This window comes from Alkaliphilus metalliredigens QYMF (assembly GCF_000016985.1).
In the GTDB taxonomy this organism is placed as follows: domain Bacteria; phylum Bacillota; class Clostridia; order Peptostreptococcales; family Natronincolaceae; genus Alkaliphilus_A; species Alkaliphilus_A metalliredigens.
Window position 1 is genome coordinate 3,570,798 of record NC_009633.1, and the last position, 115,343, is coordinate 3,686,140.

98 protein-coding genes, 1 other RNA gene and 1 pseudogene are annotated in these 115,343 nt (G+C 36.2%); 11 read left to right on the forward strand and 89 right to left on the reverse strand.

Annotated features, from left to right (window positions below; all coding sequences use genetic code 11):
* Positions 1 to 96 precede the first annotated feature (96 nt).
* Together AMET_RS17155 and AMET_RS17160 are read left to right on the forward strand one after the other, a co-directional pair.
* On the forward strand, positions 97 to 1,269 hold the full coding sequence (locus AMET_RS17155) for a pyridoxal phosphate-dependent aminotransferase (protein ID WP_012064581.1): 1,173 nt from the start codon (positions 97 to 99) through the stop codon (positions 1,267 to 1,269).
* Between the two features lie 69 nt (positions 1,270 to 1,338).
* A complete protein-coding gene (locus tag AMET_RS17160) occupies positions 1,339 to 2,532 on the forward strand; it encodes a class I SAM-dependent rRNA methyltransferase (protein ID WP_012064582.1) in 1,194 nt (397 codons plus the stop codon).
* Positions 2,533 to 2,626: 94 nt separating this feature from the next.
* Here the strand turns inward: AMET_RS17160 and AMET_RS17165 are convergent, their stop codons facing one another.
* The 12 genes from AMET_RS17165 to ybaK all read right to left on the reverse strand — a co-directional run bounded on the left by AMET_RS17165 (position 2,627) and on the right by ybaK (position 14,839).
* Positions 2,627 to 4,474, reverse strand: a complete 1,848-nt coding sequence (locus tag AMET_RS17165) for a GTP-binding protein (RefSeq protein ID WP_012064583.1) — start codon at positions 4,472 to 4,474, stop codon at positions 2,627 to 2,629.
* Between the two features lie 84 nt (positions 4,475 to 4,558).
* Positions 4,559 to 5,440 carry a sulfate adenylyltransferase subunit CysD gene (cysD, locus tag AMET_RS17170; protein ID WP_012064584.1) on the reverse strand — a complete coding sequence of 294 codons (882 nt, stop codon included), beginning with the start codon at positions 5,438 to 5,440 and terminating at the stop codon, positions 4,559 to 4,561.
* 12 nt (positions 5,441 to 5,452) lie between these two features.
* The gene (locus AMET_RS17175; RefSeq protein WP_012064585.1) at positions 5,453 to 5,767 is read right to left on the reverse strand and encodes a 4Fe-4S dicluster domain-containing protein; all 315 of its coding nucleotides are present in this window, start codon (positions 5,765 to 5,767) and stop codon (positions 5,453 to 5,455) included.
* Complete coding sequence (locus AMET_RS17180) at positions 5,751 to 7,418, reverse strand: adenylyl-sulfate reductase subunit alpha (protein WP_242661313.1); 1,668 nt, start codon at positions 7,416 to 7,418, stop codon at positions 5,751 to 5,753. The genes AMET_RS17175 and AMET_RS17180 overlap by 17 nt, the downstream gene beginning before the upstream one ends.
* Before the next feature lie 37 nt (positions 7,419 to 7,455).
* Positions 7,456 to 8,055 (reverse strand): adenylyl-sulfate kinase, encoded by a 600-nt coding sequence (cysC, locus tag AMET_RS17185; RefSeq protein ID WP_330368605.1) that lies wholly within the window; start codon positions 8,053 to 8,055, stop codon positions 7,456 to 7,458.
* Between the two features lie 8 nt (positions 8,056 to 8,063).
* Positions 8,064 to 9,506, reverse strand: a complete 1,443-nt coding sequence (locus AMET_RS17190) for an SLC13 family permease (RefSeq protein WP_012064588.1) — start codon at positions 9,504 to 9,506, stop codon at positions 8,064 to 8,066.
* A 12-nt stretch (positions 9,507 to 9,518) separates the two neighbouring features.
* Positions 9,519 to 10,145, reverse strand: a complete 627-nt coding sequence (locus AMET_RS17195; RefSeq protein WP_012064589.1) for a hypothetical protein — start codon at positions 10,143 to 10,145, stop codon at positions 9,519 to 9,521.
* 8 nt (positions 10,146 to 10,153) lie between these two features.
* Positions 10,154 to 12,454 carry a sulfurtransferase TusA family protein gene (locus AMET_RS17200; RefSeq protein ID WP_012064590.1) on the reverse strand — a complete coding sequence of 767 codons (2,301 nt, stop codon included), beginning with the start codon at positions 12,452 to 12,454 and terminating at the stop codon, positions 10,154 to 10,156.
* 19 nt (positions 12,455 to 12,473) lie between these two features.
* The gene (locus AMET_RS17205) at positions 12,474 to 12,887 is read right to left on the reverse strand and encodes a M67 family metallopeptidase (RefSeq protein ID WP_012064591.1); all 414 of its coding nucleotides are present in this window, start codon (positions 12,885 to 12,887) and stop codon (positions 12,474 to 12,476) included.
* Between the two features lie 27 nt (positions 12,888 to 12,914).
* Positions 12,915 to 13,724, reverse strand: coding sequence for a HesA/MoeB/ThiF family protein (locus AMET_RS17210; RefSeq protein WP_012064592.1), 810 nt, complete (start codon positions 13,722 to 13,724; stop codon positions 12,915 to 12,917).
* Positions 13,714 to 13,929, reverse strand: a complete 216-nt coding sequence (thiS, locus tag AMET_RS17215; RefSeq protein ID WP_012064593.1) for a sulfur carrier protein ThiS — start codon at positions 13,927 to 13,929, stop codon at positions 13,714 to 13,716. The genes AMET_RS17210 and thiS overlap by 11 nt, the downstream gene beginning before the upstream one ends.
* Positions 13,930 to 14,356: 427 nt before the next feature.
* Positions 14,357 to 14,839, reverse strand: coding sequence for a Cys-tRNA(Pro) deacylase (gene ybaK, locus AMET_RS17220; protein ID WP_012064594.1), 483 nt, complete (start codon positions 14,837 to 14,839; stop codon positions 14,357 to 14,359).
* Between the two features lie 418 nt (positions 14,840 to 15,257).
* Here ybaK and AMET_RS17225 point away from each other — a divergent pair, with 418 nt between their 5' ends.
* The gene (locus AMET_RS17225) at positions 15,258 to 15,845 is read left to right on the forward strand and encodes a TetR/AcrR family transcriptional regulator (protein ID WP_012064595.1); all 588 of its coding nucleotides are present in this window, start codon (positions 15,258 to 15,260) and stop codon (positions 15,843 to 15,845) included.
* Between the two features lie 136 nt (positions 15,846 to 15,981).
* On the opposite strand, the gene AMET_RS17230 is transcribed toward AMET_RS17225, so the two are convergent.
* The 22 genes from AMET_RS17230 to AMET_RS17330 form a co-directional block, all read right to left on the reverse strand.
* Complete coding sequence (locus tag AMET_RS17230; RefSeq protein WP_012064596.1) at positions 15,982 to 16,905, reverse strand: prenyltransferase/squalene oxidase repeat-containing protein; 924 nt, start codon at positions 16,903 to 16,905, stop codon at positions 15,982 to 15,984.
* A gap of 111 nt (positions 16,906 to 17,016) precedes the next feature.
* Positions 17,017 to 17,709 (reverse strand): AlkZ-related protein, encoded by a 693-nt coding sequence (locus AMET_RS17235; protein WP_012064597.1) that lies wholly within the window; start codon positions 17,707 to 17,709, stop codon positions 17,017 to 17,019.
* Positions 17,710 to 17,867: 158 nt separating this feature from the next.
* Positions 17,868 to 18,200 carry a WYL domain-containing protein gene (locus tag AMET_RS17240; protein WP_012064598.1) on the reverse strand — a complete coding sequence of 111 codons (333 nt, stop codon included), beginning with the start codon at positions 18,198 to 18,200 and terminating at the stop codon, positions 17,868 to 17,870.
* Positions 18,197 to 18,307, reverse strand: coding sequence for an HTH domain-containing protein (locus AMET_RS25135; RefSeq protein WP_083761034.1), 111 nt, complete (start codon positions 18,305 to 18,307; stop codon positions 18,197 to 18,199). Before AMET_RS25135 ends, AMET_RS17240 begins: the two co-directional genes overlap by 4 nt.
* Before the next feature lie 336 nt (positions 18,308 to 18,643).
* A complete protein-coding gene (locus AMET_RS17245; RefSeq protein ID WP_012064599.1) occupies positions 18,644 to 19,039 on the reverse strand; it encodes an OsmC family protein in 396 nt (131 codons plus the stop codon).
* 91 nt (positions 19,040 to 19,130) lie between these two features.
* Positions 19,131 to 20,183, reverse strand: coding sequence for a threonine aldolase family protein (locus AMET_RS17250; protein WP_012064600.1), 1,053 nt, complete (start codon positions 20,181 to 20,183; stop codon positions 19,131 to 19,133).
* Between the two features lie 137 nt (positions 20,184 to 20,320).
* Positions 20,321 to 21,877 carry a tripartite tricarboxylate transporter permease gene (locus AMET_RS17255; protein WP_012064601.1) on the reverse strand — a complete coding sequence of 519 codons (1,557 nt, stop codon included), beginning with the start codon at positions 21,875 to 21,877 and terminating at the stop codon, positions 20,321 to 20,323.
* A 17-nt stretch (positions 21,878 to 21,894) separates the two neighbouring features.
* Complete coding sequence (locus AMET_RS17260; protein ID WP_012064602.1) at positions 21,895 to 22,380, reverse strand: tripartite tricarboxylate transporter TctB family protein; 486 nt, start codon at positions 22,378 to 22,380, stop codon at positions 21,895 to 21,897.
* A gap of 196 nt (positions 22,381 to 22,576) precedes the next feature.
* The gene (locus AMET_RS17265) at positions 22,577 to 23,611 is read right to left on the reverse strand and encodes a tripartite tricarboxylate transporter substrate binding protein (protein ID WP_012064603.1); all 1,035 of its coding nucleotides are present in this window, start codon (positions 23,609 to 23,611) and stop codon (positions 22,577 to 22,579) included.
* A gap of 308 nt (positions 23,612 to 23,919) precedes the next feature.
* Positions 23,920 to 24,987: a methylated-DNA--[protein]-cysteine S-methyltransferase gene (locus tag AMET_RS27085; RefSeq protein ID WP_012064604.1), complete on the reverse strand. Its 1,068-nt coding sequence runs from the start codon at positions 24,985 to 24,987 to the stop codon at positions 23,920 to 23,922.
* 90 nt (positions 24,988 to 25,077) lie between these two features.
* Complete coding sequence (nifV, locus tag AMET_RS17275) at positions 25,078 to 26,217, reverse strand: homocitrate synthase (protein ID WP_012064605.1); 1,140 nt, start codon at positions 26,215 to 26,217, stop codon at positions 25,078 to 25,080.
* A 270-nt stretch (positions 26,218 to 26,487) separates the two neighbouring features.
* The gene (locus tag AMET_RS17280) at positions 26,488 to 26,796 is read right to left on the reverse strand and encodes a 2Fe-2S ferredoxin (RefSeq protein ID WP_012064606.1); all 309 of its coding nucleotides are present in this window, start codon (positions 26,794 to 26,796) and stop codon (positions 26,488 to 26,490) included.
* A gap of 25 nt (positions 26,797 to 26,821) precedes the next feature.
* Positions 26,822 to 28,069 (reverse strand): nitrogenase cofactor biosynthesis protein NifB, encoded by a 1,248-nt coding sequence (gene nifB, locus AMET_RS26625; RefSeq protein WP_012064607.1) that lies wholly within the window; start codon positions 28,067 to 28,069, stop codon positions 26,822 to 26,824.
* A 117-nt stretch (positions 28,070 to 28,186) separates the two neighbouring features.
* Positions 28,187 to 29,554 (reverse strand): nitrogenase component 1, encoded by a 1,368-nt coding sequence (locus AMET_RS26630; RefSeq protein WP_012064608.1) that lies wholly within the window; start codon positions 29,552 to 29,554, stop codon positions 28,187 to 28,189.
* Positions 29,544 to 30,917, reverse strand: coding sequence for a nitrogenase iron-molybdenum cofactor biosynthesis protein NifE (nifE, locus tag AMET_RS17295; protein WP_012064609.1), 1,374 nt, complete (start codon positions 30,915 to 30,917; stop codon positions 29,544 to 29,546). Before nifE ends, AMET_RS26630 begins: the two co-directional genes overlap by 11 nt.
* Before the next feature lie 69 nt (positions 30,918 to 30,986).
* The gene (gene nifK, locus AMET_RS17300) at positions 30,987 to 32,351 is read right to left on the reverse strand and encodes a nitrogenase molybdenum-iron protein subunit beta (RefSeq protein WP_012064610.1); all 1,365 of its coding nucleotides are present in this window, start codon (positions 32,349 to 32,351) and stop codon (positions 30,987 to 30,989) included.
* Positions 32,345 to 33,949 (reverse strand): nitrogenase molybdenum-iron protein alpha chain, encoded by a 1,605-nt coding sequence (gene nifD, locus AMET_RS17305; protein ID WP_012064611.1) that lies wholly within the window; start codon positions 33,947 to 33,949, stop codon positions 32,345 to 32,347. Before nifD ends, nifK begins: the two co-directional genes overlap by 7 nt.
* A gap of 24 nt (positions 33,950 to 33,973) precedes the next feature.
* The gene (locus AMET_RS17310) at positions 33,974 to 34,357 is read right to left on the reverse strand and encodes a P-II family nitrogen regulator (RefSeq protein WP_012064612.1); all 384 of its coding nucleotides are present in this window, start codon (positions 34,355 to 34,357) and stop codon (positions 33,974 to 33,976) included.
* A gap of 13 nt (positions 34,358 to 34,370) precedes the next feature.
* On the reverse strand, positions 34,371 to 34,697 hold the full coding sequence (locus AMET_RS17315) for a P-II family nitrogen regulator (protein ID WP_012064613.1): 327 nt from the start codon (positions 34,695 to 34,697) through the stop codon (positions 34,371 to 34,373).
* An 86-nt stretch (positions 34,698 to 34,783) separates the two neighbouring features.
* Positions 34,784 to 35,602, reverse strand: a complete 819-nt coding sequence (nifH, locus tag AMET_RS17320; RefSeq protein WP_012064614.1) for a nitrogenase iron protein — start codon at positions 35,600 to 35,602, stop codon at positions 34,784 to 34,786.
* Between the two features lie 847 nt (positions 35,603 to 36,449).
* Positions 36,450 to 36,968 carry a hypothetical protein gene (locus AMET_RS17325; protein WP_012064616.1) on the reverse strand — a complete coding sequence of 173 codons (519 nt, stop codon included), beginning with the start codon at positions 36,966 to 36,968 and terminating at the stop codon, positions 36,450 to 36,452.
* Complete coding sequence (locus AMET_RS17330) at positions 36,953 to 37,801, reverse strand: hypothetical protein (RefSeq protein WP_012064617.1); 849 nt, start codon at positions 37,799 to 37,801, stop codon at positions 36,953 to 36,955. The genes AMET_RS17325 and AMET_RS17330 overlap by 16 nt, the downstream gene beginning before the upstream one ends.
* A 166-nt stretch (positions 37,802 to 37,967) precedes the next feature.
* Here AMET_RS17330 and AMET_RS17335 point away from each other — a divergent pair, with 166 nt between their 5' ends.
* On the forward strand, positions 37,968 to 39,095 hold the full coding sequence (locus AMET_RS17335) for a ParM/StbA family protein (protein WP_157047284.1): 1,128 nt from the start codon (positions 37,968 to 37,970) through the stop codon (positions 39,093 to 39,095).
* 19 nt (positions 39,096 to 39,114) lie between these two features.
* On the forward strand, positions 39,115 to 39,951 hold the full coding sequence (locus AMET_RS17340; protein WP_012064619.1) for a hypothetical protein: 837 nt from the start codon (positions 39,115 to 39,117) through the stop codon (positions 39,949 to 39,951).
* A 291-nt stretch (positions 39,952 to 40,242) separates the two neighbouring features.
* Here the strand turns inward: AMET_RS17340 and AMET_RS17345 are convergent, their stop codons facing one another.
* From AMET_RS17345 to AMET_RS17415, 15 genes are all read right to left on the reverse strand, one after another.
* Positions 40,243 to 41,490, reverse strand: a complete 1,248-nt coding sequence (locus tag AMET_RS17345; protein WP_012064620.1) for a TRAP transporter large permease — start codon at positions 41,488 to 41,490, stop codon at positions 40,243 to 40,245.
* Positions 41,491 to 41,985, reverse strand: a complete 495-nt coding sequence (locus AMET_RS17350; RefSeq protein WP_012064621.1) for a TRAP transporter small permease — start codon at positions 41,983 to 41,985, stop codon at positions 41,491 to 41,493.
* Between the two features lie 66 nt (positions 41,986 to 42,051).
* Positions 42,052 to 43,071, reverse strand: coding sequence for a TRAP transporter substrate-binding protein (locus AMET_RS17355; RefSeq protein WP_012064622.1), 1,020 nt, complete (start codon positions 43,069 to 43,071; stop codon positions 42,052 to 42,054).
* A 49-nt stretch (positions 43,072 to 43,120) separates the two neighbouring features.
* Positions 43,121 to 44,785: a dihydroxy-acid dehydratase gene (gene ilvD / locus AMET_RS17360; protein ID WP_012064623.1), complete on the reverse strand. Its 1,665-nt coding sequence runs from the start codon at positions 44,783 to 44,785 to the stop codon at positions 43,121 to 43,123.
* Positions 44,786 to 44,930: 145 nt separating this feature from the next.
* Positions 44,931 to 45,731, reverse strand: coding sequence for a response regulator transcription factor (locus AMET_RS17365; protein ID WP_083761037.1), 801 nt, complete (start codon positions 45,729 to 45,731; stop codon positions 44,931 to 44,933).
* Positions 45,665 to 47,266, reverse strand: coding sequence for a PocR ligand-binding domain-containing protein (locus AMET_RS17370; RefSeq protein ID WP_012064625.1), 1,602 nt, complete (start codon positions 47,264 to 47,266; stop codon positions 45,665 to 45,667). Before AMET_RS17370 ends, AMET_RS17365 begins: the two co-directional genes overlap by 67 nt.
* A gap of 305 nt (positions 47,267 to 47,571) precedes the next feature.
* Positions 47,572 to 56,103 carry a GH36-type glycosyl hydrolase domain-containing protein gene (locus AMET_RS17375; protein WP_012064626.1) on the reverse strand — a complete coding sequence of 2,844 codons (8,532 nt, stop codon included), beginning with the start codon at positions 56,101 to 56,103 and terminating at the stop codon, positions 47,572 to 47,574.
* A gap of 37 nt (positions 56,104 to 56,140) precedes the next feature.
* Positions 56,141 to 58,594, reverse strand: a complete 2,454-nt coding sequence (locus AMET_RS17380) for a mannose-1-phosphate guanyltransferase (protein ID WP_242661314.1) — start codon at positions 58,592 to 58,594, stop codon at positions 56,141 to 56,143.
* A 185-nt stretch (positions 58,595 to 58,779) separates the two neighbouring features.
* Entirely contained in the window at positions 58,780 to 63,627 is a 4,848-nt protein-coding gene (locus AMET_RS24500; RefSeq protein ID WP_012064628.1) for a M20/M25/M40 family metallo-hydrolase, read from the reverse strand.
* A 177-nt stretch (positions 63,628 to 63,804) separates the two neighbouring features.
* Positions 63,805 to 64,161: a hypothetical protein gene (locus tag AMET_RS17390; protein ID WP_041720984.1), complete on the reverse strand. Its 357-nt coding sequence runs from the start codon at positions 64,159 to 64,161 to the stop codon at positions 63,805 to 63,807.
* Positions 64,162 to 64,530: 369 nt separating this feature from the next.
* A complete protein-coding gene (locus AMET_RS17395) occupies positions 64,531 to 66,312 on the reverse strand; it encodes a cobaltochelatase CobT-related protein (protein WP_012064630.1) in 1,782 nt (593 codons plus the stop codon).
* 12 nt (positions 66,313 to 66,324) lie between these two features.
* Positions 66,325 to 67,248 (reverse strand): AAA family ATPase, encoded by a 924-nt coding sequence (locus tag AMET_RS17400; RefSeq protein ID WP_012064631.1) that lies wholly within the window; start codon positions 67,246 to 67,248, stop codon positions 66,325 to 66,327.
* A 284-nt stretch (positions 67,249 to 67,532) separates the two neighbouring features.
* Entirely contained in the window at positions 67,533 to 67,937 is a 405-nt protein-coding gene (locus tag AMET_RS17405) for a metal ABC transporter solute-binding protein, Zn/Mn family (protein ID WP_041720986.1), read from the reverse strand.
* Positions 67,938 to 67,967: 30 nt separating this feature from the next.
* Positions 67,968 to 68,189, reverse strand: coding sequence for a hypothetical protein (locus tag AMET_RS26375; protein ID WP_012064633.1), 222 nt, complete (start codon positions 68,187 to 68,189; stop codon positions 67,968 to 67,970).
* Positions 68,190 to 68,349: 160 nt separating this feature from the next.
* On the reverse strand, positions 68,350 to 69,180 hold the full coding sequence (locus AMET_RS17415; RefSeq protein WP_012064634.1) for a histidinol-phosphatase HisJ family protein: 831 nt from the start codon (positions 69,178 to 69,180) through the stop codon (positions 68,350 to 68,352).
* Positions 69,181 to 69,577: 397 nt separating this feature from the next.
* Between AMET_RS17415 and yedE the strand changes: the two genes are divergently transcribed.
* The 3 genes from yedE to AMET_RS17430 are packed head-to-tail and all read left to right on the forward strand — an operon-like array spanning position 69,578 to position 71,174.
* On the forward strand, positions 69,578 to 70,684 hold the full coding sequence (gene yedE / locus AMET_RS17420; protein WP_012064635.1) for a YedE family putative selenium transporter: 1,107 nt from the start codon (positions 69,578 to 69,580) through the stop codon (positions 70,682 to 70,684).
* A complete protein-coding gene (locus AMET_RS17425) occupies positions 70,677 to 70,889 on the forward strand; it encodes a sulfurtransferase TusA family protein (protein WP_012064636.1) in 213 nt (70 codons plus the stop codon). Before yedE ends, AMET_RS17425 begins: the two co-directional genes overlap by 8 nt.
* A gap of 9 nt (positions 70,890 to 70,898) precedes the next feature.
* Positions 70,899 to 71,174: a DUF3343 domain-containing protein gene (locus tag AMET_RS17430; protein WP_041720989.1), complete on the forward strand. Its 276-nt coding sequence runs from the start codon at positions 70,899 to 70,901 to the stop codon at positions 71,172 to 71,174.
* 159 nt (positions 71,175 to 71,333) lie between these two features.
* Here AMET_RS17430 and AMET_RS25915 read toward each other — a convergent pair.
* The 14 genes and pseudogenes from AMET_RS25915 to AMET_RS26315 all read right to left on the reverse strand — a co-directional run.
* Positions 71,334 to 71,513: pseudogene (locus AMET_RS25915) on the reverse strand (IS4-like element ISAme1 family transposase); the annotation flags it as partial.
* 280 nt (positions 71,514 to 71,793) lie between these two features.
* On the reverse strand, positions 71,794 to 73,716 hold the full coding sequence (locus AMET_RS17435; RefSeq protein ID WP_012064638.1) for an ABC transporter permease: 1,923 nt from the start codon (positions 73,714 to 73,716) through the stop codon (positions 71,794 to 71,796).
* Positions 73,713 to 74,492 carry an ABC transporter ATP-binding protein gene (locus AMET_RS17440; RefSeq protein WP_012064639.1) on the reverse strand — a complete coding sequence of 260 codons (780 nt, stop codon included), beginning with the start codon at positions 74,490 to 74,492 and terminating at the stop codon, positions 73,713 to 73,715. The genes AMET_RS17435 and AMET_RS17440 overlap by 4 nt, the downstream gene beginning before the upstream one ends.
* Before the next feature lie 32 nt (positions 74,493 to 74,524).
* Positions 74,525 to 76,432, reverse strand: a complete 1,908-nt coding sequence (locus tag AMET_RS17445) for an ABC transporter permease (protein ID WP_012064640.1) — start codon at positions 76,430 to 76,432, stop codon at positions 74,525 to 74,527.
* Entirely contained in the window at positions 76,422 to 77,177 is a 756-nt protein-coding gene (locus AMET_RS17450) for an ABC transporter ATP-binding protein (protein ID WP_012064641.1), read from the reverse strand. The genes AMET_RS17445 and AMET_RS17450 overlap by 11 nt, the downstream gene beginning before the upstream one ends.
* Before the next feature lie 132 nt (positions 77,178 to 77,309).
* Positions 77,310 to 78,278, reverse strand: coding sequence for a sensor histidine kinase (locus AMET_RS17455; protein ID WP_012064642.1), 969 nt, complete (start codon positions 78,276 to 78,278; stop codon positions 77,310 to 77,312).
* A complete protein-coding gene (locus tag AMET_RS17460) occupies positions 78,279 to 78,968 on the reverse strand; it encodes a response regulator transcription factor (RefSeq protein ID WP_012064643.1) in 690 nt (229 codons plus the stop codon).
* Positions 78,961 to 79,146 carry a hypothetical protein gene (locus AMET_RS25920; RefSeq protein ID WP_157047285.1) on the reverse strand — a complete coding sequence of 62 codons (186 nt, stop codon included), beginning with the start codon at positions 79,144 to 79,146 and terminating at the stop codon, positions 78,961 to 78,963. Before AMET_RS25920 ends, AMET_RS17460 begins: the two co-directional genes overlap by 8 nt.
* A gap of 63 nt (positions 79,147 to 79,209) precedes the next feature.
* Positions 79,210 to 79,410 (reverse strand): DDE-type integrase/transposase/recombinase, encoded by a 201-nt coding sequence (locus AMET_RS27400; protein WP_083761039.1) that lies wholly within the window; start codon positions 79,408 to 79,410, stop codon positions 79,210 to 79,212.
* Complete coding sequence (locus AMET_RS17465) at positions 79,368 to 79,958, reverse strand: IS66 family transposase (RefSeq protein WP_242661315.1); 591 nt, start codon at positions 79,956 to 79,958, stop codon at positions 79,368 to 79,370. The genes AMET_RS27400 and AMET_RS17465 overlap by 43 nt, the downstream gene beginning before the upstream one ends.
* A gap of 86 nt (positions 79,959 to 80,044) precedes the next feature.
* Positions 80,045 to 80,233 carry a hypothetical protein gene (locus AMET_RS17470; RefSeq protein WP_041720379.1) on the reverse strand — a complete coding sequence of 63 codons (189 nt, stop codon included), beginning with the start codon at positions 80,231 to 80,233 and terminating at the stop codon, positions 80,045 to 80,047.
* A 24-nt stretch (positions 80,234 to 80,257) separates the two neighbouring features.
* Entirely contained in the window at positions 80,258 to 81,001 is a 744-nt protein-coding gene (gene istB, locus AMET_RS17475) for an IS21-like element helper ATPase IstB (RefSeq protein ID WP_012062302.1), read from the reverse strand.
* Positions 80,989 to 82,557 (reverse strand): IS21 family transposase, encoded by a 1,569-nt coding sequence (istA, locus tag AMET_RS17480; RefSeq protein WP_049765184.1) that lies wholly within the window; start codon positions 82,555 to 82,557, stop codon positions 80,989 to 80,991. Before istA ends, istB begins: the two co-directional genes overlap by 13 nt.
* Before the next feature lie 54 nt (positions 82,558 to 82,611).
* A complete protein-coding gene (locus AMET_RS26315) occupies positions 82,612 to 83,061 on the reverse strand; it encodes a hypothetical protein (protein WP_041720993.1) in 450 nt (149 codons plus the stop codon).
* A gap of 146 nt (positions 83,062 to 83,207) precedes the next feature.
* Between AMET_RS26315 and AMET_RS17490 the strand changes: the two genes are divergently transcribed.
* Positions 83,208 to 83,951, forward strand: coding sequence for a LytR/AlgR family response regulator transcription factor (locus AMET_RS17490; RefSeq protein WP_012064645.1), 744 nt, complete (start codon positions 83,208 to 83,210; stop codon positions 83,949 to 83,951).
* Between the two features lie 52 nt (positions 83,952 to 84,003).
* On the opposite strand, the gene AMET_RS17495 is transcribed toward AMET_RS17490, so the two are convergent.
* The 3 genes from AMET_RS17495 to AMET_RS17505 all read right to left on the reverse strand — a co-directional run bounded on the left by AMET_RS17495 (position 84,004) and on the right by AMET_RS17505 (position 85,632).
* Entirely contained in the window at positions 84,004 to 84,309 is a 306-nt protein-coding gene (locus AMET_RS17495; protein ID WP_041720995.1) for a hypothetical protein, read from the reverse strand.
* A gap of 171 nt (positions 84,310 to 84,480) precedes the next feature.
* Positions 84,481 to 85,263, reverse strand: coding sequence for an NPCBM/NEW2 domain-containing protein (locus AMET_RS24505; RefSeq protein ID WP_012064647.1), 783 nt, complete (start codon positions 85,261 to 85,263; stop codon positions 84,481 to 84,483).
* A gap of 48 nt (positions 85,264 to 85,311) precedes the next feature.
* Positions 85,312 to 85,632, reverse strand: a complete 321-nt coding sequence (locus tag AMET_RS17505; protein ID WP_012064648.1) for a DUF3185 family protein — start codon at positions 85,630 to 85,632, stop codon at positions 85,312 to 85,314.
* Between the two features lie 143 nt (positions 85,633 to 85,775).
* On the opposite strand from AMET_RS17505, the gene AMET_RS17510 reads away from it, so the two are divergent.
* Together AMET_RS17510 and AMET_RS17515 are read left to right on the forward strand one after the other, a co-directional pair.
* Entirely contained in the window at positions 85,776 to 87,047 is a 1,272-nt protein-coding gene (locus AMET_RS17510) for a sensor histidine kinase (protein ID WP_012064649.1), read from the forward strand.
* Positions 87,048 to 87,171: 124 nt separating this feature from the next.
* Complete coding sequence (locus AMET_RS17515) at positions 87,172 to 88,425, forward strand: sensor histidine kinase (protein ID WP_157047286.1); 1,254 nt, start codon at positions 87,172 to 87,174, stop codon at positions 88,423 to 88,425.
* Positions 88,426 to 88,597: 172 nt separating this feature from the next.
* Here the strand turns inward: AMET_RS17515 and AMET_RS25930 are convergent, their stop codons facing one another.
* The 23 genes from AMET_RS25930 to grdC all read right to left on the reverse strand — a co-directional run bounded on the left by AMET_RS25930 (position 88,598) and on the right by grdC (position 115,268).
* Complete coding sequence (locus AMET_RS25930; protein WP_012064651.1) at positions 88,598 to 88,753, reverse strand: hypothetical protein; 156 nt, start codon at positions 88,751 to 88,753, stop codon at positions 88,598 to 88,600.
* Positions 88,754 to 89,089: 336 nt separating this feature from the next.
* Positions 89,090 to 89,445: a transfer-messenger RNA gene (gene ssrA, locus AMET_RS25160) on the reverse strand.
* Positions 89,446 to 89,463: 18 nt separating this feature from the next.
* Positions 89,464 to 89,937, reverse strand: coding sequence for an SsrA-binding protein SmpB (smpB, locus tag AMET_RS17520; RefSeq protein ID WP_012064652.1), 474 nt, complete (start codon positions 89,935 to 89,937; stop codon positions 89,464 to 89,466).
* A 106-nt stretch (positions 89,938 to 90,043) separates the two neighbouring features.
* The gene (locus AMET_RS17525) at positions 90,044 to 90,730 is read right to left on the reverse strand and encodes a TrkA C-terminal domain-containing protein (RefSeq protein WP_012064653.1); all 687 of its coding nucleotides are present in this window, start codon (positions 90,728 to 90,730) and stop codon (positions 90,044 to 90,046) included.
* Between the two features lie 142 nt (positions 90,731 to 90,872).
* A complete protein-coding gene (gene rnr / locus AMET_RS17530; RefSeq protein WP_012064654.1) occupies positions 90,873 to 92,993 on the reverse strand; it encodes a ribonuclease R in 2,121 nt (706 codons plus the stop codon).
* A 300-nt stretch (positions 92,994 to 93,293) separates the two neighbouring features.
* Positions 93,294 to 93,605 (reverse strand): DUF1294 domain-containing protein, encoded by a 312-nt coding sequence (locus AMET_RS17535; protein WP_012064655.1) that lies wholly within the window; start codon positions 93,603 to 93,605, stop codon positions 93,294 to 93,296.
* Between the two features lie 110 nt (positions 93,606 to 93,715).
* The gene (locus tag AMET_RS17540; protein ID WP_012064656.1) at positions 93,716 to 95,731 is read right to left on the reverse strand and encodes a sodium-translocating pyrophosphatase; all 2,016 of its coding nucleotides are present in this window, start codon (positions 95,729 to 95,731) and stop codon (positions 93,716 to 93,718) included.
* Between the two features lie 69 nt (positions 95,732 to 95,800).
* Positions 95,801 to 96,034, reverse strand: a complete 234-nt coding sequence (gene secG / locus AMET_RS17545) for a preprotein translocase subunit SecG (protein WP_012064657.1) — start codon at positions 96,032 to 96,034, stop codon at positions 95,801 to 95,803.
* Between the two features lie 271 nt (positions 96,035 to 96,305).
* Entirely contained in the window at positions 96,306 to 97,598 is a 1,293-nt protein-coding gene (gene eno / locus AMET_RS17550; RefSeq protein ID WP_012064658.1) for a phosphopyruvate hydratase, read from the reverse strand.
* 26 nt (positions 97,599 to 97,624) lie between these two features.
* Positions 97,625 to 99,160, reverse strand: coding sequence for a 2,3-bisphosphoglycerate-independent phosphoglycerate mutase (gene gpmI / locus AMET_RS17555; protein ID WP_012064659.1), 1,536 nt, complete (start codon positions 99,158 to 99,160; stop codon positions 97,625 to 97,627).
* A 14-nt stretch (positions 99,161 to 99,174) separates the two neighbouring features.
* A complete protein-coding gene (gene tpiA, locus AMET_RS26635; RefSeq protein ID WP_012064660.1) occupies positions 99,175 to 99,921 on the reverse strand; it encodes a triose-phosphate isomerase in 747 nt (248 codons plus the stop codon).
* 12 nt (positions 99,922 to 99,933) lie between these two features.
* Positions 99,934 to 101,133, reverse strand: a complete 1,200-nt coding sequence (locus AMET_RS26640; RefSeq protein WP_012064661.1) for a phosphoglycerate kinase — start codon at positions 101,131 to 101,133, stop codon at positions 99,934 to 99,936.
* A 140-nt stretch (positions 101,134 to 101,273) separates the two neighbouring features.
* The gene (gene gap, locus AMET_RS17570) at positions 101,274 to 102,284 is read right to left on the reverse strand and encodes a type I glyceraldehyde-3-phosphate dehydrogenase (protein ID WP_012064662.1); all 1,011 of its coding nucleotides are present in this window, start codon (positions 102,282 to 102,284) and stop codon (positions 101,274 to 101,276) included.
* Positions 102,285 to 102,319: 35 nt separating this feature from the next.
* A complete protein-coding gene (locus tag AMET_RS17575) occupies positions 102,320 to 103,348 on the reverse strand; it encodes a sugar-binding transcriptional regulator (RefSeq protein WP_012064663.1) in 1,029 nt (342 codons plus the stop codon).
* Positions 103,349 to 103,592: 244 nt separating this feature from the next.
* Entirely contained in the window at positions 103,593 to 104,975 is a 1,383-nt protein-coding gene (gene rpoN, locus AMET_RS17580) for an RNA polymerase factor sigma-54 (protein ID WP_242661317.1), read from the reverse strand.
* Between the two features lie 251 nt (positions 104,976 to 105,226).
* The gene (locus AMET_RS17585) at positions 105,227 to 106,171 is read right to left on the reverse strand and encodes an ABC transporter permease (RefSeq protein ID WP_012064665.1); all 945 of its coding nucleotides are present in this window, start codon (positions 106,169 to 106,171) and stop codon (positions 105,227 to 105,229) included.
* On the reverse strand, positions 106,171 to 107,280 hold the full coding sequence (locus tag AMET_RS17590; RefSeq protein ID WP_012064666.1) for an ABC transporter permease: 1,110 nt from the start codon (positions 107,278 to 107,280) through the stop codon (positions 106,171 to 106,173). The genes AMET_RS17585 and AMET_RS17590 overlap by 1 nt, the downstream gene beginning before the upstream one ends.
* Positions 107,273 to 108,808 carry an ABC transporter ATP-binding protein gene (locus AMET_RS17595; RefSeq protein WP_012064667.1) on the reverse strand — a complete coding sequence of 512 codons (1,536 nt, stop codon included), beginning with the start codon at positions 108,806 to 108,808 and terminating at the stop codon, positions 107,273 to 107,275. Before AMET_RS17595 ends, AMET_RS17590 begins: the two co-directional genes overlap by 8 nt.
* 17 nt (positions 108,809 to 108,825) lie before the next feature.
* The gene (locus tag AMET_RS17600) at positions 108,826 to 109,587 is read right to left on the reverse strand and encodes a radical SAM protein (RefSeq protein ID WP_242661319.1); all 762 of its coding nucleotides are present in this window, start codon (positions 109,585 to 109,587) and stop codon (positions 108,826 to 108,828) included.
* The gene (locus AMET_RS17605; protein WP_012064669.1) at positions 109,559 to 111,076 is read right to left on the reverse strand and encodes a YjjI family glycine radical enzyme; all 1,518 of its coding nucleotides are present in this window, start codon (positions 111,074 to 111,076) and stop codon (positions 109,559 to 109,561) included. Before AMET_RS17605 ends, AMET_RS17600 begins: the two co-directional genes overlap by 29 nt.
* Before the next feature lie 95 nt (positions 111,077 to 111,171).
* Complete coding sequence (locus tag AMET_RS17610) at positions 111,172 to 112,260, reverse strand: BMP family lipoprotein (protein WP_012064670.1); 1,089 nt, start codon at positions 112,258 to 112,260, stop codon at positions 111,172 to 111,174.
* Between the two features lie 260 nt (positions 112,261 to 112,520).
* Positions 112,521 to 113,714 carry a glycine/sarcosine/betaine reductase complex component C subunit alpha gene (gene grdD, locus AMET_RS17615; protein WP_012064671.1) on the reverse strand — a complete coding sequence of 398 codons (1,194 nt, stop codon included), beginning with the start codon at positions 113,712 to 113,714 and terminating at the stop codon, positions 112,521 to 112,523.
* A gap of 12 nt (positions 113,715 to 113,726) precedes the next feature.
* Complete coding sequence (grdC, locus tag AMET_RS17620; protein ID WP_012064672.1) at positions 113,727 to 115,268, reverse strand: glycine/sarcosine/betaine reductase complex component C subunit beta; 1,542 nt, start codon at positions 115,266 to 115,268, stop codon at positions 113,727 to 113,729.
* Positions 115,269 to 115,343 lie beyond the last annotated feature (75 nt).

Here is a 115,343-nt window from a genome sequence, read left to right on the forward strand (position 1 = left end):
CATTGTAGAACAATCGTTTCAAAGACAACTACATATGCTTTTATGCTAAAGAAGAATTACTTTTAAATCATGTTGATACAAAAAGGGGGCCATAAAATGGATTTATCTTTATTATCAAAAAGAATGTTCAATTTAGGGAGTGAATCTGCTTTTGAAGTGCTTGAAAAGGCAAAGAAACTAGAGGCAGAGGGTAAAAATATTATTCACTTTGAAATTGGAGAACCAGACTTTGACACACCTCGTAATATTATTGAGGCAGGAAAAACGGCATTGGACGAAGGATATACCCACTATACTGCAGCCCAAGGATATCTTCCATTAAGAGAAGCCGTTACCCAGTATGCTTTGGAATATAAAAATATCAAAACAAATCCCGAGGAAGTTGTCATTGTTCCCGGTGGAAAGCCTATCATGTTCTATACCATGACGGCATTGATTAATCCTGGAGATGAAGTGATTTATCCTTCTCCTGGTTTTCCAATCTATGAATCACTCATTCGTTTCTATGGGGGGATCCCTGTTCCCTTAGCAATAAGAGAAGAAAATGATTTTCGATTAGATGTAGAGGAGTTAAAATCAAAACTAACGACTAAAACAAAGCTTTTACTCATTAACTCTCCTGCCAATCCAACTGGTGGTGTGCTTTCTGAAGAGGATATTGATGAAATTGCTAATGTCCTTATAGGAAAAAATATTTTTGTTCTATCTGATGAGATTTATGATCGAATGATCTATGACGGGTCTACTAAGTCAATTGCATCCATTCCAGAAATGAAAGAGTGGACAATTGTACTTGACGGATTTTCAAAGACCTATGCCATGACAGGCTGGCGGTTAGGCTACGGGATTATGAATAAAACACTGGCTCAGAAAGTGACGGATTTAATGATTAATACTAATTCTTGTACAGCAGCCTTTGCACAGGTTGCAGGGATTGAAGCATTAACAGGTCCTCAACATGCCGTAGATGAAATGAAATCAGAATTTTTTAATCGTAGGGAAATCATTGTTGATGGACTCAACGGCATCAAAGGCTTTAAATGCATAAAATCCCCCGGCGCCTTTTACGCATTTCCAAACATTAAGGATACAGGCATGAGAAGCTCTGAATTATCCGATTATTTGATGAACCATGCAGGTGTGGCTGTACTAAGCGGCTCATCCTTTGGTGCATTTGGAGAAGGCTATTTACGGTTTTCCTATGCCACCTCTACTGAAAATATCAAGATTGCCCTTAAACGTATTGATGAGGCAATGAAAAAGCTGTAAGTATACGGATTTTTCTGTGTGTTATAATATAATGGATTTCCAATACTACTCAAAGATAGGATGAACGAAATGAAAAATGAAATTACGTTAAAAATCAAATCAAACTTTATTGATAAATACAAAAATGGCTATCCCCTTATTTTTCAGGAATCCATACTGAACTTGGCTAGCCTCAGAGAGGAAGGTGCCATTGTTACACTTGTGGATGAAAAGAATCACTTTATTGCCAGGGGATATTACGGACGACAGAATAAGGGATATGGATGGGTTCTGAGCAGAAAGATTAATGAAGAAATTGATGAGGCTTTTTTTCAAAGCAGTATCGCATCGGCCTTAAACCAGCGAAAATCCCTGTACCAGGATACAGAAACCACAGCCTTTAGAGCGTTCAATGGTGAAGGGGATGGTATCGGTGGTTTTACCATTGATTATTTTGATGGCTATTACTTAATCAATTGGTACAGTGAAGGCATTTATCGGTTTAAGGACATGATCCTGGGTGCATTGACCTCCTTGGTTGATCCCAAGGCAATTTATCAAAAAAAACGTTTTGATAGCTCCGGTCAATACATAGAAGCCGATGATTTTGTTTTAGGTGAAAGGCCTGAGTTTCCCCTTATTGTAAAGGAAAATGGTGTCAACTTTGCAATTTACTTAAATGACGGTGCCATGGTGGGTGTGTTTTTAGACCAAAGAGATGTGCGGAAGAAAATTCGGGATCAATATGCAAAGAATAGAAGTGTTTTGAATACATTCTCCTATACAGGAGCCTTCTCAGTATTTGCTGCCCTAGGTGGGGCCACAAATACCACCAGTGTTGATCTGGCCAATCGAAGTCTACCTAAAACCATTGAACAGTTTAATATCAATGGAATCGATGAAAAAGACCAGACCATTATTGTACAGGATGTTTTTCAGTATTTTAAATATGCCAATCGAAAGAATTTACAATTTGATATGGTTATCCTCGATCCACCGAGCTTTGCCAGATCAAAAAAACATACATTTAGTGCATCAAAGGACTATACAGATCTATTGAAGCAGACCATCTCAATTACTGCAGATAAGGGTATTATTGTGGCTTCCACGAACTGTAGCACTTTTAATATGAATACATTTAAGGGTTTCATTGATAAAGCATTCAAAGAGATGAAGGCTAACTACAGATTGGTAGAGGAATTTTCCCTTCCCGAGGATTTCAAAACAATTAAGGCCTTTACCCAGGGTAATTATTTAAAGGTTTTGTTTATTGAAAAAGTATAGTTCATAGTAGAAAACCATCTATTAAATTAATAGATGGTTTTCTACTTCATTATTTTTAATTTTTTATATAGATAAGCAATTTTGAGTTGCTTATCTATATTGCCTCCGGCTGAAAAATGATTTTAGTATCTATCATCAACTTTTTAACTTTTTGATAGATCATTTCTCTCTTTTCATTTCCCTCAACATGAATATGGATTGGTAAATGATCATCCTTTACATTTCCTATCCATACCAACTTAATATTTTCAGAACTCACCATCGTATTGATAATGTTGATATCTTTTTCTTCTATCTCATTTATAGTTGCTATCACGATATTCCCTGAATCTAGCAGGAAATTAGATGCCTTGGCGAATTCTTTAAATTGTTTTTCTCTATTTTCCATAGCATTTCCTTCTTTTACTTCTGCATCCGCTTCAGAAAACACACTTTCGGTATCCATATAATACACATTTCTCCCCTCTGTAAAAAGTCCTCTTTCAATATAGGATGCAATTTCCTTCTTATTGATACCTTTTTCACCAGAGATCACAACCATTGTGGGTCTTTGTACAAACCGACCGGCTCTTTCTTTTCTTGTAACAGCATTTTCACTCCACCTTATGTTTCTTTCATTATTTTTTTCGTTTAACCAAAGCTCCTCATTCTCTAGGTTATCTACGATAATACCTCCACCGGATATTTCATAATTGTCAACAAGTACAAACCTTGAGGTCTCTGTTGAATTTTCTGCCTTATCGAAGGCAATGGCTTTTTCTAATTTGAAAATCACTTCTGCTACTTCATGTCTTTGTACATACTGTCTTTCTGTTTTCGTTAAAGTGGAAGCATCGAGAACAGTTATGACTTCTTCAAGGGCAGCCTTTACCTTTTGTGTTCCCATCTTCAAATAATAATCTCTGGTGTTATTTAAATCTTCTTTTCCCAACCAAAATAGTTTTGTTTTGATCTGTGTGGAAACTTCTGGCTGCCTCTCTCCTATTATGCAGGCTAATTCCCCTCTGGTAATATAAATCTGATCTTCAAGAGTAAATCCAGTTGCACTACCAGATACATCTTCATCGGTCTTCGGGGCATTAAATCGCTCAATGGATTTCACCTTGGATTTTTTCCCACTAGGGTAAAAGACCATCTCATGGCCAACTTTCACTTTACCTGTATCAATTGTTCCTGCTACAATTCTTCTATCGTCTCCCCCAGCAGTAAATTTATATATGCCCTGTACAGGCATTCTAAATGCTTGGTTTTTGATATCCTCTATATTTTTTAACCCATCTAACTTTTCTAATACCGTCATACCACTATACCATGGCATTTTGTCAGAACCCGAGGCAACGTTTTCTCCTTTAAAACCACTAATGGGAATAAAGGATTCTGCTTCTACATCAATTTCCGAAAGAAAGGCTTTATATTCTGCTAAAATTTCTTCGTATCTTTCTTTGCTATAATCCACAAGGTCCATTTTATTAATCAGCACAACAACTTGTTTGATCCCCAGCATAGAGAGTAGATATCCATGTCTTTTGGAGTTTTCCTTTACCCCTTCTTTTGCATCGATTACCAATAAAGCCACTTCTGCCCTTGCTGCACCGGTAACCATATTTTTCAGGAATTCAATATGTCCAGGTGCATCTATAATAATATATTTTCTTTCCTGTGTTTTAAAAAATACCCTAGCCGAATCGATTGTAATTCCCTGTGATTGCTCATCCTTTAGGGCATCTAATAAAAAAGCATATTCAAATGGTTTTGCATTTTTTCTACAGGTTTCCTTTACTTGCTCTAATTTTCCTTCTGGTAATGAACCTGTATCAGCTAAAAGCCTTCCAATAATCGTACTTTTCCCATGATCTACATGGCCTACGATCACAATGTTCATATTTGACTGTTGAGATTCTATCACTGACAATTGATTTTCGTCTAAATTATTATTCATCATCAATCCCATCCCTTGCTATTATTAAGGCATCTTCCAAAAAATAACGAGTCAGTATGACGGTCTATTTTATTTACGATGCCTGATTTACATGTATCCAGCTTTTCTTAGTTCCTCTAATCCGCCGCCATCTTCTTGATCCTGGGCTCTTCCACTTCTCTCAGCAACATTGGAAAACTTTCCAGTTCTTAATTCTTCTACAATTTCTTCCACTGTGGTGGCGCTTGATTCTACCGGTTGCGTACATGGACCACATCCTAATGACCTGTATCGTTTCCCTTCTCCTTGATCAAAATACAAGGAAACCATTGGGATGTTTTCCCGTTGAATATATTCCCAAAGATCCAATTCCGTCCAATCAAGAAGGGGATGTACTCTTACATGTGTATCCCGTGCAAAGTCTGTTTTATATTGATTCCAAAACTCAGGTGGCTGTTCCCCAATGTTCCAGTCATTTTTTTGATTTCTAGGTGAAAAATATCTCTCTTTAGACCTTGACCCTTCTTCATCAGAGCGCACACCCACAATGATCCCTGTAAAAGCTGTTGGATTCTTTTCAAGTTCGTATCCACCTGTTTCATGATTTAATCTAAATCTTGGACCAGTTCCATTTAATGTGACTTGTAGGGCTTCGGTTTTTAATAATTTACAACACTCTAATCGGCTACACCTCCCATCAGGAAAAGTGTTTTTGGCTGCCAATGCTTCAATGTTTTGTCCATAAATCATATCAAGGTTCCATTCCTTTGCATAATTGTTTCTATGGGCAATCATCTCTGGAATCTTGTAATTCGTATCTATATGAACTAGTGGAAATGGAACATGACCCAAAAAAGCCTTTCTTGCTAAATGTACCAGTACTGTACTATCTTTACCTATAGACCACAACATACCTAAATCTTTAAAATTTGCATAAGCTTCTCTTAAAATATGGATGGACTTATTTTCAAGTTTCGTTAAATGATCCATTTTCATCCCCCTCTAATACGCATTAGACACTTTCTTGTTGATTTTGATACAATACTTCTTATGATCAGCGCTTACAATATACCAATCCATGTACTCTCCATGATTTTTGCTATACATATAACCACCTTTACCACCGATATCCGCTGCTAAATAATATTTAATGGCTTCTACTGGACACTCCTTCAGACAAGCAGTACATCCCCAGCATTCTTCTGGAAGCCTTATAAAAGCTTTATTTTCATCATCTTTGTCAATTAAGTTTCCAGGACAAATATCGCAACATTTACCACATGAGATACACTTATTTTTATCAATTTGTATGCTCATAAAATTTGTCCCTCCCAACTAATTGTCTAAATAGAATGTTTACATCACCATCTCGATATACTGAATTAATATATTTCATCCAGTTTTCATCGTCCTTTTCAGGAAAATCAGTGTTCTCTTGGTAACATCTCCATCTCGTTTCTTTTCTAGCTTCCAAGTGTTTAATCAATACTTTACATACATATAGCCGATCGATAATTTCAAATATAGATAGCAAATCGTATAAATCATTGGCCTTTACTTTATCTATTAAGCTTAAAAGCTCATCTATCCCTTTAGCTGCAATGTCTAGCTTTACTTTGTTATACATATAGGCCTTGGATATGCCTCCTGCATATTCATCCATGATCTTTTGCATGGCTATTTCAATTTCCTGAATACTGTGTCGAGATGAAGGGGTATCAAAAAAGTAAGAGATATATTGAATTTTTTCATTAATTGCTTCATTGTCCAGCTTAGGAATTGTTCCATCCTCTATTGTGTTTATAATGGACATAGCAGCGATCTCACCTTCTACCAGGCATCCACTTACATATTTTTTAGGACTTCCACCGGCTACATCTCCCACTGCATAGAGGTTTTTTAGGGTGGTTCTTCTATGGCAATCTACCCAATAACCACTGGCGGTATGACCTCCTACAATATAGGGTTCAGTTCCTTCTATTTCCACATTTTCATGTGATGGACCCGTATTTCCCTCCAACCATTTCAATGTTTGAGCTGGAGCCATATTTAAATAGGCTTTGAAGAACTCCTTTTGTTGCTCATCTGTAATCCCTTCTGTTCTTAAAAAACAAGGACCATTGCCTTTAAGATTTTCCATCACCGTAGAATAAAGTCTCATATGGGTTGTGGGCTTGCCATATCTCTCTACATACGCTTCACCTTTTCCATTAATTTGTACTGTCTTGATCCCTTGGGCAATGGTGCCCGTGGGTGCGATGGTATCTTTACACCTCAATGCGATAAATCTCATTTCAAATGAGGTCATTTCAGCACCTGCTCTGATCCCCATGGCATATCCAGCACCTGTATTAAATGGACTGTACCACATTTTGTGTCTAGAAAAAATAGGATTGTTGGGTTTATAGAGTCCTGACGCTCCTCCGGTTGCACATAGGATTTTTTTCGCATAGATCTCATAAATTTTATTTTCCTTTAGAGAAAAACCAATGGCACCAATCACACAATCCTCTTTGACTAGATAATCGACAATATTGACATTATTTAAAATCGCAATATTATCTTTGTCTGTTACAGCTCCTGCAAGAATAGGCTTTATATTTTCACCATTGATTTTGATACTTCTTTTTCCCCTTTGTACATATTCACCGTTTTCATCTTTTAAGATTGGTATCCCTAGATCTTCAAGTCGCTTGGTTACTTGATTAAGCCCCTTGGCGATGCTATAGACCAAATCCTCACGAATGATTCCTTCAGCATCTCTTTTCACATAGTCTACAAAGGATTCGGCAGTTTCACCCTTACCAATATAGGCATTTATTGCATTCACCCCAGCTGCTAGACAACCACTTCTTTTTATATTTGCTTTATCTGTAATGATAACCTTTAGATTCGAACTTTCACTGATGGTCAGTGCACTAAAGCATCCAGCGGTTCCTCCACCGATAATCAGTACATCTGTTTCCATCCTATTTATATCAAGCTTCAAGTCCATCACCCCTTAATTAGATAAATCCATTTGTATTTAAATATTGAAGGATTTGATTGGCACATTCATCTACGCTTTTAATATCCGTCTGAACAATGATTTCAGGACTGACTGGTTTTTCATAGGGAGAATCGATTCCAGTAAAATTCTTTATTTCTCCAGCTCTGGCTTTTTGATAGAGTCCTTTCGGATCTCTTCCTTCACAGGCCTCTAGGGAACAATCCACAAATATTTCGATAAATCGATCTCCCAGTAACCCTCTAACATCATTTCTTTCCTTGATAAAGGGAGAGATAAAGGCAGTAAGCGTGATGATACCAGCATCGACAAAGAGTTTACTTACCTCTGCAATTCTTCTAATATTTTCGATACGGTCCTTTGTGTCGAAGCCCAAGCCCTTGTTCAAACCGTGCCTTATATTATCACCATCTAGTAAATAGGTGGCTCTACTGGCTTCATATAATTTTTTTTCTACGGCATTGGCTACTGTGGATTTACCCGAGCCGGATAAACCAGTAAACCACAGTACCGCCCCCTTTTGTTTCAATAAAGCCTCTCGGTCTTCTCTTTTTATATTGGTATCATGCCAAACAATATTGTTGTTATCACTCATCATTCAACCTCCTAATAGATCCCAATTATTCGCCAGTAGGTTAAGGCAAATACTGTAATCACTGCTATGGATAGCATATTTAAAATAAACCCTATTTTAAGGCTATCACTGGTTTTGATATACCCCGAAGAAAATGCGATGGCATTAGGTGGTGAACTCATAGGAAACATAAAAGCTAATCCTGAGGGTACTGCCACTAAATATACCGCTAAAGTAGAAGGAAGTCCTAAGGCAATTGTTGTTCTGATCACTACTGGAAGTAGGATTACCACAACAGCTGCATTGGAAACGCCTTCAGTAAGAAATACACTGATAGAAAAAACCACAAGTATAAGTCCTAAAGTAGAAAAATTCATATTAGAAATATAATGTTGGTTGATATATTCTAATAATCCCGTCTCTTCTAAAGCTTTTCCTAGGGCAATGGCACCACCATACATAAAAATTGCACCCCAGTTGATTTCCTTTTTTGCATCTTCCCAATCGATGACATTTAATACGAAAAACAGCGCTGCACTAATCAGGGCTACATTAGCAATTCCAAATCTTTTACTCTGAAAAATCCACATATAAATTGTACCCACTAGGATCAATAATGCCTTGATCTCTTTTAGCTGAATTTTACTCATTCTTTCCCCAGCTTCCGAAAACAATTCTTTTAAAATTTCCGTATCTCTTGTGGAAGCACTTACTTTTTTCACCAAATAGATAGATACAATGAGCATAATTAAATAGATAGGTGGTGCCACTGCGATCATCCAATCCAAAAACCCAATGCTTTCACCGGTAGCTTCTTCTAGAATGCCTAGGGCAAGGGGATTCCTTGCCCCACCCAAAAGAGTCACCACTCCACCTAGCACACTCCCCCATGCCAATGCAAAAAACATGTATTTGCCTAATATCGAACTTTGCTCTAGTTCTAGGCGCTTACTGATGGACATGAGTATGGGAAAAAGCATGGCTGCCACTGCATGTGCTGGCATCACATGTGCTAAAAAAGCAGACAGTAGAAAAATCGAAAGTGTGAGCCTATGGGGTTTATCCCCAAATCTTGATAGAAAATAATATGCAATTCTTTTATTTAATCCCGAAGTAGAAATTCCAGCGGATATGATAAAGGCACCTATTATAAAAAACAAGGCACTATTCCCAAAAAAAGAATATATTTTTTCATCGGGTAATACATTAAATGTAGCTAAAAGCCCCATAACCATAAGACTTGTAATGGCAAGCGGAATCACGTTGGTTATCCACAAGAAGTTTGCAAATAAAAATATAACCAATGCCTGATATGCTTGTATCGACAGATCTTGTGGAATATTGTCATTTGAAATAAATATAAAAAATACAACAAAGGAGAATAACAGTAAAATTGCATTTTTGTATTTTATTAAAAACAGTGTGATTAAGGGTCTTCTATCGATATAAAAATGACTCTTTCCTAGGGTGTTCACTAGCACATCCTCCTACAGTCCGCTGGAATTGAAGGACTCATCTATATTTTTAATCATCAATTTTTGTCTTAGATTCAAGCTTTCTAAAAGCATTTTTATTTTTATTTTATCTGTTAGTGAATAACAATCTTGTTTTTCATCCAATAAAGGTACTGATTTGATTAGTTTTTGTGAAATCTTACTGAAGCCCGTATGAGATTTAATGAATTTGACTAATGCAGTATCAGATTCCAGCAATACAGGTATGATCCTCAGTGCTAATAATACTTCGATCATACTTTCAATGTTTCGTGTATTTGCAAAAACCCATCCTCTAGGGAATAATTCTGTGGCAAAAGTCATGATTTCAATGTCTTCTTTGGCGTACTTATTTGGGATCGTATCAAAATAGATGCCATGGACTCCATAGGAAAAATATTCTTCTATCCGTTGTTGATCCTTGGGTATATCTGATCTTAAGACGATAAAAATATCAAAATGATTTTTGATCATCTCAACAATCTTTTTTCGTTCAGTGTCCTTTACATTCTCCTGAAAAGATAGGATTATATATTTGGTTTGATAGGCTGCAATCTCATTTTCAATAAAACTCAGTATAGATTCCATTGAAGTATCTGCTACGACATCTATTAGGTGCATAATCCCCCCTACTTTTTCTTGACAATAAGTAAGTTGTATCCCTCATACTTATCATCTATTTTTATAATTTCATGTCCTTCCCCTCCAAGGCTTTTAGGCACATTTACGATAGGTTCTCCATTGTCTAAATAAAATCCAATGGTTTCATTAGATAAAATTTTAGCCATTTCTATTTTTGCCTTAACAAAATTCATGGGACACTTTACACCCTTCAAATCCACTATGTTTAAAGATGTATGGTTGTTTACTTCTACTTCAGAGGCATTTTGCGTGTTTTGTACTTCTGCCTCCTTAGGCAGTGTGATCTCCAACTTCGTATTTAAAGATTCATACATTTGAACAACCTTATTGACTAGATATTTCACTTCTTCATAATGGTTTTCCAAACTATCTAAGTCACCAAGCTTATAGTCAAGCAGATCCTCTATTAGACTTTTTATCTGTTCTTTTACATGTCCTGTGTCTACAAAATGACTAATAAATTCTTTGAAAATCAACCTATCCTTAGTGGTATCTACACCTTTTAATATTAAAAGCGCTCTTGCTGCTGACACACTGGCATCGTATAGCTTGATCGACTCTTTTACTTTTTCAAACTCATTAATATAGGCTTGGGAATTGGATATATCTAGTTTGATTACATCCAGCACACCTGCACTACATTCACCTGGTCCTCTACCCTTAAGAGAAAACTTTTCCTCTGAGCCAAAATCATAATATAGATTAGGATTTTCAGTCTCAGATTCAATAGTAGAGAATCCTTCAATAAGCTGATCTAGAGACGCTTTTTCTTTTTTCACAAATTCGCTGAAATCGATTATTCCAGATTCACTTTTCAAGTTAGCCAATTCATATAAAAACCCTGGTATCTTTTTAGCCGGAATCGTTCCATAATCACTGCCTAAGTTCGCTTTTCCTACACCAACAGCACCTTCGAAGGAAACAACATACATAGGTACCAATCCATCGGCGACTCTTCTAGCTCTACCATATAGTCCGATTTCTCCTTTTTGATGTTGCCCGCAAGAGTTTTGGCAACCAGAAATAAAAATTCTTGGCAGTTGCAGTTTAATCGCTTCATCGACATTGGCAAATCTGCTTTTTATAGCAGATAATAGATTTTGTGATAAACCTAGACCTAACTTGCAGGTGGCGGCACCAGCACATGCAACAGAATTGTCAATATCAAATGTAGAAGTGAAGCTACCTGTCAGATCCAATAAGTTTTCAGCATCGCTACCTAGCAAATCTCTCACAAAAAAACCTTGGGTATTGGTTAACCTGATGGAAACCTCATAATTCAAATCATCTATATATTTAATCACTTTATCAAGATTTTCAACATCAAGATTCCCATTTTCAGGATGAATATATAAAGAGAAATATCCTTTATTCTTTTGCTCAAATATTAGGGGATTGGAAATTTCTGCATACTCACCTATCTGTTTAGTCGGAATTGACTCCTTGAAAAAGACCTCTAGGCTTTTTTCTTTTTTGATCTCCTGTAAAATCTCTTGATATTTGGCTTTAAATGTTTCTTCTCCTAATCGTTGCAAGATATATCTGATACGCGCTTTATGCTTGTTGGTTCTATCTCCTTCATTTTCGAATAGTTCCTTCATCGCTTGAACATGGTATAATACTTCCGATGCAGGAATAAAATCCGCTAGCTTGATTGAAACATTGGGACTTCCTCCTAGCCCTCCAGCGCCATATACTTCAAAACCTTTTTCGCCATTTTCTATTTTTGCAACAAATCCCAAGTCAGAGATTGTTGCATTTCCTGTATCCTCTGGAGAATTTGAATAGGCAATTTTATATTTTCTAGGAAGATTAAGCATTGAAGGATCCTTAAGGGCATACTCAGTTGTGACTAAGGCATAAGACGCCACATCAAATACATCATCTTGGGACACTCCCGACAGAGGAGAACACCCTATATTCCTTGCGGTATTTCCTCCAGTACCTCTGGTAACGATGCCTGCTTCTAAAAGCCCTTCCATTATGTTGACGGTATCATCTAAGGTCACTTTATGAAATTGAATATCCTGTCTAGTTGTAAAGTGAATATATCCGTGGGAATATTGTTTGGCCAGTTCACTTATTTTTTTTAATTGTTCTAAACTGATTACCCCCGATGGGATCCTGGTTCTAATCATATAGGTATCATTGTCTCTTTGCTCATAGATTCCCATAGAGACCCGATAGGGTTTAAACCTTTCCGGCTCTATCACACCTTTTTTCAGTTCTTCTACTTTATTTCTATAATTTTTCTCTTCTTCTATCACTTCTTGAGGTATTTTGATCACTATTTTTCCTCCTTCTAAATTAGATTACTAGCAATTCTAGCTTCTCTACTAATTCGTTAGCTGTAATTTTAAAAAAATTGAGTACAGGTTCCTGGTCTTTTAAGGATAAGATCCCATAAAGTGCCTTGGGGTCATATGCCAATCGTTTATCTTCTTCCGACGGTCTAGATGGCGTATAGGGATGGGAGTGATAGTTGCCCACCACGATATCCCCATCTGTTCTCATCTGTTTTATGGCAGCGAATTGTTCTTTGGGATCCATTGAAAAGTGCTCACTGCTTTGATCTATATTGGTCAGTGCATAGACTTTTTTTATTAAAATCTCATCATCTGTTTTGACACCTGCCAGCAATCCACAACACTCCAGTGGGAATTCTTCCTTGGCTTGTTTTACTATTTGGTTATAATTTTCTTTCGATATCTTTACGATCACGAATCATCACCCTTTCAGAGGATCTACTTATATTCCACAAACAGGTGGTTTATAATCTATTAATTCCTTAATTGTAGGTTCTTCACCACATACACTACATTTTTTATTATGTTTTATTTTTACTTTTCTAAATTCCATGGTAATGGCATCGTAGGTTAACAAATATCCAGCTAAGTTTTCGCCGATCCCTAATATATATTTGATCGTTTCTGTAGCCTGAAGTGTACCAATAACACCACCCATAACGCCCAACACCCCAGCTTGGCTACAGGTAGGCACAGCTCCCTCTGGAGGTGGCTGTTTGAATATACATCTATAGCAAGGTGTATCGTTGTCTGGAATATAAGTGGTCAATTGCCCATTAAATCTTATGATTCCAGCATGAGAAAAAGGCTTTTTAGCAAGGACACATGCATCATTTATTAAGAATTTAGCGGAAAAATTATCAGTCCCATCAATGACAAAATCATAATCTTGATCTTTAATGATGTCTAATATGTTTGAAGCTGTTGCGAAGGTTTCGTAAGTAATCACATTGACATCTGGATTCATTTCATTGATGGTTTCTTTACCTGATAATACCTTTAGCTTACCAACGTCTTTAGTTTGATGTATGATTTGTCTTTGTAAGTTAGATAAATCTACCTTATCAGCATCTACCAGCCCTATGGTACCAATACCTGCTGCTGCTAAAAACATAGCCGCTGGAGCACCTAGCCCTCCAGTTCCGATCACAAGTACCTTTGCATCCAATAATTTTTGCTGCCCTTCAACACCTACTTCTGATAAAATAATATGTCTTGAATATCTCTCTATCTGTTGATCGTTAAAGTCCAAAAGTGCCACCTCCCATGAAATATAAAAGTTCTATTACATCATTTTCTTTAAGCAAGGTGTTTTCAAAGTCATCACGATCTACAATTTCACCATTTAATTCTACAGAAACCATTTCCGGCATCTGTACCTCTTGTATTACTAAAAGTTCTAGTATATTCACTTCTTTTTGTAGTTCTTTCTCTTCACCATTAATTTTGATTTTCATTCAGAAACCCTCCCAAAATTTAATTCATACTATTCCAATAGGATATGTAGGTTTTGTTTTTTTTAATCTATCATACTGCGATTGCACTGTCAATATTTACGTGGAAATTTATTTAGAATTTTTGGAAAAGTCATGCTACTCATCCTGATAAAATAGAAACTCCCTTTTAAATAAAAGAACCGTACCGTGTAAACGAGGGCACTGAAAAAGTGCTCTTAGTATAAAATTGAAAAAAAGCCTTGAAAATGCTGTGTAAGTCAGCACTTTCAAGGCTTTTATGGTATATTTATAGTATCAAATTAGGTAGGTGATAATTTGCTTTTACCCCTATGGGCATACGACAACTATTTATCATTCTATTTTGACCCTACGCATTTAAGTCAAATCATAATACTCTTCTTAATTCATAAAACAGTCCAGTTTTCGATTATTTTCCCATGGTAATGCTTTCTATTTTACAACGGGTGACCTTCATTAGGTCCTCAGGCTTCAGTTCTATTTGATATCCTAGCTTTCCTGCGCTTACAATTACTGTATTTAAGGCTTGGCAGGAGCTGTCTAGTACGGCTTTATAGTCTTTTTTCATTCCCATTGGTGAACAGCCTCCACGAATATAACCTGTAATCTTATTAATGTCAGCAATCTTAATCATCTCAATGGATTTTTCAGCCACTGCCCTGGCCGCTGCTTTTAAATCAAGTTCATCCACAACAGGAATCATAAAAACATAATATTCTTTACTTGTTCCTTGGGTCACAAGGGTCTTATACACTTGTTCAACAGGTCTTTCTATTTTTTGCGCAACTGAAATCCCATCGATGGATCCATCACTGTGATCGTAGGTATGTACATCATAGAGAATATCCGCCTTATCAAGAATTCGCATGGCATTTGTTTTTACTTTTGCCAATTTAATCCCTCCTATTCCTTTAATGAAGAATATATCATATATCTAGTATTATGTAAATATTTTACTTATTTTCATCTTTATATATTAACAAAGATACGGTTTTCACCCCCCTGTTCAATGTTTCCACTTAGGCTTCCTGTGTTAGGATCACCCATTGGAAAAAGTTGAATATTCTCTAATCCAATCACATTTGCGCAACCTCTTCTGCCATGAGAGCGCCCTTGACTCTTGATCTCGCGATGTATCTAGAACCAATTCGACGAACGCATTCACGCAACTAGCTTATTGTGCAATATCGTTATTTCGTTATTTCGTTGTCAATATCTTTTATTATTAGATATTCAAATCTAGTCTTCTTTACTTCTAAATGCTAATTTGCTATAATCTAGTAAAGTAGAAAGTTTATAGGAGCGAGCATATGAATGAAAATAAATTAACCAATAGACAAATACAATCAAAAAAGACTCAGGAAAAAATATATAATACAGCTATTGAATTAATTGAAGAGAAAGGGTTTCATAATATAAAAGTGTCCGAAATATGTGAGGTTGCTGACGTATCTATTGGTTCCTTTTATAATTGCTTTAAATCTAAAAATGATATATTAACTGAAATATTTAAGGTAGGGGATCAGTTTTTTTTAGATGATGTATCGAATAATATTATGGAAGGAACTGCCCTAGAGAGGATTGATACTTTCTTCCGTTATTACGCTGAATTTAATGTTGAACGAGGGTTAGATTTTGTTAAGCAATTATATCATGTTGATAATAACTTGTTTGCAATCAAGGGCCGTCAAATCCAAGCGGTGTTAAAAACTGTAATCGTATATGGACAAAGCACCGGGGAGATTGCTAGTCACATGACGCCTGATGAAATTGTTGCATATTTATTTGTTGCTGTCCGAGGAGCTGTGTACAACTGGTGTTTACATGATGGCCAATATGATCTTGTTCACTACATTGATCGTTATGTGAAATTATTAGTGAAAGCAATTATTGATTAAATATAAAAACCAGCTTGGTGTAAATCAATTTACACTAAGCTGGTTTTTACAATTAGGATACTTTTAATATTCAATTCATTTTTTATCGAGATCTTTAATCAATTTCTTTAGAATCCACTACTTATGCTTTTAAAATCTATTCTTCAATACGCTCAAACCCATCTAAGTTGACTAGTGCCTTTAAGGTCAGTAGGCCTATCCATTCATTATAGGCATCCTTTAAATCTCCCTCATAAAAGCTTTCTCCCCAGGGTGGATTAATTTTTCCATTTGACTCTAATTCATTAAGGATAAAGTCTAGATTGCGATTTAGTTTTGCTTCTACAACACCAAATTGATTGCTATTTGAGCTTTTTACAAAGTCCACTGGTATTGGTACATATTCATGCCATTTTTCCTCATCGTAAATAATCACTTGTTCTATTGCCAATGAAATTCTTTTGTATAATCGCTTTTGTAATTCTTCAGGTAGGACATCATATAGCTTGATATAACAAAAAATTTCGTTTTCTGAGTCTATTTCTTGTACGTTTTCAATATGTCTGATTGCGTAATCTACTAAACCATCCACATCTAGCTTTTTTACATACTGTCTATATTGATAAAGATAAGCCAGTATTTCTGCAGAGGGATTTCCCCAGTTTCTATCGATTACTGTCATGCCATCGGCTTCATTAAAATGCCACCATGGGGCATGTGGAAAATCATTTACTTCTTTAGGCACAGCAAACCACCCATTTTTATCCTTGTCAAAGGATGTCTCCAGGTAACCTATTGCAGCTTGTATCATTTCTTGTGATTCTTCCAAGTCATCTAGTTTTGATAAATGTCCCAATCCCACGGAGGTGGCCATTGGTGAAGAAGAAGGTAATCTAAAGTCTGATTCGATACCCTGTCCAAAGCCACCATCTTCATTTTGAAATTTCTTTAGCTCATTCATAATTGACTGATCAGTACCATTATTAAAATGCTTTTGATAAAGACTTTTTTCTAATGCTCTTCCGTATTTCATAATTGACTTACTGGCTTGATCAAAGCAATCCTTATTTAATGTTTTCAATTAACCCCCCCCTAAAGTAACCTTAGAATCCTTATACAAAAGTCCTCTATTATTTTCTTATTTCTTTGTTCAACTTCTTTTCTTATGTATAAAACTTCATCCTTTGATAGCTTAGAAACCCATAAATCGTTTCAGCTTTCTTGGCTCAGCATTTGGAGTAATGTCTTTAATTTTCAGCAAAATTGCATCCATTGCATCCTCAGGTTTCAGTTGATTTGCCTCCTCCATAAGCTTCTCCCCTGCCCATGCCTCTACAGTAGAATATGCAGTAGAAGGCCAGCCATATGGCTCTCCTTTAGCACTTACTTTTTGTTTTGTACCCTTTACGGTTATGAACATTCCCATTTGTAGCTCGCTCATGGCTGACTCATATTTAGCATTCAACTCCTTAGTAAATCCCCCCAATGATTTGATCTCATGAACGGCTAAGGTCTCGTTACTTTCAAATAAACGATATATTTGTTTGGCATAATTACTTAGCAGCCCTTCCGAATACATCTGAGAAAAACTTCGTCCTTTTCTTCTGGCAGCTATAAACTTAGGATACCATTCAGGAGAAATAAATCCTGGCTTTTTATCAAACAGTTTTGCATAGGCGGCTTTAGAATCCTGCTCTATCCTTAGGCGCCATAACCACGGATCTGTTGATAGGCCAGTATGCCACTCCTCTTTCACTGTTAAATCAGCAAGGTTGATAAAGTCAATACAGTTATTTGATAAGGGCATAAACCCCAAATCTTCTACCATAGAAACAAAGTCACTATATTTAGCTATGTTTTTATTTGTGTCATAATCAGACATCATGATTCGCCCCCCTTACTTTTTTTGTCATCTTTCCCATACACTCCTTTCAATTCTAAGACTTGATGATCCTTTCAAACATAAATAAAGCTATGTAACAATCAAATGATGACTTGTTTTTCTCATGATACCATACTGAATATGCCAATAGTATGTCATGTTCATTTATACATTTCTAATATTTTTTCTGCAGTGGTTTTCAACTCATCAATGATCCACTTTGGCGATAAAATATAGACGTTATCGCCGAGACTTCGTATAAACTCCATTGCATATTGGTAATCAGTATAGACTAAATCAAACTTAATGCGATTATCATCTATAATTTCATAGGAATCAACACCATACCGATCAACAATTTGATATTCAAGGGAACGGTTAATAATCATCGTGATTTTTGTATTTTCATTGGTAAAATAGTTATCCAGATCGTATTTTTCAGCAGGAACATCCCTTAGGGTGAATTTTGTGTCAGTCAGTTTGAGCTGGCTCATTGAATCGTTCGAACAGATACCTCGAATTTTTCAGCTAAATTCTTTGCTGTTGTTCTATCATTATTTAAAAGCATGGTTAAGATGCCAAGAAGTCTATCAATTTTCATAGAATACCTCCAGTATTTTTACACTCATAATATAAATAAGCATTGTTGAGTTGCTTATCTATGGCTATTGTTGAAATATTTCTTCATTTCTTTTATAATTCCTGCTTTTATTCATTATGAGAGGATGTATATACCCCATCATCACTTCACCTTAGACTTATTTTCGTCCTTTGCTACGGTACATGCTATTCGACGTAAAATACTGAAATTGCATTAGAAAGATGTTTATATCCTAGGAGCCTATTACATGTACTCCCTATATTAATAGCCATAAAAAAACCGCACTGAATCAGCACGGTTTACTTTTATATGTTTATCTATACTTTTTCTTTTGAACTATTTTTGTATGCTTGTGGTAAATTCAGGTGGGTTTGCAATAAACTTTTTCACAGTACATAAGTTCATTGCATTTATAATTGCCTTTTCATATTTTTGAGGGAATCCTTCTGGTAAATTTAATTTCAAATCTATTTGATCCATCCCTCCATTTTCTTCATTTCTGATGACATCCAATGCTAATTTTAGCCCCGTGGTATCAATCCCCTTATTCTCACAAAATATCAATGCATAGATTCCTGCGCAGGTTGCAATTGAGGATAAAAACAAATCAAAGGGACTCGGTGCCCCTCCATCCCCACCTCCCGAAATCGGTTGATCTGTATTTACTGTAAATCCTTTAATATTCGCATCTACACGCTTATTTCCTGGAAATCCTACCTCAATTAATGCCATGATTTACACGCCCCTTATTTATTCTTTATCTCATAACATCATTATATCACCCCTCACCCCTGGGGTAAAGGGTTTTATTGTATTTCTCTTTTTATTTTTGTAGCACTATCTTTTTTAGCTCATTGATAAAACCCTCTACAGCTTCTTCTTTTGTTGCCCAGGAGGTGACAAGTCTAATGGCCGAACTTTTATCATCTATTTGACACCATATATAGAATGCATGCTTTTCATTTAATTGCTCGATGATTTCATTCGGAAATATTGGAAAAATTTGATTTGTGGTGGAGGAGATCAAAAAATGAAATCCTAGCTCTTTTATGGTGTCACTGAGCTTTGAGGCCATTGCATTGGCATGCTTAGCCAAGTCAAAAAACAAGTCATCCCTGAACAGTTCTGCAAACAGTACACCCAGTACCCTTCCCTTAGCAAGTAGGGCTCCTCTTTGCTTTAAATGAAATCTAAAGTTTTTCTTCAATTCATCATTTAGTATCACAATGGCTTCACCCAGCAGTGCGCCATTCTTAGTCCCACCAATATAGAAAACATCCACTAGCTTAGATAGCTCTGCCAAACTCATATCATTTTCCTCAGAGCACAGTGCTGATCCTAATCGTGCCCCGTCTAGATATAATAATAAATGATGTGATTTGCAGAAGGATTGAAGTGCTTGTAGCTCATTTTTCTTATAAATTGTGCCGATTTCTGTTGAGTTGGAAATGTAGACCAGTCTTGGCTTCACCATATGTTCATCAGTATGGGCATCGAGCACTTCCTTAATGCCCTCTGGTGTGAGCTTGCCATCTTGACTGTCAACAACATTGACTTTGTGACCCGTGGCTTCAATGGCTCCTGTTTCATGTACATTAATATGTCCAGTATTGGCAGCGATTACGGATTCATAGGGTCTTAGGATCGAGGAAATGACAATTAAGTTGGCCTGGGTACCTCCTGAAACAAGGTGTATATCTGCATTTTTATTTTGAAGCATGTCTTGCAAAATAGTGACTGCTTCTTGGGAATAATCATCTTCACCATAGCCATCTTGCTGTTGTCCATTTGTATCCATCATGGCTTTAAGTATATTTGGATGTGCCCCTTCACTATAATCATTTTTAAAGCTATATACCATTGTGTTGTTTTTCATTTTATCTCCTCCTTGAACCCCACTTTGTGATTAGGATTCTTACTTTTATTTTAATGTGATTCCCTTATTTTACCTCACATCAACAAAAAAAGAAAACTGCCATCCTTTAAGATGACAGTCTTTTGATTTAATGGTTTTTATTCGTCCAAAGACTCGCTGACTTCTTCTGCTATATCTGATTCGGCTTCAAGTTTCTTTCTTTTTTTAATAAAGAAGAAAATAGAAGCGATGGTAACAAACCAGATCCCTCTAGATATGCCACTACTGAAGAAGTAGGTGAAATCTCCTCTTGCAATGGTCAATGCCTGTCTAAAGCTGGCTTCGAAAAGCGGTGTTACTAAAAAGGCAAGCACCAGTGGTCCATCGGGAAGTTTATACCATTTGTAGAAATATCCAATCAAACCTGCAAGAATACAGATAATTACATCAAACGGACGACTATTATAGGCATAGGTACCAATCACCAGGAACACTGCAATAATAGGCCATAGGATTGAGGCCGGTATTTTTGTTAGTCTCGTAAATACTGGAATTAATAGTCTACCAAATATCAGGTTAAATGGATTGGCCAGTAGCATCAGTAGAAAAAGCGTATAGACCACTTCCGTATGATCTACTACGACCCGTGGACCCACAGGTACACCTTCCATGATTAAAGCTGCCATCAACAAGGCCGCGATAGAACTTCCGGGAATACCGAAGGTAAGCAAGGGAATAAATGTGGCACCACAAGTGGCATTATTGGCTGATTCCGCTGCAGCCACCCCTTCCAATGATCCTTTCCCATAATTTTTATCTTTTGTAATCTGACTGTTCACACTGTAGGAGGTATAGGAAGCCAAAGTGGCCCCTGGACCTGGCAGTGCTCCTAAAAACGTCCCCAATAGGGACCCAATGGTAATCCCTCTCCAAGAACCCAAAAGCTCTTTAAGTGTCAGCCCCTCTTCCTTTAGATCCGTCTTATTGATGTTTGATTCTCCTAGCTGTCCCACTTCATCTGGATTGGTAATGACGCCGTGAATCTGCTTGATGATTTCTGGTAAAGCAAAGAACCCCATCAATAAAGGTACCAAGGGAAATCCCGCTTGCATATATCTCACACCAAAGGTAAATCGCAAGGAGCCAGTGATGATATCCCGTCCAATAATAGCTAAGAAAAAACCAATACCCGCAGACAAAATCCCTTTGCCTGGATTTTCTGTAGAAAAGACCACCACCAGTGATAGTGCCAGTAAATAGAGTGCTGTTAATTCTCCAGGCCCGAATCTAGGTGCCATCATCCCAATAGGAACAACTAGAAAAATCAGTACGATGGAGCCGAATAAACCACCTATAACCGAGGCATAGAGACCCATCTGCAATGCTTTTTTCCCTTTACCCTGTTGGGTAAGGGCATACCCATCTGCAACAGTTGCTGCAGCACCTGATGTACCTGGAGTACCAAAACTGATGGCTGTAATAGACCCTCCGTAGGTCCCCCCTTGGTATGTTCCGATTAATAATCCCATTGTTTGGTGAATGGGAAGAATAAACGAAAAAGGTAGCACTAAAGCGATGGGTAAACTATGGGCAAGTCCCGGAATTGCACCTACCGAAATACCCACAACAATACCTAACATAATAAATAGAGCGGTATCAAAGGCAAAAACAGCTGCAGCTGCCAGCCTTAAGGCTTCCATATCAAAATTAAACATTTAGCTAGTGACCTCCTTTAAGGGAAAAATGTTCTAGGCATATGCATTCGAAGTAAACTGATAAAAAGTAGATGCACAACAACCGATACAGTCATTGCCAACACCAACATTTTAGCAACCTTAGGTTTGAAAGATTCAAATGTGCCTTTTCTTTTAGCTTCCTGGAATGCAACCCATATCCACCAGATGGATAAAAACAGGAATGTACCAGTGACTAATCCAATATTTCTAAATGCCCAGTTATACAACCACATAGCAACTGAAACACCTATTGCATAAGGAATAATCCGCTTTTTACTCAGACTTTCTGCTTTCTCAGGATTCATGAAATCCTTTATAAAAACCATCAAACCACCTATTGCAATCAGTGCTAAAGAAATGCGAGGTACAAATAGTTCCATAGATCGTAGAGGTGAAAAATAAGTCCAAAAAAAACCAGCACTACTTACAGCTGTAAGTAAAATACCGATGATTCCATTGAATGTAACCCGTTTATCTGTCACGATATCGCCACCCTTGATTATTATACTTTTTATTGACCAATAACAGATTTTATCTATACGCTTCTATTGCGTAAGCGTTATTTAAAACAATCTCCGGGGCAGTTATTAAATCCCCCCCGGAGATTATTTAGCACCATGATGCACTTTACAAAAACGAGCCCCTCAAAGCGCTTTAGGTTTACTCAATCAAAGTTCTTTAGAATTGTGCTCGCCATTCCACGAATGCTGGGATGAAGTTTTCTTCAATATCCATAAAGAAATCCCATGTTTCATCAGTATTCAAGTAATGAGCCACAACGCCTAAATCTTGATAGCTTTGAATAAAATCTTCATCCTGGGCAATTTCTGCCATGGCATTTGATATTCGCTCCTTGAGTTCAGGAGAAGTTCCCTGAGGTGCAAAAAGTGCCAAAGGACTGTGACGTTCACGAGCATCAATGCCATATTCAATAACATTTGGAATCTCAGGCATCAGAGGATCTCTTTCTATAAGGGCCTGTGTATTTATTAAAACAGTTAAATCTCCATCTTGGTGTAATGGACGTGCAGCAGCCAAACTCAAGTGGCCTAAATCAACATGACCACCAGTCAAGTTCAATGCCACATCTGCTCCACCTGCTAATCCAACATAAGTATAATCTAATTCATTGGGATCAAGAATCATTTCTACAATAAAGTGCATTGAATTACCTTCACCCTGTCCCCCAAGAACAACTTCCCCTGGATTATCTTTTATGTATTCAATCAGGTCATCCAAGGTTTCCCAAGGAGCACCAGCCTTTGATGCGATGGCAAATGTGGGACCTGCTATGGTTGCAACAGGTTCAAAATCATGAATCGTATAACCTCTGTCTCCAGCAGCGGGCTCAAAAAGCATGATCATACCTGAACCCCACATGAACATATTTGAGTCAGCTGATTGATTCGATACGTGATAACCTGCTTCCGTTCCCATACCACCAGGCATATTGATCACATTGGCGATAATCCCGTGTGCGGAAAGAGCCTGCGCAAGATATCTTGCGGATAAATCGTTAGACCCGCCAGCACCAAAACCTACAACAATGTCTATTTCAACATTTTCAACAGATTCCTCTGCAACGGTTTCATCCGTTCCCTCTTGGGATACAGGTTCTGTAGGCTCTGGTTCAGGTGCGCCACACCCCACCAACAACATAGATAAAGACAATACTAATACAAGTAACACCATGAAAATTTTCTTAGTATTCATTCGCATATTCCCCCTTTTTCAGATTTGAATTGTGAATGTCTTTCTTATGTAATTAAAAAGAATATTCTACGTTTGCAGAATATTCTTTAAATACATACTATTCTATGATTATACACACTGTCAAGCTCTTTTATGTGGTTTTCATAGAGTTATTATGGTTATTCTCCGTTATCAGGGTGCTTTATCCCTCTCTTTGCAGTGAACAAACCCCATTTGTTGTATTATATGTGGTGAAATCTATCTATAACCCTTGTTTTTTGTATTTAATACAGTATTTTTATCTATTTAACCATTGGAATGCATTAGGCTCAATCCTCTGACATCACCCACAGATACAGAGATGCAACGGAACCATAGGGAGCATATTTAGCCCTATATTGATTAAACTGCTCCTTTGAAAGTTCTTTGAGACCGTACAAATTCATCATGCCTCTGCGGATAGCTAGATCTCCATAGCTTACAACATTGGGACGATTAAGGGAAAAAATCAGCAGCATTTCAACAGTCCAAATCCCAACGCCATGTAGTGAGGAAAGCTTTTGTATAATTTCCTGATCTGACAGCATGTGAAGTGTCTTAAAATTGATCTTGCCACATAGGGCCACATCTGCGATTCCTTTTATATACTCAGCTTTTTTGTTGGTCATGCCACAGCCTTGAATCTGTGACAGTTCTGTTTTTGTAATACTTTCTGGTGTCATGCTTTCAAGTAGCTCATCTAAACGATTCCATACTGTTTCTGCGGCCTTGTTTGATATTTGTTGACTCACAATGCTAGAAATAAGTGCAGTAAATGGGTCTGCAATGGTTCCTCGCTCTATTTTACCGATTCGCTCTATGGCAGCACCCAGCTTCTTATCCTTCTTTTTCAAATAGGCGATTTCCTTTTGTCCATATTGGAAAAATCCACATGAATTTTTCATAGTCTCCAACCCAATGAGTCTTTCTTTTAATTCGAGTCCTCCACCATATCCCACCAGTGAACCATCGCTACCAATGACACGATGACAGGGAATAAATATGGGAATTGGATTACGGTTATTGGCAAGCCCAACGGCACGTACAGCCTTTGGTGAATCCACATCCACAGCGATCTCTTTATAGGATACTGTTTTGCCATAGGGTATTTTACAAAGTGATTCCCACACCTGTTCCATAAAATCTGTCCCCGAGGGTTTCAGTGGTAGATTAAATTCCTTACTATCACCAGTAAGGTAGGATTGAAGCTGCTGTGCTGCTTCCTGCAATAGAGGTGTTTCATTTATTTCAATATCTTCTGGTGGTTTATCCGTTTCAAAATATAAATTAGTGATGTTTCCATTTTTTTCAGCTATGCCGATTTTACCAATACTAGTTTCGTAAAAATAGACGGGCATAATCAATCACCTCCATACTAAAATTATACACCTAATCTGTCCATCATTCTACTATAAACATTCTTAATAGTCAGAATAGACAGCTCATCTCTATGATGAGAAAGCATCATATGTATCCCTTTTCAATTCAACCCATTGCTGTAACATATGATCAATATTTGGGTTTTTATCATAAGTATATTTCTTATGGATCATTTCAATAATCTCATTTGCTTCCTTTGGAGTTACTTTTATACCCATTTCTTGTAGTCGGTAGATCACAGTAGTCCTTCCGGAGTGTTTTCCTAAAACAATTTTTCTCTTTCGGCCAATTTCTCCAGGAGAGAAGCTTTCGTATACAGTTGGATTTTTTAGTAGTCCATCCACGTGAATTCCCGATTCATGGGAAAAAACTGATTTTCCGACTATTGGTTTACTCTCACCGACAATTTTTCTAGAGGCTTCTTGTACGATGTTGGACAGTTCAAGTATTCTCTTTATTTCAAAGGGATGATTGCTTTTTAATAAATACTTTAATGTCATGACAATTTCTTCTAGTGCTGTATTCCCAGCTCGTTCTCCTAATCCATTCACACTACAATCAATATACTTGGCTCCAGCTTGAAAAGCACTAAGACTATTGGCTGTTGCCATACCAAAATCATTGTGACCATGAAATTCTAAATCAGCATCTATATAGTCACAAATACGTTTGATAGCCTGATAGGTGGTGATCGGTGTTAAAATCCCCAATGTATCTGCATACCTAAGACGTACTGCCCCCTCTTTAATGGCAGCTTGATATATTTCTATTAAAAATTTTTCCTCTGCCCGAGAGGCATCTTCTGCACCTACCGATACAATACACCCTTTTTCCGCACCATAGGAGACCACTTCTTGAACTTGTTGAATTACCCATTTTCGATCTTTTCTTAGTTTTTGAAAAATATGAATGTCTGACGCTGGTACAGCAATGTGGATATATTTTGCTCCACAAGCCAGCGACGCATCCACATCCATCTTTTTCATTCGATTCCATGTTAAAATCTTAGCTTTGCCATTCATAGCGATGATTTCTCGAATCACATCTTTTTCTTCTTCCCCCATAATAGGGATCCCTGCTTCAATATAATCGACACCTAACTCATCTAACATTCTGGCAATCTTAATTTTTTCTTTTTTAAGAAATACCACTCCTGGAGTCTGCTCTCCATCTCGTAATGTTGTATCTACAATATAAAAGTCCCTCATACCCTCACCTCTTTCATTATCTCCATAAAGCCCTAAACAATCATCATTTCCACCAAAATCTTGCTTTCATTGTCAATGAAAACACCTGTTTCCTTAGCTGCCAATCCATAATGACATCTATTTCTTCAAATGACCTTTATTTTGCGTACTACAATACACTTCTTAAATATGTTATAAAAGATTACACCAGTATTTTATAAAACTGGCATAATCTTTTTAGTTTCACCTTATCAGACCATTGACACCTAATCACAGTTTCACATCATCTACCTACAGCGCTAACCTAGCTACGACTTCTCCACCCTCAATATGTGAGTCCATAATTTCTTCTACATCATCTGCAGTTACACTGCCATACCATACCCCTTCAGGATAAACAATAACAATCGGTCCTTTGCTACAGATCCCAATACACCCTGTATTGGTGACCATAACATCTCCATCTAGTTCTCTCTCCATAATCTCTTCCATAAAGCTATTGACAATATCTACAGCCCCTTTTTGAAGACAAAATCCTTTTTGCTCCCCATTTATGCGGGAGCTAGAACAGACAAAAATATGATGTTTAGGTTTATACATTTGATCCCATCCCTTCAATTGTTTTTTATGAAGCACACTTTAATTGAGTAACGACCTTAATAATCCCTTTTTCAATTTCCTCATACATTTCCCCAATATGAATATGATTTGCTTCTAATTCTTTTCTTGGTGCCTCACCAATTCTAAGGCATAAAACAGCATTACAGTCCCCGATCACCTTTAGCATCCTATCCATTTTCATTTCAATCTCTTCACATTCCTCGGAACCATTACAATACTGGTCTACAGAACGTTTTTCTATCAATTCTGCACCCGCTTCGGTATATTTATAAACCAAAAATTCTTTGACATGACCAAAATGCTGATCGATTAACCTTCCTGTTTTAGAAGCAATGGCAATTTTATATTCCTGTTGAATTTCAGGTTTACCTGTTTTGTTTGTACTACAGGCACCTTTTCTAAAGTCAAAAGAAATATCTTCTCCTAAGATCCCAACGGCATCCGCTCTACACTGTCTACAATGATACATTTGTTTGAGATCAATGGAACATTGATTGCGCAGGGCATTTAATTCTGCATTACTCACAAGTGGCATGTTCTCAAATTTAGTTCCTTTAGCAGGAATGAGCGGCATAATATTACTCATAAAAACACCTAAGGTTCTGACCTTCTTCACCACTTCTTCAATGTGATGTTCATTGATCCCCTTAACCATGACTATATTTACCTTGCAAACAATTCCCTTTTCCTTCATCTTTTCCAATCCAAGTAGCTGTTTCTCAATCATCAAGGCGCCAGCTTCTTCACCTGTATAGATTTTACCTTTATAGTAAACTGTGCTATAGATTTGTGCTGCAATTTTTGGATCGATGGCATTTATGGTAACTGTTAAATGGGTAATTCCCATCTTCTGAATTTCATCGGCGTATTCAGATAGCATCAAACCATTGGTAGATAGGCAAAAAGTTACATCGGGATCATAGTTTTTAATCAGTTCAAGAGATTTCTTTGTCTCTTCAAAGTTAAATAAAGGGTCTCCAGGACCAGCAATGCCAACCACCTTAAGATTGCTTAGTTTTTCCTTAACAAGTTTATATTTCTCCAAGGCCTCTTCAGGACTTAGCACTTCGCTGGTCACCCCTGGTCGACTTTCATTTTGACAATCATATTTTCGATTACAATAATTGCATTGAATGTTACATTTGGGTGCAACTGGAATATGCATTCTGGCATATTTATGGTCACTATCACAGTAGCAGGGGTGCTTTTCAGTTTTTTCCCTGACTTCTATGGTCCATTTTTCTTCCATCATGACCCCTCCTCTTTTTCTTAATTTTCAAAATATTCCACCTGTGAGACCTTTCTTATTTCCTTCATATGAAAATCAAATAGATTAAACCAATGTATTTGAATGTATTCTTATAGCACGTCACGCTTTTTTGTAGTATTTTTCATACATATTTTCCCGATAATGACCATATTTTTGATCTAAAAGTGTATTGGTAATTTCATCTAAAAATCGCATAGAACCTTCATACCCACTATAGGTTTTTCTTTGTGCTCCTACCCTGTCATGAATTGGAAATCCAATCCGTACTAGAGGAACACCGTCCTTTTCTGTTATAAACTTTCCTTCAGAGCTTCCAATCAGAACATTGATATTTAGCTCTCTTACGTATTTCTGTATCGTTTGTAGGTCTGTATCGTCAATAACCATACAATTTTCATCAACCTTTTTCAAATCTTCTTCTAGTAATTCTTTAAGTTTACCCGCCCTTGTTCCAGTGGCGATTACTAATGGTCGAATCCCATTTTCTAAACATAATTTGCTAGCAGCGTAGACTGTGTCCGGTTCACCAAAGATGGCAGCCCGCCCTTCAGCATTGTATTTATGAGAATCAATCATCCCATCTAACATCCTACCCCGGTCTTCCATTAGGCTTTGTGGCATTTCTTTTCCGCTTATTTTTCGTAAAATACTTACAAATTTATCTGTGTTTTCTAATCCAATAGGTAGTGGACATCGATACAGAGGAATACCAAATTGGTCCTCTAGATACTTTCCGGGAGAAAGATGATCAGCAACTAACATTCCCATTTCAATGGTAGCTGATGCCCCTGCCATTTTTTCTATTTCACTGAGTTTTGTTCCCTCTGATGATAGCTTCTTATACTCTGTGGTAAAGGGAGCATCTAGTGTTTTACTAATATCAGGTACGATCGTATATTTTATGGCGAAAAGATCCATCATCTCTTTAACTTTGCGAACATCTGCCGGCGTTAAACTCCCTGCAATCAGATTGATTGAATCAATAGGCGTTGTGTCTTTTGCAATGTTCTTTACAATTTCTCTTATTGTAAAATAATAACCTTCATAGTTGGTACCACCGTACCCCGGTGTCGATACTGGAACAAATGAAACCTCTTTGTATTGTGGCTCTTCCTCTTTAAATTCTATGATCAGCCTTTGTATGTCTTCTCCAATGGTTTCGGCTAGACAGGTTGTAGAAATCCCGATCATTTTAGGATTATAAAGTCTCAATATATTTTTCAGACCTTTTTTCAGGTTAGCAGCTCCACCATGAACTGTTTCTTTTTCATTTAAAGAAGATGAAGCAATATCAATCGGTTCATTATAATGCCCTGCCATATGTCTACGAATATACGTACTACAGCCTTGGGAACCATGTAGCAACACCATTGTACTTTCAATCCCTTTAAATGCAGTGGAAGCCCCCATGGGCATACAACATTTACAGGGATTTATATTTAAATTGACAAAGTTTCTATTTTTCATCTATATCCCCCTGTTCTTTTTTGATGATATCCCACACTGGATTGTTAACAGAAGCATGTATTTCCTTTGCAAAGTTAATAGCACCTTCAAATCCATTTAATGGATGCTTGCGTTCATGGTTATGATCACAGAAGGCAACTCCCAGCTTATAAGCTAAAGGTCTTTCCTTGACACCACCCACTAAAATATCTGCTCCTTTTTCCTTCATGAACTTTTCCAATTCTGTCGGGTTACTATCGTCTAAGATCACTGTACCGTCTACAGCCAACTCACGAATTGTTTCATATTCTTCCGCTCTTCCTGTCTGGGTCCCTACCATAACCGTTTCCATGCCTAAATCACGAAATTGTTTGATTAATGAAATCGCTTTGAACCCGCCACCCACATAGATAGCGGCTTTTCTTCCCTTTACTCTTTCTCTATAGTAATCCAAAACTTCATTGGTCTTTTTCCATTCACTTTCGATCAATTCTTCCGTCTTACGGATGATTTTTTGATCTTTCAAAGCATAGGCGATACGTCTAAGGGATGCGACTGTATCCTCTAATCCATAAAAACTTACATTAATAAAAGGAATATCATATCGTTCTCGCATTTGTTTAGCTAAATAGGTCATCGAACCCGCACATTGTACAATATTGAGTTTTGCCTTTGGTGCCTTGACAAGCTCTGTATAGGAAGCATCTCCTGTCATTTTTGAAGTTAAGGTTACACCCATTCGTTGAAAGTAAGATTGGTTAATCCACATCTCTCCTGCAAGATTAAAATCACCTAAGAAATTAATACCATCCTCTTTCTCACCAGGAGCTTCTTCCCCCATTAAACTTAGAAGTGTATGACAGGCAGCTTTATAGCCTGCATTTTTATTGCCAGCAAATCCTGATGATTGTACAGGGATAACGCGGATGTGATACTTCTCTTCTGCCATTCGGCATATTCCCTCTATATCATCTCCAATCACTCCTACTACACAGGTAGAATAGATAAATATTAGCCTTGGGTTATTCTCTGCAACAATCTCATCGATGGCGGCCTCAAGCTTTTTCTCTCCTCCAAAAATAATATCTTTCTCCCTTAAATCAGTAGAAAAGCTATTGCGATAAATTTCCTCTCCACTACTTAAACTTCCTCTAATGTCAAAAGTATAGCTAGCACAGCCAATAGGACCATGAACAATATGATAAGCATCTGTGATCGGGTTTAATACAACCCTGGCACCACAGTAAACACAAGCCCGTTGACTTACAGCTCCTGCGACACTGTTTTGATCACATACAATTTTCTGTTCGGTATGCTTCTGTGATTTCTCCACTATAGAATTTTTTCTTTCCTCTAATGCTTCTACATTTTTCAAGGTTTCCATCAGCAATCACCCCACTTAATAGGAGTGGAATGTGATTGTATATAACCACATTCCATCTCCATACATTTATTATAATACTAGTTCAAAATCTTCATCTAAAGCATCGCGATCTACACGCTCCAACAATGCATTACCTATCATTTCCATCAATCTCATGGCACCTTTATATCCCACAACTGGGAAGTAACTGTGTATACTACGATCCATATTAGGAAATCCAAATCTTACAAGAGGTATATCCTCTGCTCTAGCAATATACTTTCCATAGGTATTTCCGATTAAAAGATCTACAGGTTCATTTTTCACCCATTGATGAAGTTCAAATAAATCTCCTGAAGCTTTTACTCTACCTTCTACATTAGAACTTTCTAACATACCGTTCACTTCTTTTTCAAAAGCCTTACCCGGTGTTCCTGTCACAACATACACTGGCTTCATACCAAGACTCAATGTGAATTCTGTCAAGGCCATCACATGATCAGGATCTCCAAAGATTGCTACCCTTTTACCATGATAATGGTGATGGGTATCTGTCATGATATCCACTAACATACCTCTTTCTTCCTCTAGCTCATCAGGTACATCCTTGCCAGTAATTTTGACTAGTTCCATGATGAATTCATCTGTAGCCTTTACACCAATAGGTAAATTTAAAGGATGAGAAGCGACTTTACACTTTTTCTCTAATTCGTTAGCCGCAGCCTCTGAAGCAAATTTACCTAATGCCACTGTTGCCATAGAACTACCAGTATCTATCAATTCCACTACCTTTGTACCACCCTTTGGATACATATTGTATTTTCCTGTCATAGGAGAATCTACAACACCGCTGGTATCTGGAAAAAGAATGTTAGGAATATCCAATAATTTTGCAATTCTCTTTATCTCTCGCATATCTCCTGGTTCTGTGTACCCAGGTATCAGATTAACCTTGTTATTGCTACCATCACCTGTGCCCTCCGAGAAATGTGTTACCATTGCCTTCACCATGTTAGAGAAACCTGTAACATGTGACCCAGCATAACTAGGGGTATTGGCATGGAATACATGCTTTCCTTCAGGTATCTCTGAATCTGAAATTGTACTAGGTAAATCATCTCCTATTGTTTCTGAAAGACAGGTGGTATTGATGGCTATTACGTCTGGTTTGTAGACAGAGAATACATTTTTAATAGAAGTTTTTAGGTTTGCACTTCCTCCAAATACTGAGGCCCCTTCTGTAAAGGAACTGGTCGAAGCAACAATAGGATCTCTAAAATGCCGAGTCAAGTGCATACGATGAAAGGAACAACATCCTTGAGAACCATGACTATGGGGAAGACAATTATGAATTCCCAACGCTGCGTACATTGCTCCTATTGGCTGACATGTCTTTGCTGGATTGATGACTAATGCTTTTCTTTCACTTATTTCTTTTGATGTATGATCTAACATGTTGCCACCTCCTCGATAACTTCTCCTTCTAATAAGGCATCTTGTTTCCATGGTGGTGTAATAAAGCCCCAAGTTGGTGTATTCATTCCCATGGAAATATCTTTTCCAAATATAACTGCACCTTTAAAACCTGCATAAGGCCCACTATAGTCATATGAATGTAGCTGTTTTGAGAATATTCCCATCTTTTGTGCCACATACTTATCCTTAATACCCGAACAGAATAAGCTCGGTTTTAAAGCTTTTAGTAATTCTTCTGATTCAAAATGATTTAAATCATCAATGACATAGCTGCCATCTTCCATTTCTTGAATCAGCCCCTTATATTGACCTAAAGGCATTTCCTTTTTTAATTCCGCTAGCTTTTCTGGTGATAAATATACCCTGTAATTTTTCTCATCCTTCTCAACATGTAGATCTGGAATGTTTCTACTATCCGCATCCAACTTAATATGTGGAATAATATCCCGACCTTCATAATCATCTCTATGGCCGAATTCGTATCCTGCAACAACCGTTTCAACTCCAAGTTCCTTCAACAAACCTTGATAATGATGGGCTCTAGAACCACCCACGAATAATAAGGCTGTTTTTCCTTCACATATTTTCTTATACATCTCCATAGATTCTTTAATTTCTTTTAATTCTTCTACAATGACTTCTTCTGTACGCTTAATCAGCGTCTCATCTCCAAAGTATTTAGCTGTGTTTCTTAAACTTTCTATGGTACCTGCAATCCCAACAAAATTTACCTTAAGCCAAGGAGTACCATATTTAATTTCGATCATTTCTGCAATATAGTTGATAGAACGATGACATTGTACTAGGTTAAGATCTGCTTTATGGGCACTCTTTAACTCTTTATAAGTCCCATCTCCCGTCATCACTGAGACAATATGATAACCTATTTTACCTAATATCCTAGATATTTCCCATCCATCTCCACCGATGTTATACTCACCCATAACATTGATGGCATATTGCTTCATTTCAGCATCACCAGTACCGATCACATCTCTCATCAATACATTATTTGCAATATGGTGACCTGCCGACTGACTGACACCCTTGTATCCTTCACAGTCAAAGGCCATTACTTGAATACCGAATTCCGCTTGGGCATCTCTTGCAACTGCATGAATGTCATCGCCGATTAGCCCAACGGGACAGGTAGAAGAAATGGTGATCGCCTCTGGTTTGAAAATTTCATAGGCTTCTTTTACAGCCTGTCTTAATCTCTTCTCACCACCAAAGACAATATCGCTTTCTTGCATATCCGTGGAGAAGCAATAGCTCAAGAAGTTACTTTCTCCTTTTTCGGAACGTCCTTTATGTCTTCTCGTTCCCCATGTATAATAAGAGCAACCAATAGGTCCGTGTACGATATGCACAACATCCTTTAATGGCCCCAATACAACACCTTTACATCCTGCGAAACAACAGCCTCTGTTGCTGATAATTCCAGGAATCGTACGCGTATTTGCTTGTATTTCTTGGCCTACCTCAGAATCCTTTGTTAGCATATGTTTGATACGATTCTTTTTTACTTTTGGCGGGTATTTTTGTAAAATTTTATCTATCTTTTTATCTATAGCCATATGATTCACTCCTCTCTTAACTTCTTAGGTAATCGCCGTATCTCCTGTTTCCCCAGTCCTAACTCTAATGGCTTCTTCCACTGGTAATACAAATATCTTTCCATCTCCTGGACTGCCTGTTTGATTCGCATGTATAATGACAGTCACTGCCTTTTCCACCGCTCCATCTGGTACTGTTACCAATAACAACCTTTTAGGTAGAAGCCTATACCCTTCAGAAAAAGTCTCAGCTACCGACGTAGGCATGTTGTTCTCTGTCAAAAATGCCTCTTCGATTGTATAATCCATTGCTTTTTTTCCTCTTCCAGATATCTTTGTACATGTAAAGGCTGGAAAACCCTCAGTAGCCAATGCTTTTTTCGTTTTATTTACCATATTCATCCGAATAATAGCCATAATTTCCTTCATAATAGACACTCCTCTATAATTTACTTTCACCACTACTGATGGTATAGACCTCATCTACATCACTAACAAATATTTTTCCATCTCCAAATGCGCCCTTTTCTCCAGTCTTTGATTCTCTTTTGATAACGCCTACTACATCATCTTTGTATTCATTTTCACAGACAACCATGAGTATATTTTTAGGGATTTCATCATAAGATATGTCTCCCACCTTAATTCCTCTTTGTTTACCTCGTCCGACTACATCTATTTTCGTTACAGCTGGAAACCCAGCATCATTTAACTCCGTAAGCACAGTGGCTACTTTTTCTGGTCTGATAATCGCTCTAATTAATTTCATTTATATATTCCCCCCTATTTTTAATATTTTCTTATATTTTTTATATACGACTCTTTAAGGAATTCACTATGTTTACTATCCGCACACTATCCTAATACACCATGCTCCATCATCAATTCTTCTAATCTATCAGTATGCATTGGCTTTGGAATAACAAACATTTTGTTTTCATCAATACTTTTTGCTAATGCTCTATATTCATTTGCTTGCCCACATTCAGGTTCAAATTCAATGACAGCCTTCTTGTTAATCTCTGCTCTTTGGACAATATTATCTCTAGGTACAAAGTAGATTAATTGACTACCAAGCTCTTTTGCGAATGCTTCTAATAATTCATGCTCATAGTCTACCTGTCTACTGTTACAGATAATCCCCCCCAAACGAGTTCCTCCAGATTTTGCATATTTTTGAATCCCTTTTGCGATGTTATTGGCAGCGTATAAAGCCATCAACTCACCACTGGCAACGATATAAATTTCTTGTGCCTTTCCTTCACGAATTGGCATGGCGAAACCACCACAAACAACGTCTCCTAATACATCATAAAATACATAGTCCAAATCACTTTCATAAGCCCCTAAACTTTCTAACATATTGATAGAAGTAATAATCCCTCTACCAGCACAGCCTACCCCTGGTTCTGGACCTCCAGATTCTACACATTTAATGCCTGAAAAACCTGGTTTTAAGATATCCTCTAAATCAATATCTTCTCCTTCTTCTCTTAGGGTATCCATTACTGTTTTTTGGGTTAATCCTCCTAATATGAGTCTAGTAGAATCTGCCTTTGGGTCACAGCCTACTATCATAATTTTCTTTCCTGACTCACCTAAAGCCGCTGTTAAGTTTTGTGTTGTGGTTGATTTACCAATTCCACCTTTTCCATAAATTGCTATTTGTCTCATAATAATCTTCCTCCCTTTTTTCTCTTCTTATATTTAAGTTAGTAGCATCATATTGCTACTAAAATTGAAACCTGTTTTGCATGGAATATACTGTATACTCCGAAGTATGTTTCAGTCTCTTTTTTCTGCCTCTATTTGCTCTTGTTTTGTAAATAGATCTAGATATTTTTTATTAGACATATTCATCATTGTGGTTAATTCTGGTACCAATGAAAAAGACGCCCACAATATCAGGAAATTACTCCTTTTAATTGTAGACGTCATTGTCTATTGCAATCTATTCACTTTTAAATTAATCATGTAGCTACTTTTACTCTTACAAGACTTTTTATTTTTCTCATAATCTATAGTAAACTAGATGCTAAACTTTTCTAATCCCTATTGCTTAATTGTCTGTGTTTTCATTTTTTTATAATATATCACAGATTAAATTACTTTTCAATGGCAGTTTTTATAATTTTCAGAATGTTTCGAATCTGAAAACGTTATCTGTTTTTTACAAAATAGTATTTTTACAACGTGGTAATGTTTTCATTTTTTTTTTATTTTTTTTATTTTTTTTTTTGAAAGAAAATTTTTTATAATGTCATATATAGTTATATATTTCCATATTTCACTAGTGTCATTGCTCCCACTCCCTTCTATCTTTCAAAAGCACCAGTAAAAGAAAAGTGAGTCAGAATGATGAAACCTACAATGAATTAATCATAAAAAAATATTCAGATGTCTACAAAGAACGTGAGATGTTTAAACAAGAGAAAATAAATGGAAATGCCTGAGATTATGTTCATTCAGGCATTTCCAATTTACCAGCGATTATTTTAATCATTATTATCATTTAGGCATGTTAATGCTTTTCAATGATTTTTGAATGAATTAAATAGGAAGCAAATTTTTTCCGTTTTTTCATATAGGTCCTATATCTATAGGCCTCTTCTTTTATGTTTTTTATATAAGTATGTTGCACTAAATTACGTAAAGAATCCTTAGCATATTCTACAAGGTCAATGTCACCTATTTCAGCATAGGGAATGTTATTCATGTATTTATAAATATGATTTGTATTTCTTCTATAACTATAAGCAACATTATCAATGATACTTTTTTTATGAGAAATATGATTGATCATTGCCTCCATTGTCTTTTTACTATAGGGTATTTCAAATGTTTCGCAATTTAAATCCACTAGGGGCATTAATCTTTTATTGCCTACTTTTTTGAAAATCATTCTTTCTTCAATAAATCCAAGACTGAAATTGCATTTAATCATCTTATTATATACCAATGAGATGTTTCCCTTGGTATTAATTCCAGATTCTTCAAACTTTAATAGAATTTGTTTGGTACTGTCTATTTTTGTTGGCATAAAGTCATGTACAATAAGACTTTTTCCCCCATATTAAATATGTTACTTTTCGTATTCACTATATTGATATCAGTGTTTACAAATACATAATCATAGAGGGAGCTAATTTTCTTTATGGCTTCATAAAACACCCGTTCATCAGCACTATTTATTAATTTTTTATCGTTATATGTATACACATTTACAACATCTTCTTTATTATGTTTTATTCTTTCTCTAACAAAATGATCTTGATGATTTGTACCGATAAGGGGATAAATACTTGTAAAATAGTTAACCAGTTTATGATGCTCTGTTAGATCTATCAATGCAACTGTCTGTTTCTTTTCATTACATAGTTCACTTAATGCAGAAATCAGTGATGTTTTGCCAGTATTACCTGAGCCTGTAAAAAAGAAGGCGTTTTTTAATTTTTTTATCCAAGAATGTCCTTCTTCTTTTGGTAATCCTGAGGATTTATTAATGATTTCAAGATGAATCAATTTATGTTTATCCAGGCGGTTAAGTAAAATCATACATTGCTCTATCTCATCACTAGAAAGTGCTATATTGTTTATCACCTTTACATGTATCTCAACGTTAAAAGCCAAAAGATGATTTAAAAGCTCAAAAACAATTTCTTGTAGGTTATTATCACAAAAATCGATAATGACCTTATACTCATCAACCTTATCAATATTCTTGATACTGCTTACCCTCATACAATTATATAATAATGAATTATTCTTCTCAAAGGACTGCATATGCTCCTTCTCATAATTCAATGAGGATACACCTGTTGTTATTATACACCTTTGCAAGCCATCTATATGTTCATTGGTCGTAGCATCCATAACCCAACCTCCTATTACTATATATATCTGAAAATATCACCTATTTTGGGTAATTTCAACAAATTTCGATAATTCCCTACCAAAGGCCTATATAATAAATAGGCTTTGGTGCGATATATTTTACATAAGATACCATACTTTTTGGTAAATGATGTTAGGAGGTAAGATGATGAGAAACAAAGTTCGTATTTATGTTGATGGTGGTAATCGACTAACCAAAGTCATGGAAGAGGCAAAAAAACCATTTAGTTTTCCTACCATTGTATCGGAACCTGGAATTGAATTGGATTATGGAACAAGCTTTGACTTATTTGATTTGCAGTCAGAATCCCAGGAAATTGACTTTGACCATATGTTGGTGGAAATCATTAAGGATGGGGAATCTTTAGGTAAAAAGCTTGTGGGAAAAGCTGCTGAAAACAAAGGTGTTTTGATACGAGATCGGAACAGATATGAAAAGAAATATAATGATGAAGTGATTAAATTTTGTATTTTGTCAGGGATTGCGTCAAACTTTGTTAAGTATGAAAAGAATGATCAATCGGTAGATATCACAATTAACCAGCCTTTAGTAGAGTATGTTTCTAACAAAAAAGCTTTTTCTAATAGTCACGGCGAACCCTTAAAGGGCAATGTGAAGGTGTTATACTATAATACCCACAATACTTCAGAAGTGATTAAAGAAATCGTATTTGATATTGAAAGTGTTACCTTCTGTCCTGAAGCTATCGCAACATTTTTCCACTATTCAGTCAATGAAAGTGGAACCATAAAAGATGAATATATGAAAAGTAAAAAAACCATTGTTTTTGATATTGGTTCAGGACAAATCAACGTTGCTGCATTTAATGGGCTCAAATCAATAGGAGTCAATACCTTTGAAAAAGGGATGTTAGACTGTTATGAAAAGGTATCCATGATGCTTTATAATAATTTCAGAGAAAAATTAGACAGAAAACCTTATACATATGATATTGATAATATGATTCGATATAATGATAAAATTCTTAAAGCAAAAAAAGGTGAAAACATTGATGCAAGTGGGATTGTACATGATGTGTTTGATGGTTTCGCCTATGAATTGAGTAAGGATTTCAGAGAATTTGTTAAGACGAAGTTCATTGGCAACTGCGATCAGGCAATCATTTGCGGTGGAGGTAGTGAACTGCTATTTGATTATTTAAGTGATTATCTTGGTAATGATTTTTATTGTGTGAAACCAGATACTGCACAATATCATAATATCATTGGTAGCATGTATTACAGAATATATAAAGATGCAGCAAATAACTAATAAAAAGTAGGTGAGCAATTTGATAATCAAAATTTCGGAAAAGCCTGTTATTTCAATAGATACTGGTAAATCTTTAGGTTCTTTAAAAGGGTTCATATACAAAAATAATAAAGTCACTTTTTTATATTGTCAATTTTCAGATCACTATGTTTATATACCTATTCAGGATGCATACATAGGACCAGATACCATTATGTTAAAAGTCACTGAAGATATAAATATGCTCTATACTGATGCAGCCACAAAGATCTATACCACAGCTGGTAAAGAAGTCGGTACCCTTACTTCTATTGAAATGGATGATTTATTTCATATAACCGGTATCATGGTGGATGATTTATTCATTGAAATAGACAAAATACTACATATGGAAAATATAATTATTGTGGCAACTGATAAAATAGACACGGAGCATACCGTCCTCGTACCGATAAATACCACGGTTCCTACTGAAGTAAATGAGAATTCCGCTGATGAAGTAGAGGCGGAACAAAGGGATTTAATCAATCAGGAATTAAGCTTAGACCCTAGTCCTAGTTCCACTCCTACTCCCATACAAGAGATAGAGGATCATCTTGTAACCAATACAGCGCCGGTAGGAGATGTAGAACAAGATGAAACCGATACTTTAGATGTTTTAGATATTCAAGATGTTCAAGGTGTTCAAGATGTTCAAGATGAGCTTGCCATTGAAATTGATCCAAGGTATCATTATCTGGTGGGAAAAAAGCTTTTAGAGGAGATTACCATCCTGAAAGAAACCTATAAAAAAGATACACTCATTGATGTCGCTCTCATTCAGTTTGCCATTGACAGTAATGCCATCGTGAAGGTGATCATGAATACCGAAGATTAAGAGTCTGTAAAATAGTTTATATACCTCACAAATAAAGTACTCCTCTCAGGTGGTTATTAGAAGTAACCACCTGGGAGGAGTTTTAAGATCAATTTATAACATTATTTATAGTCCCTCTGTTTTATCATTTAAAATTCTAGAATTTTTAATCATATCAATAAAAGTAAGTGTCAAAATCATTTCTTCCACTTCCTCCTGCCTCAATATAAGATAACAGACCGATACCACTAAAGCATTACTAATCCACCACCTACACTAACACGTAGGGGTAGCGCTTCTTATGGTGTTAGGTTAAAAGAATAAAGGTACATATACTATCAGTAATAGAACTGCCAATAGACCAAACATAAAGGGAATAATCGATCTAGTTATTTTCTCAATGGATAGCCCTGTCACAGTACTGGCAACGTACAAATTAATTGCCACCGGAGGGGTAATCATCCCTATTGCCAGTCCTACAACAATGATTAATCCAAAATGTACTAAATCTATTCCTAATTGATTAATTAATGGTAGAAACACAGGTGTCAATATAATAAGTGCTGATGCCGTTTCCATAAATATGCCTGCTGCTACAATAATACTAGTGATTAACAGCATAATCACATACTTATTACTGGATAATGCCAATACACTGTTGGCAATAGTGGTGGGAATACTGTAATATGCCAACACCCAGCTCAATATACTAGAGGTTGCAATTAAAAACATGACAACCGACATGGTAATGGCTGATTTAACAATAATATCAAATATATCTTTTGGTTTCATGTCTTTATAAATAAAAAGTGCAACAAACAATGAATAGTTTACCGCTATCACAGCTGCCTCAGAAGGGGTAAAAAATCCTGTAAATATACCACCTAATATAATTACCGGTGTCATAATTCCCCAAATTGCTCCCATAAATGTCTTCACTACATTCTTAACAGAAAAATCTGCACCTTTGGGATAATTATGCTTATAGGCATGTCTTATGGCAATACCAATTAAAATCAAACCCATTAAAACGCCAGGCACAAATCCACTTAAAAACAATTTTTCCACTGATACACCTGCTATGACAGCATAGAGTATCATAGGCACTGATGGTGGAATCACAACTCCGATTGTTCCACTGGCAGCTATAAGCGCCGCAGATGTGGCCTCATCATAGCCCTTCTTTTTCAATTCAGGTATTAATGGGGTTCCAACCGCCGCTGTTGTCGCAGCTCCAGAACCAGATATGGCAGCAAAGAACATAGCAGCCAGTACACAAACCACCGACAGCCCTCCCTTTAAGAATCCAAATATGGAATCGGCAAAGTCTACTAGTTTTTCCGACACTTTTCCTTTTGCCAATATATCTCCAGCCAATATAAAAAAGGGAACTGCAATCAAAGCAAATGTATCGGTTCCTGCAAACATCCGTTGCACCATCACTAAGACAGGCATCCCTTCCTTTATCAATACAACAAATGATGCCAATCCGATGGCCACCGCCACAGGAATACCCAAAAGCATAAATATGAGAAAAGAAATAAATATAAGTCCAGCCATCTATTCATGCACCCCCTTGGCATCTACGAACATATCAAGTATCATAACGATCCCATGTATAAACATCACAAAAAAGCTTAATGGTATACCAAGATAAACATATTTCATAGGCAATCCCAGTGCTGGGGATACCTGATAAATCTGCATGTTCATTAACTGAAATCCATAATAAGTGCATACTGCAAAAAATAACATAGATAACAAAATACTAAATAGAACAATTACCCTTTGCATCATTTTAGGTAGCCGTTCTACGCCGAAGGTCACAGCAATATGCATTTTTCTCTTATATGCCAAGGTAGCTCCTAAAAAACTACTCCATACCAATAGATATCTTGCTAACTCCTCGGTCCACACAACTGCACTAAAAAATACCCTAGATATAATTTGAAGTGTTATGGCTGCTATCATTCCTACAATTCCTAAGAACACCAATCTTACGATAGCCCAGTCCAACATATTACTAGCTTTGTTTGGTAATTCCAATAGCTTCATTCTGATCCCCCTTTATTTTTAAATTAGCCTTGACATCTTACTGCCAAGGCTAATTTAACTAATAAATTATCTATTAAGCTGTTGTTGTATTCTTTCTATATATGCTCCATATTGATCTTCATATTTTTCATATACCGATTCAACAGCTTCTTGGAACGCTTCTATATCTACCTCTGTTATTTCCATACCTCTTTCAACTAATTCTTGAAGCTGTAATTCTTCACCTGCAGCATTAACAGCTCTTGCATGCTCTGCCGCTTCTTGGGCTGCCTCTTGGATGATTTGTTGCATATCTTGAGGGAGGTTATTAAACTCCTTTAAACTCATCATGATAGTAGCTGGTGCATAACTATGTCTCGATAATGAAAGATGATTTTGATTTTCATCTAATTTGAAGGAGTGAATCACCACCACTGGATTTTCCTGACCATCTATTGTTCCCTGTTGTAAAGCTGTAAGCGTCTCTGCCCATGCCATGGGAACAGTATTGGCACCTAATGCCTGGAAGGTATCAATATACACGGGATTCTCCATAACCCTAATTCTCAGTCCATTCATATCCCCAGGGGTTGTGACTGCTCTTCTGGAGTTAGTCAGATTTCTAAATCCTCTTTCTCCATAAGCCAATCCCTTTAAGTTCACATCCTCCATCCTTTTAAGGATTTCTTTACCAATCTCTCCATCTAATACCTCATAGGCTTCTTGATGATTTGCAAATAGAAATGGTAGTTCAAATGCAGCTACTTCTGGTACAAAGTTGGCGATAGGTCCATTTGTAATCACGCCCATATCAATGGTTCCAATTTGCATACCTTCTAATAATGTTCTTTCATCACCTAATGTTCCATTAGGATGTATTTCTATCTCTATCTTACCCTCTGATCTTTCTTCCACCAATTCTTTAAATTTAACAGCAGAAGTATGAAAACTATCATCTTCATTTACAACATGTGCTAGTTTAAATTTAACGCCTTCAAATTCTACATCCTCATCGCCACTTGATACTGCTGGCTCTTGTTGACCACATGCCGCCAATAGCGATACCGTTAAAAGCATACATAATAAAACCATTAATTTCTTATTCATTTTTTCTTCCCCCTCAGTTTGTTTTTCTCATTTTGTGCTTCTTATTTTGTCAAAACTTAAATACTGCTCCCGTGTTGGCAGATGTGACAAGCTTGCTATATCTGTATAAATAAGTTCCCTTCTCAGCCTTTGATGGCGGTTTTTTCCAGTTTTTAAGACGATTTTCTATCTCCTCCTGAGAAAGGTCAACCCTTAGCACTCTGTTTGGAATATCAATTTCTATGATATCCCCTTCTTGTATAATCGCTATGGGTCCACCCTCAGATGCCTCTGGAGAAACGTGTCCTATACAAGGTCCTCTGGTCCCCCCTGAAAAACGTCCATCCGTAATCAAGGCTACGGATTTTTCTAACCCTCTACCTACAATGGCAGCAGTAGGACTTAACATCTCCCTCATTCCAGGTCCACCCCTAGGACCTTCATATCTTATAACCACTACATCCCCAGCCTTTATGGTCTTATCCATAATGGCCTTATAGGCATCTTCTTCAGATTCAAATACCTTAGCAGGACCTTTATGCACCATCATTTCTGGTTCCACTCCAGATTGCTTCACAACACCACAGTCAGGAGCAAGATTACCACTTAATATTGCAATGCCACCCTCTTTACTGTAGGCCTCCTCCATAGGTCTGATGACACTGGCATCCCATACTTGTGCATTCTTCACATTTTCCCCCAATGTTTTTCCTGTTGCTGTAATCTCATCGGGATACACCAAGCCAGCTTTAATCAACTGATTCAGCACAGCTGAAATGCCGCCAGCATTGTGTAAATCTGTGATACTGTGAAAACCAGCAGGACTTAGCTTTGCCACATTAGGAACTCTTTTACTTATCTTGTCAAATTCCCCAAGATTTAAATCCACCTTTGCCTCATGGGCAATTGCCATGAGATGTAGTACGGTATTGGATGATCCTCCTATTGCCATATCAAGGGCAATGGCATTTTTAAAGGCTCCTAGGGTCATCATATCTCTAGGTCTGATATTTTCCTTATGGAGCTCCATTATCTTATGTCCAGCTTTTCTGGCTAGTTGTAATCTCTGACCATAGGGAGCTGGGATGGTTCCATTTCCAGGTAATCCTATCCCTAATGCCTCCGCAAGACAGTTCATGGTATTTGCAGTAAACATACCAGCGCAGCTTCCACAGGTTGGACAGGAATTCATTTCAATATCATCCATTTCTTGTTTATCAATTTTACCCTCTGCATAGGCTCCTACTGCTTCAAATACCCCTCTTATTAAGTCTATGGTTTTACCTTTATTATTTCCTGTCAGCATAGGTCCACCACTAACATATACAGCTGGAATATTTAATCTAGCAGCTGCCATCATCATACCTGGAACAATCTTATCACAGTTTCCTACCAGTACTAATCCATCGAACTGATGTCCTCTGGTTACTGCTTCTATTGAGTCTGCAATTAACTCTCTACTGGATAGTGGGTATTTCATTCCCTCATGATTCATAGCAATCCCATCACATATACCAATGGAAGGAAACTCCATAGGTGTTCCCCCTGCAGCGGAGACCCCTAGTTTTACAGCCTGTACTACTTTATCTAAATGAAAATGCCCCGGTATGATTTCATTATGAGAATTAACAATGCCGATCAACGGCTTTTCTAAATCCTCTGGCAAGTAACCCATAGCATAAAACAACGAACGATGTGGTGCTCTATCGGTCCCTTGATAGGTCATATTTTTCATAGAAATTCCCCCTCCTTACTCTCTTAGCTCATCCTAACAAAAAAAAAGACCCAAAACCATTTAGTATTTCGCTAAATAGTTTGAATCTTTTGACTTGCAGATTTATTCTTTCGTACTATTTTGTACTATTTTGTCCTATTTTTTATTATTTTGTCATATCTCTTCTTCGATAATCACTGGGTGTACTTGCTTCATATTTTTGAAATACGATACTGAAATAGCTTAGATCTTCATATCCAACCCGATAGGAAATTTCATTTAATGTTAAGGTAGTCTCTCTCATAAGCTCTTTTGCCTTCTCTATCCTAGCCATATTTAAGTAAATAGAAAAATTCATCTGGGTTTTTCGTTTAAAGAACTTTGAAAAATAGGTAGGACTCAACCCCACATGATTTGCCACATCCTTTAGCTGTATTTTTTCACTATAATTGTCCTCTATATATTCCTTTGCGCCTTTGATCACATGGTCTTCGGGAGCTAGCGTTGTGGTATTCTGTACATCTCCTTGATTTTGATGGCTTTCTGCAAGTATTTTATTGATTAAACCTTTAAAATCTTCAGGTGATATGGGTTTTAACAAATAATCATAAGCACCTAATCTGAGGGCTTTTTGTGCATAATCGAATTTATCATAGGCTGTTAAAAACACGATTTTGGTGAGTGGTACTTCCTTCTTTATCATTTCAGTAGCCTCTAACCCATCCATATGGGGCATTTTAATATCCATTAAAATCAGATTAGGTTGCAATTGTTTAGCCTTCTCCACTGCTTCTAATCCATTGGAGGCCTCAAATACCGCTATTTCCATATCTTCTTCTTTAATAATAAACTTGATGTACTCCTTCATCATATTTTCATCGTCCACGAGAAGTAGCGTTATCATATTTCCACCTTCTTTTGTCTTTCTATAGGTATCTTCAGCATTACTTCTGTACCGATACCCCATTGACTGTCTATATTAAAAAGAAAATCCTCACCATAATAATAGGATAACCGTTCCTCTAAATTTACGATTCCGATGCCCGTCCCTTGTTTTATTGTACTATCTTTAAGAAATAGCCTTTTTAATACTTCTTCTTTTATACCAGAACCATTATCGATAACCCTTAAAAATACATACTTTCCCTGGCTTCTCCCCCTTATTGTGATGGTTACTTTTTTACCAGCACTTTCAAATCCGTGGGTGATGGCATTTTCCACCAATAACTGTAATGCCATAAAGGGAATTTCTACATCCAACACACTTTTTTCTATGTCAATTTCCGTCTGCAAATCCTGGAAGCGTTTTTTCTGTATAAATAAGTAATCCTTTATATAGTCTACTTCTTCTCTTACTTTTATTAATTCCTCAGATTTCTTCAGACTTGTTCTAAGGAGTTTTGAAAGTGCAAAGGTGGTTTCTGCGGCCTCCTTTGCTCCCTGCATATAGGCTAGCTCTCCTATCACACTTAGTGTGTTAAATAGAAAATGAGGACTTAACTGGGATTGAAGTATCTCCATTTTTGCTGCATTCAGCGCATTTTCCAGCTCTATTTTCTTTTTATTCTCCTCTAACATCTGTATCGTCTTCTGATGCAGCTCTTTTTGTGCTAAATTGTTGATACTGGTTTCCACAATAAAATGACTCATGGTCATCAGCGACTCCATAATGGCATGAAGACGACCTTTAGTCAGTCTTCGTATGTTTAGATAATCCTCTAGGGCTTTAGCATCTAATCCCTCTTCAATCTCTTTTTCCAAGGTATTTATTGCGGTATCAGAGGGATCATTTAAAAGGACAGGACCACAGCTTATGCTGCCTATATAGGTATCTCCTAGAAATATTGGGGTATGAACCCTAAATAGGTCTAAGCAGCAATTGATTACCTTGGTTTCCATCCGATTAGTAGAGAGCTCTTTACTATTTAATCGACAGTCTTCTTTATTGCTACACCTTATCTGACAAAGCATTGAAGGATTGCTGGGCTTTGTAATGATTTCACCTTTATCATCCTCTATGACAATAGCAAGCTGAGAGGCGTCTGCAAATTTGTCTTGCACCTTTTGTAGTATTCTTAAATCCAGAATTTCTTTCATATTATCGATTGCATACCTTTTTGAAAATTCTACTGGAGGTAGTACTTCACTATAGTTCAAACTACTGGCATTATAGACAATGATCATTTCTAAAGGATCATCACTGAGGTTTTTTACAGCATGCTCTACATAGGGAGGAATATGATAGACCTTTCCAGAAGACAAGGGATATTCCTTGCCATCAACCCAATGAATACCCTTTCCAGTAAGGGCATATAATATTTGTTCATCTCCAGTGTGAAGATGATTCATTTGATTTGTATTAGGTAGAAACATAACATGTCCCACCATCATCTTGCCTTCATTTACATCTTCAGGCTCATGAAGCCACTTGACAGTACCCCATTCAAAATATTGCTTTACTGGTCTTATTCCTCTATAGTCTATTGGTTTCTCTTTTTTCATACCTGCTACCTTCCTATTTAGGACAGAGGGTAAATCCTTGCCCTTTTATTAAACTAACATTATTTTATATAATATCTAAGAAATATTCTTTACATTGTACCATTTTCAATACCGCCTTGCTAGTTTTTTAGTCAATCATTTTTATAAAGTAGATCTTGGGTACTATGATGTGGCATATGTGTTTACAGTCACATTTCACGAGAATTACGCTGGGAATTAATGATAAGGTAATGTTCTAGTTTAAGAATACATTTGCATTTTTAAAGGCATCAGTATCTTTAAAGATACTGCTGCCTTTTATTTTATTACATGATGACTTCCACACGATGAGCTACTTTGTCATTTATTAGTGAAATATATGCTTCCTGAAGTCTTTTCCCGTCCATTTGCAGCTCTTTTACCTGGCTACTTGCTCCATTGGGATTTTTAACCACGATATGATAGTCCGTATCCTGATAACGATATTTCATGCTGTATTCTTTCCAATCCTTTGGAATACAGGGGTCGATAAAGAGTCTGTCTCCGTTTTTCTTGAGGCCTAATATATCTTCAATTCCCACCTTGTACATCCATCCCGAAACACCTGTATACCAACTCCAGCCTCCTCTTCCTACATGGGGACTTACTGCATATACATCCGCTGCCATCACATAGGGTTCTAGCTTGTAGGTGGCGGCTTCTAATGGGGTTCTGGTATGATTAATGGGGTTGATGAGGTTAAATAGCTCCCAGGCTTTATCTCCTTCTCCAGTCATGGCAAATGCTTTAATAACCCAGGTTGCTGCATGGGTATACTGACCCCCATTTTCTCTTACACCTGGAACATAACCCTTGATGTAACCCGGCTCTTGCTCACTTTTATCAAAGGGCGGTGTAAAAAGAAGAATCAACCCCTCATCCTTTTTAATGAGATATTGTTCAACAGATTTCATAGCCCTTTGACTTCGATCTTCTCGCCCCCCTTTTGAAATGATGGACCAAGATTGAGCTAGGGAGTCAATCTTACACTCGGTATTTTGTGATGAACCCAAAGGCGCTCCATTATCGTAAAAGGCCCTAATGTACCATCCACCGTCCCATGCATTCTTTTCTATAGACTCAGCAATGCTTTTTGCAGATTCCAGATATCTTTTCCCTCTATCTTCTTCTGCCATTCGATTACATAACTCTGAAAATCTAGTTAAAATAGAGTACATGAACCACCCTAACCACACACTTTCTCCCTTTCCTTTGTTGCCTACTGTATTCATGCCATCGTTCCAGTCTCCAGAGCCCATCAGTGGTATCCCATTCTCTCCGAATTGCAGACCTCTCTCAATGGCCCTTATGCAATGCTGGTATACCGAGGCTTTCTCCTGTGATACCCTAGGTATGCCATACCTTTCATCCTCATGCTCTTTTAAAGGCTCCTCCTCTAGGAATGTCTCTTCTTGATGTAAAATCTCATAATCCCCTGTGTTGTGTATATATTCGATTACCGCAAAGGGTAGCCATAATAGATCATCGGAAAACCGTGTTCGAATTCCTTTATCTCCTGCCCCTGGATGCCACCAATGCTGTACATCTCCTTCTATAAATTGATGCCTACAATTGAGTAAAATCTGCTGCCTTGTGGCTTCAGGAAATGTATAAACTGCATTCATAGCATCTTGGAGCTGATCCCTAAATCCGTAGGCGCCACCGGATTGATAAAAGGCAGATCTTGCCCACAACCTACAGGCAATCGTCTGGTACTGGAGCCATTGGTTCAACAATAAATCCATGGATAAGTCAGGTGTCTTCACCTTTACTGTTCCAAGTAAGCGATGCCAATAATCCTTTATTTCTTGTAAAGCGAATTTACTATTATTTAAGTCTTGATAGGCATTGATCATGCTATGAACTTCTTCTATATTCTGACCTTGTCCAAATAAAAACACAAATTCCTTCTCTTCGTTTTCATCAAGCTCAAGGCTAATTTGAATCGCCACACAAGGATCATATCCAGCCCCGGTTTTATTTCCAAGTCTTTCTCTTCCCAGACCCATAGGCTTGGATAAACTCCCTTGCATCCCGATGAATTCTTGGCGATCACAGGTATAGGAATACATATTTTCTGATGTAGCAGCGAAGGCAATTCTCCCTGGAAAATCAGAATTATAAGGATTTCTGATGAGAATTCCCCCTGGGCTTTCTTCCTTTTCTGTAATGATATATTGTTGGGTCACTTCATCATTTACTCCTAGTACTGGCTTTAAATAGTAGGTGACCGTTAACTTTCTTTTTGTACCACCGGTGTTTTTAAGCTTCACTAAATTAATTTTGATAGGATCCTCAGCAGGTACAAATAGTGTCAGCTCCTGTAAGATCCCATGACTATGGTGCTTGAATTTGGAATAACCAGCCCCATGGGTTATTGTGTAGTTTTCTTTTTCTCTAATGGGCAAGGGGGTCATTGACCAGATCTCTCCCGTATCCTCATCTCTCATATAAATGACTTCTCCAGATGGGTCTGAAACAGGATCATTTGACCATGGTGTTAATTTGTTTTCTCTACTGTTTTCTGCCCAAGTAAAGCTAGACCCGCCTTCAGTCACGATGAAACCAAGTTTTTCGTTTGCAACCACATTGATCCATGGAGCCGGGGTATGAACATTTTCCTTTAATCTAATGATATATTCCCTTCCATCCTTACTGAAGCCCCCATAGCCATTGAAGTAATCTACGTCTATCTCTTCATTCTCGCTTATATATTGTATGGTACCTTTGTTGAATTTTTTTGTATCCTCAATGGTTTTTATGTCTTCCTCTTGGATAACCATTTGCTTGCTGATTGAACCTAGGGCTGGATCGAGAATCAACTTAGCCACTGTACATAATAATATTTTATCCTCTTCAGGAATCACATCCCCATTTCTAATGAAAATACCTCCAGGTTGATCCACCATATGTCTTTCCTGACTAGAAGATACCACCTCATTGATCAATTGCTGCAAGGGTTGTAAATAGTTACTTTCATCCTCATTTAATATCACTAGATCTACCTTCAATCCAATGCTTCTCCAATACTCATGGGCCTTTAACAACTGACTGACATAGTCAATATCCTCCATCCGTTTCATTTTTAGTATGACAATGGGTATATCCCCTGAAATTCCATATGCCCAAAGACCGGATTGAGACTTTTTATTTTTCTTTAATAGCATTTCATTTTTTCTTCTGATTGGGCTTAAGAACAATATTTGAGAAATCATTTCTTGGTATATCTTTATTTCAGTTGATTTCAAGTTTAAGTAACTACTCTCCACCTGACTTCGTGTGATGGCTAATTGAAATGAACGTTCAATGGAAGAAGCATCATGATATTTTTTCACTAGCTTTATTACTTTTTCCTTTGTTTCATCAATACCAGTGATAAAGGACACAGTTACGGATTTTCCTGCTGCTACTTTGATGGTTTTTCTCAGACTCATAATGGGATCTAATATAATTCCCTTTGTGCCTGTCAAGGGTTGTTCTAGGGCAATGGCATTTGAAATATTTCTGCCTCTACCAATAAAAGCCTTTCTATTGGTTTCATATTGAAGCCCCCCACTGGTTTCTCCATCAACAGTCACAGTATGAAAAATCCATTTTTCTGCTTGTCCATGCTCTCTTGGTCTTCTAGAGGCAATCAGGCTATCATATTCATCAATTACTTCTGTACGAACAAACAAATTGCTGAAGGCAGGGTGGGCAAGGTCTGCTGCCTGTGGCGCTATCACTGCTTCGAAGTAGCTGGTGACCTCTATGTTTGCATCTTTCTGACCGTGATTTCTCAAGGTAACCCTTCTAATTTCCACATCATTTTCAGGTGAAACAACAATTTCTGTATGGGTATCTATGTTTTCATCTGTACGAAGAAATTCTGCTTTTTCTTGTGAAAAAATCACCTTATAGCCATCAGGTTCCTGCTTTATCGGTTCATAGGCTGTTGTCCATGTTTTATTGGCATTGAGATGATGTATAAAAATATGGGTTCCATATTGTCCTGTCAGAGCATCCTGTCGCCATCTGGTAATTTGAAGATCCTCCATTTTACTATATCCTGTTCCTGCATTACTTAGCATAACAGAATATCTTCCATTAGAAAGAAGATGACATTGTGGCACCGGTCCCTCTGGCACACCATAGGTTCTTAAAACCTTTTCATAGCCTCTATCTACCTTCACAGGTTCTATGTCTTCTTTATATTGTTTTGTGATAATAAGTCTCACAGGAATTCTTTCCTGTAGTAATATTTCTCCGGCTTGTACAACAGGATCAGCATGAAATCTTTTTTGCATGAGATTCTTATGCAAATAGTTAGCAATGGCGATAAAAGTCATCCCTTGGTGATGGGCCATAAAGCTTTTGACCACCTGGGGTTTTTCATCACTGGATATACTTCTAGGTGTATAATCAATTGCTTCATAAAATCCATATGTTCCTTCAAGGCCCTCTTTTATGAGACGTTGTATATTCTTCATTGTTTCTCTTGGGGCATAGGATAATGCTAAAAAAGTAGAATATGGTGAAACAACTAAATCCTTTCCTAGCCCTCTTTTCAATCCTATGTCTGGTATGCCAAATGCTTTATACTGATAATTTAAAGCTAAATCAAATGTGTAATACCCAGATTCCGATATCCCCCAGGGCACATTTTTTTTATCACAATACATTTGCTGTGCCTTTATGGTGGTGGCATAGCTTTCGTCCATCAGGGTATTATCATAATTTTTCATGACTAAATAAGGCATGAAATATTCAAACATTGTACCGGTCCAGGATACAAGTCCTCGATGTCCGTTAACAATAGCCATGGCCCTTCCCAGCTTAAACCAATGCTTTTTAGGTACTTCTTTTCTGGCTATGGCTAAATAACTGGTTGTCCTGACTTCGGATGCCAGTAAGTCATAATAGGAATTGGTGAGTCTCTCTTCATCTACGTTATAGCCAATAGAGAATAAATGTCTCTTTGTATCATATAAATGTCTAAATTCAGCGGTTTCTATTATTTTTTCTATTCTATTGATAATCTCTTTCATTTTTCCCATTGTTTTTTCAACATGCTGCTTTTTTGCCATCAGCTCTTTCTGCAAAAAAGCATTTCCATCCTTTTTATCAAGGCCAGAAATTAAACCATGGTACATCTCTTTTAATTCTAAAAGAGAATAGTTATATTTCTCTACATGTAATACGTCTAACTCTTTTAATGTCTCTAATGAGGGGAAAAAATGTTCTATTTCCTTTTCAAAGGAGTGGATCATATCAAAAAGTCTTCTTTTCCATCCTTTTTCCTCTGTTTCTCCTATTGCTCCTTCTCTGTTTAAACCTCTAATTAACTCACTAAATTCTCTTAAGGAGATATTCTCCGCCCCGGAAAGATCCTTTAATAATTGAATATCTACATTTTCATATTCATCGGTCAACAACATGGTATCCTTCATGCCTTCAATGAATTTAATATCTAGAATGGGTTTTTTAATATATTCACTTAATCCCTCTTTTACTGTTATTAAATAACTTATGAAATTGCCACTGTCTACAGTGGAGATATAATAGGGTCTTAACACCTCTAGGGTCCTGGTATCATACCAATTATAAAGATGTCCCCTCCACATATCCATCCGCTCTACAGTGGCTATGGTTTTATCAAATCTTTCTATCATTTCACCAGTGGTTACATAGCCAAAATCCCTTGCAGATAAAATTGACATCAAAAGAAAACCGATATTTGTTGGTGATGTTCTATGGGCTACCTCATTAGGAGGATACATCTGGTAGTTATCCGGAGGAAGGTAATTGTTTTCTTCATCAGAAAAATCTTCATAGTAAGCCCATGTTTTTCTTGCGATTTTTCGTAATTGTTGCATTTCTTCTTGGTTTACATCTTCTATTTTTTTCTCGGTCTCTCTACTAATATAGAAGGCAACCCAGGGTCCTATACCCCAGAGCATTGCGATAATCGTTGCGTAAATGAGATGATAGGGGTTAATAAAAATGACAGCTAATAAGAGGATCACAACGATACCTATTGAACTGTGCATCCGTTTTATTGAGCCCTCTAAGTTATTTCCAAGGCTTTTCTCCACATCAGCTGCCGTAACCCACTCCAGTAGATTTTCCTTAGAAATAAATACCCTATGAAGTGTCCTAATAATGGCATCTGCCATCATGTAGGCTTGATAAGGTAAAAATATAAGCATTAGTAAAACTTGATAAAAAGTAGCCTTCACCCCAACAATCATGTCGGCATTTAGTCTTTCATTAATTGCTTTATAGTGTCGTTGTTTTATATAATCAAAAAAACTAATTAACAAAGGGATCCCAATAGCTAAAAGCCCTAGCACGATCCAGAAAAGCCCTGCCCCTGGGAAAATAGTCAAACCAAATGAAAACAATAATAAAATACTGATGGGTGATATACTTCTCCTCATATTATCTAGTATCTGCCACTTTACAAGGGCAGGTAGGGGGTTTTTTATGGTTTCATTTCTACGATTTTTTACAGTGGAAAATAACCAAGGTGTCAGCTGCCAATCACCTCTTACCCATCGATGTAGTCGCATGATGTAGGCACTGTACTTTGATGGAAAATGATCGATTAACTCAAGATCAGTGGCCAATCCTGTGCGAACATAACTCCCTTCCAACAGATCATGACTTAATATGCTATGATCTGGTATGGTCTCCCCCAAGGTTCTTTGGAATACATCAATATCATAGATGCCTTTCCCTGAAAAAATTCCTGTCCCATACAAATCCTGATATACATCTGAGTTGGCGATTGTGTAAGAATCAATGCCTCCTTGTCCACCAAATACCCTTGTAAAAAAGGATTTACTACTGCTTTCAATACTAATTCCGATCCTTGGTTGAATTAAACCATAGCCCTCCACAACAATCCCTTTTTCTTCATCAATGATAGGTTTATGTAAAGGATGGGATGCAATGCCAATCAATTTTTTGGCGGTGTCAATTGACAGCTGGGTATCAGCATCAATGGTAAGCATGTATTTTGTCTTTTTAAGCCTATTGATATCACCTGAAACAATGGTGTAGGAGGTTTCATTAGAGCCTCTAATCAATTCATTTAATTCCATTAAAGCGCCTCTTTTTCGCTCCCATCCCATCCACTTCTTTTGTTTTTCACAAAATTGTCTCTTCCGGTGAAAGAAATAAAATATTTCTTTGCCATACTTTTCATTTAAGGTCTTTATTTCCAATAATGCGGTTTCTATGGTTTTTTTATCCTCTGGTAAATCCACAGCATCTCCATCCCCATAGTCTCCTGCTAGGGCAAAGTATAGGTGACTTTCTTTATTGGCAAGATAGAATACCTCTAGCTGTCTAATCAAAGTCGTTGCCCTTTCAGGATCAGGAAGTAGGGTTGGCACCACCACCATGGTAGTCACTTCTTCATGAAGTCCTTCCCTATATTCAACCCTAGGTAAAAACATAGGTCGAAATGTATGGGTCAAAAACCAATTTGTCAAGGCAATGGCAACATCAGTTGCCGGTATAAAAGTCACTAGGACCACTAAAATGGCGATACCCACCCCTTCAATACCAACAAACTGTTGTGTATACATAACCGCCATTAACACAATGAAGGCTGTGATGATGGTGATGGGCGTTAGATATGTTGATAAAGGTTGCTGGTGAAATGTATCTTTTACATCTTTATGACCTAAATAATCAAATAACTTTTTTCTTCCTTTATCAATCAAATAGTAACCTACATGCTTTTTCTTATCTCCCATATGGTTTTCTTCAAGGGCTTCAGCCTCTTGGGCACATTTAATTGCTTTTCTAGCAACTCGGGTTTCAGATTCCTTTAATTTATTGGCGATCCTTTCAATTTGACTTCGATAGTAATCTCGAGAATCAAAATCCAGTTGCATATAAACTTGACTAGGATCTCTTCTTAGAACCTCTTCAACAAGACTAAGGTTCTCAAAAATATCATTCCAATCTATTGTAGCTACCACATTTAAACTTGTAATTGAATTTCCAATGGCAATTTTCCTTGATGCTTGTTCTTTATGCTCTTCCTCAACTAGGTTTTTGATGGATGTATTAAAATCCTCTAATTTCATCTCAAGATAGCTAATCATTTCTCCTGTATCCACATCTTCACGCCTTACTATTTTCAGTAAATGTTCAATATAGGAGAAATTGACCCTACCCTTTAATTCAATGTTTTCTTTTATGGCTTTGATTATGTCATCGCCTTGCAATGCAGCTGTTTCTTCTGCTTTCTGCCATTGGACCTGATTTTTATGTATTTTTCCACAAATTATTCTTATGTTTTCTATTAAGGCAATTCGAATCATAAGTGAGAGTGCCCATATTTCAGCGATGGTTAGCACCCGCTGGGATTGATAGGCACGAATGAAGTTCATTAACAGGGTTTCATCTAATTTTCCATCGGTATGGGAAATGAACTCTAGGGCAACACCATAAATCCGTGGGTATCCCTCTAAATAACCACTATCTAATGTTTGAAGCTTTAAAAACCTTTCTTTGGCTAAGTTTTGTCTTGCCTCTTTTACTTGCTCCTCTACCTTATAAAAATTATCAAGAAGCCATTCCGATGCTGGAGATAAATCCTGCTTATTTTTTGTCGCTTTATTGAGACTATTATATACAGAAGCGATGCTTTCAAAGTTATGATCTACTTTCTTTAATAAGTATTTGAGAGATTGGGTATTACGTGATGTTGTGTGGATTTTTGCAGCTTCTTTTGCATGTTCTTGTAGTTCCTCAGGTGTTAACAACACATCCTGCACATGTACAATTTTATCGCTTTCATATCTATTTCCACTACGAAACATAGGTATTCATCTCCTTTATTTCAAACAAATAAAGCAATCACTCTTCTTGGTTTTTTAGTAATTCTTTTACCTTTCCACTGAAGAATATAGAAAGTTCTTTTGCATATTCCTGTGAAGACCCTTCTGTATAAATATTAAACAAAGGTTTTGTACTGTCGGGAAGTATTAATGTCCATCCCTTTTCATCATTAATTTTTACCCCTTCAAACATTTCTATGCTTTTATGTTGATTTTCCTCTATTATTTGACGAATAATTCGTCCCTTGTCTTTCCAATCACATGGGATTTCTTCTTTTATATAATAAAAATTAGGGAGTTCATCAACTAAATCTTCTAATTTTATATTCTTTTCAACTAAGAAATCAAGAATACCACCGATGGCCCAAATAGCGTTATAGGTTAATGTATATTGAGATAACCCTTGACTTTGGCCATTTTCTACAGCTAACATTGCATTCATAATACTGGCTGGGTTGGATTTTACCCTTTGGACTTCTACGCCATATATATGAGCCATTTCTTCAATGATATAAGGGGCTGTATAGGGTAATATCAGCTTTTTCTGTTTTCCCTCTTTCAATATCATCATGGCAATTAATGCATCATATTTTTCTTGTTCAATGATTCGCCCTGCTCCGTCGATTAAAATGATGTCTTCTCCATCTTCACTGATGATAACGGCTAAATTTACTTTTCCTTTTTTGATCCTTGGAGTCATCTCCACTAAATAATCCTGAATCCTTTTATCTCCCTTTAGGTTATAATCCTGCTTGACATCACAGCCAATGCTTTCAAGGAACTCAGTAGCCAGCTGTTGTATGGTATCGGATTTTGAGCTTACTATGAGGCTGGGATTTTGTCTTTTAATATTAGAACTATTTTTTAATAGCCTTCCTCCGTTGTTGATATAATAATAATTGAAGTTTTCAATATTTGTGGTGGATTTTATTTGTTCTACATTACAACGTTTAAAATCTTCTCTATTAAAGACATTTTCTATTTCTCTTTCTGTATTTCTCTGGATATTGGCACCAATTTTATCCACAAATTCAATGTGAATCAGCTTTTTATCTGAATAATCCATTCTGACATGGATCCCCCCACTTCCCCTTAAATCTGTAACAGCGAAGCGATTCACTGGCATTACAACATTTCCTATATTAATCACGCCTGCTCCCGTAGCATGAACCCCAGCTATTAAGGCATTTTTTATCATTTGACTTGCATTAGATGCATCACTGCTTAGGATCACAATGGATTCTTCCTCTAGGGTAGAGGCAAAGGCAGTTCCTAGTTTTGATGCAAATTCAGGATTGATATCAATGTTGATATGTCCACAGATATCCTTGAATCCAAAAATGGTTTTTGATGCCTTTGTACCCCATACAAGATTTTGATTGACCACTGTATTTTCTTCAACTTTTTTGTAGGGCCAAAGTCTAATATCGGGCTTAACCACGACTCTTCCCTCTAATATACTGCCTTCACCTATGACAGCATTCTCATACAGGTCAACATGTTCTTTAATGTGAACATGGTTACATACTATCGATCCCCTACAGCGACTATTTCTGCCAAGGGTAGAATGATTCCAAATAATACTTCTTTTCAATGAAGTATTGTTTTCAATATTGCAATGATCTCCAATTGTTGTATATGCATCAATTTTCACGCCTTCATGAATCACACAATTTTTCCCTATGTATACTGGCGGTGTTATTTTGACACCACTACCAATTTGTGTTCCTTCTCCGACCCATATTCCATCCTCTATTTGATGTCCCTCTAACCCTATATTGACTTTGCCACTTAAGATATCAAAATGGGTTTCTGTGTAGGAATTTAGTGCACCCACATCACACCAGTAATCCTCGGTGACGTAACCGTACATAGGTATATCATCTTCTAGTAGCTTTGGAAAGAGATCTTTACTAAAATCAAAATTTTCTCCCGGTTGAAAATAATCCAGTACTTCAGGCTCTAGTATATACATTCCAGTGTTTATGGTATTACTAAACACCTCTCCCCAGCTAGGTTTTTCAAGAAACCTTGTGATTCTGCCATTATCATTAGTTATAACAACACCATACTCAATGGGCATTTGTTCATTTTTTAAGATAAGGGTTGCTTTAGACCCCTTGTTTTTGTGAAATTCTATGGCTTTTTTAATATTGATATCTGTTAAGGAGTCACCACTTAATACGATAAATGTATCATCAATAAATTCTTCAGCATTTTTCACGCTACCGCCTGTACCCAGTGGGGTTTCCTCTGTGTAATAGCTTAAGTTTACATCCCATTTCCCTCCATCATGAAAGTAATCTGTTATAACAGTAGGAAGATGTGCTATTGTCACTGCTATGTCTTTTATATTGTGCTTTCTCAACAATTCAACTGTATATTCCATGGTAGGTTTATTTAGAATGGGTACCATGGGTTTAGGAATATTACATGTTAGAGGCTTAAGTCTTGTTCCTTTTCCTCCGGCCATTATAATCGCTTTAATGCGAATCACTTCCTTTCATTATGTTTTGCATATTACATTATTCTGTTGAAATAAATGCTATCCTATACATTAAATAAGACTTAACTCATAAGTAGGTGATCAAAAGCACCAAATGAAGTTAATAAAAAAACTCTCCCAATAAATTGAGAGAGTTTTTACTCTTAGATAGATTAAAATAGGCTTTTGACGATGACAGTGACTGCTTCTGCCCTTGTGGCATTGGCTTTAGGTCTATAAGTATTGTCCTGATATCCACTTATAATATTGTTTTCAGATGCCGTATTTACAGCTCCTAATGCCCATGAGGATATTTGATCCCGATCAATAAAACTTGTGGTACCTTCCGTAATCTCTAACTTGGTTGCTTTTACGATCATAATTGTCATTTGCTCTCTAGTAATCGAATCATTGGCTCCAAAGGTGGTGTCATTATATCCTGATACGATACCGTGTTCCGCTGCTGCAGCTATATAATCCTTTGCCCAGTGGTTTGCTGTATCATTGAATATTTTCCCATTTGTTGATTCAAATCCAAAAGCCTTTACCAATACTGTTGCAAATTCAGCTCTAGTAATATTATTACTTGGCTTAAATGACCCATCACTATATCCACTGATAGCTCCTAATTCTACAAGCCTTTCAATATTACTTTCTGCCCAGTGACCTTTAATATCAATGAAGCTCACTGCTGGCTTTTCTTCCTTTTGAACTTCATCTGCCGGTTTTTCTTCCTCTAGAACGTCATCTGTTGTTTTCTCTAATGCAAGAACAGCAAACTTTGTAAAGTGATCAGTATCACCACTAACAGTTCCGTTTTTTAAGTCTACTCCAATATTATCTAATTCAATCCATTCATTAGTTTCTTCATCTAACCAGAAGATAGCAATTCTGTATTTATCCATGTCAACCTTTGATTTATCAAAAGGAAGTGTAATGGTTACTGGTTTATCAAAGCTTCCTGCAACATCCTTGGTAATTTCAAATACATCTCCTACCAACTTCAATGTCCCACTAAAAGGTAGGGAAGAAACATTTGTCAATCTGTCTATTGTGATGGTGACATCCCTAGATATAGCGTTAGTTGATAGCACTACACTTACTCCTTTAGCTGTAACAGTACCACCTCTTAAGGCAGAAATTCTATTGCTTGGAGTGGATGACCCGCCACTGGAACGACTAGGAGTGCTAGGATCTTCTGGCAAATCATAGTCAATGGCAGTTGCATCATAAATAGCATTTGCTAACATTCTAAACTGATGTTGTGGATGTGCCCTATTATGAATATGATTTGCAAATAAAGTAACGTTTGAATCTCCTACCTTATCGGATATAATATAGGCTTTGCCTCTTACTCCCGAATGATTTCTCCACCAGCCCGCCTTAAAATAGTCATCTCTATCAACAATTGTAGCTAATACGGTAGAAGTAGTTGGTACAGACGCTATCCAAGAAGCAGACTTGTTGAATAGTATTTCCTCTTCCTGATACCTGCCTGTAATCACGTGGTCAGTATCAACAATAGCTCTTAATGCACCTTCATAGGAGGATGCAGCAGTTCTGCCTCTTTCCACTCCAGGAAGAAGATTACTTGACTGCATAGAAGCTATGGCATTACCACCAATTCCAATATAATGGGCCCCATTTTGTATAGCGGTTTTAATAACACCTGCATTGGCATTTCCAGTAGCATCAACTATTATATCTGCTTCAGTATAGGAATCTACCCTATTAAAGCCTAATAGATCATCTACCACATAGTTCAATTCACTATTATATACCACAACCTTAGACTTTTGTAGAAGCTTTGTTTTTGTTGTCTTACTGTATGGTATAGTCTCTAAATAATAATTGTCTTTTACTGTCTCTAAGTCAACTTTAGACACAACAAAGTCACCTTTCTCATATTCATTGTCATCTCCATAAATCATTCTTACTTGTTTGCCCTTTGACAATAATTTATTTACAGCTTTTATTACATCGTTATTGGTATTTTGAATCACATACTCTACAGCATTTCCTTGTACAATACTTGTAGGAATCGTAACCTCTGTTACACGATTGGTTTTTCCTCCAAACACACCTGCAGTTCTTACCTCATATCGATCAAAGCCTCTCATGTCATGGAGAAGAGCTGTCGTTTCAGCATACATAGCTGACCAATCGGAATAATCTACTCCGTCATACAACACTGCATTGGCATAACCCCTCTTTGCTTGTCGCATCGGTATAATAAATGCTCCTGCAGGATAGGTTATCTCTCCTACTGTTACTGCTTGTGTCGATTTTTCTACTTTAACACCATTTCGCAATAGATATTCAACCATTTCGTAAGTAGCTAAATTATTTTTTTGTAAGCTACTATTTATAGGCATTACATAATACTCTGGAAAGAAATTCTCATTTTCGCCTCTTAGTCTTCCCATTTCTTCACCATTGGCTCTAACTAAATAGGAATCTACAGCTCGGTTATCTTCTCCATTTACTCCACGTCTGTATATTTCTAGTTGATTCCTAAATAACTTATCTTTGTTATCTAATACATGTTTGATAGAACCAAGACCTGCATAAACGAAAGCATCATGGGAGTGTCCATTAAGCTCTGGTATCTCTATGGTATGTCCCATAGCCCCCTGCATCATAGCGTACATTGCACCGTATACTATACTTGCATCATCCCAGCCACTGCTATAGTAATCCTTTGCAATAACATAATTATCATATTTAGTATTGCTTATACCTGCTGTTCCCATGGCATGGGCATGATCAAACATACCATCCATGAGTATGTCATATTCAAAGTTTGGTTCATGGGGAGGTGTACACGGTTCTATTAAAAAGGCAGATACAAAACCATGGAGATCGTTAAATATCATCGGTGACCATTGAGCAATCTCTGCAACAGAAACCTTTGTCTCAACCTGAGTCTGAAAGCTCATGTCACGATTCAAATCAAAACCTGTAACCGTTCCTCTTGTAGTATGATATCTACCATCAGGGTTTTGAGTTACAAGAAATAAGAAAATAAAGTTCTCTAGAATCTCTTCTACATCCAACTCAATTGTAACTTCGTTTCCATCAGCATCCTTCGTTTTAAATTCAATTATATCCTCTTTTGCTAGTCTCTCAATTAATTCCATTTGAGCATCTACTCCAGGGGTTTCATCTGGATGGAGGTTGTTGAACCATATGACTGGCTTATACTTTCCAATGGTTCCATTGTCTATCTTATCCATTAATTCCTTCGGATTCTCAAGCATAGTTGGTAATAGTTGATTTTGATAAGTATCTAAGTCTGCTTTACTCTTAGCCACCATGACGAATGGAATTTCTCTACCTTCATAGGATTTTCCTAGTGACTTATATTCCAAGTATCTTTCTGAGCTCGCTGAGTCTATGATTTTTTCAATAGCAGGTTTAATTTCATCATATTTATGATAGGTGTCATATACATTTATTTTTAGTGGTGTACTGACTTCTATGTCTTCAATAGTATCCTTTACTGTAAAATCATAGTTTCCTATTAAATCTTCAATTCTTCTTCTTACAGCGCCCCCACTTAAGTTTGCTGTATCATAGGGTAAACCAAAGCTTAGTGTTGCCTTCACATAATCCTTATCAATATAGGGTTCTTCAGTAAAAGTAATAAAAGGAGCACCTGTATATTGTTGTTGTGATGAATTGTACTTTTGCCATTGAGAAAGGGTTAATTCTCCCAATGTCCACTCTAAATCATCTAAGTTTGGAAGATAACCCAAGTTTACAACAACCTCTATGTCCCTTTCCTCTGTCAATGAAACAAAATTATTACTTAGGGTTACCCCTACTTCTTCAGCTTCATCTGGTGGGGCAATGTTTAACAACAATTGATAAAGCAAGGTTGTAAATGTCTCTAGCCTTTCCTCTACTCTACCTGGAAATTTTTCCATAAGGAAGTCGAGATTGTCCATATCTGTATGCCAAATTGGTCCATATGCAGCAGTTTGATTATAACCATCTTTGTCACCCTCTTCCCAATTGCTTGCTTCAAAAGCAGCTACTGGTATTCCCACCTTGGCAAAAGGCGCATGGTCACTCCAAGCTCCAGTTGATCCTGCTGGAAAAGCATCAAATATATCTAATCCTGGATTTGTCTCAACATTTAAGTTCCACGTTTCTGCTAATGCTAAGGCTTGATCTCTAATCCATCCATCTTCTTCAGAACCATATCGTTCTCTTATTTGTTCCGTGCTGTAGTTAAAATCTGTAATGATCCCCCCGTGAACATACATCTTATCTCCTGCGATAAGACTATCTAAGTTAATCATACCGACGGTATTTTCTATTTCTTCTTCTGTCATTTTGTTGGCATGATATGTAGAACCACCCAAGCCCTCTTCTTCAGCTCCAAAGGCTATAAATTTGATAGTGTAGTCGGTTTCCATGTGTTTTAACATTTCTGCTACTTCCAGCATAACCCCGACTCCTGAAGCATTGTCATCTGCCCCAATGGCATTTGGAACCGAGTCATAATGAGCACCTACAATAACCTGTTTAGAAGATATTCCAGGTTTTATGGCAATTATATTGTTAGAAGGATAGTTTGTCCCTTCCCTGGTATGAGTAAAGGGTTGAAGGGTTGTCTCATACCCAATTCGTTGGAACTGTTCTTTAATATACTCACCAGCTTGCTCCTCGTAAACTGTAGCAGTCACTCTAGTACCTATATTTGTTGTAATATATACGATGTGTCCATAGGCTTTCTCAACAACAGTTTTCGGTTCTTCAGTCATAAGCAATTGTGGAGAAAACTCTGGGAGTGACATTAAGCTAAAAGTGTCCTCTCCATACATGCTCTCTGGAGCGTATACAGCCCCAAATGGATTTCCACCCTTTCCTAGTTCTTCTCCTTCAGGCCCAATTTCACTGTACCTGTCGCTATGCTCGAACATTTTGGATGAGTCTAAGGCAAATACCGAAGACATCATCATAGATAAAATCATAATCAGAACCATCATTAATGCTAATCGTTTCTTAAACATAAAAATACCCCCTTCTTTAATTTATTATTTATATTAAGAGGAATCAGAGGTAAATTATATTGCTATTTCCTCCTGATATACCCTAAATATCTTCTCGTTTTCCATGATTTTGCTTTTAAAGTATAAAACTCTCCTCTCTAGGCCTTAGCCTCCATAGGCTTTTACTACCTTCTATTTTCACATCTCTCTCAATTTCGAAAACAAATCCCCATCTATCTTCCACCCCCCATAGTCAGTTTGTAGGAAGAACTGTATTTCCATTTCATTTTCCTTAAATTCTAGCAGCACTTCTGCAAATGCTTGATTTTTTTCTTTACAAACACATATGTTTTTAATTGCTTTTAAATATCCAAGTTCAATGCTATAATCAGAATGAATAAGAAAATAATTTAATGGTATAGCTCTTTGAAAGCTACTATCCAGAAAGCTATATATTTTTAATAAATCATTCTGATAATAAGCTTCATAAAAATCTATCAATAGATTTTCAATTTGTTTGTTATCATTCATAAAATCAATTATTTTCTTTGTCATTTTTTCACCTCTTATCAGCTTCATATCTCAAAATTCTTATTTATAAGGCTTGGAACAAACTTCCAAAATAATATGTGCACACTTTAAATATATAGCTTATCCTATGCATATTGTGTTGAAATGCGTTGTCGTTTAATAGTTTTTTGGACAATCTTGGGGATGGTTCTAAAATTTTAAATTTAGACTGAAAAGCAACAGAAACAAGCGACCCCATACAACATGTGGGAATGGCTTGTTTCAAATTTTTGCAGGACAAAATAAAACCACCTACAGATAAAAATTTTTTTATCAATAGATGGTATAGTATTTGTTGGAGGCGATGCGCTACAAGTAAAACGTCCCCGCGTCACTACCCTAAGACAGCTGCTTTTAATAATTTTCTATAATTCTTTTTAAATAGGTTCCCACTATGTCAGAGAATTTTTCTATATTTCTAGCGTATACAAAATCTTTCCCATAAATTAGTTTTTCCGCCTCAAGTTCCTCTTCTTTTCCTGTAAATACACCAAAAAGTAAAATTCCATTTTTTCTAGCCTTTCTTACTTCAAGTGCAGTATCTTTTATTGCCGTCATTCCTTTATAGAATGCTTCTCCTCTTATAGTTCTTGTATTATCTTTTGAAATTTTTACATCATTGGGCTTTCCATCGCTTAGAACAATTAATATTTTATTTTCTTCACTTCTATTTAACAGACCTTGACATACAGCTTGAATGGCCAGCCCATCCCTATTGTTTCCAGCAGAAAAGTATTCAAATATATTTTCATTTTCACTTCGTGGAGAGGTATAATCTCTAAATCTTCTAAGAATGGTATAGTCTAATAAATTACAAAAACTCATTACCCTATTTGGAATTCCTGCAAGCGTTAATCCCTCTGATATAATATATCCTTGAGTAGCCACTTTTCCTTGTCGAGCTACTTGAGATCCACTTGCATCTAGTAAAATATCTACCACATATCCACCTTTTTGATTGTCTATCACTTTTGTAAATACTTTTGGTTTTTCACTTCTTCCAACTCTCCAAAGCTTATTTACAGCCAATAGTCCACTATCAGAAGAAACGATTGTATTTTCTTGCTCTGCTGTTAATGTTTTTAAGATCACTTCTTTTAGTTTTATAATGTTTCTTCTATGCACCTTTATATTGTCTCTAAACCCAGACAAGTTTTTCTCCTTTTGCTTTGTTACATACTTTATTTGAAATGTATTATCGCAAGGAGATCGTAAAACCCCTTCTGTAAAATGAACTCTACACCCTTCATGTACATTTCTGCAGACTTTTTTTTCAATTCTTTTTAGTTCTTCTTTTGTAATACAGGATTTACCATAATAGTGTTCTATTTTTCCATAAATTTTCTCTACCATTTCTTGATCAATAGATAGAACTCTGTTTTCATTTGGATTGGTAAGACTCTCCTGCTTTAAGTCCCCTATAGACTCTACCAAAAGAGAAGATTGCATTCCATCTACTGCCTCTGAAATAGAGGTATCTTCTTCATATAATTCTTCATACATAAAAGAAGCAAAGCTTTGCTCTTGTGTATATTCTTCTTTTACTTTATTTTCTTCTTCCATTTCATATAGAAAAGTTGGATTCTCTTGCATATCTTTAAAATGTGCAAGATATAAAGCATCTATATTTTCTAAAAGCCCTAGGGTATTCTCTACATCTTTACATTTTTTTATATCTGAAATTAATTTTTTTACCTTTGTATCAAAACTTGCATGTTTTCCCATTTGTTCTAGTACCAAGGCATACTTTGCTTTTTCCATAAAAGTGTTTAGTTTTATTCTAAAATACTGATCAAGTAAATCTTCTTGTCCTTTTTTCCTTATATCTTCTATTCCAGGTCTTTCGTTGATAAGCCTTTCCTCAACCATTACATCAGCACACATCTCCACAAGGGGAACAATCAAGTCTTGATCTACACCATTTTGTATTCTATGATTTAAATACTTTTTTATCATGTTCCAGTCTATGTATTTTCTTCTGGCCCCTGCCTTAGCAGCATAATACACAGCTAAATCTTTGGAGGTTTTTGTAAATCTTTCTAATTCATCTAATTCCTGATCATAATCTCCGCATATGGTCCACATCAGATTTGTAAGCCTATTTTCAAAATCGTATTCTCCATATATCCAATTCATAGTACTCCCCCATTAACTAGATGGAAAAATATCTTTTGCTTCCCACTTTTCCGGTATTCTAGTTCTTATTACATCTTCTACAATTTCTTTTTCAAATTGATCAAAGGTTTTCCCTGTTACGCCCATATTTATTGCAAGTCTAGGCTTAAGCCCTCTTTTTACAGTTTTAATACTCCCGATTATTCCTCTTAAATCCACAGCTTTTGTAGATATTTCAGAGTTTTGTGCTTTTGTTTGTAGATCTAAAAATATTCCTGCAAACTGCTTTAATTTATCTTCATAAGCATCTTCAAATTCTAATTTTAGTATGGTCATTAATTTTTCTTCTTCTATTTGTGGTATATCTATCACCATAAATCTAGAAACCAATGCTTCATTTAATTCTTTTGTTCCTGCATACTCATAATTCATTGTTCCAATAAATCTTGTTGCTTCATGAAGCTTAATTTTTTCGTAGCCTGGAACATCTATGATCTTTCTATAATCTAGTGCGGAGTGCAGTACAACAATGGCATCATTTTTTGCCATATTAATTTCATCAAATACTCCAAATCCCCCATATGTTGCACATTCATAAACTGCACCTCTTCTTAACCTTACCTCATTATCTATAAAGGTATCGGTTCCTATAAGACTTGAACTGTCTGTATTGACATGAAAAGATACATTCCATTGAGGTCTTGCAAATATAGCACATAAATTGTCAGAAAGGACATTTTTTCCTGTCGATTTTGGCCCTGAGAGCAAAATGTTTTCGCCTTCCAAAATTGCAGCAATGCACATAGACCATATTTCTTTTCCATAAAAAAATTTTTTAGGATCGGGAATTCTATCCTTTACCGCCTCGTTTATCTGATAATACTTTCTAAAACTAAGCACATCTTGTATCAACTTTTCTTCTATTCCTTGTTTTCTTAAAAAATCAAATATATCCATAGTATTCCACCCTCTATACTTATTAATATTTTTTCTTATCTCTAGTATTTTTTTAAGCCATTTTACAATTTCAAAATCCAAAAATCACTTTGCATACTACCTATTTTAGAAAGCACATTTTTTTTAATGTTGCTTGGTATCTACACATAGTATATCATACCCTCTCTGGTTACAGAATTCATTTTTGATAATTATTAGACAATCTCAGGGGCGGTTCACCTCCAATTCGCCATTGTGAGATCTTTAATTTATATTATTTAAAGCTGTTACTTACTTTATAACTTTTAAAAATCAGCGATGATCTCTTCATAACTTTGAATTGCATAAGCCCTTCCCTGCTCCGTGAGCTTAATGATGTTATTTTCTTCAATAATATAATTGGCATTGGGTATTTTCTGACTTTTCATTCTTTGAAAGACCTCACCCAGTTTACTTTCTAGTTGTAATCCGTTATACACCAAAAGATCCGCTGATTGGATCGTATTGACATCACCGGCACTGGCATTGTACAAATGGGGGTCAATTCCTGGCCCCATTAGACCTGTCACAGTCACGTATTCTCCGCCAATCACAGAAACTAGATCCGCTAGCATCGTTCTGGTTGCAACCACTTGGTATTTATCATTACTGTCATCTTGACTCGATGGGCTGCATCCAGCTACCACCACAGCCAACAAGGTAAACATCATTAAAAAAATCATCCATTTTCAAATTATTTTTTATTCTTCATCTAATTCTATAAACAAATACTGTGCAATCTTATATCCCAAAGCTATTTTTTTATTTTTCAATTCTAAGGTGATGACCTCACTCATTTGATCAATGTTGGCCACTATCCCTATGAAGCGATCCCCCAACTCAAGTTCAAAATAGTTGAAATAACTGTTCTTTAAAATACCTTGAGATTCAAAGTTGCACTTAATTCTATTTTTTTGAGCCACACTACACGAGAAACCCAGACATACAAAAAAGCCGTATATCATCTGGCTTTTTATATGTCTGGGTTTAATTGATAGGGCAGTCTGACGTCCCTATGTCTTCCCCTATGTCTTCCAAACATAAAAGAATCTCAATTATTAAATAAGCTGCTTTTGAATGGCCTTAAATAACCAGTTTGTAATACTTATCCTTAGAAGTGATAGCCTCAAAATTGGCTACTCGTTTATCAAAAACCGTAATATATCTAAATCCAACATCCCTTAGCATATCTATGGCTAAGCTTAAACCTTCACCAACATCCTTAGCGTAATGGGCATCGGAACCAATCGTTACAATTTCCCCACCGAGTTCTTTATAGAAACTTACTATATCAAAATCTGGCATAAATCTATTCATGGGTTCACGAAGACCCGAAGTATTAATTTCAATACCCTTACCATTATTAATTAAAATCTTAAAAATCTCTTCTAGTTGTTCCTGATAAGGACGTATAGAAATGGTGATGCCTTGTCTACTTGCATATCTTTTGATAAGGTCAAAATGACCTACGCAGTCAAATTGATTATCCTTAACCATTGATAATACTTCCTTTAAATATTTTCTACAAATGATATCTAAATTTTCTAGATCATAGTTAATCTGATTTACATCTATATCATGGATGTCTTTATGAGCGGAACCAATAATATAATCAAAATTTACTTTAGCTTTAACCCCTCTAATTAAACTAGAATAATGATGGGGTTGTCCTAACTCAACACCCTGACGGATCTTTAGCTTCCCATCTAACTTTTCATTTAAGTTTTCTATAGATACTAGTTGGTCTATAGGATTGTAGTAAGTGTATTCATTGTCTACAGAGGTTGGCTCAAAATGATCTGTAATAACGATCTCCTTGAGTCCTTTGGTAATAGCTGAATGAGCAATGTCTTCAAGTTTAGCGCTACTATCAGATGAATATTGAGAATGAATATGGTAATCAACAAGTTTCATAATCTGCCTCCTCGTACTTTACTTTAAATACATTGTACTATTCCTATGTTAATACCCCATTAAAGGACTGTTAAGTTTAGAATAATTATACTCTCATCGCCATTTTTTAACAGAAACTTTACCTAATATTTAAAGATATGATTTAATTGAAAAAATCAGTGTGATTGAGGGATAGGGGACGGGGGGACGCAAACCGCCCTAAATTGCATTATTATTCTATTAAGGGACAATATCCTCTTCTTAATTATTTCCCATACTACAAACATCGTTTTACTATTGTATAAAATCACTCTATTGTCTTATGAAAACATATCGTAAATTTCAATTTCTAAGTTTGTTAAAAATTTAATATAATTGAAATTGAGATTGAAATTATAATTGAATGGGGGTTATGTAGATGAACAATGACAAAATAAAAGTAATTGCATCCGGAGGAGTCATTGGCCTATTGGCAGCAATACTAGTGAAGTTTGGAAATCCTGTCAATATGGGCATATGCGTTGCATGCTTTTTTAGAGATATTGCAGGAGGTTTAGGATTACATAGGGCTGCAGTTGTACAGTATCTAAGACCAGAGGTTCCTGGATTTATTCTAGGATCCTTTGCTATGGCAAAAGCAAAAGGTGAATTTAAGCCTAGGGGGGGATCTTCACCATTGCTACGTTTTATACTTGGCTTTTTCTTAATGATAGGAGCTCTTGTATTTTTAGGTTGTCCACTAAGGATGATTTTGCGTCTTGCTAATGGTGATTTAAATGCGATTTTAGGCCTTCTAGGTTATGTTGCTGGAATTTGGATTGGTATCCAGTTTTTAAAGGGTGGCTTTACTTTAGGCAAAAGTATAAAGCAGCCTGCAGTTTCTGGTTACACCATGCCAGTATTTGTAGTGATACTTTTAATATTTTTGGTAACAGCTCCATCCTTTATCTATTTCAGTGAAGCTGGACCTGGATCCATGGTTGCACCTATATCAATAGCTTTAGCGGCTGGACTTATAGTAGGTGCCATGTTGCAGAGAACAAGACTTTGTACAGCTGGAGGCATCAGAGATATTCTATTAATCAAAGATTTTCATTATTTCTGGGGACTTATTGGTATATTTGTATTTGCATTATTAGGTAATCTTCTTTTTAACTTTGAAACCTTTAAAATAGGCTTTGAAGGTCAGCCCATAGCTCATAATGCCCACCTGTGGAACTTTCTTGGTATGGCTTTAGCTGGTGTTTGCGCTGTTTTCTTAGGGGGTTGCCCCTTACGCCAAAGTATTTTAGCAGGAGAAGGAGATATAGATGCTACCGTCACTATCTTTGGTTTAATGGCAGGGGCTGCATTTGCTCATAATTTTGGTCTAGCGGCAAGTCCTGCAGGAGTAGGACTAAATGGAAAAGTGGCTGTTATTGTAGGATTTATCGTAGTTATTGCTATTGGATACGGTGTTATTAAAAGTTTAGAGAAACATGAAACGACTACTGCTATCAAAAAGGGAGTTGGGGCTAATGTATAAAATTGTAGATGCTAGAGGTAGATCCTGTCCAGAGCCTGTTGTTATGACAAAACAAGCCGTTGAAAATTATTCTGGTGAAACTATTCAAGTATTAGTTGATGCTATAGTTGCTGTAGAAAATATAAAAAGATTTGCATCCAACCAAGGATTTAAAGTAAATGTGTTAGAAAATGATGAGGACTATGAAATATTAATAGAAAAATAGGTGATTAAAATGGGAACTTTTTATTGTGTATTGACCTTTCATACTACGCATCACGCTTTAAATGCTGAGGTCATTTTGAAGAAAAAAAGTATACCAGTTAAGCTAATGCCTGTCCCTCGACAGGTTAGCTCTAGTTGTGGTATAGCAGCAGAAATTCCTTGCTCTATGAAAGAAGAATTATTGGGTATTTGTCATAGATATGGTGTTGAAATTGACGACTTTCATAGTATTGAAAAAGAGAATAAATGTGGTCTTTTAGATAAAATGCTTGGGATCATTAAGTAGGTCATTATTGGTAGGGACAGAGGGATAGGACACTTGTCCCAAATCACACATAAGAGTGTAATTGATCGAAGTTAAAATGGACAGTAAATCTATCCCTCTTTAATTGTATGTTATTTACATAGATGTCTATTTTTATATAATGAAATCATAGGCGTTAACCTAAGCAATATTTTGGAAATTACTTTCGAGAAAAAAGTATTCCTGCAGTATTTCCAACGTTGTTTTTCGCTGACGCTTATCATGTAAACTTTTTCTACTCATTTTCTTAAAAAGCCTTTCAAGAAAATAAATATTTGGTATTGTTAATTGAAGCTTTAGGGCTATATCATTAGTGCGAATGTCAGTGAATTATTTTACCAGTTACAATCCTGTAATAAAACTAACTAAGTCACTATTAACAAATAATTTTATGGCATTTCATTCTCATTTATAATTTATAAATTTATATTCTGCTGTGTAGGCACCTTTGGCGAGTACTTTTAAGGGTTTGCCTTGATCGAATCTAATACTGGTGGTGAATACCACTCGTTTAGTCTCTCCGCTTTCGGTGACTGCGAATGTCAACGACTACAACGAGACAATAAATTAATATCTTCTTTTTCATAACTTTTCTTCCTTTCTATAAAGCATTTGTGACAATGCTTTTGTAATACCGAATGCTAAACACGGCAAACATCAAATAGATGACAATATACGCTGCCATACTAATGATGATTGGAGTGAGCGTGCTTGCGGCGATAAGAACAAAACCTAAGTTAAGAGCAAAAGCAGCGTGAATTAACCCAATTCCCAGAGGAATAAAAAAAACAAAGAGCTGTTTACGGATGATGCCTTTCATAATATCGTTTACTTGGAACCCCAGTTGTCGCAGTGTCCGATAATGGTTTTTTTCTTGTTCAGCCTCTGTCATTTGTTTAAAGTATAAAATACTTCCCGTTGAAAGAAGAAACACAAAGCCTAAAATGCCTGCGATGAAAATAAGAAGCCCGTAGGTTTGCCGGGATTCCTCGTATGCGGAATAAAAGTCAGTGATATACTGGTCACTATCCACATTCGTTAGAAAGATGTCAGAGGCGATATCTGATTTTTCAGTGTCTAATAAGTGAAACACTTCAAAGGTTAAAAATTCCTTGTACTCATCCTCCTGAATGCTATCTCTCACTCTCTGGAAGGTTTCTTCAGAAACAAGTAATTGTTCTCCATAGAATCTGTAATTCATCACGTTTTCAAGCCTAAACTTGGACACTGTTAACCGATTTGCCTCATCGTCTGATGGGTATTGCACGTATTTTGGAAATGAAGTTTCTACTCCTTCTATAATGGCTCGCGTATTATGATAGATTGCTTCACCATCTCGGGGACTCTCAACATCTAATCCAGCCTGCACCATCTGCTCTGCTGAGAAAACCATGAAGGCTCTGTGACGATTGTCTACATTTGTATCCTGTTCCACCCATGTGCCAACAAATCTTATGGCATCTAGTTGATAATGATTAAATCCAATCTGTTCTTCTTCTAACCTACTTGATATAATAGCGGCTTCCTCCTGCATATTTTCCACTGCAAAATCAAAAGGCATCGCCAACCTCACATCGTTTTCCGTTGAATAGTATAAGGAATATGAAAGTGAAACCATCGTAATCGTCATGGCAGACAATACAGTGATCAATGTTAATGAATTGGCGTGACCTTTCATTCTGTGCATTAATGGTGCTACAGACAGGCTATTATACAAGCCGAGGTTTCCATTTTGCTTTTTTCGAAAAACATATAATATCCAGCTTATCGTCGTATGGAAAACTAAATAGGTTCCCAGTATGGTGCTGGCGAGAACTAATATCATAAGAAACAACAGCAAGTCAGCATGGTCTACAATTAAGGTAGACACATAATAGCCAAACCCTATTAGACTTAACCCTACTAACCCTAAAATACTTGAAACGATGCTTGGACGTTTAACAAAGTAATCATTTTGCTTATTTGCTTGAAACAATTGTAGTAGTGTACTTCGATAAACCGTCCATATAATTTGTAAAGATGTGACAGCAATTAAGCAAGTAAAAACAGCAATTGTTTGGATAACTGCTTGGCTGGAGAAGGTTAATCCAACCATAGCTTCAAGTCCTATCAGGTTCATAAACAGTAAAAGAAAGAGTCGCGAGAGCAAAGCTCCAACTAGCATTCCAATAAATAAAGCTCCTAGACCAAGAATAGTGTGTTCCAAGATTAGTAACCGAGCGACCCAAGCCTTAGACAAGCCAATTAACTGATACATTCCGATTTCTTGACTACGTCTTCTAATAAAGATGCTGGTAGCGTACATCGTAAACACAATGGTAATGAGAATGAGTAATATTCCAGCGACTTGAAAGGCCGTTGAAAAGTGCATGCTAGATTTAACCATATTAACAATGGTTTGGTCATTTTGTAGGGTAGAGAAAATAAAATACAAACTTATGCTGAAAATCATTGCGAAAAAATAGAGATAATACATTTTGATGTTTTTTCGCATGCTGCGGATCACTAATTTCTGTGTAGTCATTTCTGGTTACCTCCTCCAAGAAGGGCTTGCATATCAAGAATGTCCTTAAAGAAGGATTCTCTCGTTTTCTCTCCCCGGTACAATTCAGAAAAAGTTCTTCCATCCTTAAGAAAGATCACACGCTTACAATAGCTAGATGCCAACGGGTCATGAGTAACCATAACAATGGTGACTTGTCGTGCTTGGTTAATCTCATGTAAATTTTCTAATAGATTTGAGGCTGCTCTTGAATCAAGGGCGCCTGTAGGCTCATCAGCAAAAACAATCGAGGGCGAATGAATTAGCGCTCGTGCTGCAGAGGTGCGTTGCTTTTCTCCACCTGAAATTTCAGAAGGGTACTTATTAGCTAATTCCTTAATATCTAAAATCTCTGCTATGGCATTAAACTCAGTTTCAGCTTGATTTTTGCTTATTTTTGTTAAAGAAACAGGTAGCAATATATTTTCTTTTACCGTTAATGTATCAAGCAAATTGTAATCCTGAAAGATAAAGCCTAAATGTTCACGACGAATGTTTGAAAGCTGACTATCATTCATTTTGGAAATCTCGTGCTCTTTTATAAAGATTTGTCCATCTGTGGGACGGTCAATAGTAGCTAATGCATTGAGAAGAGTTGTCTTCCCTGATCCTGAAGGTCCCATAATTCCAACAAACTCACCCTCTATCACTCGAAGGTCGATTCCTTGTAACACCTGTTGAGCATTTCCCTTTAAACCATAAGATTTACGTACCCCCTCAGCAATTAAAACGGTTTTCCGTATCTTTTGCTTTGTCATTTAATCACTCCAATCAATTTGTTCTAAACCTTTTACTCAATTATATTTAATATAGATTTCTTATAGTTTTTTACTGTTATAAGATATCCTATCGTTTGAAGTACTAAAAATATTATAAAACTTATTGTAGTTACTTTAGAATAATTCAAATTCAGTTTGGAAATTAGTATCCAATTCTGCATAAATAAAAATATTGTAGCTATGATAAAGGGTACATACATCAGTATTGCTATATTTTTATAATGTATAGTTGAAAATTCCTTTTTAGATAATCCCAACTTCATTAAATTTTTATATTTTATAGCTTCTTTTTCCTTTTCTGTGACTAATCTGAAATATATCATACTGGCAGAGGCTAATAAAAATATCACACTCAATGCCCCACCTATATAAAGCATCAAATTTTTCACCATTTTTTCTGTTTCATATAGTATTCCAGAAACAAAAAAACCACCAGGGTTTTCTCCATTGTCTGTAATTATAGATACTAAATTATTAGCAGTGCTTAAATCTTCCTTCCAGTCACCGACATTAAAAACATTTACTTGATATATACTAAATTCTCTTTCGTCTAAACTATTATATAGTTCATCCTCTATTACTAAAAGATTCCTATAATAACCTGCAGGTGTAATTGACCTTTCACCTTCTCCTATAATCTCTAAATTTCTATCTGCTTTATCGGTTAAGACTTTATAACTATCATTATCCTCTAAATTAACATTACTAACTTCAGTTCTTGTTGTTCCTTGTACTATAAATATTTGATTACTCTTTAAATCTAATTGCTCTAACATTAGTATTTCTGCTGCCTTATTATATTCTCTCTGAGAAATAATACCTGTACGTGGAAACGAATTACCTTTTAAAGTAAGAATATCAAATGTTAATCCTACATATCCTTCCTTTATAGATAATGTATTTTTTAAAGTTTCTACTTTTTCTTCTCCTCTTACTGTATTTTCACTGACAATATATATATAATTAAAGGGATAGCTTTCTAAGGTTTTAGTCTCTACATCTTTTGTCATTCCATATAACAGTGTAGTTGTAGAAAAAACTGCAATTAATAAAATTGTTACTGAAAATATCATATTGGCATTAGTTTTAAACTTAGAATTAAGCTCAGCTATTAAAAGCATATTAGTCTTTTTATAATAATGTTTACTTTTAATAATTAACCATAGAATTAACTTTCCTAACACTATAATAAAAAAATATAAACTTATTAATCCAAGTAAAAAAACAACTAACAATCCTAATGTATTATTTATAACTAATTCTATTTTTTTAAGAATAGTTAAAGCTACTAAAGTAACTATAGAAATAACTCCCAATAACATAAAAACAAATGGTATCCTTGCATTCTTTTCATCTTTCTTATCTGATTTTATTAAATTTAAAGCCTTTTCTTTTCTTATAAATCTAGGTGATAAAGTAGCCACTAAGAAAAATAGTCCCAAAAACATCACAGTTGTTAGTATAATGGCTTTTATTGGAAAATACATATTAAAATTCTCTACGCCTAATGCATAACTAGAAGCCATAAGAGAAAGAGGTGTAATAACCAGTCCTAAAATAATTGCCACTATAATTGCCATAATTCCAATTAGCATATTCTCTATAAATATCATTTTATTTATTTGCCTTTTACTTGCACCACTTAATATAAATATTCCTAGTGTTTTCTGTTTATTTTTTAAAAAAGCACCTATGGAAAAAGAAATAAACATAAAAGTAAATAAATATAATAATATATTTCCCGCTCCCATAGCCAGGGCTAAAGAAGAACCAAATTGTATCACATTTAAAGCTGGATGGAACATAGAGACTGAAAACAAGAAAAATAATAATACTGAGACCATACTACTTAAAAAGTATGCTAAGTAGGTCCACTTGTCTCTCCATACATTATTAAATGCTAACTTTTTAAATGTCATCTACATCACCTCCTAAGAAACTCAACATATCTATTATTTTCTTATAAAATACAGTTTTATTATCTCCCCTATGAATCTCATTATAAAGATTTCCATCTTTTATAAAAATAACTCTACTGCAAAAGCTTGCTATATATGGATTATGAGTAACCATTAAAATAGATGTAGTAAGTTCTTCATTAATGGTAGTAAATATTTTCATTACATCTTTTGCAGCTTTAGTATCTAAATTACCAGTAGGTTCATCAGCTAATAGTAAAGGTGGATTATGAATTAATGCCCTTGCTAAAGCAACTCTCTGGGCTTGCCCTCCTGAAATTTCAAAAGTCCTTTTATTTAATATCTTTTCGATTCCTAAAAGGTTTATGATTTTGTTAAGCCTCTCTTCCATAACTTTTAAATCTATACTATCTAGTACTAATGGTAGTATGATATTTTCTTTTACTGTTAAAGTGTGTACTAAATTAAAATCCTGAAAAACAAAACCTAATTCCTTTCTGCGAAATTTAGATAACTCTTCTTCTTTTAATTTATATGGATTTTTGCCATTTACTAAAACTTCACCAGTTGAGGGTTCATCTATTGTAGAAACGCAATTTAATAAAGTGGTTTTTCCGCTGCCAGAAGGTCCCATCACTCCTACAAATTCACCTTCTTTTAAATTAAAATCAATATTTTCTAATCCTGTATAATTTATTTTTCCCAAATAAATTTTCGACAGATTCTTTACTTCTAAAACATTCATATATGTTTCCTCCTTTTTTATCCTAAATCATAAATTAATTATAGTCCATTATGTAAAGTCTTACTATTTAAATAGCTTACACCAACATTACATGTTTGTAATAAACAAAAAACCATGAACAATTCATGGTTTTTAAAAGTATATACTAAATGTAGTTTTTTCGTTTGGGATAGATTTTATGCTGATATGGTGGGATAAAAGATCTAAAACCTTTTTAACTATATACAGTCCCACACCGCTGGATTCCCCATATGTCCTTCCATTTTCTCCTGTATAAAATATATCAAATACTCTATCTATATCACTAGAAACTATTCCAATTCCATCATTAGTTATGTTTAAAATAGTATTTCCTATATCACTTTTTATATCAAATATTAATTTGCTATCTTTCCTACCATACTTTATTCCATTGTTTGTAATCTGATAAATAACATTTTTAATTTGCTTTTTATCTGTAAAAACAAATATATCCTCATCAATATTTACAGAAGGATAGATAGCGTTTAATATGAAAAAATCTTTTAAATCATTAATAACTTCTACCACTAAAGCTCTTAGATTTATCTTTTCAATTTGTATATCTTTTTCAATATCACTTAGTCTTAAAAATTTTAAAGTCTGAGATAAATGGTAATCCAAGTTATTTACTTGAGCTAACACCTTTTTAAAGCTTTCATCTTCTCCATTCTTTTGGGAAATCATACTTATTACAGATAAAGGTGTTTTCATCTGATGAATACTCTGATCTATAAACATTTTGTATTGTTTTTGAATACTTTCTAACTCTAATATCTTGTTATTAAATATTTTAAAATATTCTCTTTGGTTTTGAGAAAATGCCTCTTCCAAGGCTGATTTAGGATTATGCAATAATATTTCTTTGAGTTCCTTAGGTTTATTTGAAAAAGCATTATAAATTCTATAGTTTCTAAAATATTTAATGGCTAAAAAAATAAACAACAGAAAAAAACTTAGAAAAACAAAGTATTTAAAGTTATTTTCAATTCCTCCTAAAACTTCAATAGTAAACCCTAAGCATATAAATACTAGTATAAATAAAACTATAAATGAAATATGATGTTTTATAAACAGTTTCATTTACTCCACCTCCACAAGCCTATAGCCTACTCCTCTTACAGACTCAATAAGGAATCTTGCATCTACCTCTGTTAATCTTTTTCTAATCCTTGTAATATTTACATTTAAAGTATTCTCTTCTACAAACATTTCATCATCCCATAAAGCCCTTAGTAATTCTTCTCTTGAAATAACTTTTGGATGATTTTCTATAAATAATGATAAAAGTTCAACTTCCTTTTTAGTTAATCTTACTTCTCTATCCCTATTTTTTAATATGAAAGCTTCACAATATAGGCTTAAATCTTTTAGGTTTAAAATTCGTTCTTTAGTCAAATTGCTGTAATCTCCATAGGCCCTTCTAATATTGGCATTTATTTTAGCTATAACTACATCTAGGACAAATGGTTTAACAATATAATCATCAGCACCATTGTCCATAGCATATATTTGTTCTAAATCACCTGTCCTAGCAGATATAAATATTATAGGCAAACTAGATATATTTCTAATTTCTCTACACCAGAAAAAACCATCATATATTGGTAAATTTACGTCTAAGAGTATTAAATCAGGTTTATATTCATTAAACTCATCCATTATCTTTTCAAGCTGCCTTACTATAAACACTTCATAATTATATTTTTCAATATAGGCACTTAAACTCTCCGCTATAGTAATATCGTCTTCTATAATCATAATCTTATACATAATATTCCTCCTTGATTACTAATGAATTCCACACAAAAACTATATCCTCTATAGTTTCTCTATCAGTGTTTGTTAACATAGTTGTCTTCAATGGTTGCAAGGCCTTTACGTGGATATCCTGGTCTATATTTAAGTGTTTTGAAGATTGATTCAGCATAGGCGTTGTCATTGCTGACACGAGGTCTGCTGTTCGAAGGCATGATCCCCAACATAATCAATGTTTCAAGTAAGGTTGCACCTTTCATGGGCTTCCATAATCTGAGTGCAGAACAAGCGGTTTCTTGTCTTTTGTACGGTTTTCACTCATAATTGCTCGGCGCATAAGCCTGCTTGCGTATTCAGCTGATTCTCTATCATAGACTTCCCAAGCTATGATCTTCTTGCTATACAAGTCCAAGATCAAATACAAATAGTAGTATTTACCTTTGATTGAAGCCGGCATATATGTGATGTCAATCTTATTCCGACATCAGAATAATCGGTCTGAAGAAACCCTGTGAATCCTTCTAAAAATTGCTTTGGATGTTTCTTAGCTCTTGAAGGCTGATATTCATAAAGATATATTGGATGTTCACTGGTTTCAGCCGTTGCATAAAGCCACATATAGCTTTGACTTTTATCTTTTTCATCAAGCACTTTTAGGGGGCTTTCATCAGCATGTATTACTGGTGATTGTTTTAAATGCGTATGCATTCTATCATACAAGGGGCTCAACCACTTTTCAGCACCTTGAACAATCCAACTGGCCATGTTTTGACGAGATAGATCAATTCCATAGTTTACAAAAGAAGCTTCCTGTCTATAAAGGGGAAGGGCCTGATTGTACTTGTTTTCCATGATAAATGCAAGCACTGATGGCGATACCATGCTGCCAGGAAGGACAGGTTTGGCCATAGGTGCAGTAATGATGGTACCACCATTATCACTATCAATGGCATCACATCCCCTACAAGCTGTAACTGGCAAGTGTTTTTGGAGAAATTTTGGCAAATAGTTTTCCATAGTAATTTCCAAATCTCTCCATACACTACTGCTTGTAATTTATCTTATAATCACTGAACTTTATTAAACGAATATTAGTTTTTATCTCTTATGACTTTTCTGATTTGCTCATAAATATCTTGCTCCGTATACTCGAAAATATGACCTTCATCATCTTCTACAGGAGATCCATACTCATTTAATAATTCCTGCTTTAAGCCATCAGAGATAGTTATCCTTCTGCTAAACAAATACTTTTTTAAATCTTTCTCTCTTAACAACATAATCACAATCGCCTCCTTCATCTATTAAAACAATGATTCTCGATGTTCTAATCTATAGCTCTTACCTGTCATATTAAATAGCTCACATCTGTAAGTGATTCTATCTAACACTGCCGTGGTTAAAGCGGGGTCCCCTAATAACTCGGTCCAATCTTCAAGCCCTTTGTTGGAGGTAATAATTAACGATGTTTGTTCATGAAGGGCTGATATTAATTGGAAAAACAAGTTCGCTTCTTCTCTTGATATGGGGAGGTAACCTAGCTCATCGATGATCAGAAGACTAGAAGATAAAACATTGTTGATTTTCCCTTTGCTTTTTCTTGATATCTCCTGTGTTTTTAAACAGTGCATCAGATTGTCCATGGTGGTGAAGCTAACCTTGTAGCCCATCTCTACAGCCTTGTACCCTAATGCAATACACAAGTGGCTTTTACCTACCCCTGGAGGGCCTAAAAGTATTAGATTATACATTCTATCTATCCAGTCCATCTCAATAAGACTATTGATTTGTCTTTGGGTAATCGATCTTTGAAAGGTTAGATCGAACTCTTCTATTGTCTTAAGTACCGGAAAGCCTGCAGCCTTAACTCTGCGTTCCTGGGCCTTTTTCTCTCTGAGATCGACTTCGTTTTCTAATATTGACAGTAAAAGATTCTGATATGAAATGTTGTTTATGTCAGCATTTTCAACGATGGAATCTGCATTGGTATTTAAGTAGTTCAATTTGAGTTTTTTAGCGTGATCCTTTATTGATTCTAATTTTTCCATTTTCTTTTATCCTCCTTCAGGGCACTCATGTATTCTCTAATATCTCGTACTTGAGGCTTTAAATCCTGATATTTTGAAGGAGTAGTTATGTCAGCTTTAAAGTACTTCTTATTTAGTTGTCTGTTTTCTTCAAGTTTTAAGTACTGTATGGCATCCTTCAAGAGCCCTGCGCTAAACAATTTCCTTTCAATACAGTAGCTTAATGCCCTTTGAACAATTGATTTGTCTTGGTTTTTTACTGTATTCATTATTAGGGCAAATTGATCTTTAAAGTGTCTTGGCTTCTCTATTTTTAATACATCAACAAATTCATTAGCCTTTTCAGTATGGTCTAAGCTTTTTAACACTTTGTTGTAGATTTCATGACTTGTACAGTGTTTACTCTCATTCCTATCATAGTGCTCTATTTTCACTAATTTTCCTTTATCCTGACTGATTTTATGTTCAATAATTAACTGTTCTGTATCTTGGTTCTTAATTTCCATGGTATCTTTCTTAATAATTAATTTAACCTCTTTCCCTGGAGAATAGGTTCCCGTAGGGACTTGGTATCTATTTTGCTTGTAAAAAACTGTATTGTTTTTTCTAACGAGATAGGTTAAACTATTTGTATTAGTTGTGTTTACAAATAGAGTGGGTATTGGCTTTAAGTGTTCCTTTTCCAGGGCAAACACTTCTGCCGGTACCTTCTTTGTTGTTTCATGGACTTTTTTATTACCTCTTCTTTCTAACCATTTCAGCGAATCATCATTAAATGAGTCAATATCTACAAATGTTCTATTCTTTGCAAAATTATACTTGGCATATTTCACTACGGCTTCAATTTTCCCTTTACTCTGTGGGTCATAACCCCTGCAAAGGTACACTTTAAACTTAAGGGAATTAATATAGTTTTGAAATCCTTCTGTGTATATGATATCTCCATGATTTTCTGATACCACTAGGACTCTGTCCTGGTCATAAACAACCTCCTTAGGCATTCCTCCAAAATATTCAAAGGCTTTATTATGGGCCTCAATGAATGTCTGGGTAGTAAAGGGCTTGTCTATCCAATAGATGTATTTATGTCTGGAATGGGATAAAACCATACCAAAGCAATATACTTTGATTCTTGTTTTGTCAGGTTTATCTAGCCATATTTGGCCCAGGTCAACCTGTGCTTGATATCCCATAGGAAGCTCATCCACCTCCTCAAATTGCCTTGCTGAAACTACTTTAGGGAGCTTATGTTCTTCCCTTAAGTGATTGACATATAGTCGTAAAGTTCTATCCTTAAAGTCCAGCACATGATATTTTTCCTCTAGCCAATCATATATTTGAGCACTTGATAAATCCCTATGTTCTCTAATCCATGCTAAGACTTCGTCCTTATATTTGTCCACCTTCCTTTCTCTAGATTCAGTTCTTTGTCTTAAGCTTGCAAATTCATCTGGTGTCATATCCCAATATTTATGTACTGTTTTATAGTCGATCTCCAGCCTCCTTGCTACCTGTGATTTATTCAGTCCTTTGGACTTGTATCCTTGGATTTCAGCAAACATATTCCACTCCTTCAATTTCATTCCTCCTCTGGTGTCACTAGCTAACTAATTCTACCAGAAGGGATATTATTATTGTAGTAAATTGGAAATTATTCTCCGTTTTTGTTTGCCAAAATCTCTCCCTTTTATTTTACCAGTTACAACAGGTTTTTGTCTTAAAGTTATTCTTCCATTAGTATCAAATATATAATATTCTTTATCATTGCTATCAATAAAAGTAATATTTTTCCTTGGATCATCAGTATCCACTTTCGACATGCCATAAGTTATATTTTTAAATTCCCCAAAACCAAACAAAGCAATATATAACTCATTAGGAGTATCTTGTTCTATCTTATCTCTATTAATTGATTTAGCATCTTTAAATGCTTTTTCAGATATCTCCCATAATTCAGTAGTTTTATTATATTTTATATATGACTGCTCAGAGTTTGTTTCCTTATTAGTTTGACAGCCAGCCAATAAACCCATTATTAAAATAACTACTAGAAATACTTTTATTCTATGATGTTTCATCACTCACTTTCCTCCCCCTCTGTTCATTTTACTAAAGCCTTAAATATCACTATCTCTTTATTTGTAAGTTTATTGATAAAATCAATTGATTGTTGTAAAATGATTCTATGATAGTGAACTCTCAAATACCTATGCATTCAGGAGGCAATATGAGCACAGTATTAATTGTAGAAGATAATTTAGAACAACTATGTTTCTTAAAAGACATTCTTGAAGAATCTCAAGAAGATATTACAATATTTACTGCAACTAGCGTTAAACAGGCTTATCATCTAGCCCTTAGCCATAATATAAACCTTTTTTTCATTGACATCGGCTTACCCGATGGATCTGGTTTAGAATTAGCAAAAAATTTAAGAGCAATTCAAAAATATGAACTTACCTGGGTGGTTTTTTTGACTACATACACCCAATATATTTTAAAAGCCTTTAAACAAATTCACTGCTACGATTACATTGTGAAACCCTATAAAAAAGAAGATATTATTGCTATTACAAAAAAGCTCTTGAATACAAGTTCATTAGCATCATCAAATAATGATGAGCAGTATTTAACCTTTCAAATGAAGGGCTATATTTTGAAAATATTTATAAAGGATATAGTCTATATTGAAGTGTATAAAAAAAATTGCACCATTTACACTTCTAATGACAGTTATTTAGTAAAAAAAATGCCCTTATCTAAAATCTATGAAATGCTGTCTCCAGGAGAGTTTATACAATGTCATCGCTCCTTTTTAGTAAACATACATTACATAAAAGAAATGAAGAAAACCGATAACATATGGGTGATAACATTTTTAAATCATTCTGAAACAGTCATGTTAGGTGAAACCTTTAAAGATAATGTAATATCGAAGCTTGGATTAAGCAAGTGGGTCAATGTAAAATAGTTAAGGTGCGTTTCACATTGACCCTTGGATAAAGCTGTTGTAAATGTCTAAATTATTTTTTCTTTAATTCCAAGTCCATTATTAAAAGAGTATTATTTTCTATTGAATAATCGAATATCTCTGTTTCCTCGCGAAATTCTATTTTAGCTGTTAGTTTCAGATCCTTATCACTTAGAACTTCATATTTAAAATGTCCTGTCTCACTACCCTCACGAAATACTGCATCACCATTTTTAAAGAATTCTAATTCGATTTCATCATTTCCCCACTTCCCTACAATACTATTAGATGAACTACATCCAGATAAAGTAATTAATAATAAACTAATAACCAATATCAGACAAACAGTTTTTTTCAATTCCGTCACTCCTTCGATTTTCCTTAATATTCTTTACCTTAGTATTTTTCTGCAAAAATTCCTTTTGAATTAATTATTACCATGTAAAGATAGGGTATTATCGAATCTTGGATTAACTAAGTAGTCATTGCAAATATATAAAAGTAATTTTGCAACAGCCCTTTATTCTATTTATTTAGTAAGTCTAGCATTAAAGAATCCTACATCTTTTCTAGTAGTACCGTCATCCGTAGTAATCTGAATAGTGAGTTTTAAAGCTCCTGCTACATTTACTGTTATTTCTTCTGGCATATCGCCTTGCTTTAATGTTTTTTCATATACTAACCTATCATCTGCATATATCTTGATATCTTTAGTTCCAAATTCATCTTTATAATTATTAGGTATTCCTAAAGTAGCTTTAAACTCTTTATATCCTGCATTTAAAGGAAAATCAATCTTACTCCAAGCATTATACCTATCAGCTCCCCATATACTATAAGATTCTATTGGAATAAATAGATAGTTATTATATTTATTTCTTATATTATCTTCAACTGGCATTGTGATGTTATATTCGTATTTTAAATTACTCTTATTTCCTCTGTTCATTTCAAAGCTCATGTGGTCTATGCCATTCCCAATAAAAACTACTTCCTCTTCAAACAATGTTTTCTTACCGATATATACTGTTTGAGTTTGTCCATCCCATTCAACATTCTTATTTAATGCTTCGCCCACTGCTTTTACCGGTAAGTATGTAGTTCCATTATAAATAAATGGCTGAATTTGATTCCCAACACTATCTCTACCAAATTGAACTCTTTGACCGTCAACTACCAGTTTAATATCGTTATACATTACTTCAATTGATTTTCTTACTGGTGAAGCAAAGGCACTAACTGTTAATAAACAAATTAAAATAGCAACAGTAAATCCAGAAACAAAACCTTTGATTTTCTCTTTATTAAACATACTATTCCTCCATTCGTATTTATTCACTATTTAAAACTCACTATTGACCTATGCAATTTTGCTTTCTTCACTCTTATTTTTCTTCAACAATAAAACAATACCTACAATACCCATTACAACTCCCATGGCAACCATTACCATTCCAGTAGGATCAGTATGCCCAACTAACCTTCCCATTTGTGACTCAAGGCTATTCATCTGGTTGTATCCAAAAAAACTCAGTATAACTCCTAAAAACAATAAAATTCCTCCAAAAATCTTCATAATAATTTCAACTCCTTTCCTTTTGTTTTCCTTTGCAGGTTTACTGTAAATCTCTACTATGGTTATAGATAAGTATATTATTATTGATATCAATTCATAATTCAACTATTTGCCCCCTAAATCCCCTTCAAAGGCCCTGAATCCTGAGTATATTAAATTTTTTAGTGGATACAAAAGGAATTACAAGAAAAATGTAGAAATATATCATTTATTGCACTTATTTTTTAAAAATGAAAAGAGGAAAGTTAATGATTATAGAATTTATTAAAATGACCCCAGTAGCCTTCTTGATTACAAGCACCTTTCTTGTTATTTTCTGTCAACTTTCAATTTCATGGAAGGACAACAAGAAAAAAATTATTTTTGCAATATTCACAGTAGGCTTACTTCCTCTTATTCTATCAATGCATGGCTATCCCTATAGAATGATTTTGTCCCATATTAACGATATTATTTGGTTCAAGTTCTTATTTGGCAAAAAATTTAAAGACATCGTAGTGCTTTTTTATACTGCATTTGTTTTTTTTATACTTGTGGATATTCCCATTTCAATTCTATTTATACATTTTCTAGCCATTGAGACGGCAAGCATTCCTTACATTGCCTTTATTTTGATCCATACAACTTCTTTTGTTGTTATTTCAATATTATGCTGGATATTACCGATTCGAAAGTTCTATATTCAATACAAGTTTACACTGGAAAGGTATTTTCCAATATTACTAGTTTTTATATTGAACATTTATTTCTTAAACTCTTTAATGTATTCCTATGACTTTATGGATGCTATACCTGCATTTATGATAGCATTACTGACAGCAATAATTATTTTTAGCTTTTTACAGGTGATGGTGGAAGATCGGGAAGAAAAGATTTTAATTCGAAGCTACGAACAGCAAAAATCCTTAGTGTTACCTTTGATTGAGGAGATAAGAAGTAAACAACATGATTTTAAAAATCACATTACTACTATTTATGGATTTAGCCAGCAAAGCAATTCTAATATTAGTCAAAATATTCAAACCTATATAGAAAATCTCAATAAACACCTGAAGGATGTAGATATTTTTTTTCATATAGAAAACAATGTCATTAGTGGTATTTTGTATAGTAAACTATGTGAAGCAGAATCCAGGTACATAGATTTACATTATGAAATTCCCCCTTATGAGATTCCATTTCCCTTAACTGATTATGAATATGTGGCAATACTGGGGAATGTTTTTGATAATGCTTTTGAAGCTCCTATGAAATCAGAGGATAAAATGAAAAGAATAATCTTCAAACTTATTGATGATGGTAATTCATCTGTTTTGGAAATATGGAATAATGGCACACCTATTAATTCTAAGGACATGTCTGATCTTTTTAGAAAAGGTTATTCTACAAAGAAAAATAAATCTCAACGAGGATATGGTCTATATAATGTTAAGAGAATTGTTGATAAGTATAATGGAAATATTGAAATATTAACACAGAACAACCTTACTGGCTTTAGGATTTGTTTTCCTTCAAATTAAGAGCATTTAGTGCTTAGTATTAGGGATAGTAACTGTAAATATATTAGAAACTTGAATATTATTCTTATTTGGAAGATGGGTGTTTTACTTGCTGGAGTATTTAAAATATTTATTTGTAAATATAATGGAAAATGCTATTACTTTTATTATATTATGTCACTTTGCTATCCCTTGGAAAGAGAATAGAGGGAAGGTTTTATTCTCAATAGCATTTATGGGTATTCTTCCCACTTTTTCTTTTATGCATCAGTATGAGTATAGGATGTTTCTTACTCATATTAATTGCATTATTTGGATTAAATTTCTATTTAGGAAGACTATTAAGGATACGGTGGTTCAGTTTTATACTACATTCGTTTTAGGAATTCTTGTTCATGTGCCTTTATTATATGTCACTGCTTTCTTTATGCCTATAAATAATAATAAGGCGATTCCTTATAAGTTTTTTGTAGTAAATATTTCTATTTTTCTAGTAATAATTGTAATATTGTGTCGATTAATACCTTTAAAAAAACTATATAAAAAATATATTCCTATATTAGAAAAATTTTTCCCTTTTCTGTTAAGCACTGCATTGATTATATATCTTTTAAACACTTTGTTTCTATTGGATGTATATACCGACTTTTCAATATACTTTTTAGTGGTAACATTATTCGCTTTAATTACCTTTACCTTTATACAGGTCATGGTAGAGGATAAAGAAGAAAAGATTTTAATTAAATCATATGAACAACAAGAGTCTTTAGTCTCACCTCTAATTGAAGATATAAGAAGTAAACAACATGATTTTAAAAATCACATCACTACAATTTATGGATTTAGCCAGCAAAGTACTTCTGATGTCATACAAAATATTCAAATTTATATAGAAAGCCTTAACAAGCATTTGATAGATATCGACACTTTTTTACACATTAACAATAAAGTCATTAGCGGTATTTTATATAGTAAACTATGTGAAGCAGAATTAAAAAATATTGATTTGCAGTATAAAATTCCCCCTTATGATGTTCCATTTCCTTTGGCTGATTATGAATATGTATCAGTGCTGGGGAATCTTCTTGATAATGCTCTCGAAGTTCCTATGAAAGCAGATAATGAAAAGAAAAAAATTATCTTTAAACTTATTGATGATGCTAATTCATCTGTTTTGGAAATATGGAATAATGGTACACCTATTAACTCTAAGGACATGTCTGATCTTTTTAGAAAAGGTTATTCTACAAAGGAAAATAAATCTCAACGAGGATATGGCCTGTACAATGTTAAGAGAATCGTTGATAAGTATAATGGAAATATTGAAATATTAACACAGAACAACCTTACTGGCTTTAGGATTTGTTTTCCACAACAACATGAACTTTCATTGGCGTAAAATCATGTAAATTATATTTCTTTCAAACGAGCATTAAAGGGAGCCTAGGCTCCCTTTAATGCTCAAGTTCAAAATCTTCTATTATTGGCATTTTAGAATTGTTATCATTGGAATAATCATGATCTCCTAATGTTTCTTCAAACATAATCCTTCTAATGTATTCTTCTGATAATTAAGCATTAGTAATATCAGGTTCATATTTTATCTTTAAAAACTCTCCTTCCTTCTGTCTTTTAGGCTCCTCAATAACTTCTTTTGTAATATGCTGCTCTCTGACAGCTTCAATTTTAATTGCATGTTCATTTTTTTCAAATTGCACTTCTAGCACTTTACAATAAGAATTTAAATGAAATCAATAAAGGAATTAATAATATAGTTGCTACAATTGAAAAAGGCTTTTGTAATGAAACATTAATGAATAGATTAAATGAGCTTGAAAAGCAAGAAGAAATTGCTACTGTTGAAATCGAAAAATAACAAACGAAAACATACAGAAGATAAATCCTATTGTTTTATCTAATATTGTAAAACAGTTTAAAGCTAATTTAAGAGATAATGAAACTGAAGAAGTGAAAAACTTTATTCAATCTTTTGTGAAAGAAGTAGAAATAAGCAAAGACCACATCAATGTGGTCTTTGCTGTAAATAATATTGTGTTTTCTAGTGGTGGAGGCGAGGGGAATCGAACCCCTGTCCGAAGGCCCTTCACCATCAGCTTCTACGAGCGTAGTTGCTACTTTAGAATTTCGCTTTACCTAACACCTAGCAACGGGTTTTAAGATCAGCTAGTCACAATTGTACAACTTAAGGTCGCGACACCCCTTAAGACGTTCCCCACTAAGATGACGTTTCTGTCTAGACTGTGGGAAGCCTAGGAGAAACGAGCTGTGCTATTACGCTGCAGCTAGTGAATAATTATCGTTTGCGTTTGTATTTATTGCTCAGTTTGTTACGTGATCCCAAGCTAAACACGGCTCGCCACTAATGACTCTAAACCCCCGTCGAAACCAGTACGCCCCCATGATTTATTTAAGAGACTTATTCCATCCCTTTTTGACGTTGACCTAACTCTTTTTGAATTCGACGTTGTGAATCCTTCTTGGCCATATCCTGACGCTTATCATGAAGCTTTTTACCAACACCTACGCCTAGTTGTAATTTAACTAATCCGTTTTGTAAATACACCTTCATTGGAACCAGGGTATACCCCTTCTGTTGAACATATCCGATTAGTTTTCTAATCTCTGCTTTATGAAGTAGTAGCTTTCTGATTCTCAAAGGGTCTTTATTAAATATATTTCCCTGTTCATAGGGACTTATGTGAACATTATGCAAGTAAATCTCACTATTTTCAATACGGGCATACCCTTCCTTGATGTTGATCTTGCCCTGTCGGATAGATTTGACCTCTGTTCCAACTAACACCATTCCTGCTTCAAAGGTATCCTCAATTAAATAGTCAAACCTTGCTTTTTTGTTCACTGCTAGACTTTTCTGTCCTTTTTCAGCCATTTTATTCACCCTTTTTCTTCAATTACTTCATAAGCAACTGCTTAATATCATACCACATTCTAAGGTCTTTGTCAATTTCCCTAGTTTCTCAATCATTTTATCCTACTCAATTGTCTACATCATTTTGGTCTTTGACGATAAACTCTTTAATGTTTTCAATTTGTCCATATACCACAAGTTTATCCCCTGATTGAAAAACAAATGTATGCTTTGGAAAGTGTATCATTTTGCCTCCACGGTCAATGTTTAGTACTTGAATATAGTTTTGCTTTAGTCCTGATTTTTCTAATGTACTTCCTAATAAACCACTATCCTCGTCAATAATAAACTCTGCCACACCATATTCATCATTGAGGTTTAAGACCTCTTCTGCAGTCTTATATTTTCGATTAATATTCATTTGCTTTAACAATTGTCTTTCAATGATGGATTCAAATCGATGGAGGATGTACTTATTACGAAGAAAAAACAAAGTTAATAAGATTACAACACCGGCATAGGCAAAAAAATACACAAAGGATTCATTGGTCCTCAGAGCACTAAAGATGATACCAATAAATACAGCGGTTCCTACATAACTAATTAACATTAATACAAGGGCAATTTTTCTTCTGGTAGGGTGCTGGGTGATCAGTTCAGATTCTCTGGTTGTAAATCCTGTCCCTGTTAAAATTGAAACTACCTGAAACCTTGCTTTATCCATGTCTAATCCAGTAATCTTAAGTGCAATGGATAGTATCTCCACTACCAAAGCAATAAATATTAAAATAATAAACCCATAGGTGATTGTCATGCTATTTCCCCCTTGTACCCGTCCCTTATTATCATTATATACCATAATTTAATATTGAATAATTTTATTTAAAAAAATTCGTCTGATGCTATGGCATCGACTCATGGCGCACTTTAAAAAAGAATAATCGAGCTATACCCGATTATTCTTGTACTAGGTTGAAATCAATTTCTCTTTGTGCCACAGTCACTTTGGCAACTTGAATCTTGATTTCATCTCCGATTCTAAATGTCTTCTTTGTTCTCTCTCCTATTAATGAATGACTTTCACTATGATAGATGTAATAGTCATCGGCTAAGGAGCTGAGGCGAATCATACCTTCGATCGTATTACCTAATTCAACAAACATACCGAAGGATGTGACTCCAGAAATAATACCTTCGTGGATCTCTCCAATCCGCTCTGCCATGTATTCGCACTTTTTCAGATCCTCTGTTTCTCGCTCTGCTTCATCTGCAACCCGCTCTCGAGTAGAGGATTGCTCTGCTACTACAGGAACAGTTTGACTTAGCTTGTCAATTCGTTTTTGGCTTAATTTCCCCTTCAGTGATTCTTTGATGATCCGATGTATTTCTAAATCTGGATATCTTCTGATTGGTGATGTGAAGTGGGAGTAATAGTCAGCTGCCAGTCCAAAATGACCTAGGCTCTGTGCCGAATATCTTGCTTTTTTCAAAGATCTGAGCATTAGGGTGTTGATGACTGTTTCTTCTTTTTTACCTTTTATTTTCTTTAAAAGATCTTGGAGGGCCTTTGGATGTATTTCTGTTGTGAGCCCTTTCAAATGATATCCAAAGTTATGAATAAATTTATTGAACTCCTCTAATCTTTCGGCACTTGGATCCTCATGGACTCGATAGATAAAGGGAATATTCATCCAATAAAAATGCTCTGCAACAGTCTCATTACAAACCAACATGAACTCTTCAATAATACGATTGGCAACACGACGCTCTAGCTTTTTCACATCATAGGGACGTCCTTTGTCATCTAGTAACACCTTTGATTCATCAAAATCAAAATCAATGGCACCACGCTCTTCTCTTCGCCCTCTTAGAATAGTTGCTAGTTTTTCCATCCATTGAAAATCTTGAACTAAGTAATCGTATTTTTGTTTTAATTCTGCATCATCATGCTCTAAAATATCTGATACCTCTTCATAAATCATTCTTTCATCAGTCTTAATGATACTCTCAACAATTTCATGTTTGACAACTTTTCCATTTGAAGCCACTTCCATAAAAACAGATAACGCCAGTCGGTCTACCTTTGGGTTTAAGCTGCAAAGTCCATTGGACAGCTTACGAGGTAGCATTGGAATCACACGGTCTACTAAATAGACACTGGTGGCTCTTGCTAGTGCTTCTTTATCTAGGGCTGTCTCCTCACGAACATAATGGGTGACATCTGCAATATGTACCCCTAGACGATAGTTGCCCTCCTCTAGTCTTTCGATAGAGACTGCATCATCTAGATCCTTGGCGTCTGCCCCATCTATGGTGACCATCTGTAGATCTCTTAAATCCACGCGATCTTTCTTTTCGGAATCTGGGACTTCATCTGGCAAGTCTTTAATCTCTGCTTCCACTGCCTGTGGAAAATTAGGGTTCAATTTGTGTTTTCTCATAATGGCTAGAATATCTGTTCCTGCATCATCCTTATGTCCTATGATTTCAATTACTTTTCCTTCAGGATTTCTCCGAGCTCCAGGCCATTTGGTAATTGCACAGACAACCTTATCGCCATTCTTAGCGCCATTTGCTTCACTCTTAGATACAAAAATATCAACATTAATTTTCACATCATCTGCTACCACAAACCCAAAACTTCGACTATCTTCATAGGTTCCCACAATTTCTTCATTGGCTCGCACCAGTATTCGTATAATGTCTCCCTCTGATCTTTTGGATTGAGTTGTTGGTACACTAACTCGGGCAATGACACGATCATTATGTAAGGCGCCATTCATTAGGTTAGCAGGCACAAAGACATCATCCTCTTCAGGATTATCTGAAATGATAAATCCGAAACCCTTTACATGTCCTTGTAGTCTTCCCACAATCAGCCCCATTCTCTCAGGTACACCAAATCTTTTTTTACGTGTCTTAATAATGAAACCTTCCTGTTCCATCTCGTCTAAAAGCTTGGAAAAGTCTTTGGATTCACCTTTATTAATGTCTAATGACTCCATCAACTCATTTTCAAGCATCGGGCTGTAGGCTGACTCCCGCATAAACTCTACTATTTTATCTTTAATTGTCAATTTTCAACCTCCTATCTTAATTCATCCTTGCCCCTCTAATCTGATATACACTCTATACATGATGGTGATTTAATAAAGTGCCTATCTAAAAGTGAAGGACTTCTATTTCACTATCTTTAGTATTATACCCTTCTCAATGCATTCATTAATCATTTTTCAAAGATAAACAGAAAATTCCTGTTTATCTGGTGTTCTTTTCTACTGTCAAAATGTTCGCATCTCTTATGGCTTCTTATGTATTTTGACACTTTTCCCGGGAAATGAAAAAAACTGTTGCATTGTGTCGTATTTCATGAGGATTTAGGATTGTCTAAGGGAATAGTAAATGAGCAGATGCATGATTTGATTCAACAAGTAAATACAAGGAATTCCCATGGTAAATTTCTTTTTATGGGTTTTATGCTTTAAGAGTACCATTCCAATCAACACACCTGCGCCTCCACCCGCCAAAGCCATTAATAGCAAACTCACCTCCTTGATACGCCATTCTTTTTTTTCTGCCTTTCTTTTATCGATGAACACTAAAATAAAGGAACTGAAGTTAATCAGTAGTAAATAACTTCCGTAGATAATCTCACTTGTACTGTACGCACTGGCAAATTCTTTGATCATAACATTTCCACTCCTTTACACCTTCACCTTTAATAAAATAAGTATTCTATCATAGGGCACACATAAAAAGAGCCCTTAACCTCAAGGATTAAGGACTCTTAGTTTTTAGTTTACTCGAAGAATTTTCCTAACAATCCACCATATCGTAAGAATAATGGTGCGAACACAACTGACACAATTGTCATTAACTTAATTAGGATGTTAATTGAAGGTCCAGATGTATCCTTAAATGGATCTCCTACTGTATCTCCAACAACTGCGGCCTTGTGAGGTTCGCTACCCTTTCCACCGTGATGTCCTTCTTCTATATACTTTTTAGCATTGTCCCATGCACCACCAGCATTAGCCATCATAATCGCCATTAATACGCCAGCAACTAGGGCTCCTGCAAGCAATCCACCGACAGCTTCTGTTCCTAAAAGTACACCGGTAGCGATTGGTGCCACTACAGCTAGTACGCCAGGAATAATCATCTCTCTTAATGCTGCTGCTGTACTGATATCTACGCATTTAGCGTACTCAGGTGTTGCAGTTCCTTCCATAATTCCAGGAATATCTCTAAATTGTCTTCTTACTTCTTCAATCATTTCAAAAGCAGCTTTTCCTACTGCTTCCATTGTTAGAGCAGAGAATAAGAATGGCAGCATTCCACCAATTAACATTCCCGCAATAACAGAAGGACTTGTTAAGTTGATGATTTCTAAGTTTACTGCTGCTGTATAGGTTGCGAATAATGCAAGTGCTGTTAGTGCAGCAGATCCAATTGCAAACCCTTTGCCAATGGCTGCAGTTGTGTTTCCAACAGCATCCAGCTTATCTGTAATTTGTCTTACTTCCTTAGGAAGATCACACATTTCAGCAATTCCACCAGCGTTGTCAGCGATGGGCCCATAGGCATCTACTGCGATGGTCATACCTGCTGTGGCAAGCATTCCTACTGCTGCTAAAGCAATACCATATAATCCAGCTACACCATGTGCAACTAAGATACCAACCGCAAGGATTAGAATTGGCCATGCTGTAGAAGCCATACCCACTGCTAGTCCACTAATAATGGTTGTTGCTGCTCCTGTTTCACTTTGGTCAGCTATTTTTTGAACGTGCTTAAATTCTGCAGATGTGTAAATTTCAGTTACTTGTCCAATGGCTAATCCTACGATTAATCCTGTGACAACTGCTAAAAAGCCTGTAATCGAACCTAATAGCATTTGGCTTAAAAAGTAAGCCGCAATAACTGTGATCCCACCACTTACATATGTCCCCATTTTTAAAGACTTATGAGGGTCACTATTTTCATCACCTTTTACAAAGAAAGTTCCTATGATAGATGCAATGATTCCTATAGCTGCTAATAATAATGGAAATAATGCTCCGTTTGATCCATATGCTAATAATCCTAAAGCAATGGCAGAAATAATTGACCCAACGTAAGATTCAAATAAATCGGCACCCATTCCAGCAACGTCTCCTACATTGTCCCCAACATTATCCGCAATTACCGCTGGGTTTCTTGGATCGTCCTCTGGAATTCCTGCTTCTACTTTACCTACTAGGTCTGCACCAACATCCGCAGCCTTAGTGAAAATACCGCCACCCACACGGGCAAATAGAGCAATTGAAGATGCTCCTAATGCAAATCCAGTTATGATTTCTGCAGCTTCCACGGCATCTCCAGTTACATTAGAGATCACTAAGTATAGTGTTCCAATCCCCAAGAGTCCAAGTCCAACTACTGACATTCCCATTACAGCGCCACCTGAAAAAGCAACACTTAGTGCTTTGTTCATACCACCTACTCTAGCACCATTGGCAGTACGTACATTTGCCTTTGTTGCCACTTGCATACCAAAAAATCCAGCTAATGCTGAAAATAGTGCACCTATTAAGAAACAAATTGCTGTCCACCAGCCAATTGCAAGTCCTAATACGACAAATAGTACAACTACAAAAATAACAAGACTCTTATACTCTCTTGTTAAAAAAGCCATGGAGCCTTCTTGAATGTAGGAAGCGATTTCCTTCATTCTGTCAGTGCCCGCTTCAACCGCGTTGATTTTCCCCGCAAGGATGTAAGCGAAAATTAGTGCTATCACACCTACAATCGGTGCCAATATCAAGTAGTCCATTTATTATGTTCCTCCTGTTATTTACTTTTTTATTTAGTCCTTAGTCTTTATTAGTCTTCATAATGCTCATTATTGAATTGTAACTAATAAAACCGCCACAACGATAAACATCACTGCACCCACTTTTGTGACTTTGCTCAGCATTCCTTCATAACCTTTACCTTTTTTACCCCACATTTGCTCAGCGCCTCCGCCTCCTGAAATGGCTCCAGAAAGACCTGCACCTTTACCAGATTGCATTAAAATACTTCCAATAAGTACTAGGCTTGCGATGACTTGAAGAATCATTAAAAACATTCTCATATTTTTCCACCTCCTATCAAGGGATTGACATACATATTTTAACATAGTAAGCTTACAAAAATCAACCTAATTATTCATTTTACATAACTAAAGCCAATAATAGGTAAATACCAATAAAGAGTATTTTTACTCATTATTGGTATTTACGGTGATTTTTATTCTGTCATTATTGAACATCATTCATAGGTTACTCTCTAAAATAAGCACACGCACCTAGTTTTAGCATGATGGCAACTATTTTAGTTACTCATCACTCATCTTAATATTAACACTATTTTTTAATATTGTAAAACACTTCGTTTCCAATATATTGTCCAGTAAATCCTAGCATATCTTCAATTCTTAATAACTGATTGTATTTTGCTACTCGATCCGTTCTTGCTGGTGCACCGGTCTTAATCTGGCCTGCATTAACTGCTACAGCTATGTCAGCTATGGTTGCATCCTCAGTTTCACCAGATCTGTGTGAGATGACTGTGGTATATCCTGCTCTTTTGGCCATTTCAATGGCATCTAATGTTTCTGTAATGGTTCCAATTTGATTTAATTTCACTAAGATTGAATTGGCTGTTTTTGTTTGAATTCCCTTTTTTAGTCGTTCTGTATTTGTAACAAATAAATCATCTCCAACGATTTGAATGTTATCTCCAAGTCTTTCAGTCATGACTCTCCAACCTTCCCAATCGTCCTCGCTTAGACCATCTTCAATTGAAACAATTGGATACTTCTTCACTAAGGCTTCATAAAAGTCTACCATCTCTTCAGCCGTTTTAGTCACACCTTCACCTGTTAATTTGTATAATTTTTCATCTTCGTCATAAAACTCTGTTGCTGCAACATCCAAGGCTAACTTGATGTCCACCCCAGGCTTATATCCTGCTGCTTCGATTGCTTCCATAATAATTTGTAGTGCTTCTTCATTGGAGGATAGGTTTGGTGCAAATCCACCTTCATCACCTACACCTGTGGCTAATCCCTTGCTTTTTAAAACATCCTTTAGATTATGATATATTTCCGTACCCATTCTTAATGCTTCCTTAAAGGTTTTAGCACCAACTGGCATCACCATGAATTCTTGAATATCCACATTATTATCAGCATGAGAACCACCGTTTAAGATATTCATCATTGGTACTGGAAGCTGCTTTGCGTTAACGCCACCTAAGTATTGGAATAAAGGAATGTCTAAGGCTTCAGCAGCTGCCTTTGCAACAGCCATAGAAACTCCTAAAATTGCATTGGCTCCAAGTTTTGCTTTATTGGGTGTACCATCTAAATCAAGCATTATTTTATCAATAGCCACTTGATCTAATGCATCTAATCCTGTAATTTCTGGAGCAATGATGTCATTTACATTTTCTACTGCCTTTAACACACCTTTTCCTAAGTAACGTCCCTTATCTCCATCTCTTAATTCTACGGCTTCAAATGCACCAGTGGATGCCCCTGAAGGGACAATGGCTCTCCCCAAGACACCACTTTCTAAGTATACCTCTACTTCAATTGTTGGATTCCCTCTTGAATCTAATACTTCTCTTGCATAAACATCACTAATAATTGTCATGTGTTTCTCTCCTCTCAAATTTCCAATTATTTTTTAATTAAGCTCTTCCCAGTCATTTCTAGTGGCTTTGATAAGTTCATCATCTCTAGTAGAGTAGGGGCAATGTCACACAACTTCCCATCGTCTCTTAAAGATGTTTGTTCTTCTCCTACTAGGATTAATGGTACAGGGTTTATTGTATGGGAAGTTACGGGTCCACCTGTCACTTCATCAATCATTTCCTCTGCGTTTCCATGATCTGAAGTCACAATGGCTTTGCCACCCTTTTCAATTAGTTTATCAATAACCTTACCTAAGCATTCATCTACTGTTTCTAATGCCTTGATCACAGCAATTTCGATTCCCGTATGGCCAACCATGTCAGGATTAGCGAAATTAACCACAATAAAGTCATATTGATCTTTGTCTATTTCTTTTATTAATTCTTCTGTTAGCTCATAGGCACTCATCTCTGGCTGCAGGTCATAGGTTGCTACCTTAGGAGAGGGTACAAGTTTTCGTTGTTCTCCTATATTTGCTATTTCCACACCACCGTTAAAGAAGAAGGTCACATGTGCATATTTTTCCGTTTCTGCCATTCTCAACTGCTTTATGCCTTGCTTTGATATGTATTCACCTAATGTGTTTGCTAAGCTTTGTGGCGGATATGCTACCTCTGCATTTTCAATGGTCTTATCATATGAAGTCATGGATACAAAGTTTAAGGAGAAGTATCCTTTTTCTCTTTTGAATCCTTCGAAGGTTTCATCCATTAGGGCTCGGGTCATTTCTCTGGCACGATCCGGTCTAAAGTTAAAGAAAATGATGCCGTCATCAGGCTCTATGAGTTCAAACTCTCCCTCATCATTTGGAATCACAGTTGGGATTACAAACTCATCTGTTTCCTTTAATGAATAGGCCATCTCCACTGCAGTGATTGCCCCTTCAGCTAGTCTTCCTTTGCCCAGAGTCATGGCATCGTAGGCCTGCTGTACTCTTTCCCATCTTTGATCTCGATCCATTGCATAGTAGCGTCCAGAAATGGTAACGATTCGTCCCACTCCAATTTCTGCTATACTGGCTTCTAGGCTTTTGATATAATCCAGACCACTTTGGGGTGGTGTATCTCTCCCATCAAGAAAGCAATGAAGGCAAACTCGCTTTAGCCCTTCTCGTTTCGCAAGCTTTAGTAACGCCACAATATGATTCATGTGACTATGTACGCCTCCGTCTGAAACCAGACCCATGAGATGTAATGCTTTTCCACTGGTTTTTAATTTTCTAAGTAGTTTTAAAAAGTGCTCATTTTTAAAAAAGTCTCCAGTTTCTATGGCTCGAGAGATCCGCGTCAATTCCTGATAAACAACTCTTCCAGCTCCAATATTCAAATGTCCTACCTCCGAATTACCCATTTGACCTTCAGGTAGCCCGACTGCTAAACCACTGGCTTCAACTTCCGTATGGGGATATTGACTCATCAACCTGTGGTAATTAGGTAAGTTGGCCTTCTTCACTGCATTGCCCAACTCACCTTCTCGATTTCCTAAACCATCTAATATCACTAATGCAACAGGATTTTTCATTTATCTCTTCCTCTCTAGAAATTCACAATTCCTAAAAATGCATCTGCTTTTAAGCTAGCACCGCCTACTAGGGCACCGTCAATGTCTTCTTCATTCATGATTTCCGTGGCATTTTCTGGTTTCACACTACCACCGTACTGAATGCGAACTGTCTCTGAAATTCCATCGTCATATTTTTCTTGGATTAGCTGTCTAATATAGGCAATGACATGGTTGGCATCCTGTGAAGAAGCGGTCTTGCCTGTTCCAATTGCCCAAATAGGCTCATATGCAATGACAATATCCTTCATGCTATCTGGTAAAATGCCTTCTAAATCTATGGTTATCTGATTCTTGATTACATCAAATGTTTGGGCTGCTTCTCTTTCTTGTAAGGTTTCCCCCACGCATAATATTGGCATTAATTTTTGTTCTAAAGCCTTCTTTATCTTTTTGTTGACGGTTTCGTCGGTCTCGTTAAAGTATTGTCTTCTCTCAGAATGTCCAATGAGGATGTAATCCACACCAAGCTCCTTAAGCATTTCTGCAGAGATTTCTCCTGTGAATGCGCCATTGTCTTCCCAATGCATATTTTGGGCCCCAAGCTTTATTTTAGAAGCGCCCAAGGCTTTTTTCGCTTCACTTAATGCAGTGAATGGACAGCATAAAACCACTTCCACATCAGTTGTCTCCGCTTGATCCCGTATCTCATTGATAAACTGTAATGTTTCAGCTACGGTTTTGTTCATTTTCCAGTTACCTGCAATAATTGGCTTACGCATACTATACGCCTCCTATTTATTTTCTAACACATCAATACCAGGTAGAATCTTTCCTTCTAAGAACTCTAAAGACGCACCACCCCCGGTAGAAATATGACTCATTTGATCTGCAAATCCCAATTGCTCTGCAGCCGCTGCACTATCGCCACCACCTACTATGGTGATTGCATCATTCTCTGCCATGGCTCTTGCGACTTCTTTTGTTCCAACAGCAAATGCTGGCATTTCAAACACACCCATGGGTCCATTCCAAATAACTGTTTTGGCTGTTTTTATTTTTTCAGTAAATAAAGAAATTGTGTCCTTCCCAATGTCTAATCCCATCATATCCTTAGGCATGCTCTCAATGGAGACAGTATCATAGGTTGCATCAGCTTTAAATTCTCTAGCAACCACGGTGTCAATTGGCAATAATAAGTCAACATGATTGGCTTGGGCTTTCTTAATTAACATCTTAGCTAAATCAACTTTCTCTGCCTCTAATAATGATGTTCCTATCTCATATCCCATTGCTTTTAAGAATGTATAGGCCATCCCACCACCAATTAACAATACATCTACTTTGTCAATTAGGTTTTCTATGACGCCTATTTTATCTGACACTTTAGCGCCACCTAGAATGGCTACAAAGGGTCTTTCAGGGGCTTCTAAGGCTTTCCCCATGAAGTCTACTTCCTTTTCAATCAAAAATCCCATGGTTGCAGGTAAAAATTTAGCTACCCCTGCTGTTGAAGCATGGGCACGATGGGCAGTTCCAAATGCATCGTTTACATAAAGATCCGCTAATGAAGCTAATTCCTTAGAAAAGGCTTCCTCGTTCTTTTCTTCTTCTTTACGATAACGTACATTCTGTAATAAGAGGACTTGTCCTGGAGCCAATTGCTTTGCTAACTCCTTTGTTCTCTCTCCAATCACCACATCATCATCTGCAAAAATAACTTCCTTTCCAAGTAGCTGACTGATCCGATCCGCCACTGGCTTTAGGGAAAATTTTGCCTGGGCCTCTCCCTTGGGTCTGCCTAGATGAGACATTAAAATAACAGCAGCTTTATTTTCTAACAGATATTCAACCGTTGGCATGGCTCCTCGGATCCTAATGTCATCGGTTATCTTTCCCTCTTTATCCATTGGAACATTGAAGTCACAACGCACTAATACTTTTTTACCCTCAATCACTTGGTCTTTGACGGACTTTTTATTTAACATTGACATGAATACGCCTCCTTTAACAAGATTGCATGATTAATTTTACCATATTTTTCATTAAAGTAAAGTTGTTTCAAGCCTCTCCCCCTAAGTAAAAAAGCCCAGTCCCATAGTTAAACTATAAAACCGGACTTGTTTTCAGTAGACTATAAACCTTTTGCTACAACATAGCTTACCAAATCAACAGTTCGAGCTGAATATCCCCACTCATTGTCATACCATGCAATGATTTTTGCCAAATTTCCGTCTAATACCTTCGTAGACAACCCATCGATGATTGAGGAATGCGAATCTTGTTTGAAATCGATTGAGACTAAAGGTTCTTCCGAGAATGCCAAAATACCCTTCAAGCTTGTCTCTGCGGCTTCCTTTAATGCCTTATTTAATTCCTCAGTGGTTGTTTCTGTATTCAGTTCAACAACTAAATCCACTACAGAAACAGTTGGTGTGGGTACACGCATTGCCATCCCGCTTAACTTTCCTTTTAATTGAGGTAGCACTAATGCCACTGCCTCTGCTGCACCTGTTGTTGTTGGAATAATTGATTCACCCGCTGCTCTGGCTCTTCTCAAATCTTCATGAGGTAAATCTAGAATGTTTTGGTCATTTGTATAGGCATGAATTGTTGTCATCAACCCTTTTTTAATCCCAAATTTTCCGTCGATTACTTTAGCAAAGGGCGCTAAGCAATTTGTTGTACAGGATGCATTTGAAATCACGTGATGATTTGTAGCATCATAATTTTCTTCATTGACACCCATTACAATGGTAATGTCTTCTTTTTTAGCTGGAGCAGTAATAATTACTTTTTTAGCCCCGGCGGTAATGTGCTTAGAAGCAGTTTCCTTTGTTCTAAAGATACCCGTTGCTTCAATAACGATATCTACACCTAGTTCTTTCCAAGGTAGTTTTTCAGGATCTCTCTCTGCATAGATTTTAACTTCTTTTCCATTAATGACAATGGCATCTTCTTTGACTTCAATTTCCCCTTGAAACTTACCGAACAAACTGTCATATTTCAATAAATGCCCTAGTGTTTTGGCATCTGTCAAGTCATTGATTGCCACAATTTCCCAATCCCTTTTCTCTGCAAAGGCGATCTTAAATGCATTTCTTCCAATTCTTCCGAATCCATTAATTGCTACTTTTACACTCATTTTGCAACCTCCTAATATTTTCTTTTTATTTGATGCTAGTATTGACTGTTTTTTAGAATTTCTAAGGCAGCGGCTTCATCGGTGACTAATGTCATATTCTTTTTCAGGTGAGAAATCGCTAAAATCGCCTCTACCTTTCCAACTCCCCCTGCCACCCCAATGGCATTTGGGATCTGTTGAAACTCTTGAAACTTGATCCCTATAGAATTTGTCTCATGGACAATTTCTCCATTACGATTGAAATAATATCCAAAGGCCTCTGAAACTGCCTTTAGTCTTTCTAGCTTTTTTACTGTTTCATCAGGTAGTTCTCTTCTCTGGGCCATTTTGTCTGCTCTACCAATACCAAATACCAGTAAATCTGCTGATTTGATAATCCCAATCACCTCTTTGATCTCCGGATCCTGTAAAATACTTTCCAGGGCTTTTTCCCCTAGAGTATCCGAGGCATGAAGTAGACGATAATCGGCATTTAGCTGTCTGGCCATTTCTGCAGAAATTGTATTCGCTTGATTCTCTACCTCTCTGCCTAATCCACCTCGAGCTGGTACAACCATAATACCCTTATGTTTTGACTGTCTGGGAATTTTTTTACCCACTGCAGCCATCGTTGTCCCACCAGTGACACCTATTATAGTGTTGTCCTTTGCAAGCTTTTCTATTAATTTTCCGGCTATTTTTCCTAGGTCCTCTAGTACATATTCATCTTCCTCTAGGTTTCCCGGGGTAATCAGTACCCTGTCAATGCCAAGCTTTACTCTCACCTTTTCCTCTAGGTCTACAATGCCTCTAGTGGTGTACAATAGTTCTCTTAACCCTTCGATGACCTCTTCTCCTTCCGAGGTAACCGTCATGCCTGCAGTGCTTACTTCAATCATGTTTTGATCCTTTAAAAAGTCTGTTTCTGCTCTGACAATTCTTTCACCAATCTCTATTTTATTGGCCAAAACACGCCTCCCAATAGGTTGAAAAAGATGAATATTTCTCAGGATATTGTATCTTTTATCTAATGTTTCGAAAATTTCAGGTGCAATTTTCTTTTGTAATTGGATCATTTTTTCCATAAGACACCTTCCATTTCTTTGTCCCGGGACTTAATTAGTCCCTATGCATCAATTTAAGTCCCTCTGTAGATAAAAAAAATGACCTCTTTTAAGGTCATTATACAATATGTTATTTATGTTTTCAACTATTTTCTGTTAATTTTTTCATATTTCGTAGGATTATTCTTCAATTGAGGCTTGTGTGAAAAAATCCTTCCCCTTTATCCCGATGTTAATTGTAAAAGAGGCACTCTTCTCTTTAACATCAATAACGCTTGCGCTTTGAAGAGGAGGGGATTCTCAGGTCGTCACGATATTTGGCCACAGTCCTTCTAGATAAATGCATGGCTCTCGTTGCCAGTTCTTTAACAATTTTATCATCACTTAATGGCTTTTTTGGATTTTCTTTTTGAATAATTTCACTGATAAAGGCTTTGATGGTTTTAGATGAAGTCCCTTCAACGCCAACGTCTCCTCCTACACCACTGGTAAAGAAATATTTCAATTCAAAAATACCAATAGGGGTTTCTACATATTTACCGTTGGTGGCACGACTGACCGTAGACTCATGGACATCAATCTCTTCAGCTATTTCTTTTAAAGTCATAGGCCTTAAGTGCTTTTTGCCATGCTCAAAAAAGGAACGCTGTTTACTCATAATACTCTCTACCACTCTGTAAATTGTGTTTCTCCGCTGTTCAATGCTTTTGATCAACCATGCTGCAGCGTTGAATTTATCATTTAAAAACTTCACAGTCTCGGAATTTTCACATTCATTTGTCATCAGTTTTTGATAATCCTGTCTAATGGTCAATCGAGGTGCACTATAATCATTTACAATGATGACATATTCATCATCAATTTTTTTCACTACAACATCCGGTATCACATAGCTAGATTCGTTTGTTGCAAATTCCCTTCCAGGTTTTGGCTCTAGGGTTCTAATAAAGTCACAAATTTCTTGAACTTTATTAACAGAAATCTTCATTTTTTTTGCAATCACTGGATATTTATTGGAAGCCATGAGCTCCAAATATTTCTCCACGATATCATACACCCGTTGATCTTCTATTGCTAAACTGTTGAGTTGTAATGTCAAACATTCTGTTAAATTTCTAGCTGCCACTCCTGGGGGTTCGAATGTTTGAATAATGTGTAATACATCCTCCACAAGGTTGATTCCCACCCTCAGATCCTTGGCAATTTCCTCAATTGAAAGGGTCAGATATCCATTTTCATCAAGATTACAAATAATATACTCTCCGATTTCATTGTATTCTCTATCTAACAGGGTTACGTGAAATTGAAATAATAAATGTTCCTGTAGGTTTACATCACTTGAGATAATATTTTCATAGTTAAATTCATTTTCATCGGAATGGGCATATCCTTTTGAATAACCATGATTTTGCATATCTTTAATATACTCTTTCCAGTCTACTTCTTTCTTTTTATCCTCAATTCCCTTATCTAGCTCACGACCTGGTTCCTTTTCATTACTCAATTCAAGAACAGGGTTCTTCTCGATCTGATCCTGAATATATTGATCTAATTCAATTGTTGGAAATTGTAAAATCTGGATCGCTTGTTTTAACTGAGGTGTCATAATTAACTTTTGAGACTGTTCTAATTGTAAATTATATCCCATTCTCATTTTATCACCCTTTTATTGTCATTTATCTTCATTTTCCACAATATACCATATATGCCATTTGGAAATCCTAGGTGCCAGCCTAGATTTCCTCTGAATTAAGTCTTGTTTTCTAGATTAATTATATCATTTAATGAAAATTTAATAAAGTTATTTCTGTAAAATATCTGGATTTGGCATATTTTTTGCAAACATAAAAGGGATCCCCTTAGCTAGACTAAGAGAATCCCTTTTTAAAGCTGTGATCCCTATCGTTCTCCTTTATCATAGGCTTTCCCCGCTGCCTTTGGTCCAACGGATTGGCTACTAAATATGACAAGGGCTACAATGGTTAATAGATAGGGTAACGCAAAGAAAAATTCATTGGGAAATCTACGTAAGGCCGAAAAGCTGTTAGAATAGATACTAAAGATCCTGGAGAATCCAAAGAATAGGCTTGCACCAAGAATTCCAGCGGGTCTCCATCTCCCAAATATGAGTGCTGCAAGGGCTATAAACCCGGTACCACTGATACTCATTACAGTGTATTGGGTATCTTGGGTTAACACGAGGATTCCCCCACCAAGGCCTGCTAGGGCACCTGAGATCATTACCCCTATATATCTCATTTTTTTTACACTAATACCCATACTATCCACCGCATGAGGATGCTCTCCTGTTGCCCTGAGCCTTAATCCAAATGGCGTCTTATACAGAACATACCACCCAATTAAGACCAAGGCAAAAGCAAGGTATACTGTGGGATAGATGTTTCTAAAAAAGATATTTCCAATTACGGGTATATCACTTAATACAGGATAAGTGGTTTTTCTAAAGCTATTGGTAAAGTTGGCTGTTCTTTGTTGCCCAAAGATGATCTGTGCCAGGTAAATGGTCCCACCGGTTGCTAATAAGTTTATTGCGGTTCCTGATATAATTTGATCGGCATTCAAGTTAATACTTAAATATGCATGAATGATTGACACTAATGTACCCAATATCATGCCGACTACAAGGGCTAACCAAGGAGCAACGGGCGTATTTCCTAAAAAAACAACTGCTGTGGCAGCTCCGAAACCACCAAACATCATTAACCCTTCAAGTGCAATGTTAACGACACCACTACGTTCTGAAAACAATCCGCCTAAGGAGGTTATAATAATTGGAGTGGAAAAAATAAGTGTTAAGACCAACATTGAATAAACTGTATCCATTATTTTTTGGCCTCCTTTACTTTAACTTTTTCTAGTACTGATTTAATTCCATAACGCATGGCTATGAAAATAACAATGGAAGCGATAATGATAATTGCAATGTCTCTAGGAATCCGATTGATTTGCATAATAGGCTGTGCTGCTTTAAGCGCTCCAAATAATAAGCCTCCAAGAACCGATCCCAATGCAGTACTTCCGCCAATCAGCGCCACGGCGATCCCATCAAATCCATAGTTTTCAAAGCTACCTAAAACACGGCCATACCCAAATGTTCCAGCTACTAGAATGGCTCCTGCAAGTCCTGAAAAAGCACCTGCAATGGTCATGGATAATGCTGCATTTCTTTTTACTTTCATTCCCGCATAACGAGAAGCAAATGGATTGTATCCAACTGCCTTTAATTCATAACCAAATGTTGTTTTTTCAATAATAAACCAAAACGCAAGGGCTGCTAGTATCACAACAATAAAACCATAATGTAATCTTGAATTATTGGTGATTCCAGCCAAAAATTCACTTTTCAACAAACTGGCTTGTGGAAAGTCTGCAGTTCTGGTACTTGTACTGTCTGGCATCGCCTTTATAAAATAGTTTGTCATATATAGACCCGTATAGTTAAGCATGATTGTGACCACAACCTCATGGACATTGTACTTGGCTTTTAGTATACCTGGAATAAATCCCCAAAAAGCCCCTGCCAATGCGCCTGCCAGTATCACAGCTGTTACAAATAGGATTCTTGGTAAGTCAAGGGTCAAGGCCGCATAGGTGGCTGCTAATGCCCCTACCATGACCTGTCCTTCTGCACCGATATTAAATAGACCCGTTCTAAATGCAAAGGCCACAGATAATCCAGTCAGGGTGATTGGCATCACGTAGACAAAGTACTCTCCTATATATCTTGAATTAAAGACTTCTCTATCTGTTCCAATATTATTGATATTAATTCCAGTGACTGCTCTGATCAGTGAGACAAATAGATCTTTGGGATTTAGTCCCGTAAAAAGCATGACGATTGAACCCAGTAAAAATCCTAGTAAAATGGCGATAATCGGAATCAGGAAACGGTGATTTTTATCATTTGAAATAAAGGCTTTTATCTTATTCATCAGAAACCACGTCCCCCTTCTTAGAACCTGCCATCATTAAACCAAGTTGATTTTCATTAATCTCATCAGCCTTTACGATCCCCACGATTTCTCCTTCGTAAATCACAGCGATTCTATCAGAAAGATTCAGCACCTCTTCCATCTCAAGGGACATCAAGAGTACTGCCTTTCCACTATCTCTTTCCTTTACCAGTCGTTCATGGATATACTCGATGGCGCCTACGTCAAGCCCCCGGGTTGGCTGTGCTGCGATCAATAGGGCTGGAGATCGTTCTACTTCCCTAGCAATAATTGCTTTTTGTTGATTTCCTCCGGACATCCCCCTTGCCTCAGACAAACTTCCCTGTCCACTACGGACGTCAAATTCATCTATGAGGGTATCTGAATATTTTCTAATTTCATCAAAATTCAAAATACCATTCTTGGAAAATGGTTCCATAAAGTACTTTTGTAAAACCATGTTTTCTGCCAATGTAAAATCTAGAACGAGTCCATATTTTTGACGATCCTCTGGTATATGTCCGATTCCTTTTAATGTTCTATTTCGGGTGCTTTCATTTTCAATGGAAACCCCATTGAAAATAATGGATCCACTTTGAATTTTCCTAAGACCTGTTATAGCCTCAATTAGCTGTGATTGTCCATTTCCATCGATCCCCGCAACACACAGGATTTCACCTGCACGAACTTTTAAGCTTAGACCTTTGACTGCATCTAATTTACGGTTGTCCTTTACAACTAAGTTCTTAATCTCTAACACAACATCAGTGGGCTTGGCTTCGTCTTTTATGACTTCAAAGCTCACCTCACGACCCACCATCATCTCGGCCATTTTTTCTTCGTCTGTATCAGAAACTTCAACCGTTCCAATATACTTACCTCTACGAAGGACTGTACATCTATTGGCTACTTCTTTAATCTCTCTTAACTTATGTGTAATTAAAATAATGGTTTTACCCTCTTTGATGAGCTCTTTCATTATTTTCATTAAATCTCTAATCTCTTGTGGTGTTAAGACCGCTGTTGGTTCATCGAAGATGAGGATCTCAGCATTTCGATATAGCATCTTCAGTATTTCTACTCTTTGTTGCATTCCTACTGATATATCCTGAATCTTTGCGTTAGGATTTACCTTTAACCCATAACGCTCACTGATCTCCGTTACTTTATTTGTTGCTTTTTTAATGTCTATTCTTCCAAAAGATTTTTTAGGCTCCATGCCTAGAATAATGTTTTCTGTTACTGTAAAGTCCTCAACTAATTTGAAATGCTGATGTACCATTCCGATTCCATAGTCATTGGCAGCATTTGGGTTGTTGATTTTCACTTCTTCTCCATTGACTTTAATGGTTCCTTCTTCTGCTTGATAAAGACCAAATAAAATACTCATGAGTGTTGATTTACCAGCGCCATTTTCACCAAGTAATGCATGAATTTCGCCTTTTTCAACTTGCAATGTTACATTATCGTTTGCCTTAATACCAGGAAATTCTTTTGTAATCCCTAACATCTCAATCGCATACGCCATGGCTTTTCTCCTATCTTTTAGAATATACTCATTACATTTTTGACACCTATCGACTTTGCTAGGTTTTCAAGATGGACCATTTCTTTTGTGGAAGGAACAAAACCTTGAACCAATTCTTTCTGGTTCAGGGTTAATCCTCTATGGTGTACCCTTATTAATTTATAAATGACATCATCATATTTTCTTAAACGCATGGATACTTCCTTCACGGTACTTTCGAGGTCAATATACTCATTGATGCATACAGTTCTCACTTCTTCGACTTTGTTTAATTTCAGTAGATATTCTAGGTTATCAAAAGAGTTGACTTGTTTTTTTCTAGTCACCTTTTCTAGGTTGTTAATCCCTTTAATATCAAATAAAAATTTATCGGTTATTGGAATCAATGCTTCCATTTTTTCTAGATTGAACAACCCATTTGTGTCGATATAACAAGTCAATCCGAGCTTTTTAACTTCACCAAAGAGCTGGGTTAAATACGTACTATATAGAGTTGCCTCCCCCCCCGAGACGGTAATTCCTCTGATATAGGGCCCATATTTTTTAATGATACTTAAGAGCTCTTTTATCGTATAATTTGTTTCCTGGGTTTCTTCACAGGGTAATTTGATCGTTTCTGGATTGTGACAGTAAACACAATTTAAATTACAGCCTTGAACAAAAATACTTGTTCGATTTCCCCTACCATCTACATTGGAAAAGGGAATGATCTCATTCACTGGAAGGGTGATTTCCTGAATCTCCATACTTTTACGTTCTTGTCCTTCTGTTAAATACATTGGCATTGTCATCTGTACCCATTCCTAACATAGCAGTATTTCTAAGCACTACTTCATTGGCTCTTGCTTTTTCAACCTCACTACGTTTGACTAAATACCCTGTTACTCTAATTAAATCGGAATCTTGTAAATAGGTTGTGATATAACGATATCCTTGATTAAATGCACCTTCAATGATATCTACAACCGCATCTAAATTATTTAAATAGGTTTGATCAAAGGCAAATAAGTCTCCGACTCCCGAGGGAAAGTACTGATGAAATTGAGCTGATTGTGTTAAATGTAGGGGGAGAATTGGCTCATCCCCCACAGGAATTCTGTGGGCTGGGGTATTTTCTTTATCAGCCTGACTTAAACTGGCACCCACCTGGGCATGTAATAAATAATGATTGTTTGTTCTTTCACAATAAGGGGCTTTATGATTGTTCACAGCTTGTTCTAATGTGCTTAAGATTTCATGAGCAATTTTATCGCCGTCATCTGATTGTCCAAACTTTTCATCCTTGTTCTCAATTTCAAGGATGTGATTCACAGCCTCTGCCAATCCTACTATGGCAAACATTGCTGTGAAATTTTCGCTGTTAATAAAGCCTTCCTTTTCTAAAAATGAGCTCTCAAAGAAATTGGATTCTTCAACAATAAATTGGATTCTTTTATCCATCATTGAAAACATCGTTTTGGATAAATAAGGTAGGGCTTCCTTGATCAATCCTTCTCTTGAATCACAAGATTTGGCAATGGTCCCTAATCGGAGTCTTAAAAGGGTATAGGCGCCACCACCAATAGGAAGGGCATTATAGCAGCTTACAATCCCATGTTCTCCTACATCCTTAATATAGCCTAGATCATTAGAAAAGGAGGGCTTAGCGGCCAACAGGGCTGCTTTTACCGCAAGTCTTGCAAATTCTCTTTCGGTTATGTCTTGATTGTATTTAATGGTCAAATTAGGTGTGGGGTTTTTCAACGCCATAACAGCCTTTAAAATCAACGCCCCTGCTCTAGTGGCCTTAGGCCCAATGTTCCCATGGCAAAATGAGTCAGGAACCGTTTTATCTATGTGATTTAAAAATCTTTTGATTTTTATATAATCTTCATCTTCATTTGTAATAAATGGTTCTATTAATTGATCTAATTGTCCAACAAAAACCGGGAAGCTTGTGATAGACGGCACATGGCTGTATAGAATCAGGAGTCCATCTAATAATTCATCTATGTCAGTTGGGGGTTCCAATTCTAAATATTTGCAACCTTTTTCACTAAATACTGCGTAATCCGGTACAATGTATCTTGGTCTATACACGCCGTAGCCTTCATTTAAATCACAGATCATACTATTTTCTATTGTCTGCATTTCTTCAGTTGTATAGTGTAATACCTCCATTGGATCCACAATTCTTTCGGCAATATTCGCTAAAATATGGTGTTTTTGTTGATAATTCAAATTTTTACTTTTGATTGTTTCTAGTATTTCACTTTGCTTTGCTTTCATCTTCTAACACCTCTTATTTTATGAAGTCTATATGGTTTAAGTAAAAAAAACCAAGACTATAAAATCTTGGTTTTTTTATAGTTATTCTATTTAATTTAGTCTTCTTGTAATCTTACTGGTAAAGTTGGTACTTCTAACTCTCCAGAAACAACTTGTGGAATATAGCTTCTCACTTGTGTTACAATCTCATCTGAAAGATTTGGGTTGTTTTCAGGTAGTCCTACCCCTTCATTTTCTAAATTGAAGACATAAACTTCTCCACCTGGAAAATTACCCTCTAAAGCCATTTTAGCAATATCATAAGCAGCAACGTCTACACGCTTCATCATTGAAGTTAAAACTGCTGAGCTATCGCCTTCGTAGATTCCATCTTCGAATTGATCTTTGTCAACACCAATTGCCCATACATCTTCACCATTAAGTCTTCTGTCTCTAGCCTCTCTAATTAGACCATTACCAGTACCACCAGCTGCATGGTAGATTACATATGCACCTTGGTCATATAATCTAGCTGCTAATGCTTGCCCCGTTTGCGCACTGTCAAATGCACCAGCGTACTCTACTAAAACAGTCATGTCTGGATCTACAGCCCAAACTCCAGCTTCAAATCCAGCTTCAAATCTTTGAATTAATTCAAAGTCAATCCCACCGATGTAACCAACAGTGTCTTGACCTGCTTCTTGGGCCTTTAATGCAGCTGCTACTCCCACTAAGAAAGATCCTTCTTCCTCTGAGAACACAGCACTAACTACATTTGGAGCATCAACCACTTCGTCAATTAATAGGAACTTTTGATTTGGGAAGTTGCTTGCTGCTTCAGCTAGGGATTCCAAAAATAAAAATCCAGGTGCTACAATCAGGTCAGCTCCTTCGTCCGCAAATGCCGATAGGTTTGGTAAATAATCAGCATCTTCTTCGGATTGTAAGAAATTCTTGTCTGATCCAAATTCAGCAGCAAATCTTTCTACGCCTTCCCAGGTACCTTGGTTAAAGGATTTATCATCGATTCCGCCAACGTCGGTTACAAGGCCTACGAAAAAGTCAACTTCTTCAACGACTTCTTCTTCAACAACTTCACCTTCTTCTACAACTTCATCTTCTTCAACTGTACCGCCACCGCAGCCTGTCAATAACATTGATAACATTAGCATGCCTACTAGTAATAACATGAGACTTTTTTTCACTTTTAAATCCCCCTTTTGAAAGTTATTTAATCACTCTTTTTTATATGTATTGAGTGATTAAAAATTATAGTACAAACTTACTGCCTATATAATTGATTATAATATACAAAATATAGAAATGCAACCGAATTCTAGGGTTGTGAAGAGAAGTCTATGAAGCATGGAGACAAGTTCTCCTTTGTACATTTTGGGTTCATATACTATACAAAAAGATAAGAACCCATAGTTCACCATGGGTTCTTAAAATTACATTTTTTTATTTAACAAGGATCTGCTTCTTGGGCAACAAACTTGGCCTCTTTTAACTCTTGTATTGCTCGCTGTAGCTTGGCTTCGCTGACCATGACCACTGGCCCTGTACAGCCCATACCACTTTCAGCATAAATCCCCTTTTTCCAAAGAGCTGTCACAGCATCCTCTAAATCCATAATATCGATACCCGAAATGGATCCCGTCACAACTTCATGTGGCGGTGCAGTTACCTCTTTATCTCTTTCATCACAAGCGGCTTTTTGAGTGCCTTTTATCAAGGATTTCAAAATCGCTTCTCCACCTGCTGCTCTAGCTAAATCAAATTCCCGCTTTGCCACTTCTTTAATATTTCCCTTTATCAAATCAGCTGCATACTTAATGGCATTGGCTACAACAGGCGTTCCAGATGCCCTGGATAGGATCAACACTGTCTTATCGTATCCATCGCCTATTCCTGGTCCATAGCCATATCCCATGGACTCGTATTCTCCTCCAGTTGTGAAGGAAGAAAACACCTTCATAAAAATATTTCCTGATAGTGTATCTTGAACCATGACATCTGGCGTTCCTGCTAAGAGGTCGTTTCCTCTCATAACACAGCCACCATCAGAACGCATGGATTCTTGAAAATTAATAGGATATCCATTGCTATTCAATTCCTTTAATGCTCTCTCCACCTGTCTTGATCCGTCAAGATTTAAAATACCCACACTTGGGTTTTCAATCCCACAAGCCTTAGCGACTATGATTCCACGAAGGGCATTTTTCACCATACTCTCTACTCTATGGGTAGAGGTTGTTCCTGTTGTTGTTGCCAGATACATTTCTTTTCCCTTTCCAGGAGTGAACACCTTGCCTACTGTGGCTACCCCTATTGGAAAGTTATAATGCATCGTCACGCAGGCATCAATTGTGCCATCTTCTAGTAGCTTCTCCATGGTTTTATGCATCATTTCTTCTTCATTTACTTCGATTGTTTGAAATTTCGTATCATTTTTGGGTCCGATTAAGATAACCTCATAATCAGAACACATTTGTGCTGCCATTTCGGCACCTTGAATCAGCGTCTCAACACCATGCTCGCTTCCTAATGTCGTTAGTCCAATGCGAGCCTTTTTTCCAAATTGTCCTGTTTGCATTGCATCTGCAATGTCGTTAAAGACATTACCAATCATTTTTTTTACTGCTTTATTTTCAGTCATTGAGTTCACCCCTTATTTACCTAATAAGTGTGACGCAAAATCCTTCATGGCTTCACCTATCATAGATTTTACTTCATCCTCAGAAATCCCTTGTGGCTTTTCTTCTGTTAGGCCATCGTTCTTTTCTAGTATAAAGGATACGCCATCAAATTGATTTGTCATTCTAGCTAGGAATAGACTTCCCTTCCCAACAATCATAGCTCTTTTGATTTCATCATTTAAGAAAGCTTCACGTGCATGCCCTAGGTAAGGTACTCCAGAAGGAATATGTCCTTGGGTTGGCGCCCATCCAGGCATACCATGATTTTTAGCAAATGTAGCCACTTCTGCTCTTTCTAAATCGCCTCTTTTTACGCCTAATGCAGCAATCATCTTATAGTTAGCTTCAGGTACATCTCCTGCTCCAGCAGGCTTTGTGATATCTGGATTTTGCATTTCCACTGAGTATCTATCAACATCTGTAATCTTTAGACCACCCTTATCTAAGGGTGCAGTGATTAGAGAAGTGATGACTGCCTGTGGTGAAGAACCTGTTCCTACTGTATGTCTTCCAATTAAATCAGTTCTGATAATCGGATTCACACCGTCGTTTTTACTCACCAATACTGCAAATCCACCTAATACATCTTCCAGGATTGGCATTTCTTTTTTAACATGATCTTTCCCATTCATGCCTAACTTAGCAGTTGCGCCACCGGCGACAACCACAACATTTTCATACACGCCACCCTTAACTAAAGCTGCCGCTTGGATCATGGCATGGGCTGGTGCAGCACAAAATGCTCTTGTATCAGATCCAGTTGCATTAACAGCGCCAACAACCTCAGCGATTGCCTTAGCAAAGTTCCCGCCACCTCTTTGATTCATATCGCCGCAAGCCTCTTCTGAGCATTCAATGACATACTCAATTGATGTCACATCAATGTCATTTTTAGCAATTAGATTCATGAATGATAATGCACCTGAAGCTTTTGCAACTAAGTTTTCAAACATAATATGAGCATTTAAATTAGAATCCGTTTCATGGGCTCGCTTGACGCATCCCACAATCTTGTGATCCTGATAAATTGCCTCTGCATGATGATTGTTAATGAATTGATCAATATCCTCTTGCTCTTCACCTTCTTTAATTTTAGCGATCAACGCTTCTGTCATTAAAGGATGTTTTTCAAGCTTTCCCCTTACTTCTTTGGTGAATTCTTTATTTAATTTAACAAGATCAAAAACATCAACAGCCTTTAAGAAACCAATAAACTCGTCCTGGGGCATGATTTCTCCTACTTTACCAAAACGATCTGCACTTTCAACTTCATGGGTATGCCATGGCATCTCATAACCCCGTAGCTCTTCGGGTTTCATATTCCCTATATATACTTGGTTTGGCGGATAAGCCACTACTTTTTCATAGCTCCTTAAATGATTAGGAAGCTTTTTTAAATACTCTGATTCTGGATTTCCAAGTTTTTCACCAATCTGTGTCGTTCCACTGTGAATTACCATATCAGGTGCATGTACAAGAATGTAACCGGCACCCTTCATTACTGCGTAGGACATCATAGCCACCTCCAAAGAATTTTCTTGCGAATCAATCATTTTTTTAATGAATCAGTTATCATCATTTTTGTTCTT

What these genes read in the sequence shown, in the direction of transcription:
- AMET_RS17155 (WP_012064581.1), top strand. Translation starts at nt 97, where the DNA reads ATGGATTTATCTTTATTATCAAAAAGAATGTTCAATTTAGGGAGTGAA.
- AMET_RS17160 (WP_012064582.1), top strand. Translation starts at nt 1,339, where the DNA reads ATGAAAAATGAAATTACGTTAAAAATCAAATCAAACTTTATTGATAAA.
- AMET_RS17165 (WP_012064583.1), bottom strand. Translation starts at nt 4,474, where the DNA reads ATGATGAATAATAATTTAGACGAAAATCAATTGTCAGTGATAGAATCT.
- cysD (WP_012064584.1), bottom strand. Translation starts at nt 5,440, where the DNA reads ATGGATCATTTAACGAAACTTGAAAATAAGTCCATCCATATTTTAAGA.
- AMET_RS17175 (WP_012064585.1), bottom strand. Translation starts at nt 5,767, where the DNA reads ATGAGCATACAAATTGATAAAAATAAGTGTATCTCATGTGGTAAATGT.
- AMET_RS17180 (WP_242661313.1), bottom strand. Translation starts at nt 7,418, where the DNA reads ATGGAAACAGATGTACTGATTATCGGTGGAGGAACCGCTGGATGCTTT.
- cysC (WP_330368605.1), bottom strand. Translation starts at nt 8,055, where the DNA reads ATGATGAGTGATAACAACAATATTGTTTGGCATGATACCAATATAAAA.
- AMET_RS17195 (WP_012064589.1), bottom strand. Translation starts at nt 10,145, where the DNA reads ATGCACCTAATAGATGTCGTAGCAGATACTTCAATGGAATCTATACTG.
- thiS (WP_012064593.1), bottom strand. Translation starts at nt 13,929, where the DNA reads ATGAAAATCAAAATTAATGGTGAAGAGAAAGAACTACAAAAAGAAGTG.
- AMET_RS17225 (WP_012064595.1), top strand. Translation starts at nt 15,258, where the DNA reads ATGAATGAAAATAAATTAACCAATAGACAAATACAATCAAAAAAGACT.
- AMET_RS17235 (WP_012064597.1), bottom strand. Translation starts at nt 17,709, where the DNA reads ATGATGTCTGATTATGACACAAATAAAAACATAGCTAAATATAGTGAC.
- AMET_RS17240 (WP_012064598.1), bottom strand. Translation starts at nt 18,200, where the DNA reads ATGAGCCAGCTCAAACTGACTGACACAAAATTCACCCTAAGGGATGTT.
- AMET_RS25135 (WP_083761034.1), bottom strand. Translation starts at nt 18,307, where the DNA reads ATGAAAATTGATAGACTTCTTGGCATCTTAACCATGCTTTTAAATAAT.
- AMET_RS17245 (WP_012064599.1), bottom strand. Translation starts at nt 19,039, where the DNA reads ATGGCATTAATTGAGGTAGGATTTCCAGGAAATAAGCGTGTAGATGCG.
- AMET_RS17250 (WP_012064600.1), bottom strand. Translation starts at nt 20,183, where the DNA reads ATGAAAAACAACACAATGGTATATAGCTTTAAAAATGATTATAGTGAA.
- AMET_RS17255 (WP_012064601.1), bottom strand. Translation starts at nt 21,877, where the DNA reads ATGTTTAATTTTGATATGGAAGCCTTAAGGCTGGCAGCTGCAGCTGTT.
- AMET_RS17265 (WP_012064603.1), bottom strand. Translation starts at nt 23,611, where the DNA reads ATGAATACTAAGAAAATTTTCATGGTGTTACTTGTATTAGTATTGTCT.
- AMET_RS27085 (WP_012064604.1), bottom strand. Translation starts at nt 24,987, where the DNA reads ATGCCCGTCTATTTTTACGAAACTAGTATTGGTAAAATCGGCATAGCT.
- nifV (WP_012064605.1), bottom strand. Translation starts at nt 26,217, where the DNA reads ATGAGGGACTTTTATATTGTAGATACAACATTACGAGATGGAGAGCAG.
- AMET_RS17280 (WP_012064606.1), bottom strand. Translation starts at nt 26,796, where the DNA reads ATGTATAAACCTAAACATCATATTTTTGTCTGTTCTAGCTCCCGCATA.
- nifB (WP_012064607.1), bottom strand. Translation starts at nt 28,069, where the DNA reads ATGATGGAAGAAAAATGGACCATAGAAGTCAGGGAAAAAACTGAAAAG.
- AMET_RS26630 (WP_012064608.1), bottom strand. Translation starts at nt 29,554, where the DNA reads ATGAAAAATAGAAACTTTGTCAATTTAAATATAAATCCCTGTAAATGT.
- nifE (WP_012064609.1), bottom strand. Translation starts at nt 30,917, where the DNA reads ATGGAAACCTTGAAAAATGTAGAAGCATTAGAGGAAAGAAAAAATTCT.
- nifK (WP_012064610.1), bottom strand. Translation starts at nt 32,351, where the DNA reads ATGTTAGATCATACATCAAAAGAAATAAGTGAAAGAAAAGCATTAGTC.
- nifD (WP_012064611.1), bottom strand. Translation starts at nt 33,949, where the DNA reads ATGGCTATAGATAAAAAGATAGATAAAATTTTACAAAAATACCCGCCA.
- AMET_RS17310 (WP_012064612.1), bottom strand. Translation starts at nt 34,357, where the DNA reads ATGAAGGAAATTATGGCTATTATTCGGATGAATATGGTAAATAAAACG.
- AMET_RS17315 (WP_012064613.1), bottom strand. Translation starts at nt 34,697, where the DNA reads ATGAAATTAATTAGAGCGATTATCAGACCAGAAAAAGTAGCCACTGTG.
- nifH (WP_012064614.1), bottom strand. Translation starts at nt 35,602, where the DNA reads ATGAGACAAATAGCAATTTATGGAAAAGGTGGAATTGGTAAATCAACC.
- AMET_RS17325 (WP_012064616.1), bottom strand. Translation starts at nt 36,968, where the DNA reads ATGCCAACAAAAATAGACAGTACCAAACAAATTCTATTAAAGTTTGAA.
- AMET_RS17330 (WP_012064617.1), bottom strand. Translation starts at nt 37,801, where the DNA reads ATGGATGCTACGACCAATGAACATATAGATGGCTTGCAAAGGTGTATA.
- AMET_RS17335 (WP_157047284.1), top strand. Translation starts at nt 37,968, where the DNA reads ATGATGAGAAACAAAGTTCGTATTTATGTTGATGGTGGTAATCGACTA.
- AMET_RS17345 (WP_012064620.1), bottom strand. Translation starts at nt 41,490, where the DNA reads ATGGCTGGACTTATATTTATTTCTTTTCTCATATTTATGCTTTTGGGT.
- AMET_RS17350 (WP_012064621.1), bottom strand. Translation starts at nt 41,985, where the DNA reads ATGAAGCTATTGGAATTACCAAACAAAGCTAGTAATATGTTGGACTGG.
- AMET_RS17355 (WP_012064622.1), bottom strand. Translation starts at nt 43,071, where the DNA reads ATGAATAAGAAATTAATGGTTTTATTATGTATGCTTTTAACGGTATCG.
- ilvD (WP_012064623.1), bottom strand. Translation starts at nt 44,785, where the DNA reads ATGAAAAATATGACCTATCAAGGGACCGATAGAGCACCACATCGTTCG.
- AMET_RS17365 (WP_083761037.1), bottom strand. Translation starts at nt 45,731, where the DNA reads ATGGGGTATCGGTACAGAAGTAATGCTGAAGATACCTATAGAAAGACA.
- AMET_RS17370 (WP_012064625.1), bottom strand. Translation starts at nt 47,266, where the DNA reads ATGAAAAAAGAGAAACCAATAGACTATAGAGGAATAAGACCAGTAAAG.
- AMET_RS17375 (WP_012064626.1), bottom strand. Translation starts at nt 56,103, where the DNA reads ATGTTTCGTAGTGGAAATAGATATGAAAGCGATAAAATTGTACATGTG.
- AMET_RS17380 (WP_242661314.1), bottom strand. Translation starts at nt 58,594, where the DNA reads ATGGCCGGAGGAAAAGGAACAAGACTTAAGCCTCTAACATGTAATATT.
- AMET_RS24500 (WP_012064628.1), bottom strand. Translation starts at nt 63,627, where the DNA reads ATGTTTAAGAAACGATTAGCATTAATGATGGTTCTGATTATGATTTTA.
- AMET_RS17390 (WP_041720984.1), bottom strand. Translation starts at nt 64,161, where the DNA reads ATGACAAAGAAAATAATTGATTTTATGAATGATAACAAACAAATTGAA.
- AMET_RS17395 (WP_012064630.1), bottom strand. Translation starts at nt 66,312, where the DNA reads ATGAATTGGATATATGGAGAATACGATTTTGAAAATAGGCTTACAAAT.
- AMET_RS17400 (WP_012064631.1), bottom strand. Translation starts at nt 67,248, where the DNA reads ATGGATATATTTGATTTTTTAAGAAAACAAGGAATAGAAGAAAAGTTG.
- AMET_RS17405 (WP_041720986.1), bottom strand. Translation starts at nt 67,937, where the DNA reads ATGATGTTTACCTTGTTGGCTGTGGTGGTAGCTGGATGCAGCCCATCG.
- AMET_RS17415 (WP_012064634.1), bottom strand. Translation starts at nt 69,180, where the DNA reads ATGAAACTTGTTGATTACCATATTCATTCTCAATATTCATCTGATAGT.
- yedE (WP_012064635.1), top strand. Translation starts at nt 69,578, where the DNA reads ATGAACAATGACAAAATAAAAGTAATTGCATCCGGAGGAGTCATTGGC.
- AMET_RS17425 (WP_012064636.1), top strand. Translation starts at nt 70,677, where the DNA reads ATGTATAAAATTGTAGATGCTAGAGGTAGATCCTGTCCAGAGCCTGTT.
- AMET_RS17430 (WP_041720989.1), top strand. Translation starts at nt 70,899, where the DNA reads ATGGGAACTTTTTATTGTGTATTGACCTTTCATACTACGCATCACGCT.
- AMET_RS17435 (WP_012064638.1), bottom strand. Translation starts at nt 73,716, where the DNA reads ATGACTACACAGAAATTAGTGATCCGCAGCATGCGAAAAAACATCAAA.
- AMET_RS17440 (WP_012064639.1), bottom strand. Translation starts at nt 74,492, where the DNA reads ATGACAAAGCAAAAGATACGGAAAACCGTTTTAATTGCTGAGGGGGTA.
- AMET_RS17445 (WP_012064640.1), bottom strand. Translation starts at nt 76,432, where the DNA reads ATGACATTTAAAAAGTTAGCATTTAATAATGTATGGAGAGACAAGTGG.
- AMET_RS17450 (WP_012064641.1), bottom strand. Translation starts at nt 77,177, where the DNA reads ATGAATGTTTTAGAAGTAAAGAATCTGTCGAAAATTTATTTGGGAAAA.
- AMET_RS17455 (WP_012064642.1), bottom strand. Translation starts at nt 78,278, where the DNA reads ATGAAACTGTTTATAAAACATCATATTTCATTTATAGTTTTATTTATA.
- AMET_RS17460 (WP_012064643.1), bottom strand. Translation starts at nt 78,968, where the DNA reads ATGTATAAGATTATGATTATAGAAGACGATATTACTATAGCGGAGAGT.
- AMET_RS27400 (WP_083761039.1), bottom strand. Translation starts at nt 79,410, where the DNA reads ATGCCGGCTTCAATCAAAGGTAAATACTACTATTTGTATTTGATCTTG.
- AMET_RS17470 (WP_041720379.1), bottom strand. Translation starts at nt 80,233, where the DNA reads ATGTTGTTAAGAGAGAAAGATTTAAAAAAGTATTTGTTTAGCAGAAGG.
- istB (WP_012062302.1), bottom strand. Translation starts at nt 81,001, where the DNA reads ATGGAAAAATTAGAATCAATAAAGGATCACGCTAAAAAACTCAAATTG.
- AMET_RS17490 (WP_012064645.1), top strand. Translation starts at nt 83,208, where the DNA reads ATGAGCACAGTATTAATTGTAGAAGATAATTTAGAACAACTATGTTTC.
- AMET_RS24505 (WP_012064647.1), bottom strand. Translation starts at nt 85,263, where the DNA reads ATGTTTAATAAAGAGAAAATCAAAGGTTTTGTTTCTGGATTTACTGTT.
- AMET_RS17510 (WP_012064649.1), top strand. Translation starts at nt 85,776, where the DNA reads ATGATTATAGAATTTATTAAAATGACCCCAGTAGCCTTCTTGATTACA.
- AMET_RS17515 (WP_157047286.1), top strand. Translation starts at nt 87,172, where the DNA reads ATGGAAAATGCTATTACTTTTATTATATTATGTCACTTTGCTATCCCT.
- smpB (WP_012064652.1), bottom strand. Translation starts at nt 89,937, where the DNA reads ATGGCTGAAAAAGGACAGAAAAGTCTAGCAGTGAACAAAAAAGCAAGG.
- AMET_RS17525 (WP_012064653.1), bottom strand. Translation starts at nt 90,730, where the DNA reads ATGACAATCACCTATGGGTTTATTATTTTAATATTTATTGCTTTGGTA.
- AMET_RS17535 (WP_012064655.1), bottom strand. Translation starts at nt 93,605, where the DNA reads ATGATCAAAGAATTTGCCAGTGCGTACAGTACAAGTGAGATTATCTAC.
- AMET_RS17540 (WP_012064656.1), bottom strand. Translation starts at nt 95,731, where the DNA reads ATGGACTACTTGATATTGGCACCGATTGTAGGTGTGATAGCACTAATT.
- secG (WP_012064657.1), bottom strand. Translation starts at nt 96,034, where the DNA reads ATGAGAATGTTTTTAATGATTCTTCAAGTCATCGCAAGCCTAGTACTT.
- eno (WP_012064658.1), bottom strand. Translation starts at nt 97,598, where the DNA reads ATGACAATTATTAGTGATGTTTATGCAAGAGAAGTATTAGATTCAAGA.
- gpmI (WP_012064659.1), bottom strand. Translation starts at nt 99,160, where the DNA reads ATGAAAAATCCTGTTGCATTAGTGATATTAGATGGTTTAGGAAATCGA.
- tpiA (WP_012064660.1), bottom strand. Translation starts at nt 99,921, where the DNA reads ATGCGTAAGCCAATTATTGCAGGTAACTGGAAAATGAACAAAACCGTA.
- AMET_RS26640 (WP_012064661.1), bottom strand. Translation starts at nt 101,133, where the DNA reads ATGTCAATGTTAAATAAAAAGTCCGTCAAAGACCAAGTGATTGAGGGT.
- gap (WP_012064662.1), bottom strand. Translation starts at nt 102,284, where the DNA reads ATGAGTGTAAAAGTAGCAATTAATGGATTCGGAAGAATTGGAAGAAAT.
- AMET_RS17575 (WP_012064663.1), bottom strand. Translation starts at nt 103,348, where the DNA reads ATGGAAAAAATGATCCAATTACAAAAGAAAATTGCACCTGAAATTTTC.
- rpoN (WP_242661317.1), bottom strand. Translation starts at nt 104,975, where the DNA reads ATGGGATATAATTTACAATTAGAACAGTCTCAAAAGTTAATTATGACA.
- AMET_RS17585 (WP_012064665.1), bottom strand. Translation starts at nt 106,171, where the DNA reads ATGGATACAGTTTATTCAATGTTGGTCTTAACACTTATTTTTTCCACT.
- AMET_RS17590 (WP_012064666.1), bottom strand. Translation starts at nt 107,280, where the DNA reads ATGAATAAGATAAAAGCCTTTATTTCAAATGATAAAAATCACCGTTTC.
- AMET_RS17595 (WP_012064667.1), bottom strand. Translation starts at nt 108,808, where the DNA reads ATGGCGTATGCGATTGAGATGTTAGGGATTACAAAAGAATTTCCTGGT.
- AMET_RS17600 (WP_242661319.1), bottom strand. Translation starts at nt 109,587, where the DNA reads ATGTATTTAACAGAAGGACAAGAACGTAAAAGTATGGAGATTCAGGAA.
- AMET_RS17605 (WP_012064669.1), bottom strand. Translation starts at nt 111,076, where the DNA reads ATGAAAGCAAAGCAAAGTGAAATACTAGAAACAATCAAAAGTAAAAAT.
- grdD (WP_012064671.1), bottom strand. Translation starts at nt 113,714, where the DNA reads ATGACTGAAAATAAAGCAGTAAAAAAAATGATTGGTAATGTCTTTAAC.
- grdC (WP_012064672.1), bottom strand. Translation starts at nt 115,268, where the DNA reads ATGTCCTACGCAGTAATGAAGGGTGCCGGTTACATTCTTGTACATGCA.